The following is a 115,343-nucleotide window of genomic DNA, read 5'->3' as shown; positions in this document are numbered from 1 at the left end:
TCAGACCGTTCAGGCTGCCGCTGGTGCACGCGATGTGCCACGCGCGGCCCTCCCGCTGCAGGGCGTCCAGGGCGAGTGCGCGGGTGATGCCGGGCGGCGGGTAGACGATGAGCGGCACCGGGCGGTCCGGTTCGAGGCGCAGCCGCTCCGCGCCGATCCACACCAGCCGGTCGCTCCACACCGGCTCGCCGCGCGGGTCCTCGGGCCGCCGCTTGGCGAGCACCAGGTCCAGCTTCCCGGCCGCCAGCTGCTCGTGCAGGGTGCCCGACAGCTCCACCGTCAGCTCCAGGTCGACCTCCGGGTGGTCGTACCGGAAGGCCTCCAGGATCTCCGGCAGCCGGGTCAGCACGAAGTCCTCGGAGGCCCCGAACCGCAGCCGCCCGCGCAGCCGGGTGCCCGTGAAGAAGGACGTCGCCTGCTCGTGCACCTCCAGGATCCGGCGCGCGAACCCGAGCATCGCCTCCCCGTCCTCCGTCAGCTCCACGGAGTGCGTGTCCCGGCTGAACAGCTGCCGCCCGGTGGCGTCCTCCAGCCGCCGCACGTGCTGGCTCACCGTCGACTGACGCAGCCCGAGCCGCCGGGCGGCCTGCGTGAAGCTCAGCGTCTGGGCCACCGACAGGAACGTACGCAGGTGGGAGGGGTCGTACATGCCGCCAGCCTAGCGGTGGTCATCGGTGATCGTGATGACAGTCAGAGCGGTATGCCGGATTCCCGATCGCCGGACGGGGGAGCACGATGGAGCGGGGACCCGTGACCCCTTCGAACGAGCAGTACGAGCAAGCAGTACGAGCAAGCAGCGAGCAGTACGAGTAAGCAGCGAGCAAGTGGAGCACCGTGAAACGCCTGCGTTGGCCGCGTCGGATGCCGATCGACCCGTACATCCTGCTGCTGCTCGGCACGGTGGGGCTCGCGGCGCTGCTGCCGGCCCGCGGTACGGGCGCGGACGTCGTCTCCGGTGCCTCCACCGGCGCGATCGCCTTCCTCTTCTTCCTCTACGGCGCCCGGCTCTCCACCCGTGAGGCGATGGACGGCGTACGGCACTGGCGGCTCCACGTCACCGTGCTGGCCTGCACCTTCGTCGTCTTCCCACTGCTCGGCCTCGCGTCGCGCGGTCTGGTCCCGGTGCTCCTGACCGATCCCCTCCACCAGGGCCTGCTCTTCCTCACCCTGGTCCCGTCGACCATCCAGTCGTCGATCGCCTTCACCTCCATCGCCCGCGGCAACGTACCCGCCGCCATCTGCGCCGGGTCCTTCTCCTCGCTGGTCGGCATCGTCGTCACACCGCTGCTGGCCGCCGCCCTGCTGGGCAGCGGCGGGGGCGGGTTCTCCGCCGACTCGGTGGTGGAGATCGTGCTGCAACTGCTGGTGCCGTTCGTGGCCGGGCAACTGCTGCGCCGGTGGATCGGTGGCTTCGTCGCCCGGCACAAGAGGGTGCTCGGGCTCGTCGACCGCGGCTCCATCCTCCTGGTCGTCTACACCGCGTTCAGCGAGGGCATGGTCGAGGGCATCTGGCACCAGGTGAGCCCGGCGCGGCTGGCCGGGCTGCTGGCCGTTGAGGCGGTGCTCCTGGCCGTGATGCTGGCCCTGACCTGGTACGGGGCGAAGGGTCTCGGCTTCGGGCGCCAGGACCGGATCGCGATCCAGTTCGCCGGGTCCAAGAAGTCCCTCGCCGCCGGACTGCCCATGGCGAGCGTTCTGTTCGGCGCCCAGGCCTCGCTGGCGGTGCTGCCGCTGATGCTCTTCCACCAGATGCAGCTGATGGTGTGCGCGGTGATCGCCAAACGCCGGTCGCGCGACCCGCAGGCGCTCCCGGCCGAGCGGGACGCCGCCCCGGTGCGCACCGCGGTGGGCACCGGCGGCCGTTCCGGCTGAGGCGTCCGCACCCGCGCGGTGCCGGTCAGCCGCCCGTGCCCGCCTCGTCCACCCGGTCCAGCGGCAGGTGCAGGACGGTGCCCGAGAGGGCGGCGGGCGGCGCACCCGCGGTGATCTCCGCGTCCGTCAGGGCCCGGTTCCACACCCGCACCTCGTCCACGGCGCCGGTGAAGCGGGCCCGGCCGTCCATCCGTTCCCCGACGTGCACGCCGAAGGGCGAGTTCCGGCTGACCGAACCCGGAACGTCCGCCGCCTCCGCCGCCGCCGCACCGTCGAGGAACAGCGTGAGCCGGCCCCCGCCGCGGCGCAGCGCCAGATGGTGCCACCGCCCGTCGTTGTGGGCCCCGTCGGTGCGCACCCACGCCGAGCGCGCCGCCGCGCCGTCGCGCGCGGTGATCAGCCCCTGCACCCGCCCGGCGCCCGGCTCGGCACGCAGCCACACCTGGGGCTGCGTCGTGCCGACACCGCCCATCCACAGCAGCGGCTGCTCCCCGTCGGCCGCCGAGTACCGGAACCACAGCGACGCCGTGAAGTCCCGCTCCCCGAGCGCCTGCCGCTCGTCGTAGGGCAGTCGTACGGCGTCGTTCGCGCCGTCGAACGCGAGCGCGCCGCCCACCGCGCCGTCCGTGGTCGTCCCGGCGCCGCCGAGCACGGTCGCGGGCGCGGCACCGGGGGCGAGGTCGGGGGTGGTGGGGTCGGCGGGCCGGCGCGGCGCGAGCCAGTCCTCGGTGAAGCGGGCGAAGCGGATCTCGTCCCGGGCGTCGGACGCCCCACCCTCGTACAGCAGGCCCAGGGTGCCGTCGTCGACGGACACCAGGTCCGAGTAGCCCGACCAGTCCCGGGTGACGACCGTGCCGCGGTCCACGCCGTCCCAGGTGGTGCCGCCGTCCCAGGAGGAGCGGACCGTCATCGTCCGGCGGCGGTCGGGGTCGGCGGGCGCCGACAGCAGGATGCGGTCGCCGAGGCGCAGCACCGCGCCCTGTACCTGCGGGGCGTACAGGCCCGGCAGGGCCCGGAAGGGCGCCGCGAAGCTGTCGCCGCCGTCCCGGCTGAGGGCCTGGGTGCGGTGGCCGGGGTCGGTGCCGTTCTCCTCCCGGCCGCTGACCAGGAGGGCGCCGTCGGCGCGTTCGGTGAGGGTCAGTTCGGAGGGCTTCTGCCGGAAGGTGCCGTCGGCGGCGACGGGCCAGGTGTCGGTGGCGCCGGTCCTCCAGTGCTCGCCGCCGTCGTCGCTGACCACGAGGGCCGCGTGGTTGGCGGTGACCCTCCCCCAGCCTCCGGCCGGGGGGACCCCCATCTCGCTTCGCTCGCCGTCCCAGGTCTCGGCGTTGACGCCGACGACGAGCCGGCCGGGGTGGGCGCCGCCGGTGAGCTGCACGCCGTGCACGGGGCCGGTGGCGTACCAGGCGTTCCAGTCGGGCGGCAGGATCTCGGGCCCCAGGTCGCGGGGCGCGGACCAGGTGCGGCCACCGTCGTCGCTGTGCTGGAGGTGCGGCGTGCGGGCGCAGGGCACCGCGCAGTTGGCGCCGTCCGTGCGGCCGGCGTTGTAGGTCTCCAGCAGCAGGACGCGGCCGGTCGCGCGGTCGACGACCGGGGCCGGGTTGCCGTGGGTGTCACCGCCGCCGTCGTTGACGACCTGGAGCGGGCCCCAGGTGCGACCGCCGTCGGCGGAGCGCTTCAGGACGATGTCGATGTCACCGGCGTCCGCGCAGTCGAGGACGCGGCCCTCGGCGAAGGCGAGCAGCGTGCCGTCCGTCGTGCGCACCATCGCCGGGATGCGGAAGCAGGCGTAGCCGCCCGGGTCCCGGGCCGCGTCGAAGAGAACCTGCTCCCCGAACTCCGGCGCCCGCTCGCCGGGCTGGGCGAACACCGGGGGCGTGGGGAGGGCCGGCGCGCACGACGCGGCCAGGGCGAGCCAGAGGGAGCGGGGAGGTCGGGGCGGCATGGCGCGGTCTGCCCTTCGGGCGGCTGGAGAGGGGGGAAACCTTCGTGCGCACATCAGTACAAGAGGTGTCCCGTGCCCACGGGGACCGCGCCGCTTCCCGCGTGTCGGGACGCGGTCGAGGCGGGGCCCCGGCGGCGCAGGGGGCGCTCCCCGCCGGCAGGGGCCCCGCCGCCGTGCAGCGGGGTGGCGCGTCAGCCCTGGGCGGCCGCGGCCCGCAGGGCGACCCGGTCCTCACCCGCGTACACGTTCATGGAGCTGCCGCGCAGGAAGCCCACCAGCGTCAGCCCGGTCTCGGCGGCCAGGTCCACGGCCAGCGAGGACGGCGCCGACACCGCGGCCAGCACCGGGATGCCCGCCATCACGGCCTTCTGCGCCAGCTCGAAGGAGGCCCGGCCCGACACCAGCAGCACGGAACGGGACAACGGCAGGTCCCCGTTCTGCAGGGCACGCCCGACCAGCTTGTCGACCGCGTTGTGCCGGCCCACGTCCTCCCGTACGTCGACCAGTTCGCCGTCCTCGGTGAACAGCGCCGCCGCGTGCAGCCCGCCGGTCCGGTCGAAGACCCGCTGGGACGCCCGCAGCCGGTCGGGCAGGCCGGCCAGCAGCTCCGGGGTGACGCGGACCGGGGGAGTGTCGGCGATGGGCCAGCGGGCCGTCGTGCGCACCGCGTCCAGGCTCGCCTTGCCGCACAGGCCGCAGGAGGAGGTGGTGTAGACGTTCCGCTCCAGCGTGATGTCGGGGATCCGCACGCCGGGGGCGGTCTTCACGTCGACCACGTTGTAGGTGTTGGAACCGTCGGCCGTGGCGCCCGCGCAGTACACGATGTTCTGCAGGTCGCCCTGCTCGGCGAGCACTCCCTCGCTCACCAGGAAGCCCGCCGCCAGCGCGAAGTCGTCGCCGGGAGTGCGCATGGTGATGGCGAGGGGCTTGCCGTTGAGCCGGATCTCCAGCGGTTCCTCGGCGACGAGCGTGTCCGGGCGGGTGGAGACCGCTCCGTCCCTGATGCGGATGACCTTGCGTCGTTCCGTGACTCGTCCCATGTTCGTGCCCCTTGCGCCGGTCGGTGTGCCGGTCAGTCCCGGTTCTGTACGTGCTGGTAGCCGAAGCGGCCCTTGATGCACAGGTTGCCGTGGGTCACCGGATTGTCGTGCGGAGAGGTGACCTTCACGATCTCATTGTCCTGCACATGGAGCGTGAGATTGCAGCCCACACCGCAGTACGCGCACACCGTCGTCGTCTCGGTCTGCCGCTCCTCGTCCCAGGTGCCCGCCGCCCGCATGTCGAACTCGGACTTGAAGGACAGGGCGCCGGTGGGGCACACCTCGATGCAGTTGCCGCAGTACACGCACGCGGAATCGGTCAGCGGGCCGTCGTGCTCGACCGAGATCCGGGCGTCGAAGCCGCGGCCGGAGACGGAGATGGCGAAGCTGTTCTGCCACTGGTCGCCGCAGGCGTCCACACACTTGTAGCAGAGGATGCACTTGCCGTAGTCGCGCACGTAGAGGTCGTTGTCGACGCGCGGTTCCGCGTCGACGCGGGCCGCGTCCGGGCCGAAGCGGTCGGGCTTCGCCTCGTACTCCTTGATCCACTGGGCGACCGAGGGGGTCGTGGAGAGGTCGACAGAGGAGGCGAGGAGTTCGAGGACGACCTTGCGGCTGTGCCGAGCGCGCTCGGTGTCCGTGCGCACCACCATGCCCGGTTCCGCCCGGCGCGAGCAGGCGGGCGCGAGGGTCCTGGCGCCCTCGACGTCCACCACACAGACCCGGCAGGCGTTCTTCGGGGTGAGCGTGTCGCCCTCGCACAGGGTCGGGACGTCCTTCCCGGCGGCCCGGCAGGCGTCGAGGATCGTGGACCCTTCGGGGACCCGGGCCTCCTGCCCGTCGAGGGTGAACTCCACCAGACGGCGCGGCACTCCGAGCGGTATCGCGGTCATTCGTACGCCCCCAGACGGTCGATGGCGGATTCCACGGCGTTCCACGCGGTCTGCCCCAGACCGCAGATCGAGGCGTCCCGCATCGCGCGGCCGACCTCGCGGAGCAGGGCGATGTCGTCGGCCGCCGCGGCGCCCGTGCGGTCGGCTATCCGGTGCAGGGCCTCCTCCTGGCGCACGGTGCCGACCCGGCACGGCACGCACTGCCCGCACGACTCGTCGCGGAAGAACTCGGCGATCCGCAGGAGCAGGCGGGGAAGCGGGACCGTGTCGTCGAAGGCCATGACGACGCCGGAGCCCAGGGTCGTGCCCGCCTCGCGGGTGCCTTCGAAGGTGAGCGGGATGTCGAGTTCGTCGGGGCGGACGAAACCCCCGGCCGCGCCGCCGAGCAGGACCGCACGGAGGTTGTCGCGGACGCCGGCGAGGGTGAGCAGCTCGCCGAGCGTCGCGCCGAAGGGGAGTTCGTAGACGCCGGGGCGGGCCACGGTGCCGGACACGCAGAACAGCTTCGGGCCGGTGGATGTCGGGGTGCCGATCGCGGCGTAGGCCTGGGCCCCCATGGTGAGGATGGGGAGGACGTTGACCAGGGTCTCCACGTTGTTCTCGACCGTGGGTTTGCCGAACAGGCCCTTCTCGACCGGGAACGGCGGCTTGGAGCGGGGCTCGCCGCGGTGGCCCTCGATGGAGTTGAACAGGGCCGTCTCCTCGCCGCAGATGTACGCGCCGGCGCCGCGCCGGATCTCGATGTCGAAGGCGTAGCCCTGGCCGAGGACGTCGTCGCCGAGCAGGCCGCGGGTGCGGGCCTGCTCGATGGCGTGGGTGAGGCGGGCCAGGGCGCGGGGGTACTCGCCGCGGAGGTAGAGGTGGCCACGGTGGGCGCCGGTCGCGTAGGCCGCGATCGTCATCGCCTCGACCAGGGCGTACGGGTCGCCCTCCATGAGGACGCGGTCCTTGAACGTGCCCGGCTCGGATTCGTCGGCGTTGCAGACGAGGTAGTGCGGGTGGTCGGGCTGGGCGGCCGTCGCCTGCCACTTGCGGCCGGTGGGGAAGGCGGCGCCGCCGCGGCCGACCAGTCCGGCGTCGGTGACCTCGCGGATGACGGCGGCGGGGCCGAGGGCGAAGGCGCGGCGGAGGGCGGTGTAGCCGCCGTGGGCGCGGTAGTCGTCGAGGGAGGTGGGGTCGGTGGTGCCGATGCGGTGGAGGAGGGTGAGGGTGGGGTCGCCGGACTGGGGGACGGCGGATTCGGGGGTGGGTTCGGTGGCAGCGGATTCGGGGGCGGTGGCGGCTTGGACCGCTGCGTCCGGGGTCGCGGGGGCGCATACTGCCGTGGCGTGGAGGGTGTTTCGCCCCCGCCGCCCCTTCCCGTTCCCGTCCCCGGGGGCTGCCGCCCCCGGACCCCCGCTTTCGGCCTGGACGGCCTCGTCCTCAAACGCCGGACGGGCTGGAGTGTCCTCCTGCGCCGGACGGGCTGGAGTGTCCTCCTGTGCTGGACGGGCTGGAGTGTCCTCCTGTGCTGGACGGGCTGGAGTGTTTTCCTGTGCCGGACGGGCTGGGGCACCCGCCCGGATCACCAGGGTCGCCGGGGCGCGCTCGCACAGACCCAGGCACGGGCTGCGTTCGACCTTCACGCCGCTCGCCGGGCCCAGCCGCGCCTCCACCGCCGCGGACAGTTCACTCGCCCCCGCCGCCGTGCACGCCAGGTCCGTGCAGACGTGCAGGACGGTCGCCGGGCGGGGGCGGACCGAGAACATGGCGTAGAAGGTGGCCACCCCGTACGCCTCGGCCGGGGGCACGGTCAGGCGGCGGCACACGTAGTCCAGGGCGCCCTCGCTGATCCAGCCGACGCGGTCGTTGAGCGCGTGCAGGGCCGGGAGGAGCTGGTCGCGGCGGTCCCGGGCCTCGCGGCCGCCGCGTGCCCACCTGAGGTCGGCGTCGGAGCGGTCCGCGCCCTCCCAGGAGGACTCGGGCGGGCCGAGCAGGGCGTCCACGGCCGCGCGTTCCTCGTCCGTGGGTTTGCTGTCACCGAAGCGCAGGTCCACTGGCGCTCACCTTCTCGATCCGGATCGCCGAGGCCTTGAACTCCGCCGTCCCGGCGATGGGACAGTTCGCCTCGATGGTCAGCTGGTTGGTGTCCACCTCGTCGGGAAAGTGGAAGCTCATGAAGGCCAGGCCCGGGCGCAGGGCCGTGTCGACCCAGACGGGCGCGAGGAGTGAACCGCGCCGGGAGGTGACCCGGACCTCCTCGCCGACCACCACCCCGTAGCGCTCGGCGTCCTCCGGGCAGAGCTCGACGGACTCGCCGCGGCGCAAGGGAGAGGAGTAACTGCCGCTCTGCACACCCGTGTTGTACGAGTCGAGACGGCGTCCCGTGGTCAGCCGGATCGGGTACTGCTCGTCGGTGAGGTCCACGGGCGGGTCGTGCCGGACGAGCCCGAAGGGGGCGAGGCGGCCGCGGGCGGCCGGGTCCCGGGCCCACAGCCTGCCGTGCAGGTACGTCGGTTCCAGCTCCTCCGTGCTCGGGCACGGCCACTGGATGCCCTGGTGCTCCTCAAGGCGGGCGTAGGTCATGCCGTGGTGGTCGGGGGAGAGGGAGCGCAGCTCGTTCCAGACCGCCTCGGCGTCGGCGTACTTCCAGTCGTGCCCCAGGCGGGCGGCGAGGTCGCAGAGGATGTCGATGTCCTCGCGGGCCTCCCCGGGCGGGGTCACCGCCCTGCGGACCCGTTGGACGCGTCGCTCGCTGTTGGTGGTGGTGCCCTCCGTCTCCGCCCAGCCGGCCGTCGCCGGGAGGACCACGTCGGCCAGTTCCGCGGTCTTGGTGAGGAAGATGTCCTGGACCACCAGGAAGTCCAGGGCGCGCAGGCGGCGCACCGCCTGTTCGGCGTCCGCCTCCGACTGGGCCGGGTTCTCGCCGATGCAGTAGACGGCGCGGAGTGTGCCCTCGTCCATCGCCTCGAACATCTCCGTCAGGGTGAGGCCGTGGTGCGGCTCGACCACCGTGTCCCACGCCGTCTCGAACTTCCGGCGGACCTCCGGGTCGAGGACGTCCTGGAAGCCGGGGAGGCGGTTGGGGATGGCGCCCATGTCGCCGCCGCCCTGCACGTTGTTCTGGCCGCGCAGGGGCTGGAGTCCGGAGCCGTAGCGGCCCACGTGGCCGGTGAGCAGGGAGAGGTTGATCAGGGCGCGGACGTTGTCCGTGCCGTTGTGGTGCTCGGTGATGCCGAGGGTCCAGCACAGCTGGGCGCGCTCGGCACGGGCGTAGGCGTGCGCCAGCTCGCGGATGGCGGCGGCCGGTACGCCGGTCACCTTCTCGGCGAGGGAGAGGGTCCAGGGCTCGACCAGGGCCCTGTAGTCGTCGTAGCCCGTCGTCGCGCGTTCGATGAACGCCTCGTTGGCCAGGCCCGCGTGGATGATCTCCCGGCCGACCGCGTGCGCCAGCGGGATGTCCGTGCCGACGTTCGGTCCGAGCCAGCTCTCCGCCCACTCGGCGGTGGAGGTGCGGCGCGGGTCCACCGCGTACATGCGGGCGCCGCCCCGGATGCCCTTCAGTACGTGCTGGAAGAAGATCGGGTGCGCGAAGCGGGCGTTGGAGCCCCACATCACGATGACGTCGGTGTGCTCGATCTCCTCGTAGGAGGAGGTGCCGCCGCCCGAGCCGAAGGCGGCCGACAGGCCCGCCACGCTCGGCGCGTGGCAGGTGCGGTTGCAGGAGTCCACGTTGTGGGTGCCCATGACCACCCGGGCGAACTTCTGCGCCACGTAGTTCATCTCGTTGGTCGCCCGCGCGCAGGAGAACATCCCGAACGCGCCGCGCGCCGCCGCCAGGCCCCGGGCCGTGCGGTCCAGGGCCTCGTCCCAGGTCGCCCGGCGGAAGGGCTCGTCGCGCGAGTCCCGGACCAGGGGGTGGGTGAGGCGGGTGTAGGTCTTGGGGGTTCGGTCGCGTTTCCTCATGCGGCGCTCCTCAGCGCGAGCAGGTCCGACAGGGCGTGCACGGTGCGCAGGGTGGGCACCGGGACCCCGGTGATCTCCGCCAGCTCGACGACGGCCGCGAGCAGGACGTCGAGTTCGAGCGGCTTGCCGCGCTCCAGGTCCTGGAGCGTGGAGGTGCGGTGGTCGCCGACCCGCTCGGCGCCCGCGAGCCGGCGTTCGATGGAGACGCCGACTTCGCAGCCGAGGGCCGCGGCGACCGCCAGCGTCTCGGTCATCATGGTCTCGATGACCTCGCGGGTGCCGCCGTGCAGGCACATCTGCCGCATGGTGGCCCGGACCAGGGCGCTGATCGGGTTGAAGGAGATGTTGCCCAGCAGCTTCAGCCAGATGTCGTTGCGCAGGTCCGGCTCGACCGGGCACTTCAGGCCACCCGACCGCATCGCCTCGCTGAGCGCCGTGCACCGCGGCGAGACCTCCCGGCCGGGCTCGCCGATCGAGAACCGGGTGCCTTCCACATGGCGTACGACGCCCGGTTGTTCGAGTTCGGTGGCCGCGTACACGACGCAGCCGACGGCCCGTTCGGGCGCGAGCACCGCACTGACCGCGCCGGCCGGGTCCACACTTTCGAGGCGGCGCCCGTCGTACGGGCCGCCGTGCCGGTGGAAGTACCACCAGGGGATGCCGTTCTGGGCGGCCACGACCGCCGTGGCCGGGTGCAGCAGCGGCTCGATCAGCGGCCCGCACGCCGCGTACGAGTTCGCCTTCAGACCCAGGAACACGTAGTCGACCGGGCCGACTTCGGCCGGGTCGTCGGTGGCGTGCGGATGCGCGGTGAAGTCGCCGCGCGGGCTGCGCACCCGTACTCCGTACTGCCTCATGGCCGCCAGATGCGGTCCACGGGCGATGAGATGCACGTCGGCGCCCGCACGGTGGAGCGCGGCGCCGACGTAGGCGCCGATCGCCCCGGCGCCGAGGACTGCGACTTTCATGGCGGGGGAGCTCCGTTCGGTCGAGGGATACCGAGGAGGAACTGGAAAGTGTCTGTCGACGAAATATTGTCTACAGTATGGAGGTTGGGGCGGCAAGGCTTTGTGCAGCAGTGGTGGTGGTCTGTAGTCGAGTGATCGGCTTCTGTAGTTGTCTGCTCAACAGTCTTCTCAAGCGCTTTCCGGATGCCTACGGTTGGGGACCCATGAGTCCCCCCGTCGCACCCCCGGGCTGGAGCCGCTGGCTCGTTCCCCCGGCCGCTCTCTCGGTCCACCTCTCCATCGGCCAGGCCTACGCCTGGTCCGTGTTCAAACCGCCCCTGGAGTCCGCGCTCGGCCTCAGCGGCACGCAGAGCGCACTGCCCTTCCAGCTCGGCATCGTCATGCTCGGGCTCTCCGCCGCGTTCGGCGGCACGCTCGTGGAACGGCACGGGCCGCGCTGGGCGATGACCGTCGCCCTGATCTGCTTCTCGTCCGGCTTCCTGCTCTCCGCGCTCGGCGCGGCGGTGGAGCAGTACTGGCTGATCGTCCTCGGCTACGGCTTCGTCGGCGGCATCGGCCTGGGCATCGGCTACATCTCGCCCGTCTCGACACTGATCAAGTGGTTCCCCGACCGGCCGGGCATGGCCACCGGCATCGCGATCATGGGCTTCGGCGGCGGCGCCCTCATCGCCTCGCCCTGGTCGGCGCAGATGCTGAAGTCCTTCGGCACCGACAACTCGGGCATCGCCCTCGCCTTCCTCGTCCACGGACTGACGTACGCCGTCTTCATGCTGCTCGGCGTGCTGCTGGTACGGGTGCCGCGGCCCAGGGCGCGGGCGGACGGCCGGCCCGCCCCGCTCGAAGGGGTCCAGGTCTCGGCGCGTTCGGCCATGCGCACCCCGCAGTTCTGGCTGCTGTGGATCGTGCTCTGCATGAACGTCACCGCGGGCATCGGCATCCTGGAGAAGGCCGCGCCGATGATCACGGACTTCTTCGCCGACACCTCCACGCCGGTGTCGGCGACCGCCGCCGCCGGGTTCGTGGCCCTGCTGTCGGCGGCCAACATGGCCGGCCGGATCGGCTGGTCCTCCGCCTCCGACCTGATCGGGCGCAAGAACATCTACCGCGTCTACCTCGGTGTCGGCGCGCTGATGTACACCCTGATCGCGCTCTTCGGCGACTCCTCCAAGCCGCTCTTCGTCCTGTGCGCCCTGGTCGTCCTGTCCTTCTACGGCGGCGGCTTCGCCACGGCCCCGGCCTACCTCAAGGACCTCTTCGGCACCTACCAGGTCGGCGCGATCCACGGGCGGCTGCTCACCGCCTGGTCGCTGGCCGGCGTCCTCGGGCCGCTGATCGTGAACTGGATCGCCGATCACCAGGAGGAGGCCGGACGGCACGGCTCGGCCCTGTACGGCACCTCGTTCCTCATCATGATCGGGCTGCTGGTCGTCGGCTTCGTCGCCAACGAACTCGTCCGCCCCGTCCACGCCCGGCACCACGAACCCGCCACCCCGACGCAGCAGGAGGGCAACGATGTCACCCGACCGCAGCCAGAGTCCGCCTGACGCCACCGGGACGCCCGACCGGCGGCCGCTGATCGCCTTCACCTGGCTCTGGGTGGGCGCGCCGCTCGCCTACGGCCTCTACGAACTCGTGCGGAAGGCGACCCAGCTCTTCACCGGGTGAGGGGGCGGGCCGGTGACCGGGGACGGCCCGGGGCGGCCGAGGATGCTGACCGAAGCCGACAAGCCGGGCGCCGGTTTCCTGTCGTATCACCTGCCGTCGTACCCGTCGGTCACTGATCACACTGGTGGATCCCGTACCCCGAGGCAGCGAGGACTCCACCCATGCACCAAGGCTCCCGCATCACCGCCGTCGGCCACTACCAGCCCGCCCGGATCCTCACCAACGAGGACCTGGCGGGCATGGTCGACACCAGCGACGAGTGGATCCGGAGCCGGGTGGGCATTCGTACGCGCCGGATCGCCGGACCCGACGAGCCGGTCGACGAGCTGGCCGGCCACGCCGCCGCGAAGGCGCTCGCGGCGGCCGGGCTGACCCCCGCCGACGTGGACCTGGTCGTGGTCGCCACCTCCACCGCGATCGACCGTTCCCCGAACACCGCCGCCCGCGTCGCGGCCCGCCTCGGCATCCCCGGCCCGGCCGCGCTGGACCTCAACGTCGTGTGCGCGGGCTTCACCCACGCCCTGGCCACCGCCGACCACGCCGTCATGGCCGGTTCCGCGAGCCGGGCGCTGGTCGTCGGCGCGGACAAGATGTCGGAGGTCGTCGACTGGACCGACCGCAGCACCTGTGTGCTGGTCGGGGACGGGGCGGGGGCCGCCGTCGTCGAGGCCTGCGCGCCGGGCGAGGAGGCCGGGATCGGTCCCGTGCTGTGGGGGTCGGTGCCCGAGATGGGCAACGCGGTCCGCATCGAGGGGACGCCGCCGCGGTTCGCACAGGAGGGGCAGAGCGTCTACCGCTGGGCGACCACCCGGCTGCCCGCGATCGCACGCCAGGCCTGCGAGCGGTCCGGTCTCGAGCCGGCCGACCTCGCCGCGGTCGTCCTGCACCAGGCCAACCTGCGCATCATCGAACCCCTCGCCGCGAAGATCGGCGCCGTCAACGCCGTGGTCGCCCGCGACGTCGTCGAGTCCGGCAACACCTCCGCGGCGAGCATCCCGCTCGCCCTGTCCAAGCTCGTGGAGCGGGGCGAGATCACCACCGGCGACCCGGTGCTGCTCTTCGGCTTCGGCGGCAACCTCTCCTATGCCGGGCAGGTCGTCCGCTGCCCCTGAACGTCCCGGACCGTCCCACGATGTGACGTGGCCCACCCTCACGGCGTCCCGGCCCGGGCGCGCCGTAGACTGTAGACGAAAGACAATCAATACTTCGCGTACTGGTTGTGTTCCGGCCGTCGAGGGGGGACCGATGTTGTCCGCAGGACTGCCGCAGGGCGCGGTGCCCAGGCTCGAACGGCCCGGCCCGCTGCGGGACCGTGTCTACGAGGCGCTGCTCGAACTCATCACCACCCGGGCCCTCCAGCCCGGCCAGCACCTCGTCGAGAGCGAACTCGCCGGTCACCTCGGGGTGTCGAGGCAGCCCGTGCGCGAGGCGCTGCAACGGCTCAACACCGAGGGCTGGGTCGATCTGCGCCCCGCGCAGGGCGCGTTCGTGCACGAGCCGACGGAGGAGGAGGCGGACCAGCTTCTGACGGTGCGTACGCTCCTGGAGGCCGAGGCGGCCCGGCTCGCCGCGGCCAACGCCTCCAGCGCCGGTATCGCGGCCCTGGAGGCGCTGTGCGAGGAGGGGGAGCGGGCCGTCGCCGCCGAGGACGTGGACGCCGCCGTCGCCTGCAACGCCCGGTTCCACGGCAAGGTCATGGAGCTGGCGGGCAACGCCGTCCTCGCCGAACTGGCCGCGCAGGTCGACCGCCGGGTCCGCTGGTACTACACACCGGTCGCCCGCCAGCGCGGCCGTCAGTCCTGGATCGAGCACCGCGGGCTGATCGCCGCCGTCACCGAACGGGACGAGCAAGCGGCGACCCGGCTGATGCGCGAGCACACCGAGCACACCCGCCGCTCGTACCACGCCCGCGGAGAATCGTAAGGTCACAGCCCGTTCGCAGTGGGTTCTCAGGCCGTCCGGCGCATGGGCCGGACGGCCTCGTCGTGTCCGCGGCCGTCCTGCGCCGCACCCTTCTTTGTCCACTCAGTGGAGAAAGTTCGCAGCAATTCGTGCGTGACTTCTTCCCACACCCGGCGCCCACTGCTACGTTCCCTCCGAAAGCAAGCCACGCCGACAAGTCACGGTCGTGGCCGGAAACCGGCGGACCCAAGGCCGATCGAGGCGGGGAGGGGCTCGTGAGACGCATGACCGCACGACCCGCTAACGCCCACCAAGCGCGACTGCTCCAGCTGTTGCGCGACGGAGGGCCCAACTCCCGTGCCCAGCTGGGCGACCAGGTCGACCTCTCCAGGTCCAAGCTGGCCGTCGAGGTGGACCGGCTGCTGGAGACCGGTCTCGTCGTGGCCGACGGACTCGCCGCCTCGCGCGGCGGGCGCCGCAGCCACAACGTCCGCCTCAACCCCGAACTGCGTTTCCTCGGCGTCGACATCGGCGCGACCTCGGTCGACGTCGCCGTCACCAACGCCGAGCTGGAGATCCTCGGCCACATCAACCAGCCGCTGGACGTGCGCGAGGGCCCGGTCGCGGTCTTCGAGCAGGTGCTCTCCATGGCCGCCAAGCTGCGCGCCTCCGGGCTCGCGGAAGGTTTCGACGGCGCCGGCATCGGCGTCCCGGGACCGGTCCGCTTCCCCGAGGGCGTGCCGGTGGCCCCGCCGATCATGCCGGGCTGGGACGGCTTCCCCGTGCGGGAGGCACTCAGCCAGGAGCTCGGCTGCCCGGTCATGGTCGACAACGACGTGAACCTGATGGCGCTGGGGGAGCAGCACGCGGGCGTCGCCCGCACCCAGCACGACTTCCTCGTCGTCAAGATCGGTACCGGCATCGGCTGCGGCATCGTCGTCGGCGGGGAGGTCTACCGCGGTACGACCGGCAGCGCGGGCGACATCGGGCACATCCAGGCCGTGCCCGACGGACGCCAGTGCGCCTGCGGCAACCGGGGCTGCCTGGAGGCCCACTTCAGCGGCGCGGCCCTGGCCCGCGACGCCACGGAGGCCGCCGAGCAGGGGCAGTCGGTCGAGCTGGCGAACCGGCTGGAGGCGAACGGAGGCCTCAGCGCCGCCGACGTCGCCGCCGCGGCTGCCGCGGGCGACGCCACCGCGCTGGACCTGATCAGGGAGGGCGGACGCAGCACCGGCCAGGTCATCGCCGGCCTGGTGAGCTTCTTCAACCCGGGCCTGGTGGTGATCGGCGGCGGGGTGACCGGCCTCGGCCACAACCTGCTCGCCGCGATCCGCACCCAGGTCTACCGCCAGTCGCTGCCCCTGGCGACCGGCAACCTGCCCATCGTTCTGGGGGAGTTGGGCCCCACCGCCGGAGTCATCGGCGCGGCCCGGCTGATCAGCGACCACCTGTTCTCACCCGCGTAGCCACCTTCGCTTTCCACGCTCCACGGCTCCACGGCTCCACCTCTTCACATCTCCACGGCTCCACCTCTTCACGGCTCCACAGTTCCGTCCGGCACAGCGCTCTACCCCGATATGCCCTGTTCCGCCCAGCCCAGCCCAGCCCAGTCCTGCCCCTGCCCTGCTCTGCCCTGACACCGGCCCGCACGCCCGCCGAGGGGACCTCACATGGCACCAGAACCACCGCTGCTCAGCATGTCCGGCATCACCAAGTCGTTCCCCGGAGTCCGGGCCCTCGACGGCGTCGACCTCGACGTCCAGGCCGGCGAGGTGCACTGCCTCCTCGGTCAGAACGGCGCCGGGAAGTCCACCCTCATCAAGGTGCTGGCCGGCGCCCACCAGCCCGACACCGGCACCATCCGCTGGCGCGGCGAGGAGGTCACCCTGCGCTCGCCCATCGCGGCCATGCGTCTGGGCATCGCCACCATCTACCAGGAACTCGACCTGGTCGAGCACCTGTCGGTCGCCGAGAACGTCCACCTCGGCCACGAGCCGACCGCCGCCGGCTTCGTCGTACGGGGGAGGGCGGCCAAGGCGTCGACGGCCGCGCTGCTCAAGCGGCTCGGGCACCCCGAGGTCGACCCGGGGCGGCTGGTCGGGGAGCTGTCGGCGGCGCAGCAGCAGATCGTGTCCATGGCACGGGCGCTGTCGCACGACGTACGGCTGATCGTGATGGACGAGCCGTCCGCCGCGCTCGACCCGGACGAGGTCGACAACCTCTTCCGCATCGTCGCCGACCTCACCGCCGACGGAGTCGCCGTCGTCTACATCTCGCACCGCCTGGAGGAGATCCGTCGCATCGGCGACCGGGTCACCGTCCTCAAGGACGGCCGCGCGGTGGCCCGCGGGCTGCCCGCCGAGTCGACGCCGACCAGCGAGGTGGTGGCGCTGATGACCGGCCGCAACGTCGAGTACGTCTTCCCGGACCGGCCCACCGCGCCGCCCGCTGGCGAACCCGTGCTCAGCGTCCGGGGACTGGCCCGGCAGGGCGAGTTCGCCCCGCTCGACCTGGAGGTGCGCCCCGGCGAGATCGTCGGCCTCGCGGGACTGGTCGGCTCCGGCCGCTCCGAGATCCTGGAGACGGTCTACGGCGCCCGTAAGGCGAGCACCGGCCAGGTCCTCGTCGACGGGCGGCCGCTCAGGCCCGGCAGCGTGCGCGCCGCGGTCCGCGCCGGGCTCGGGCTCGCCCCCGAGGAACGCAAGGCCCAGGCCCTGCTGATGCTGGAGTCCGTCACCCGCAACGTGTCGGTCTCCGCCATGTCCCGCTTCTCGCGCGGCGGCTGGATCGACCGCGGCGCCGAACTCGGCGCGGCGCACAAGGCGACCCGCGAGCTGTCGCTGCGGCCCGACAACCCGGCGGTGCCCGTGCGCACCCTGTCCGGCGGCAACCAGCAGAAGGCGGTCCTCGCCCGCTGGCTGCTGCGCGGCTGCCGGGTCCTGCTGCTCGACGAACCCACCCGCGGCGTCGACGTCGGCGCCCGCGCCGAGCTGTACGCCGTCATCCGGCGCCTCGCCGACGAGGGCCTCGCCGTCCTGCTGGTCTCCAGCGAGGTGCCCGAGGTGCTGGGCCTCGCCGACCGCGTACTGGTGCTGCGCGAGGGCCGCGTCGTGCACGAGGCCCCCGCCCGCGAACTCGACGAACACCGCGTACTCGACCTCGTGATGGAAGGAAGCCCGGCGTCATGACGCAGCACGTGTCCCCGCCACGGGGCGGCACCGACAAGGCGGCACCCGTGGAGGGTCCGCCCGCCTGGCGGGTCCGGTTGGGCCGCGCCGACGTCCGCACCCTCACCCTGCTCGGCGTGCTCGCCGCACTGGTCCTCATCGGCGGCATCACCCAGCCCGACGCGTTCCTCGACACCCGCAACCTGCAACTGGTGCTCACCCAGGCGTCCGTGATCGGCGTCGTCACCGTCGGCATGACCTTCGTCATCGTCTCCGGCGGCATCGACCTGTCGGTCGGCGCCATCGTCGCGCTCTCCTCGGTGTGGGCGACCACGGTCGCCACCCAGGAGTTCGGTTTCGCCGGCATCCTCTTCACGGCGATCGTGGTGGGAGTGGGCTGCGGTCTGGTCAACGGGGTGCTCATCGCCTTCGGCCAGATGGTCCCGTTCATCGCGACCCTCGCCATGCTGGCCTCGGCGCGCGGACTCGCGCTCCAGATCACCGACGGCCGCACCCAGGTCGTCACCGTCCCGAGCGTCCTCGACCTCGCCGAGCGCGACTCGTACGTGCTCGGCATACCGCCGCTGGTGCTGGTCTTCGCGGCCGTCACCGTCATCGGCTGGCTGGTCCTGAACCGGACCACCTTCGGCCGCCGCACCGTCGCCGTCGGCGGCAACGCCGAGGCCGCCCGGCTGGCCGGCATCGACGTCCGCCGCCAGCGGCTCTACCTCTACCTGCTGTCCGGGCTGTGCTGCGGCATCGCCGCCTTCCTGCTGGTGGCCCTCGCCGGCTCCGGCCAGAACACCAACGGCAACCTCTACGAACTCGACGCCATCGCCGCGGCCATCATCGGCGGAACGCTGCTGACCGGTGGCCGGGGCCACATCCTCGGCTCCGTGCTCGGCGTCCTGATCTTCACCACGATCACCAACATCTTCGCCCTGAACAACCTGCAGAGCGACGTCCAGCAGATCGCCAAGGGCGCGATCATCGTCGCCGCCGTGCTGGTCCAGCGCCGTACCGCAAGCACGCATTGAGGAAAGGGTTCACCGTCATGACGAAGCTCACGAGTCGCAGAGGGATGCTCTTCGGGGCCGCCGCCGTGTCCGCCGGTGCCGTCCTCGCCGGGTGCACCAGCAACGACCCCGACAGCGGCGACGACAAGGCCGCCGCGGACACCCAGCCGGCCGCCGACGACAAGCCCGGCAAGCCGGTCACCATCGGCTACGCCGGCCCGCAGGCCGACCACGGCTGGCTCAACGCCGTCAACGACCAGGCCAAGAAGCGCGCCGAGAAGTACTCCGAGATCACCATGGAGATCACCGAGGGCTCCAACGACACCGCGCAGCAGATCGGCCAGATCGAGACCCTCATCAACAAGAAGGTCGACGTCCTGGTCATCCTGCCGGCCGACGGCAAGGCCCTCACCCAGGTCGGTCTGAAGGCGATGCGGGCGGGCATCCCGGTCATCAACCTCGACCGGATCTTCAACAGCCCCCAGGCCTACCGCTGCTGGGTCGGCGGCGACAACTACGGCATGGGTCTCAACGCCGCCCACTACATCGGCGAGAAGCTCAAGGACAAGTCGGACGCCAAGGTCATCGAGCTGGCCGGCATCGACAACCTGGAACTGACCCAGCAGCGCACCCAGGGCTTCGACGACGGCCTGAAGAACTACCCGAACATCAAGAAGGTGGCCCGCCAGGCCGCCGAGTTCACCGTCGAGTCCGGCCAGGCCAAGATGGCCCAGCTGCTCCAGGCCCAGTCGGACTTCGACGCCCTGTGGAACCACGACGACGACCAGGGCGTGGGCGCGCTGCGCGCCATCGAGCAGGCCGGACGCGACGACTTCCTGATGGTCGGCGGCGCGGGCGCGCTCTCCGCCTTCCAGGCCATCAAGGCCGACAGCGGCGTACTCAAGGCGACGGTGCTCTACCCGCCGACCATGGCCGCCTCCGCGATCGACCTGGCCCGCGCCCTCGGGCAGGGCAAGGGCGTCAGCGGTCTCGCCGAGTTCGAGATCCCCTCGACCGTCACCTGCTACTCGGCCGTCGTCGACAAGGACAACGTCGACCAGTACATGTCCACGGGCTTCAAGTGAGGGCTGCCGCTCCGGCAGCGGCCTGACCAGCCGCCGCCGGGGCGGGGCCCACCCCACCGCGCCACCACGACGAGGAGGACATCCGCATGGGACAGCCGCAGCAGCCCGAGGGGGCCGGGGCCGAGGAGGCAGCCGCCGGGACCGACAGCGGGACCGATACCGGGACCGGTGCCGGGGCCGGGGCGGCGACGGGGGCGTCCGCGACCAGACCGCCCCTGCGGGTCGGCATGGTCGGCTACGCCTTCATGGGCGCCGCCCACTCCCAGGGCTGGCGCACCGCCGGCCGGGTCTTCGACCTGCCGCTGAACCCGGTGCTGGCCGCGATCTGCGGGCGGGACGCCGACGCCGTCCGCCTGGCGGCCGACCGGCACGGCTGGGCGAGCACCGAGACCGACTGGCGGACCCTGGTCGAACGGGTCGACATCGACCTCGTCGACATCTGCACCCCCGGCGACAGCCACGCCGAGATCGCGCTGGCCGCGCTCGCCGCCGGGAAGCACGTGCTGTGCGAGAAGCCGCTGGCCAACACCGTCGAGGAGGCGCAGGCGATGACCCGCGCCGCCGAGGAGGCCACAACCCGGGGCCAGTTGGCGATGGTCGGCTTCAACTACCGCCGGGTCCCCGCCACCGCGCTGGCCCGCCGGATGGTCGCCGAGGGCCGGGTCGGCCGCCTGCGGCACCTGCGGGTGACCTACCTCCAGGACTGGCTGGTCGACCCGAAGGCCCCGCTCACCTGGCGGCTGCGCAAGGAGCTGGCCGGGTCGGGGGCGCTCGGCGACCTGGGCGCCCACATCGTCGACCTCGCCCAGTACCTGTCGGGCGAGCGGATCGCGGGCGTCTCCGCCCTCACCGAGACCTTCGTACGGGAACGCCCGCTGCCCGCCGGCGCCCCCCGGGGACTGTCCGCGGGCTCGGCGGACGGGGTGACGGGACAGGTGACCGTCGACGACGCCGCCGTGTTCACCGGGCGCCTCACCTCCGGCGCCCTGGTCTCCTTCGAGGCCACCCGGTACGCCACCGGCCGCAAGAACGCCCTGCGCATCGAACTCAACGGCGAGCGCGGCTCCCTCGCCTTCGACCTGGAACGGCTCAACGAGCTGGAGTACCACGACGGCACCGAGCCCGGGGAGCACGCCGGCTTCCGCCGGATCCTCGTCACCGAACCCGAACACCCCTACCTGGACGCCTGGTGGCCGCCGGGCCACGGACTCGGCTACGAGCACACCTTCGTGCACCAGGCGCGCGATCTCGTCCACGCCGTCGCCGAGGGCCGCGGGCCCGAACCCTCCTTCGCCGACGGGCTACAGGTGCAGCGCGTGCTCGCGGCCGTGGAGGAGAGCGCCGAGAAGAACTCCGTCTACACCTCGATCACCCCCTGAGGAGGCCGGCAGCGCCATGCCACGCAACTTCACGCTCTTCACCGGACAGTGGGCGGACCTGCCGCTGGAGGAGGTCTGCCGCCTCGCCCGCGACTTCGGCTACGACGGCCTGGAACTCGCCTGCTGGGGGGACCACTTCGAAGTCGACAAGGCCCTCGCCGACCCCTCCTACGTGGACTCCCGGCACCAGCTGCTCGACAAGTACGGCCTCAAGTGCTGGGCCATCTCCAACCACCTGGTCGGCCAGGCCGTCTGCGACGCCATCATCGACGAGCGCCACGAGGCCATCCTGCCCGCCCGCATCTGGGGCGACGGCGACGCCGAGGGCGTACGGCAGCGCGCCGCCGCCGAGATCAAGGACACCGCACGCGCAGCCGCCCGGCTCGGCGTCGACACCGTCATCGGCTTCACCGGCTCGGCGATCTGGCACCTGGTCGCCATGTTCCCGCCGGCGCCCGAGTCCATGATCGACCGCGGCTACCAGGACTTCGCGGACCGCTGGAACCCGATCCTGGACGTCTTCGACGCCGAGGGCGTGCGGTTCGCCCACGAGGTGCACCCCAGCGAGATCGCCTACGACTACTGGACCACGCAGCGCGCCCTGGAGGCGGTCGGCCACCGGCCCGCCTTCGGCCTCAACTTCGACCCCTCCCACTTCGTGTGGCAGGACCTCGACCCCGTCGGCTTCCTGTGGGACTTCCGCGACCGCATCTACCACGTCGACTGCAAGGAGGCCCGCAAGCGCCTCGACGGCCGCAACGGGCGGCTCGGCTCCCACCTGCCCTGGGGCGACCCCCGTCGCGGCTGGGACTTCGTGTCGGCCGGGCACGGCGACGTCCCCTGGGAGGACGTCTTCCGCATGCTGCGCTCCATCGACTACCAGGGGCCCGTCTCCGTCGAGTGGGAGGACGCCGGGATGGACCGGTTGCAGGGCGCGCCCGAGGCCCTCACCCGGCTCAAGGCCTTCGACTTCGAGCCGCCCAGCGCCTCCTTCGACGCCGCGTTCAACAGCTGATCGCGCGCCCCCGACCGCAGGCCGGGACGGGGACCGGACCACCCGCCGGTCCCCGGTCCGGCCTGCCCGAATCCCGCTTTGTCCTGAGTTGGGAAAAAGTTCAACCAGCTGCGGTCCAAGGGGTGTTCGCCCCGGAAGAACGCGGTTACCGTCCCTGAAGTGTTCAGGACACTCACACCTCCGGGGTGACGGCGCACCCCGGCGCCCGCATCGCACGTCTTCGCACCCATCCCGTACGGCCCACCCGTTCCCGGAGGGACTTCGTGCACAGAACCAGACTCAAAGGCACCGGCACCACCAGGCGCCCCAGGCTTCGCACCACCCTCGCCCTGTTCACCGGCCTGCTGCTGGCCGTGGGCACCCCGGCGACCGTCGCCGGCGCCCACCCCGGACACCCGGAGCACGACGAGACGGCGGCCGCCGCCGAGGGGCAGTTCCAGCAGGTACCGCTCGCCAAGGGTGAGCCCGAGATGGGCGAGCCGATGTCGCTCGCGGTGCTCCCGGACCGCAGCGTCCTGCACACCGCCCGCGACGGCACACTGCGCCTGACCGACCAGGGCGGCGTCACCAAGGTCGCCGGCAAGATCCCCGTCTACAACCACGACGAGGAGGGCCTCCAGGGCGTAGGCATCGACCCGGACTTCGAGAACAACCGGGCGATCTACCTGTACTACGCCCCGCCGCTCGACACCCCCGCGGGCGACGCCCCGGAGAACGGCACCGCCGAGGACTTCAAGCCCTTCGACGGCGTCAACCGCCTCTCCCGCTTCGTCCTGAACGCCAACGGCACGCTGGACATGTCCAGCGAGAAGAAGGTCCTGGACGTCGCGGCCTCCCGCGGCACCTGCTGCCACGTCGGCGGCGACATCGCCTTCGACGCCGAGGGCAACCTCTACCTCTCCACCGGCGACGACACCAACCCGTTCGCCTCCGACGGCTACACGCCGATCGACGAGCGCGCCGACCGCAACCCGGCCTTCGACGCCCGCCGCAGCGCCGGCAACACCAACGACCTGCGCGGCAAGCTGCTGCGCATCAAGGTCGCCGAGGACGGCTCGTACACCATCCCGGAGGGCAACCTCTTCGAGCCCGGCACGGAGAAGACCCGGCCCGAGATCTACGCCATGGGCTTCCGCAACCCGTTCCGGATCAGCGTCGACAAGAAGACCGGCACGGTCTACGTCGGCGACTACGGCCCCGACGCGGGTGCCGCCGACCCGAAGCGCGGTCCGGCCGGCCAGGTCGAGTTCGCCAAGGTCACCAAGGCCGCCAACTTCGGCTGGCCCTTCTGCACCGGCGACAACGACCCGTACGTCGACTACGACTTCGCCACCAAGACCTCCGGCGAGACCTTCGACTGCGCGGCCCCGAAGAACACCTCCCCGCACAACACCGGCCTCACCGACCTGCCGCCCGCGCAGGCCGCGTGGATCCCCTACGACGACGACTCCGTGCCGGAGTTCGGCAGCGGCTCCGAGTCCCCGATGGGCGGCCCGGTCTACCGCTACGACCCCGAGCTCGAGTCCAGCGTCAAGTTCCCCGAGGAGTACGACGGGGACTTCTTCGCCGGTGAGTTCGGCCGCCGGTGGATCAAGCGGATCGAGCAGACCGAGGACGGCGCGGTCGCGAAGATCAACGACTTCCCGTGGACCGGCACGCAGATCATGGACATGGAGTTCGGCCCCGACGGCGCGCTCTACGTCCTGGACTACGGCCTGTCCTGGTTCCAGGGCGACAAGGACTCCGCCCTGTACCGGATCGAGAACGCCGCGGACGGCTTCTCCCCGATCGCCGAGGTCAGCGCCAACAAGACCTCCGGCGCGGCCGGACTGAAGGTCGCCTTCACCGCCACCGCCAAGGACGCCGACTCCCCGGACCTCACCTACAGCTGGGACTTCGGCGACGGCACCAAGGGCGAGGGCCTCACGCCCACCCACAAGTACAAGAAGGTCGGCACCTACACCGCGACCTTCACCGCCAAGGACCCCGAGGGCAACACCGGCAACGCCAGCGTCCGGATCGTGGTCGGCAACACCGAGCCCAAGGTGGTCATCGAGACCCCCGGCAACGGCACCCTGCTGCCCATGGGCCAGCCCATCCCCTTCAAGGTGAAGGTCACCGACCCCGAGGAGACGATCGACTGCTCCAAGGTCAAGGTCGCCTACAGCCTCGGCCACGACTCCCACGCCCACGAGCTGACCAGCGAGATGGGCTGTGAGGGCACCCTCAACCCGCCGCCGGGCGACGGCGGCCACGACCCCAACGCCAACATCTACGGCGTCGTCGGCGCCAGCTACACCGACGGCGGGGCGAACGGCCAGGAGGCCCTGACCGGCACCGCCCGCACCGTGATCCAGCCCCCGCACCGCCAGGCCGAGCACTTCACCGCCCAGCAGGGCGTGTCGCCGATCGACAAGACCGGCGCCAACGGCGGCAAGACCGTCGGCGACATCAACGACGGCGACTGGATCTCCTTCAGCCCCTACAAGTTCGACGGGCAGAAGAAGCTGACCGTACGGGCCTCCTCCGGCGGCGCCGGCGGCTACGTCGAGCTGCGCACCGGTTCGCCCACCGGCCCGCTGCACGGCTCCGCGTACATCCCGCCGACCGGCAGCTGGGAGACCTTCCAGAACGTCGACGTGCCGCTGCGGGCCCTGCCCAAGAAGACCACCGACATCTACCTGGTCTTCAAGGGCGGCGAGGGCGCGCTGTTCGACATCGACGACTTCGAGTTCTCCACGGAGCCGTTCAAGGCCGGCAAGAAGGTCCTGGTCTTCTCCAAGACCGCCGGCTTCCGCCACGACTCCATCCCGGCGGGCATCGCCGCCCTGAAGGAGCTGGGCACCCCGGCCGGCATCTCGGTCACCGCGACCGAGGAGGCCGGACAGTTCACCACGGCCAACCTCGCCAAGTACGACGCGGTCGCCTTCCTGTCCACCACCGGTGACGTCCTCAACGCCGACCAGCAGAAGGCGTTCGAGAACTACGTCAAGAACGGCGGCGGCTACATGGGCATCCACGCCGCCGCCGACACCGAGTACGACTGGGAGTTCTACGGCGGCCTCGTCGGCGCCTATTTCCACTCGCACCCGGCCATCCAGAAGGCCACCGTCCGCGTCGAGGACCACGACCACCCGGCCACGGCGCACCTGGACGACGCCTGGGAGCACACCGACGAGCTGTACAACTACCGCACCAACCCGCGCGAGCAGGCCAAGGTCCTCGCCACCCTCGACGAGACCACCTACGAGGGCGGGAACATGAAGGGCGACCACCCGATCGCCTGGTGCCAGAACTACGGCGGCGGCCGCTCCTTCTACACCGGCCTCGGCCACACCAAGGAGTCCTACGCGGACGAGGCCTTCCGCGGCCACCTGCTCGGGGGCATGCAGTACGCCACCGGCCAGGTCAAGGCCAACTGCAAGCCGTCGAAGGGTTACCGGGACATCTTCAACGGCCAGACCCTGGAAGGCTGGAAGCAGGCCGGCCCCGGAAAGTTCAACGTCAAGGACGGCGTCCTGGAGTCCGAGGGCGGCATGGGCCTGCTCTGGTACCAGGCCAAGGAACTGAAGTCGTACTCCCTCAAGCTCGACTGGAAGATGCGGGGCGACGACAACTCCGGCGTCTTCGTGGGCTTCCCGGCCTCCGACGACCCCTGGTCCGCCGTGAACAAGGGCTACGAGATCCAGATCGACGCCACGGACGCCGTGGACCGCACCACCGGTGCGATCTACACGTTCAAGGCGGCGAACATCAAGGCCCGTGACCAGGTTCTGCGGCCGCCCGGCCAGTGGAACTCCTACGAGATCAAGGTCCAGGGCGAACGCCTCCAGGTGTTCCTCAACGGAGTCAAGATCAACGACTTCACCAACAAGGACCCCGAGCGGAGCCTGACCGACGGCTACATCGGCCTCCAGAACCACGGCGCCGACGACCAGGTCTCCTTCCGCAACATCCAGCTCAAGGAACTGCCCTCCTAGGGCGAACCCGCCCCTGAGGGGGCGACCGGAACGGCGGCGGGCGGAGGACGCCGGACCTCCGCCCGCCGTCACCCCGAACGAAACCCCCCGAACGAAACCCCCCGAACGAAACCCCGGAACGAAACCCCCCGAACGAAACCCCGGAACGAAACCCCCCGAACGAACCTCCGGCCGTACCACCGCTCGTGTGTGTCCGACGCGCTCGACAAGGAGGCTGCCCATGTCCGCGTCCCCCTCTGCTTCCTCCCACGGCTCCCGTACCGGTGTCTGGCTGATCGGAGCCCGCGGCTCCGTCGCCACCACGGTGGTGGCGGGCTGCGCCGCCGTGACCGCGGGGCTGCACCCGCCGACCGGCATGATCACCGAGACCCCCGACTTCGCCGACGCGGGACTCCCCGCCCTCCCGGCCCTCGTCTTCGGCGGTCACGACACCGTGGACTGCCCCCTGCCCAAGCGGGCCGAGGCCCTGGCCGCCGGTGGCGTGCTGCCGCACGGACTGCCCTCCGCCGTGCACGCGGAACTGGCCGCGGCCGACCGCGAGATCCGCCCCGGCGGCCCCCTGCCCGGCGACACCCGCGACGAGCAGGAGCTGATCGCCGCGTTCGCCGCGGACATCACCGACTTCGCGCGCCGCTCGGGTGTGGAACGGACGGTGGTCGTGAACGTGGCCTCCACCGAACCCGTGCCCACCGGGGGCACCCTGCCCGCCAGCTCGCTGTACGCGGCCGCCGCGCTGCGGGCCGGCTGCCCGTACGTCAACTTCACCCCGTCGACCGGCCTGCACCACCCGGCGCTGTCCGCACCGGCCGAGGCGAGCGGCCTGCCCCACGCGGGCCGGGACGGCAAGACCGGGCAGACCCTGCTGCGCTCGGTGCTCGGCCCGATGTTCGCGCAGCGGGCGCTGGCGGTGCGTGCCTGGTCCGGCACCAACCTCCTGGGCGGGGGCGACGGCGCCGCCCTCGCCGACCCGGCGGCCGCCGCCGCGAAGAACGCCGGCAAGGAACGCGTCCTCGCCGACACCCTCGGGGCCCCCGTGGAGGGCGAGGTCCACATCGACGACGTGCCCGCGCTCGGCGACTGGAAGACCGCCTGGGACCACATCGCCTTCGACGGCTTCCTCGGCGCCCGCATGTTCCTCCAGACCACCTGGCAGGGCTGCGACTCGTCCCTCGCCGCGCCGCTCGTGCTGGACCTGGCCCGGCTGGTCGCCCGCGCCCACCAGCGGGGCCTGTCCGGCCCCCTGGGTGAACTGGGCTTCTTCTTCAAGGACCCGGTGGGGGACGGCCCGTCCGCCCTGGCCGAGCAGTACGGGGAGCTGAAACGCTTCGCCGGGCGGCTGCGGGACGACGCGGACCGCGCCCCCGCCGACCGGGAGAGCCGCGAGAGCGGGGAGAACGGTGCCGCGGGGGAGAACGGTGCCGCCGGAGAGTACGGAGACGCCGTTGCCGTCCGGTCCGACGGCCACGGCGTGGAAGGCGGGGCCGGGCGATGAGCCGCGCCGTCGCCGCGGCGCGGGACACGCCCGGGCCGTCGGGAGCCTCGGCCGCGTCGTCGCGGATGCCGGCCGGAGCGTCGGAGGCGCCGGGAGCGGCCTCCGGGACCACCGGGCCGCCGCCCCAGACGGCCGCGGCGTCCCCTCGGTCCGCCCGCCTCGGCGCCTGGGCCGAACTGCTGCGGCTGCCCGCCCTGTTCACCGTCCCCGGCGACGCCCTGGCCGGCGCGGCGGCGGCCGGTGCGCGCCCCGGACCCCGCACCCTGCTCGCCATCGGCTCCTCCCTGTGCCTGTACGAGGCCGGTATGGCCCTGAACGACTGGGCCGACCGCGCGGAGGACGCCGTGGAACGTCCGCACCGCCCCCTGCCCTCCGGCCGAATCCGCCCCGCCGCCGCCCTGACCGCCGCCGGGGTGCTCACCGGCGCGGGCCTGGCGCTGGCGGCCGGTGCGGGACGCCCCGCGCTCGCGGTCGCGGCGCCGCTGGCGGCCACCGTCTGGGCCTACGACCTCGCCCTGAAGCACACCCCGGCCGGCCCCGCGGCCATGGCGGCCGCCCGCGGACTGGACCTGCTCCTGGGCGCGGCCGCCACCGGAGGCGCCACCCGTGCCGCGCTGCCCTCCGCGGCCCTGCTCGGCAGCCACACCCTCGCGGTCACGGCCGTCTCCCGCCGGGAGACCACCGGCGGTTCCGTCCTGGCCCCGCTGGCCGCCCTCGCGACGACGGGGGCGCTGACCGGCCTGGTCGCCCGCCGCCGCACCCGACTCCCGGCAGGCCGGCGGGCAGCAGCCGCCCCCGGCCTGCCGGGCTCCACCCCGGCGCCCACCGTCACCGACGCCCTCGCGGCCGCCCTGGGCGCTGCCTACGCCGCGACGGCCGCCCGCCCCTACTTCCACGCCGCGCTCAACCCCTCGCCCCCGCTCACCCAACGCGCCGTGGGCGGCGGCATCCGGGCCACGATCCCGCTCCAGGCCGCGCTCGCCGCCCGCTCCGGCGCGAGCGCCACGTCCCTCCTGGTGGCGGCCCTCGCACCGGCAGGCCGGCGGTTCGCGAGGAGGTCCGCCATGAGGAAGGTGAGCATCACGTGAGCCGGAACCCGGATCAGAGGCCGAACGGGGCCGGAGACGGTGCCGCCACCCACCCGCTCCGCTTCGGCTACGGCACCAACGGCCTCGCCGACCTCCGCCTCGACGACGCCCTCGGGCTGCTCGCCGACCTCGGGTACGACGGCGTCGGCCTGACTCTCGACCACATGCACCTCGACCCCCTCGCCGACGACCTCGCCGCCCGCACCCGACGCCTCGCCCGGCGGCTGGACACGCTCGGTCTGGACGTCACCGTGGAGACCGGCGCCCGCTACGTACTCGACCCGCGCCGCAAGCACGGCCCCTCCCTGCTCGACCCCGACCCGGAGGACCGCGCCCGCCGCACCGGCCTGCTCGTGCGCGCCGTCGACGTCGCCGCCGAACTCGGGGCCCACGCCGTGCACTGCTTCAGCGGCGTCCCCCCGGCGGGCACGGACGAGGACACGGCCTGGAAGCGGCTGGCCGAGGCCCTCGCCCCGGTCCTGGACGCCGCCGCCACCGCTGGCGTCCCCCTCGCGGTGGAGCCCGAACCGGGGCACCTGCTCGCCACCCTCGCCGACTTCCACACCCTGCGCCGCACCCTCGGCGATCCCGAACACCTCGGACTCACCCTGGACATCGGCCACTGCCAGTGCCTCGAACCGCTCCCTCCCGCCGACTGCGTGCGCGCCGCCGCCCCCTGGCTGCGCCACGTGCAGATCGAGGACATGCGCCGCGGCGTCCACGAACACCTCCCCTTCGGTGACGGCGAGATCGACTTCCCGCCCGTTCTCGAGGCCCTGGCCGCCACCGGCTACCAGGGACTGACCGTCGTCGAACTGCCCCGCCACTCGCACGCGGGCCCGCACTTCGCCGAACGCTCCCTCCCGTTCCTGCGCCGCGCCGCACCGGCACCACCCCGCACCAACCGCTCGGGCGAGCCCTCCGCCACCCACTGAAGGGAGCCACACCATGACGCAGCCGCACGCCGCCCACGTCACCCCGGACACCCAGGACGCGGACGGCACCCCCGGCGGGCAGGACCCCCAGGGCACCACCCCCGCCCACGTCCCGCCCGCCGACCTGCGCGCCGCCCTCGCCACCCGGCTCGGCGGAGCCGCCCGGGCCTGGCTGGACCAGGCCCTCGACGAGGCCGCCGCCCACCCCGGCACCCACGGCCCCATCTCGGTGTGGGAACTGCGCCTCGCCGAGGCCGGCCGCCGCTGCGGGCCCGCCCACGCCGACGCCGCACGCGTCCTCGTCCTGCACGCCGCCCGCGCCGACACCGGCGCCCTGACCCGGGTGTACTCCCAGGGCACCGCCGACGAACGCCGCGCCGTCCTGCACGCCCTGCCCCACCTCGTGCCGGGCCCTGACGCCCTCCCGCTCGTCGAGGACGCCCTGCGCACCAACGACACCCGGCTCGTCGCCGCCGCCCTCGGCCCGTACGCCGCCCGGCACCTCGACGCCCACCAGTGGCGGCACGCCGTGCTCAAGTGCCTGTTCACCGGTGTCCCCGTCGACAGCGTGGCGGACCTCGCCCGTCGCGCCCACGGGGACGACGAACTCGCCCGGATGCTGGCCGACTACGCCGCCGAACGCACCGCCGCGGACCGCACCGTCCCCGAAGACCTGCACCGCGTCCTGGCCCTGACCGAGTCCGGACGCCCCGCGCCCGGCACGGCCGACCCCCACGGCAAGGAGTCCTGATGCGCATCTTCGACCCCCACATCCACATGACCTCCCGCACCACCGACGACTACGAGGCCATGTACGCGGCCGGTGTCCGCGCCCTCGTCGAGCCGTCCTTCTGGCTGGGCCAGCCCCGCACCTCGCCCGACTCCTTCCGCGACTACTTCGACGCCCTGCTCGGCTGGGAACCCTTCCGCGCCGCCCAGTACGGCATCGCCCACCACTGCACCATCGCCCTGAACCCCAAGGAGGCCAACGACCCCCGGTGCCTGCCCATCCTCGACGAGCTGCCCCGCTACCTCGTCAAGGACCGGGTGGTGGCGGTCGGCGAGATCGGCTACGACTCGATGACGCCCGCCGAGGACACCGCTCTGGCCACCCAGCTCCAGCTCGCCGCCGACCACGGGCTGCCAGCCCTCGTGCACACCCCGCACCGCGACAAGCTCGCCGGCCTGCGCCGCACCCTGGACGCGGTCCGCGAGTCCGCGCTGCCGACCGAGCGGGTCCTGGTCGACCACCTCAACGAGACCACCGTCAAGGAGGCCAAGGACAGCGGCGCCTGGCTCGGCTTCTCCGTCTATCCGGACACCAAGATGGACGAGGCCCGGATGGTCGCCCTGCTGCGCGAGTACGGCCCGGAACAGGTCCTGGTGAACTCCGCCGCCGACTGGGGCAGGAGCGACCCGCTCAAGACCCGCAAGGTCGGCGACCTGATGCTCGCCGAGGGCTTCACCGAGGACGACGTGGACCGGGTGCTGTGGCGCAACCCCGTCGCCTTCTACGGGCTCAGCGGACGCCTGGAACTCGACGTGGCCACCGGGGACGCCACGCACGAGGGCAACTCCATCCTGCGCGGCGGGGAGTGAGCCATGCGCTTCCGGCACCCCGACGGCTCCACCGTCCACCTCGCCTACTGCACCAACGTGCACCCCGCCGAGACCCTGGACGGCGTCCTCGCCCAGCTCCGCGACCACTGCGAACCGGTCCGCAAACGCCTGGGCCGCGACCGCCTCGGCATCGGGCTGTGGCTCGCCCGCGACGCGGCCCACGCCCTGGTCACCGACCCGGCGGCGCTGCGCGGCCTGCGCACCGAACTCGACCGGCGCGGCCTGGAGGTCGTCACCCTCAACGGCTTCCCCTATGAGGGCTTCGGCGCCGAAGAGGTCAAGTACCGCGTCTACAAGCCGGACTGGGCCGACCCCGAACGCCTCGAACACACCACTTCCCTGGCCCGTCTCCTCGCCGGACTGCTGCCCGACGACGTCACGGACGGCACCATCTCCACCCTGCCGCTGGCCTGGCGCACCGCGTACGACGAAACCCGCGCCGACAAGGCACGCGCCGCCCTCGTCGCCCTCGCCGAACGCCTCGACGCCCTCCAGGAACTGACCGGGCGCTCCATCCGCATCGGCCTGGAACCCGAACCCGGCTGCGTCGTCGAGACCACCCACGACGCCATCGCCCCGCTGACCGCGATCGCCCACGACCGCATCGGCGTCTGTGTCGACACCTGCCACCTCGCCACCTCCTTCGAAGACCCGCACACCGCCCTGGACGCGCTCACGGCCGCCCGCGTGCCCGTCGTCAAGTCCCAGCTGTCCGCGGCACTGCACGCCGAACACCCCGCCGACCCCGCGGTCCGCGAAGCACTCGCCGCCTTCGCCGAGCCGCGCTTCCTGCACCAGACCCGCACCACCACCCCCTCCGGCGGCCTGCACGGCACCGACGACCTCGACGAGGCCCTCGCCGGTGGCGGCCCGCTGCCCGACAGCGCACCCTGGCGCGCCCACTTCCACGTCCCCCTGCACGCGGACCCCGCCGCGCCCCTCACCTCCACCCTTCCGGTGCTCAAGGCCGCGCTGACCCGGCTCGTCGGCGGCCCGCACCCCCTCACCCGGCACCTGGAGGTCGAGACCTACACCTGGCAGGCCCTCCCGCCCGAGCTGCGGCCCCGCGCCCGCGCCCAGCTCACCGACGGCATCGCCGCCGAGCTGACCCTCGCCCGCGACCTGTTGACGGACCTCGGCCTGAAGGAACTGCCATGACCCGACCCACCCCCTCCGACGGACCGACCCCCCTTCTCGTCCTGGACGTCGTCGGCCTCACCCCCCGTCTCCTCGACCACATGCCCCACCTCAAGCAGCTCGGCCAGTCCGGCTCCCGGGCCCCGCTGGGCACCGTCCTGCCGGCCGTCACCTGCGCCGCCCAGTCCACCTTCCTGACCGGCACCATGCCCGCCGAGCACGGCATCGTCGGCAACGGCTGGTACTTCCGCGAACTCGGCGACGTCCTCCTGTGGCGCCAGCACAACGGACTCGTCACCGGCGACCGGCTCTGGGACGCCGCCCGCCGCGCCCACCCCGGCTACACCGTCGCCAACATCTGCTGGTGGTACGCCATGGGCGCCGACACCGACTTCACCGTCACCCCCCGTCCCGTCTACTACGCCGACGGCCGCAAGGAACCCGACTGCTACACCAGGCCCCCGGCCCTGCACGACGAACTCACCGACAAACTGGGCACCTTTCCCCTCTTCCACTTCTGGGGGCCCGGCGCCGACCTGGTCTCCAGCCAGTGGATCATCGACGCCACCCGGCACATCATGGCCACCCGGCATCCCGACCTGACCCTGTGCTACCTCCCTCACCTCGACTACGACCTGCAGCGCTTCGGCCCCGACGACCCGCGCTCCCTGAAGGCCGCCGCCGACCTCGACGCGGCGCTGGCCCCGCTGCTCGACGACGCCCGCGCCGAGGGCCGCACTGTCGTCGCGCTGTCCGAGTACGGCATCACCCCCGTCAGCCGGCCCGTGGACATCAACCGCGCCCTGCGCCGCGCCGGACTGCTCGAGGTGCACACCCAGGACGGCATGGAATACCTCGACCCGATGGCCTCCCGCGCCTTCGCGGTCGCCGACCACCAGGTCGCCCACGTGTACGTCCGCCGCCCCGAGGACCTCGACGCGACCCGTGCCGCCCTGGACGGGCTGCCCGGCATCGAGCAACTCCTCGACGACGAGGGCAAGAAGGCCCAGCACCTCGACCATCCCCGCGCCGGCGAACTGGTCGCCGTCGCGGAGCCGGACGCCTGGTTCACGTACTACTACTGGCTCGACGACGACCGCGCGCCCGACTTCGCGCAGCTCGTCGAGATCCACCGCAAACCCGGCTACGACCCGGTCGAACTGTTCATGGACCCGCTCGACCCCTACGTCAAGGTCAAGGCGGCCGGCGCCCTGGCCCGCAAGAAGCTCGGCATGCGCTACCGCATGGCGGTCGTGCCCCTGGACCCCTCACCTATTCGAGGCAGCCACGGCCGCCTCCCCGCGAGCGACGACGACGGTCCGCTCCTCATCTGCTCCACCCCCCGCGCTGTCGGAGACCGCGTCGCGGCCACCGACGTGAAACAACTCCTGCTCCGGCTGGCCGGACTCGGCTGACGCACCATCCGGTACGCCCGCCGCAATCCGACTACTGAGAGTGAAACACACGGCACTGACAACGGCCCGCCCGAGCCTCATCGGCGCAGGCCACGACCCTAGAAGGCAGGCACCCGTGACCCCGTTCACCGATCCCTCCCGCAGTGACGCCGGCACCGACCCGTCCGCCGACGGCCCGGGCGAGAGCCTGCGCCGCACCCTCGGCGTGAACCGGCGCCGCTTCCTCAGCACCTGCACCGCAGTGGCGGCCGGAGCCGTCGCGGCCCCCGTCTTCGGGGCCTCCCCGGCCCTCGCCCACGACCGGGGCAGAGACCACGACCACGGCCATGGACACGGCCACGGGCACGGGCAGATCCTCGTCCCGGCGGACAAGCGCGGCATCATCCTCTACACCGTCCGCGACGCCACCGCCCGCGACCCGCTCGCCTCCGACCTGCCCTCCGGCTTCCGCGAGGTGTTCAAGCAGCTGTCCCGGCACGGCTACCGCCAGGTGGAGTTCGCCGGATACAACCAGCACGCCAACGCGCCGGGCGGCGCCAGCCTGGAGTCCGTCAAGGGCGCCCGGCTGCTGCGCTCCTGGCTCGACGACTACGGGCTGCGCGCCCAGGGCAACCACGGCTTCATCCCGTCCTCCTGGCCGCTGACCCAGGCGGACAAGGACACCTTCAAGAAGCACCTGGAGATCGCCAACATCCTCGGCATGGACCACATGGGCACCGGCGGCGACCCCACCGGCAGCTCGTACCGCGCCGACTGGGACGTGGCCGCCGACAAGTGGAACGCCCTCGGCGCGATCGCCCACCGGGAGGGCATAAAGCTCTACACCCACAACCACGACAGCGCCTACGGCTTCCTGCTCGACGGAGGCCCGCTGGACGACCAGGGCCGGCCCACCCGCAGTTCGGGCATCCGGAAGCTGGAGTACTTCCTCAAGGTCACCGACCCGAGGGTCGTCTGGCTGGAGATGGACATCTTCTGGGCGCACGTGGCCCAGTACAAGTTCCACGAGTACACCGCCCACGACGGCACCACCCGGAAGAACGTCTTCGACCCGGCCGGGCTGGTCGCCCGCAACAACCGGCGCTACCCGCTCTTCCACGCCAAGGACGGCGTCGTCAGCACGACCAACGGCATGGGCTACGACATGGTGCCCTTCGGAACCGGGGTCATCGACTACACGACGTTCTTCTCCCGGGTCGGACAGCGGAACTACCACAACCCGATGGTCGAGGACGACAACTCCCCGAGCGCCACCGACCCCGCGCAGTCCCTGCGCGAGGCCAAGATCAGCTACGACGGTCTGGCCGCCCTGCGCAAGCGGCGCCACTGACCCGGAGCACGGACCGGGCGGCCCCTCCCGCGTGCTGGGGGAGGGGCCGCCCGGTCCGTGCGAAGAAGCCTCCGTCAGGTCATCCCTCGCCGAGCGGCTGGGGATTCGGAGTGACGCGCTTGCCCTTCGGGCGCCCCGGAGGCCTCAGCGACAGAGCCACGAACCCGGCGAAGATCGAGATACTGCCCGCCAGGCTGAAGGCGCCGTTGTAGCCCCAGACGCCGACAACCACGGAACCCATGCCCGCACCGAGGCCGGAGACGAGCTTGGAGCTGTAGACCATCCCGTAGTTGGTGGCGTTGTTGTTCTCGCCGAAGTAGTCCGCCGTCAGCGCCGCGAACATCGGGAAGATGGCGCCACCGCCGAAACCGGAGATGGCGGAGAAGACCAGGAACAGCGGCAGGTTCTTGATCTCGGCGGACCAGATGATGCCGAACTGGGCCAGACCCAGGATCGCGCACACGTAGAGCAGGCACTGCTTGCGGCCGTAGAGGTCGGAGAGCCAGCCGATGACGCCGCGCCCGGTGCCGTTGACGATCGCCTTCAGCGACATCGCCGCGGCCACGATCCCGGCCGCGAAGCCCGCCTCCTCGCCGATGTCGACCTGGAAGGCGATGCCGAAGATGTTCACACCGGAGGTGCAGGCGAGACAGAACCACATCAGTGCCACCCGGCCGGTCTTCCAGGCCTCCATCGGGGAGTACTGCTTGACGGCCGGGGGGTTCTTCTCCAGCGAACGCCGGGCCCGCGGGTCGGCCGGCGGGTTCAGCGGGTCGACGGCGGCCGGCCACCAGTTCTTCGGCGGGTCCCGGAAGTAGAAGCCGGCGATCGCCACCATCGCAGCGAGGAAGACACCCGCGGAGACCAGCACCCAGCGGAAGTTGGAGGTGTCCATGTAGCCGTGGAAGATGAAGACGAACGGCACCGAGCCGTAGGCGAAACCGCCGTTGACGAAGCCGGTCTTCCCGCCCCGGCGCTCCGGATACCACTTGCCGACCATGTTGACGCAGGTCGCGTACACCATGCCGGCGCCCATGCCGCTGAACACGCCGAAGCCGATGAAGGCGAGTGAGACGTGCGGCGCGAACGCCAGCGACAGGTAACCCAGCAGCGTGCCGGCCGACCCCAGCATCATCGCCCAGCGCGCCGGCAGCTTGCCGCTCTCGCGCAGCCGTCCCGCCGGGAACGCGACCGCGGCCTGGCAGAACACCCAGGCGGTCATCATCCAGTAGATGCTGCCGCTGGACCAGTGCTGGGCCTCGTGCAGCGTGTCCTCGGCGGACGCGAACGCGTACTCGGCGGAGGAGATGCCCATCATCCCGATCCAGGGCAGGATCACCATCCACTTGCGCTTGCGCCCCATGATGTCGATGTCGGACTCGCCCACGCGGTAGACGCGTCCGTTCCTGTCGGTCACCTCCCGGTAGGCGGCGACCCTTGTGACATCGGTGGTTGTCATGTCGATTGCACCCCTAGCGTCGAAAGATCTGGCCAGCGCCCCCTGTCCCATGCCTTTCGTGCGCGCGCGGGTCCCCGGGGCCGGCCGACGCGCACCCGTCGGCCGGCCCCTCGCCGTCTCACGTCATGAACCGCCCCCCAACAAGCCCGCGGCCCGCGCCCACCGGTACTTCGCGCCCAGCACCGCCACCGGCTTCTCGGTCGTGTACGGATACGCCACGACTCCGCGCTCGAAGAGGTACTGGCACGCCTCCTCCACCTCCACGTCGCCCGCCAGGGAGGCCACCACGGGCTTTTCGATGCCGCGTTCGCGGAACTCGGCCACCACGCGCGCGGTGAGCTCGGCGAACACCATGGGAGGCGTGACGATGGTGTGCCAGTAGCCGAGGACGAGCGCGTGGATGCGCGGGTCCTCCAGGCCGAGCCGGATCGTCGCCTCGTACGTCGACGGCGGCTCGCCCCCGGTGATGTCCACCGGGTTGCCCGCCGCACCGAACGGCGGGATGAACGCGCGGAACGCCGTGTCCAGGTCGGGCGGAATCTCCATCAGCGACAGCCCGTTGTCCGTCACCGCGTCGGAGAGCAGCACACCGCTGCCGCCGGCGCCGGTGATGATGACCACGTTGTCGCCCTTGGGGGCGGGCAGTACGGGCAACGCGCGCGCGTACTCCAGCATCTCGTTGAGTCCCGGCGCCCGGATGACGCCGGCCTGGCGCAGGATGTCGTCGTACACGGCGTCGTCCCCGGCGAGTGCCCCGGTGTGCGACCCCGCCGCCCTGGCGCCCGCCGCCGTACGGCCCGCCTTGAGCACCACCACCGGCTTCCTCGGCACGGTCGCCCGCGCGGCCTCGACGAAGGCGCGGCCGTCCTTGAGGTCCTCCAGGTGCATCGCGATGCACTCGGTGTGCGGGTCCTCGCCGAACCAGGTGAGCAGGTCGTCCTCGTCCAGGTCCGACTTGTTGCCCAGCCCGACGATCGCCGACACGCCGGTCTTGGTCGTTCGCGCGAAGCCCAGGATGGCCATCCCGATGCCGCCGGACTGCGAGGTCAGGGCGACGCCGCCCTTGACGTCGTACGGCGTGCAGAACGTGGCGCACAGGTCCTGCCAGGTCGAGTAGTAGCCGTAGATGTTCGGCCCCAGCAGCCGGATGCCGTGCCGTTCGGCGACCGCCACGATCTCGTCCTGGAGGGCCTGTTCCCCGGTCTCGGCGAAGCCGGAGGGGATGAGCACGGCGTTGGGGATCCGCTTGCGCCCCACCTCCTCCAGGGCCGCCGCCACGAACCGCGCGGGGATCGCGAAGACCGCCACATCCACCTCACCGGGAACGTCGGTGACACTCTTGTACGCCTTGCGGCCCAAGATGTCATCGGCCTTGGGGTTCACCGGGTGGATCTCGCCCGCGAAACCGCCGTCGACGAGGTTGCGCATCACCGAGTTGCCGATCTTCCCCGGCTCGCCCGACGCGCCGATCACCGCGACCGAGGAGGGCTGCATCAGGCGGCGCATCGAGGTGAGGATCTCCTCGCGCGTGTACCGGCGCCGCTCCTTCGGCGTGCCGGTCGCCAGGATCACCCTGATGTCGGCGGCGACCGCTCCCTCGGGCGTGGCGATCACCGGGTTCAGGTCCACCTCGGCGATCTCGGGGAAGTCGGCGACCAGCTCGGAGACCCGGCGGATCTGCTCCGCCACCGCCCACCGGTCCACCCCGGCCTGCCCGCGCACCCCGCGCAGCACCTCCGCCGCCCGGATCGAGTCCAGCATCGACAGCGCCTCGTCGGCGTCCACGGGGGCGAGCCGGAAGGTGACGTCCTTCAGCACCTCGACCAGCACCCCGCCGAGCCCGAACGCCACCACCTTCCCGAACGTCGGGTCGGTGACCGCCCCGACGATGACCTCCTGCCCCTGCGGCAGCAGTTCCTGGACCTGCACGCCCTCGATCCGCGCGGAGGCGTCGTAAGCGCGCGCATTGTCGACGATCCGGCAGAACGCCGCCCGCACGTCCGCCGCGCCCTCGACCCCGACGACCACACCGCCGGCGTCGGTCTTGTGCAGGATGTCCGGCGAGACGATCTTCATCACCACGGGTCCGCCGAACCGCGCCGCGCACGCCACCGCCTCGTCGACGTCCCGCGCCAGCTCCTCGCCCGGCACGGCGATCCCGTAGGCGTCGGCGAGCACCTTGCCCTCGGGCGCGGTGAGCGCGGTGCGCCCCTCGGCCCGTACCGTGTCCAGGAGCCCGCGCACCCGCGCCAGGCGGTCCTCGGCCATCACGTCAGATCACCCCGCTCGACTTGAGCAGCCGCAGTTCCTCGTCGCCGAGACCCAGCTCGCCGACGTAGACCTCCTCGTTGTGCTCGCCGAGCAGCGGCGAACTGGTCACCTGTACCGGGGAGTCCGAGAGCTTCAGCGGGCTGCCCACGGTCACGAACTCCCCCCGCTCGGGGTGGGGCACGGTGACGACCATCTCGTTGGCGACCAGTGAGTCGTCCTCGATGATCTCCTTCGTGGACAGGATCGGCCCGCACGGGATGTTGTGGGCGTTCAGCCGCTCCAGCACCTCCCACTTGGGCAGGGTGGACGACCACTCCTCGATCAGCTGGAACATCTTGTTCAGCTTCGGCAGCCGGGCCCGCGGGGTCGCCCACTCGGGGTCGTCGGCCAGCTCGGGCCTGCCGATCAGCTCGCTGAGCGGCTGCCAGCCGACCGGCTGGACGATGACGTACACGTAGTCGTTGGGTCCGCCCGGCGCGCACTTGACCGCCCACCCCGGCTGCCCGCCGCCGGACGCGTTCCCGGACCGGGGAACCTCGTCGCCGAAGTCCTCGTTGGGATATTCGGCGAGTGGACCATGGCTCAGGCGCTGCTGGTCGCGCAGCTTCACCCGGCAGAGGTTGAGCACCGCGTGCTGCATGGCCACGTTCACCCGCTGACCACGTCCGGTGTGCTCCCGCTGGTAGAGGGCGGCGAGGATGCCCGCCACGACGTGGACGCCCGTGCCCGAGTCCCCGATCTGGGCCCCCGTCGCCAGCGGCGGCCCGTCCTCGAAACCGGTGGTGGACATCGATCCGCCCATGGCCTGCGCGACGACCTCGTACGCCTTGAACGCGGTGTACGGGCCCTCGCCGAACCCCTTGATGGAGGCATAGACGATCCGTGGATTGATCTCCTTGATGCGGTCCCAGGTGAAGCCCATCCGGTCCACCGCACCGGGGCCGAAGTTCTCGACCATGACGTCCGAGCGGCGGATCAGCTCGGTGAGGATCTCCTTGCCGCGTTCGGTCTTGGTGTTCAGGGTGATGCTCCGCTTGTTGCAGTTGAGCATCGTGAAGTAGAGGGAGTCGACGTCCGGCAGATCGCGCAGCTGCCCGCGCGTGATGTCACCGTGCGGCGCCTCCAGCTTCACGACGTCCGCACCCAGCCAGGCGAGCAGCTGGGTCGCCGACGGACCGGACTGCACGTGCGTCATGTCCAGGACGCGGATGCCCTCGAGAGCCTTCGCAGGCGTGCCTGTCATGGGGGGTCACCTCACTTGTACATCGTCTGGTTCATGGTTCCGGGGGCGTACGCGTCCGGGTCCACCCAGACGTTGATCAGGGACGGCTTGCCGGACTCGCGGGCCCGGCGCAGCGCGGGGCCGATGTCGGCGGGGTCGCGGACCTCCTCGCCGTGGCCGCCCAGCATCCGGGCGAACTCGTCGTAGGGCACGTCGCCGAGCGTGTTGCCGACCCGTTCGCGCTCCTTGCCGTACTTGACGGCCTGGCCGTAGCGGATCTGGTTCATCGAGGAGTTGTTGCCGACGATGCCGACGAAGGGGAGGTCGTAGCGGACGAGGGTCTCGAAGTCCCAGCCGGTGAGCGAGAAGGCGCCGTCGCCGAAGAGGGCGACGACCTCCTTGTCGGGCCGCGCCTGCTTGGCGGCCAGCACGAAGGGGACGCCGACGCCGAGCGTGCCGAGCGGACCCGGGTCCATCCAGTGGCCCGGTGACTTGGGCTGCACGACCTGACCGGAGAAGGTGACGATGTCGCCGCCGTCTCCGATGTAGATCGAGTCCTCGGTGAGGAAGTCGTTGATCTCGCTGACCAGCCGGTACGGGTGGATGGGGGAGGCGTCCGACCTGAGCTGCGGCAGCCGCTTGTCCAGCGCCGTCCGCTCGGCCGCGCGCAGCTCGTCCAGCCACTCCTTGCGCTTCGCCGCGCCCCCGTTGATCCGTCCGGACGCCGCCTCTGTCACCGACTTCAGCACCAGCCCCGCGTCGCCGACGATGCCGAGGTCGATGTCGCGGTTCTTGCCGACGGTGCGGTAGTCGAGGTCGATCTGCACGACGGTCGCGTCCGGCGAGAGCCGCTTGCCGTAGCCCATCCGGAAGTCGAAGGGCGTGCCGACGATCACGATCACGTCGGCGTTGGAGAAGGCGTAGCGGCGGGAGAGCTGGAAGTGGTGCGGGTCGCCGGGCGGCAGGGTGCCGCGGCCGGCGCCGTTCATGTATGCCGGGACGTTGAGCGTGCGGACCAGCTCGACGGCGGCCTCGGTCGCGCGGGTCGTCCACACCTGGCTGCCGAGCAGGACGGCAGGCTTCTCGGCGTGCACCAGCAGGTCGGCGAGCCGCTCGACGGCCTCCGGATCCCCGGCCGACCGGGTGGAGGCGCGGTAGCCTCCGGCCCGCGGCACCCGAGCCCTGTCCGCCGGCACCTTGGCGTCCAGCACGTCGCGCGGGATCTCCAGGAAGGACGGCCCCGGCGCCCCGTGGTAGCACTCGCGGAACGCCATCGACACCATGTCGGCGGCGCGTGCGGTGTCCGGCACGGTCGCCGCGAACTTGGTGATCGGCGTCATCATGTCGACGTGCGGCAGGTCCTGGAGGGACCCCATCTTGTGCTGGGTGTGCGCGCCCTGACCGCCGATCAGCAGCATGGGCGACTCGGCGCGAAACGCGTTGGCGACCCCGGTGACGGCGTCGGTGGTGCCCGGCCCCGCGGTGACCACCGCGCAGCCGGGCTTGCCGGTGATACGGGCGTATCCGTCGGCGGCGTGCGCGGCGACCTGCTCGTGGCGTACGTCGACGACCTCGATGCCCTCGTCGACGCAGCCGTCGTAGATGTCGATGATGTGGCCGCCGCACAGCGTGTAGATGCGGTCGACCCCTTCTGCCTTGAGTGCCTTGGCAACGAGGTGGCCGCCGGAGATGACGTCCTGGGTGTCGTCGGGCATGGCGAAGTCCTGTCCCTTCACGAGGGGTTGGGGCGCTCTCGCGGTACATTGCATACAGTCGACGAATACTGTATGAAGCTTGTTATCCCGCATCCGGTGGGTGGTGTCCAGGGGGCGTGCGGCACTTTCAGTCAGGAGCCGAGATGGACCTGTACGAACACCAGGCAAGGGAACTCTTCGAGGAGCACGGGATCGTGGTCCCGAGGGCCGAGGTCGCCGACTCGCCCGAACGGGCCCGGGAGATCGCCCGCGCACTCGGCGGACGCGCCGTCGTCAAGGCGCAGGTGAAGACCGGCGGGCGCGGCAAGGCGGGCGGAGTGCGGCTCGCCGCCGACCCCGCCGAGGCCGAGGAGGCGGCCCGGGCCATCCTCGGCATGGACATCAAGGGACACCCGGTCGGCAGCGTCATGCTGGCCGAACCCTGCGACATAGAGCGGGAGTTCTACGTCTCCTACGTCCTCGACCGCGCGTCCGGGGGATTCCTCGCCATCGCCTCCGCGGAGGGCGGCATGGAGATCGAGGAGGTCGCCGCCCGGCGGCCCGAGGCCGTGGCCCGCATCCCCGTCGACCCCGCCACGGGCGTGCACACGGCCACCGCGGTACGCATCGCCGACGCCGCGGGCCTGCCCCCGCAGACCGTCGACACCCTGGTGCGGCTGTGGAAGGTACTGGTCCGTGAGGACGCCCTCCTGGTCGAGGTCAACCCGTTGGTCAGGACGGCCGAGGGCAGGATCGTGGCCCTCGACGGCAAGGTCACCCTCGACGACAACGCCCGCTTCCGTCAGTCCCGTTGGGGCGAGGAGAGGCAGGGCGCCGCCGACTCCCTGGAAGCCCGAGCCGGTGCCAAGGGCCTCAACTACGTCAAGCTGGACGGCGAGGTCGGCGTCATCGGCAACGGCGCCGGGCTGGTCATGTCGACACTCGACGTGGTCGCCGGCTGCGGCGCCCGCCCCGCCAACTTCCTCGACATCGGCGGGGGCGCCTCAGCCCGGGTCATGGCCGACGGGCTGTCGGTCGTCCTCTCCGACCCCGACGTGAGGTCCGTCCTCGTCAACGTCTTCGGCGGCATCACCGCCTGCGACGCGGTCGCCGACGGCATCGTCCGCGCCCTCGACGAGGTCCGGCCGACCAAACCGATCGTCGTACGCCTCGACGGCAACAACGCCGCCCGGGGCCGGGCCCTGCTCGACGCCCGCGCGCACCCCCTGGTCGAACAGGCCACCACCATGGACGGCGCCGCCCGCCGTGCCGCCCGACTCGCCACCGCGGCGTCCACCGCCGGACAAGCCGGATAAGGAGACAGGATGCCGATCTACCTCACCAAGGAGAGCAAGGTCCTCGTCCAGGGCATGACCGGAGCCGAGGGCATGAAGCACACCCGCCGCATGCTGGCCGCGGGCACCGACGTCGTCGGCGGCGTCAACCCGCGCAAGGCGGGCCGCAGCGTCGACTTCGACGACCGTGCCGTACCCGTCTTCGGGTCGGTCCGCGAGGGCATCGAACGCACGGGCGCCGACGTCACGGTCGTCTTCGTGCCGCCCGCCTTCGCCAAGGCCGCGGTCGTGGAAGCCGCCGACGCCGGAATCGGCCTCGCGGTCGTCATCACCGAGGGCATCCCCGTGCACGACTCCGTCGCCCTCACCGCGCACGCCCGGGCCAAGGGCACCCGCGTCATCGGCCCCAACTGCCCCGGTCTGATCACCCCCGGCCAGTCCAACGCGGGCATCATCCCGCCCGACATCACCAAACCCGGACGCATCGGCCTGGTCTCCAAGTCGGGCACGCTCACCTACCAACTCATGTACGAACTGCGCGACATCGGCTTCTCCACCTGCGTCGGCATCGGCGGCGACCCGGTCGTCGGCACCAGTCACATCGACTGCCTCACCGCCTTCGAGGACGATCCCGACACCGAGCTGATCGTCCTCATCGGCGAGATCGGCGGCGACGCGGAGGAACGCGCGGCGGCCCACATCCGCGCGCACGTCACCAAGCCCGTCGTCGCCTACATCGCCGGCTTCACCGCACCCGAGGGCCGGACGATGGGCCATGCCGGCGCCATCGTCTCCGGCTCCTCCGGCACGGCACGGGCGAAGAAGGAGGCGCTGGAGGCGGTCGGCGTACGAGTCGGGAGCACACCGACCGAGACGGCACGGCACGTACTCCAGGCACTCGACGTACTCGACGTACCCAAAGGTGCCGCACCGGACGGCGCGGCCCGCGACGGAGCGCGCGCATGACGGCGGCCGGCACTCCGGACACCGAGCCCCTCACCCTGAAGTCCGGCACCTCCTGGGCCGACTCCTGGCGCCGCTGCCGCACCGCCGCCCCCGAGGCGTTCCGCGACGACCGCGTCCTCAACCTCTGGGACGCCGGCTGGCGGGCGGACGGCCGGGTCCTGCCGGCCACCAGCCCGGTCGACGGCACCCCGATCGCCGGCCCGCCCCGGATCGACGCCGCCACGGCCCACCGCGCCGTACGCGCCTCGCTCGACCAGCACCGGGCCTGGCGCCACGTCCCCCTGCCCGAGCGCCGCGCACGCGTCGCGGCCACCCTCGACGCCCTCGCCCAGCACCGCGAACTGCTCGCGCTGCTGCTGGTCTGGGAGATCGGCAAGCCCTGGCGGTCGGCGCGGGCCGACGTCGACCGGGCCGTCGACGGCGTGCGCTGGTACCTCGACGGCATCGAGGACATGCTCGACGGGCGCGCTCCGCTGGACGGCCCGGTGTCCAACATCGCCAGCTGGAACTACCCGATGAGCGTCCTCGTCCACGCCCTGCTGGTCCAGGCCCTGGCGGGCAACGCGGTCATCGCCAAGACCCCCACCGACGGCGGAGTCGCCTGCCTGACCCTGGCCTGCGCACTCGCCGCCCGCGAAGGACTGCCCGTCACCCTCCTCAGCGGCGGCGGCCGAGAGCTGTCCCAGGCACTGGTCCGGGCGCCCGAGATCGGCTGCGTCTCCTTCGTCGGCGGCCGGGACACCGGCGCGGACGTCGCCACCGCCGTCGCCGACCTCGGCAAGCGGCACATCCTCGAACAGGAAGGACTCAACACCTGGGGCATCTGGAACTTCACGGACTGGGACGCGCTCACCCGGGTCGTCCCGAAGCTCTTCGACTACGGCAAGCAACGCTGCACCGCCTACCCGCGCTTCGTCGTCCAGCGGCAGCAGTTCGACGCGTTCCTCGCGGCGTACCTCCCGGCCGTCCGCACACTCCGCGTCGGCCACCCGCTCGCCGTGGCCGCACCGGACGACCCGTACCCGGCGCCGGACTTCGGCCCGGTGATCAACGCGGCGAAGGCCAAGGAGCTCCACGACCAGGTCGCCGAGGCCGTCGACCGGGGCGCCGTCCCGCTGCACCGCGGCAGCGCGGCCGATGCCCGGTTCCTGCCGGGCCAGGACACCTCGGCCTACGTCCAGCCGGTCACCCTGCTCAACCCGCCCCGCTCCTCCCCGCTGCACCACGCGGAACCCTTCGGCCCGGTCGACACCATCGTCCTGGTCGACACCGAGGCCGAGCTGCTCGCCGCGATGAACGCCTCCAACGGCGCCCTGGTGGCCACGCTGTCCACGGACGACCCGGCGACGTACGACAGGCTCGCGCCGCAGATCCGCGCGTTCAAGGTCGGCCACGGCGTGCCGCGCTCGCGCGGGGACCGCGACGAGCTGTTCGGGGGACACGGGGCGTCCTGGCGCGGCGCCTTCGTGGGCGGTGAGCTGCTGGTGCGCGCCGTGACCCGCGGACCGGCGGGGGAGCGGCTGCCGGGGAACTTCCCGGACCACCACCTCATGCCGTAGGGGGTGCCGGCCCGATCCGGCGGGCCCCGGGTCAGCCGATGCCCTGCCGGTCCGGCCGCAGGGCGAAGGCCCGGTCCGCCGGAGTCGGCGCGGTCCGTTCGACGGCCTGCCGCAGCAGCTCGCGGTGGCGCAGCAGCGGTGCGCGCCGCTCCGGCGGCACCAGCAGCAGCAGGTCGTCGAGGCCGGCCACCAGGCGCCGGGTGACCTGCGGCGACCCGGTGGCGCAGGCACGGACCTCGGCGAATCCGAGGTCCACCAGCTCCGCCCAGCCGGGTACGGGCTGCACCAGCCGGAGCGCGCCGCGACGGTCCCGGTGCAGAGCGGCGTCCAGCGGTCGCCGGGACAGCGTGGCCAGGATCTGCACGACCCGGTCCAGCGCCTGCACGGCGGTCGTCGGATCGTTGACCGCGGGCGACAGGGCACGCAACCCGATGTCGGACAGTTGGCGCAGCCCGAACGCCAGGTCCTGGTGGAAGGTGCGCTCCACCCCGACGGACAGGGCGTAGCGCAGCGCCCGGCGCGGCGGAGCCGCCCCGCCGTGCACCGCCAGGACCGGTGTGCCCGGCACCAGGAAGTCGCCGATCCGCGGGACCAGCCGCAGCACCACCCCGTGCCCCCGGGCCACCCGCACCAGCCGGGCGATGTGCACGTCCCGCAGTACGCCGCCCTGCCCGTCGTGGGCGATCCACGCCGTCACGGGCCCGAGCCCGGGCGGCTCGCCGCCGTCCGCCGGCACCGGCATCAGTGCCGCCACCCGGAAGGACTCGGCGGCGATACGGGCGATCACATGGCTGACCCGCATCAGCCGCAGGGTGGCGTTCACGTACATCACGAAGAGCAGCAGACTCAACGCGACCATGGCCAGGGTGAGCACCGACTGCACCAGCGGGACGGACGTGGCGGTGCGGGGATCGGCATTGCTGTCGTAGCTGGTCAGGACGAGCAGCGTCAGGACGAAGGTGGCGAGGAAGACGGCGAAGGTCGCCTTGGTGATCCGGCTGCGGACGAAGAGCCGCACCACCCGCGGGGTGAACTGCCCGCCGGCCATCTGCACGGCGACCAGGGAGATGCTGAACACCACACCGATGAAGGTCATCATCGCCGAGCCGACCGCCGACACCACCGTCTTCGCGTCGTCCGCGAAGCGCAGCAGTTCGGCGAGCGTGTCGTAGTCGCCCTCGTCCTGCAGTGAACGGACGAGGGCCGCGTCGAGCTCCTGGGCCACGAGCCAGACCACGAAGACGCCCGCCATCGCCGCGGTGGGCGCGAACCAGAACGTGTCCCGCAGATGCTCCCTGAGCGGCGACAACGGCCGGGGCCGACGGCGCGGGAGCGGGCCCTGCGTAACCATCCAGTCACTCATGGTGCGACCCTAGGCGCAGCGGAGCCGCCGGTCCCGGACCGCCGCCCAGGGGAAGAGCGGGGGAAGGAAACGCAGGTGAAAGGCACCGCGAAACCTTGGTATGGTTGTCCATGTCGCCGCGGGGGACCACCTCCGCACCGCGACAGACACCTGGTCCGGGTGGCGGAATGGCAGACGCGCTAGCTTGAGGTGCTAGTGCCCTTTATCGGGCGTGGGGGTTCAAGTCCCCCCTCGGACACAAGATCGAGCAGAGCACGATGCCGGTCGGGAGAGATCCCGGTCGGCATTTCGCGTTTCCGGAGGAAAAAACCCGGTGCGGCGCCGGGCCCGGCCTCCCTACACTCACCACGACACACCGGGATCGTGACCGAGCGAGGGGAGCAGGGCCGTGCGCATCCGCACCGCTGCCGTCGTCTCCCCGTCCCGCTACGAGGTGATCCTGGTGTCTTCGGCCGTCCGGTGCCCGCTGCGCGGCCGGCACCGGATGCCCGCGACGCACATCTGACAGCCCACGCCCCTCGCCCGGAGCGTCCGGCGCGTGCGTCCGGGGAGATCGCGCTGCCCTTTTCCGGTTCCTCCGAAAGGCTTCGGGCCATGCGCACCAACCCGCTCACCACCGTCCGCAACCTGGGCATCCTCGCCCATGTCGACGCCGGGAAGACCACCGTCACCGAGCGGATCCTCTACCTCACCGGTACCACCCACAAGCGCGGCGAGGTCCACGACGGCACCACCGTCACCGACTTCGACCCGCAGGAACGTGACCGCGGCATCACCATCTTCGCCGCGGCCGTCAGCTGCTCCTGGGCGGGCCACCGGATCAATCTCATCGACACCCCGGGGCACGTCGACTTCGCCGACGAGGTCGAACGCTCCCTGCGCGTGCTGGACGGCGCGGTCGCCGTCTTCGACGCGGTCGCGGGGGTGGAACCGCAGAGCGAGTCCGTGTGGCGGCAGGCCGACCGGCACGGCGTTCCCAGGATCGCGTTCGTCAACAAGATGGACCGGGCGGGCGCCGACCTCGACACCGCCGTCGCCTCGATCCGCGAGCGGCTGCACCCCGTACCCCTGGTGGTGCAGTTGCCCATCGGCACGGAGGACGGCTTCACCGGCGTCGTCGACCTGCCGCGCATGCGCGCCCTCGTATGGGCCGACGGCGCGGACACGGCCGAGGAGGGTCCGGTGCCCGACGCCCTGCGCGAGGAGGCCGCCCGCAGACGGCGGCTGCTGGAGGAGGCGGTCGCCGAACGCCACCCGGGCGCGCTGGAGGAGTTCTGCGACCGGGAGACGCTCACCGCGGCCACCCTCACCGGCGCCCTGCGCGACCTGACCCGCACCGGCGACGGCGTGGTCGTGCTGTGCGGCTCCGCCTACCGCAACCGCGGTGTCGAACCGCTGCTGGACGCCGTGGTGGCGTACCTGCCCTCGCCGCTGGACGTGCCCGGGGTGCGCGGCACCCACGACGGCACGGAGCAGGAGCGGCCCGCCGACCCGGCGGCGCCGATGGCGGCACTGGCGTTCAAGGTGAACGCCACCCCGACGGGACGGCTGACGTACCTGAGGGTGTACTCGGGCACGATCGAGAAGGGAGACAGCGTGTGGGACGCGGGCACGCGCCGCACCGAGCGCATCGGCCGCATCCTGCGGGTACGGGCCGACCGGCACGACCCGCTGGAGCGCGCGGTAGCCGGGGACATCGTCGCCGTGGTCGGGCTGAAGACGGCCCGCGCCGGCTCGACCCTGTGCGCACCGGGCGCCCCCCTGCTCCTGGAACCCCCGGGCGTGGCCGAACCGGTCGTGCACGTGGCCGTGGAGGCCCGGCGTTCCACCGACACCGACCGGCTGGCGTCCGCGCTCGCCCGGCTGACCGAGGAGGACCCCTCACTGGCCGTGCGGACCGACCCGGAGACCGGGCAGACGGTGCTGTCGGGCATGGGTGAACTGCACCTGGAGGTCGCGGTGGAGCGCGTCCGGCGCGAGCACGGGCTGGAGATCACGGTCGGCCGCCCCGGCGTGGCGTACCGCGAGACCGTCGGCGAAGGCGTCACCGGCTTCGTCCACCGGCACGTCAAACAGGACGGCGGCGCCGGGCAGTTCGCGCACATCGTGCTCGACGTGGAGCCCTGGGAGGAGGATGCGGACGAGGACGGCGCGGGCGGCGGTTTCGTGTTCCGTTCGACGGTCGTCGGCGGACGCGTGCCGCAGGAGTACGTCCGGGCCGTCGAGGCGGGCTGCCGGGACGCCCTCGCCGAGGGTCCGCTGGGCGGCCACCCGGTGACCGGCCTCAGGGTCACGCTCACCGACGGCCAGACCCATGTGAAGGACTCCTCGGACACGGCCTTCCGCGCCGCCGGCCGGTTCGGTCTCCGCGACGCCCTGCGCGCCTCGGGGACGGTCCTGCTCGAACCGGTCGTGGAGGTCACGGTCACCGTGCCCGAGGACGGTGTCGGCGGCGTGCTCGGTGACCTCGCCGCGCGCCGCGGCCGGGTCACCGGTTCCGACACCCGGGGCGGCGCGGCGGTGGTCACGGCCACGGTCCCGCTGGCCGAGCTGTTCGGCTACGCGACCCGGCTGCGCAGCCGCACCCAGGGCCGGGGCACCTTCACCGCCCGGCCGACCGGTTACGCGCCGGCACCGGCGGCGGTCGCGCGGTAGGCGTGCCGGGCGGCCCTGCCCACCCGGGGCCGCCGCACAGCACTCGGCCCCGCCGGACCGAAGTCCGGCGGGGCCGAGAGGAACCTGCCGCCTAATCGGCCGAGGGCGTCACCGGGTGGCCCCCGGGCGCTCAGGTCGTACGGCGGCAGCCACTACCGCGCCGCGTACCCGAAGTAGCTGCCGTTGGTCGGGAGTCCGCCCTGGCCCGGCTGGTACGTGGTCGCGGGGCGGCTCGTACCGCCCGGCACGACGTTCGGGAAGGGCAGGACGTGCAGGGCCCCCGTGGCCGCGGGGCCGTAGGGCATACCGGCGTAGAGGTTCCGCGGGGTGAAGTGGATGCTCGTGCCCAGCCTCTCGTTCGCGCCCGGGGTCCCCGGGACGCCGTCGCCGTCGCCGGCCTCGATCCACAGGTCGTTGGCGCCTGCCGAGCCCATCAGCGAGAAGGTGTGGATGGCGCCGGCGTCGGCAGCACCCGCGAGGTCCTCACCGGGTACGCCCACGGCGACCTTCAGGGTGTCGGCCGAACCGACCTCCCGCGGGGCGGTGTTGACCGCGCTGAGGGACGCGCCCACGGAGTCGCCGGCCTCGATCGTGCCGGAGCGGTCGTCGGTGCTGGAGCCCTGGTTGAGCGCGTGCAGGTAGTCCCAGGTGCCGTTGGCCGCGATGTGCACGAGCATGACGTTGCCCGCGCCCGCCTGCTGCGCGGCGCCGGTCTCGGCCGCCAGGGCCTCGCCGGGCGCGCCGATCGCGAGGATCGAGTCGGTGGCCGTGGCCGCACCGGACGGGCGGTAGGCGACCAGTGCCAGGGCCTGGCCGAACTTGTCACCGGCCTCGGCGCTGCCGCTGATCTTCTCGTTGTCCTGGTCCATGCCCGTGACCACGGTGGGCCGTCCGTCGGCGTCCAGCTTGTGGCTGAGCACGGTCAGGTTGCCCGCGTTCGCGTCGCTGCCGATGGCGTCATTGGGAGCGCCGATGGCGATGAAGTTGGAGTCGCCCGCGACGGACGTGCCGAAGGCGTCGTTCGCCTCGGCCGCACCGGGGACGTTCGAAGAGTCCTGGTTGATGCTGATGCTGGTGTCGCCGTGCACGTAGAAGGCCCCGCCCGCCTTGGTGAGCGAGCCGAGCGCCTCGCCCGGCGCGCCGACCAGGATCCACGGCTCGCCCGCGGCGGTGGTGCCCGCGGCGAGGGAGGCGCCCATCCGGTCGCCGCTCTCGGGCGCGGCGGTGCCGATGGAACCGTTGCCCGAGCCCTGCTCGAAGTGGCGGGAGGCGGGGCCGCTGCCGAGGCCGTTCCTGCCGCCGAACAGGATGTCGAAGAAGCCGGCGTCGACCGCGCTGCCGACGTTCTCCTCGGACGCGGTGACGACGAGGTCGGTGTAGCCGTCCTCGTTGTAATCGACGGTCGCGAGGTGGTTGCCGAAGTGGTCCCCGGCCTCGGCGCCGCCGGTCACCCAGTCGAGGTCCTGGGTGATCTCCGCGGTGCCCTTGCCGCCGCCGTGGACGACACGGACGAGACCCGCGGTGGTGTCACCGCCGACCGTGGCCATCGGGTCGCCGACGGCGATGTCCTCGACGGCGTCGCCGTTGAAGTCGACGATGCGGGTGGCGCCGGCCTTCTCGGCGACCCAGGAGGCGAGGTCGTCGACGCGCGCGATGACGCCCGCGGTGGAGGTCTGGGCCTCGTCGACACCGAGGCAGCCGCCCTGGAAGGACTGGCTGTTGAGGCCGACGAGCTTGCCGCCGGAGACGACCGGGCCGCCGGTGTCGCCCATGCAGGCGGCCGCGCCGTCCTTGCCGGTGACGCCCGCGGAGGTGGCCGCCGTGGAGTCGACGGTGTAGGTGCCGGTGTGCAGCTCGAGCGGCGCCCAGACGGTGTCCGTACGGCCGTATCCGGCGAACGTCAGCTCCGCGCCGGCCGTGGGCGCGGTGGTGGCCAGCTGAGCCGGGGTCACGTTGGTGACGGGCCGGTTGAGGCGGGCCAGGACCACATCGCGGTCCGTGCGCGGCACGATCTCGACGACGCGGCGCTCGGCACCCTGCGTGCCGGAGAGATCGGAGCGGCCGATGACGGCGGTGGTCGCCTTGGCGGGGACGCCGGCCGGGACGGCGAGCGAGGCGGCCGGGTCCTCGGCGAAGCAGCTGGCCGCGGTGAGCAGCCATTCGGCGTCGACGAGCACCGCCGAGCAGCCGCGGTCGTGGGCGCCGACGGTGATCTGCGCGGTGTAGGCGTAGGTGGTGTCCGAGTCGGCGACCGGTGTGCCGCCGGTGACCGCGACGGCGGCCGCAGTGCTCAGCGCCAGTGACCCGGCGACCAGGGCCGCGCCGAGCACGGCCGACCGGGAACGTCTGATGGAAGACATACGAGTGGGTTCCTCAATCACAGCGGTAAGCCGACTAGTTGCTGACGCGGATCTCGACCAGGACGTGCTCGCGGCCGTCGACGGACTCGCCGACGCCCTTCCACGTGTCCGCGGGGATGTCGTACTCGACCTGGTCGCCCTCGGCGGTCATCTCCAGGTGGGTGTTGGTGGAGTCGTCCGTCTTCACCCCGTGCACCGCGGGCAGTTCGAGGGTCAGGTAGCCCTCGTCGGCGGTGACCTCGAAGCAGACGTCCTCGTGGTCGCGCGCGAGGAACTGCAGGAGGTTGCCCCCGCCGGCGCAGTCGGCCAGCACGATGTGGCCGTCGCCGCGCTTGAGGACGATGTTCTGCTCGGCCAGGATCTTGTCGGCGTTCGGGTAGTTGTAGTCCTCGACGGCGTAGCCGGGCGCGGCCTCGGCGACGGCCTCGGTCGCGGAACCGGCGGCGGTACCCGCGTCGCCCTGGGCGAGCACGGCCCATGCCAGGGCACCGGCGGTGGCGGCCGCGCCCAGCACGCGCACGAATGAGCTGCGTATCTTCATCACAGTCCTAGAGTCGACATTCTTTGGGTTGGAGCTCTTTGTCGAAGCGGGCATTCGGCACGCTCGTCCAAAGGGGTGCGGTGAGCTTTCACCACGCCTTCGTAATGGCTCGCAATGCGGCCCGACGAGAGGCGTCCGGAAAGAAGGGGGGAAGGGGGTAAGGGCGCGAAGGGAAGCTCCGCGTCCTTACCGCCCTGTGCTGTCAGGTCATAGAGCTGTTTCAGCTCTTCTTGTTGAGCTTCTGCGTGATCGGTCCGTCCGGATCGGACCGGAAGTACAGCGTGTCCTGATCGTCCACGTACAGCTGGATTCCGCCGAGCTTGCCGAGCCCGCCGTCCTCGATGCCCAGGTAGACGAAATCGTCCGAGTCACCCGGATCCTCGTAGTCCCAGCTGCCGCTGAAGTCGGCCGGATCCGAGCCGTCGCTCGTCGTCACGCGGGTGGCCGAGAACGTGCCGTCCTTCGAGAGCTCGATCTGCCCGCCCTCGTCGTTGCGGTACACGCCGGGCAGCTTCCCCGGGTCGACCGGACCCGAGCACCCCGCGACGAGCACCGCGGACGCGGCGAGCACGGCGCAGAGCCACCGCCCGCTTGCCCTCGTACGCATCACGGGCCGAGCGTGACGTTGAACTCGATCACCTGGCTCTTGGGCGACATCGGCCCCTCGTCACCGACGACCTTGTCGATGAAGGCACCGACGGTGTCGCTCCACCAGTCGGTGTAGCCGATGACCGGCGGGTGCGTCGCCGACTCGATGTCGGATTCGTTGTACGCGGTGTAACGCCAGGTGACCGAGCCGTCCGCGTTCTCCCGGATGGGAGTCATACGGACCTGGTGCGAGCCCAGGAACGTGTAGGCGAGGTTGCCGGTGAGGCCCGCCGTGGTGAGCGTGCCGTAGTCCGTGAGGTACTTCCCGGCACCGTCGAAACCGGAGAGCGAGTAGTCGTACTTGTAGGGGTGGCCCAGTTCGTACTTGCCGGTGCGCTGCCACTCCCTGAGGAAGTAGTCCAGGACCTTCTGCGTGTGCGAGTGGTCGCGGTAGATGCCGGTGAACTCGTCGTTCGGACCGAAACACTGCGTCCGGGCGCCGGTGCCGGTGAGCCAGCTCCACCCCAGCTCCCAGGGGTTGGTGCTGTTGCTGTGCTCGATCGGGTCGCCGTACGGCGTCAGACAGCTCTCGGCGCCGTCGGGAAGGGCGTTCTCGCCGTCGATCGGCACCTTCGAGTTGTTGATCGCTTCCTGGATCGCCTGCTGGATCGCGGCCTGGATGACCAGGATCCGCGCCTCGGTGGCGGCGGCGGCCGCCTCGGCGAAGGACTTGCCCGCCGCGAGCTCCGCCTGCCGCGCGACGGTCGCGGAACGCTGCGCGTCCAGGGCGTAGGAGGCGGCGGTCTCGGCGGAGCGTACGGCCCGGCTCGCCGCGTCCCGCGCCACGCTGCTCGCCCTGCGGGCGGCCGCGGCCGCGTTCGCCGCGGTCTGCGCCGACTTGGCGGCGGCGGCCGCGGAGGCTTCGGCGGCCTCCGCGTTCTGGCGGGCCTCCTCCGCGGAGGCCTTGGCGTCGGCCGCCCAGCCCTCGGCCTTGTCGGCCCACTCGGTGGCCTCCTCGGCGGCCTGCCGGGCGACGGCCGCGGCCTCGGAGGCGCGTGCCGCGTCCTCGAGCGCGTCCTGCGCGATCTTCGCCGCCCGTGCGATCGCCGCACGGATCGCGCTGATGTGCGTGGCGTGGTCGTGGTCGATGCGCGCGAACTCGTGCTGCGTCGTGCCGATGAACTGGCGCAGCATGTGGGTGTCGCCTTCGAGGGCGACCTTCGCCGCGGCCTGTACGTACGGGCCGCCGGACTCCAGGAGCGTGGTGGCCGCCACCCGGTCGTCCTCGTGGACGGCCGCGGCGCGCTCCACGTGCAGGAAGGTGTGCAGGGCCTCGGCGGAGCCGTCCGTCAGGGCGGCCTCGGCGGCACGCCGTACGGCGGTACCGGTGGAGTCGTTCGCGAGGAGCGTGGTGACCTCGACCTCGTTGTCGTCCCTGGCCGCCTCGACCGCGCCCTTCTCCAGGAAGGTCCTGATGGCGGCGGCGTCCTCGGTCCGCAGCGCCGCCACGGCGGCCTCGGCCACGTTCTGCGTGGAGATCGCGGCGGTGGCCGCGGTGTTCTCCGCGTTGTCCTGCTGCAGTGCGAGGACCCGGTCGGCCTCGATCCAGCGCAGTACGTCCTCGTCCGAGCCGGCCAGCGCGAACTCGGCGGCCTCGCGGGTCCACGTGCCGGACCGGTCCAGAAGCAGGACGGCGGCCTGCCGGCCCTTGTCCACGGCCTCCCCGGTCCGGCCGGCGGCGAGCGCCGCCTCCATCGCGGTGATCAGCGCGACCAGTTCGTCGGACAGCCGCGCCTCCTGCGTGCGCTCCCGGTTGGCCCGCTCCAGACGGTCGGTCTCCTCCTTCCGCTGCTGCCTGGCGACCTCGATCGCTTCCTCGGTCTCCTCGTCCAGCCGGGCGATCTCGGCCTCACGGGCCTCCTTCTCGACCTCCCGCGCCTCGGTGACCGCGTCGTACGCCTTGTTCGCGGCTTCCACGGCGGCGTTCGCGGCGGCGGTGGAGCGGTTGGCGTAGTCCACGGCTTCGCCGGCGTGCCGGTACGCCTCCTCGGCGGCATCGGCCGCCTTCTCGGCGTGGTCGGCCGCGCTGTCGGCGGCGGCGGACGCGGTACGCGCGGCGGCGGCAGACCTGTGGGACAGGGCCGAGGCCCGGCTCGCGGCCGCCGTGGCCCGGCCGGCGGCGGCCTCCGCGATCGCGGCCTGGCGCTGCGCCTCGGCGGCCTGGGACTGCGCGGCACCGGCGGACACGGCGGCGTCGGCCGAAGCGCGGGCGGCGGCGGCCGAGTCGACCGCGGCACCCGCGGCGGCGTTGCCCGCGGCCTCGGCCGCGTCGGAGGCGAGGGCCGCGAGCTTGGCCTTCGCGGCCACGGTGCGCACCCAGTCGACCATGACCCGCGCGGCCTTCGCCGCCTGGTTGGCGGCCTCGGCCATGTTCGCGTTCTTGGAGGCGCTGATCGCGGCGTGGTAGGCACGCGATGCGGCGCGCCCGGCGGCAGCGGCCGCCGCTGCGGCGGCGTTGGCCGCGGCCACGGAGCGCCGGGCCGCGGCCTGCGCGGTACGCGAGGCGGACACCGCGGTCGACGCGGCGGCCGCGGCCCCCTGGGCGGCCCGCGCCGCCTTGTTCGCGGCCCTGGCCGAGCGCTGCACGTCCTGCTCGGCGGCCTGCGCCTCGGCCTTCGCCTCCAGCGCGGCGGCCTTGGCCTTCCCGGCGGCCTCGACCGCCTGCTGGGACAGCTCGACCGCCTCGTCGGTCTTGAGCTCGGCGCGCCGCCCCTCCGACTCCACGATCTTGACCAGCTGCTGGATCTCCGCCGACTCCTCGTCCCGCGCCCGGGCGATGTACTGCCCCGTCGTCAGGAACCACTGGATCGCCCGCGGCGATCCGTCGTCGAGCGCCCGCTCCGCGTACTCGCGCACCTGCGGCGAGGCGGTCACGAGGATGGAGGTCACCTGGACGCGCTGGTCCTCGTCGTGCGCGTCGTACTGACCGGTGCTGAGGAAGTCCCGCAGCGCGAAGTCCGTACCGGTCGCGAGCGCTTCGGAGGACTCACGCTTCACGGCCTTGCCGCCATGCGCGTTGACCGTGGTCACGGCCACTTCGAGGTCCTCGTGCACCGCCGAGTCGAAGCCGCCCCGCAGATAGGCGGCGACCGCCGCCTCCCCGCCGGACAGCGCCTGCCCGATCCCGGCACGCGTCGCCTTGCCCGCGCTGACCAGGGCCTCGGTGAGAGTGAACCGGTTGTCCTCGGCCGTGGCCGCCGGCAGCCTCTCGCCGAGGAAGGCGGTCACGTCGTCCGCGCTGCCCACGAGCGCCGCCGCCGCGGCCGTGCGCACCGCGCGGCCGCCGGTCCGGTACGCCTGCACGACCTTGCCGCGGTCGGTGTCGGGCAGCCCCGTACCCCCGTCGGGCTCCGCCGTGTCCGCCGCGTACGCGGGGCCGGACCCGAACAGCCCCAGGGGCACCGCGGTACCTGCCGCGATTCCGCCGAAAATGCCCAGTGACTGACGTCTGCTGAATACCCGTGGTGATGGTGACACCAAGACTCCCTTCTCGGACAACACGAGGGGAAATCTCGCCGCTCCCCCTGCGGTTCAAGTGCTCTATCGAAGCGGGGGATTGACTACCCGTCCAATGCAGAAAACGGGCAGAAATTGGGTAATCCGCGAGCGTGCACCGTGATGTGTGTCACGACCCGAAATGGTTGTAGCGATCTTGGTAACGAATTGATGGAGAGCGAATTGGATGGCCGCCCCGTACGACGACGTCGGCCTTCAAGGCCACCACCGGGTCTTGAAGGCCGACGTCAGGTGCACCTCAGGGGTACTGCACCACCTTCGACGGCACGGTGTCCGTGCCCGACGTGGGTGAACCCGTGTCGTTGATGACGCACTCGTACTGCCCGTTGCCGCCGAGCGACACCACGAGCAGCCCGTGGAAGCGCACCCCGGAACGGTTCGGGGCGGCGAAGCCGTGGTGCTGCACGATGGAAGGGTTCACGTTGTAGTAGCAGTAGCTGCCCAGGCCCCAGCCCTCGTGCTCGGTGACGTCGTCGCCGACCTTGTAGGCGGCGTAGCCCTTGACCGAGCCGTTCTGGATCGCGGCCTGGTCCGGGGCGTCGTACGCCTTCTCGTTCTGGAAGAAGACGGTGCGGCCCCGCTCGCCGTTCCACTGCACGTCGTACTTGTTGAAGTGCTCCACGAACAGGCCGGTGATCAGAACGTCGTCGCCGTTGACCACCACGCCGTAGTCGGCGCGGTTGGTCTCCCAGCCGACGCCGTCGCCGTGGTCGGCGCGCCACACCCAGGTGTGGTCGACGATGGTGTGCCGGCTGTTGACGACCAGGCTCGTGGTCGCCTTGCCGGGGCCCGCGCCGCCGATCCGGACGAACACGTCCTGCACGGTGGTCGGGTTGGCCGAGTGGTCCGCGGACGCCCCCTCGGGCCCGACCTCCAGCAGGGTCGCGGAGTTCACCGGACCGGCGTCCACGAGGAACCCGGCCAGTCGGACGCCGTCCACGTCGGCGACCTTCAGCGCGGTGACGCCGTTGTCGGGAATGAGCGTGGCGTAGCCGAGGCCGAGGACGACCGTGCCCGCCCGCTTCACGTCCAGGGTCCGGTCGAGGTGGTAGATCCCCGGCGTCAGCAGCAGGTGCAGGCCCTCCTCCAGTGCCTGGTTCAGGGTGGCCGCCGAGTCGGCGGGCTTGGCCACGTAGAACTGGGTCAACGGCAGGGAGGTGCCGCGCGGGGTGCCGTTGCCCCAGGAGACGCCGCGGGCGTCGGTGCGCTTCTCCGGCAGGAAGACGCGGTACTCGTCGCCGTCGAGGTACAGGAACGGCTTCTCCCGGGAGACGGGCGTCGTCTCCAGGGTCGTGTACGGCGGTTCGGGGAAGCTCTGCGCGGGCGCGCCCTCCACACCGGAGAACACCATGTTCCACACGGCGTTGAGCCAGCCGCCGACCGAGCTGTCCCGGGTGTACCACTGCTGCTGGGAGTACGGGCCGACCGTGCCGTCGATCCGGCTGTCGGCGATGTAGCCGCCGCTGGCCCAGCCGTAGCCGTCGGGGGCGAGGTTGAGGCCGCCGCGCACGTGCATGCGCCGGAAGGGCGCCGCCTGCGAGACCGCCCAGCGGTTGGTGCCGCTGACCGGGACCAGCGCGAGGTTCTCCGCCGAACGCCAGAAGTTCTGCGTGGCGTTGCCGTCGAACCAGCCGGCGTCGACCGTGACGTCACCGTTGATGGTGGTGTCGTCGGGGGAGAGACCGAGGCCCGCGATCGAGGTGTAGAAGCCGAGCTGGGCGTTGAGGCCGCTGTAGGTGCCGGGCTTGAACAGCAGCGCGTAGCGGCCGGTGCCGAACTGGGCGGACTCCTGCTGCTTGAAGATCTCGTCCAGCCTGCCCTGGATGTTCGCCGTGGACGGGTCGAAGACGATGACGTTCGGCCCGAGGTCGCCACCGCCGGGCAGGGCACGAGGGCCGTCGGGGGAGTCGGCGGCGGCGGTTCCCGCGCCGGCGAGTGAGGCCAGCACGGGTGCCGCGGCGGCCGCCGCGAGGAGGCTGCGGCGCCGTACCCCGGAGGGCTCGGGCGCGGCGGAGGGCGTGGGGGAGGGTGTGGGGGAAGAGGGCATGCGGGCGGCTCTCCTTGTTCGGAAAGTGAACGAAGTGGGGGTGAGGGAGCGCTCTCTGGGTGTGCATGCTTCATCCGCCCGCCACGGGACGTCAAGAGTTGTGACCGGTTCTTGTGTGCTGCGTTCAACAAGTGGGGACACAAAGCGTGTTGGTCCGAACCGCGGTTCCTTCTGCCGCATCCCTTGACACCCTCCCCTCGTGCCCTCAACACTCCGAGTCGGGAGAGCGCTCTCCGAGAATTTCCCCGACCTTCTCAGGAGGTCTCCATGCCACGGAGATCGAAAGTTCTGTCCGGCACCCTCGTCGCGAGCGCGTTACTGCTGACCTCGATCGGCATCGGCACGGTCGCCGCCAACGCGGACACGCCCGCCGCGTCCGCGCCGTCCGCCCCGGCCCGAGCCGCGCACACCGGGCACACCATGGCGGTCTCGACCGCCGCCGCGCCCGAGGACCCGGACGGCGACGGCTACATCCCCGCCAACCCGCCGGTCACCGGTGTCACCCCGTCCACGAAGGAGCCGCCGCACCGCTACTTCCACGAGTTCCAGGCCAACTGCGGGGTCAGCCACACCGCGCCCGACGACCCGATCGTCTACGCCCAGCAGCCCGGGAAGTCGCACGACCACACCTTCATGGGCAACACGACGACCGACGCGTACAGCACCACCGCCTCGCTCGACGCCGGATCCACCACCTGCCTGGCGCCCGGCGACCGCTCGGGCTACTGGATGCCGACCATGTACGACGGCGACCGCCCGGTGCTCCCGGTCGGCCCGCAGACCATCTACTACAAGGCCGGCGTCACCGACTACACCAGCGTGCGCCCCTTCCCGAAGGGCCTGCGCTACGTCGTCGCCAGCCCGATGCAGAGCGCGCAGGAGTTCCGCGACCACCCCGGGTTCGTCGAGGGCTGGGAGTGCGGCGACAGCTTCTTCAACGTCGACTTCCCCACCGACTGCCCCGAACGGCAGGACGTCCAGGTCAACATCCGCCTCCAGGCACCCAGTTGCTGGGACGGCAAGAATCTCGACACCCCGGACCACAAGAGCCACATGGCCTATCCGGTGGTCAACCCGGGGACCAACAACAACATCTGCCCGGCCGACCACCCGGTCGCCCTGCCGATGATCGAGTTCAAGATGGCCTTCCCGGTCAACGGCGACCTCTCCCGGGTACGGCTGGCCAGTGGTGCGAGCTACTCGTTCCACTACGACTTCTTCAACGCCTGGGACGAGGCGACCCTGGACGCCATGGTCGGCCACTGCATCGTCGGCGGGCTGCAGTGCGACGCGCGCGGTTACGACCAGACCCACCCGGAGGCCGGAGCGGCGCTGAACGAGGACTACGAACTGCCCTGACCGCGCCTCGGCCCATGAGACCGGCCCGGTCGTCCCCGCCCCCGCCACGGCCGGGCCGCCCCCCATACCCCGCAGACCGGAGACACACCCCGATGAGCCGACTCCGTACCCCCACCAGCAGACTCACCGCCGCCAGCAGACTCACCGCCCCCCTGACCGCCGGCCTGCTCACGCTCGGCGCGCTCACCGCCCTGCCCGCCGCGCAGGCACACGCCGCCGGCAGCGTCGTGAAGGTCACCGGAAGCCAGGGCAACTGGCAACTGACCGTGGACGGCAGCCCGTACACGGTCAAGGGCCTCACCTGGGGTCCGTCCCCCGCCGACGCCGACCGGTACATGCCCGACCTGGCCTCCATGGGCGTCAACACCATCCGCACCTGGGGCACCGACGCGAGCAGCCGCCCGCTCCTCGACTCCGCCGCCGCCCACGGCGTCAAGGTCATCGCCGGGTTCTGGCTCCAGCCCGGCGGCGGCCCGGGCAGCGGCGGCTGCGTCGACTACCTCACCGACACCGCGTACAAGGACCAGATGCTGGCCGAGTTCCCGCGCTGGGTCCAGGAGTACAAGGACCACCCCGGCGTCCTGATGTGGAACGTCGGCAACGAGTCGGTGCTCGGCCTGCAGAACTGCTACAGCGGTGACGAGCTGGAGCGCCAGCGCGACGCCTACACGAGCTTCGTCAACGACGTCACCAGGAAGATCCACGCCGTCGACCCGAACCACCCGGTCACCTCCACCGACGCGTGGGTCGGCGCCTGGCCCTACTACCAGAAGAACGCCCCGGACCTGGACCTGTACGCGGTGAACTCCTACGACGCCGTGTGCGACGTGCGCTCCGCGTGGGAACAGGGCGGCTACACCAAGCCGTACATCGTCACCGAGTCCGGACCGGCCGGCGAGTGGGAGGTGCCGGACGACGCCAACGGCGTACCGAAGGAACCCACCGACGAGGCCAAGGCGCAGGGCTACACCGACGCGTGGAACTGCGTCACCGGGCACCGCGGAGTCGCCCTGGGCGCGACCCTGTTCCACTACGGCACCGAGTACGACTTCGGGGGCATCTGGTTCAACCTGCTGCCCGCGGGCCAGAAACGGCTGTCGTACTACGCCGTGAAACGGGCCTACGGCGGCGACACCTCCGGCGACAACACCCCACCGGTGGTGAGCGGCTTCGGCGTCGAGGGCGACGCGGGCAAGGTGCAGGCGGGCAAGGACCTGGTCCTCACCGTGCGCGCCACCGACCCGGACGGCGACCCGATCGCGTACGAGGTGCTGGCCAACAGCAACTACGTCGACCAGAGCAAGCAGCTGACCACGCTTCCCGTCACCGATCTCGGCGGCGGACGCCTCGGGGTCACCGCCCCCGACCGGCCCGGCGTCTGGAAGCTGTACGTCAAGGCCACCGACGGCAGGGGCAACGTCGGCGTCGAGACCCTCTCGGCGCGGGTGGTGCCGCCCGCCGTGGACGGCACGAACGTCGCCCTCGGCAAACCGGCCACCGCGTCCTCCTTCCAGCCCAGCTACGGCGACTGCCCCTGCACCGCCGCCAACGCCGTGGACGGGAACCCGGACACCCGGTGGGCCAGCGACTGGAGCGACCCGCAGTGGCTCCAGGTGGACCTCGGCACCCGCACCGCGTTCCGGCACGTCCAGCTGTACTGGGAGTCCTCCTACGCCAAGGCCTACACCGTCCAGACCTCGGACGACGGGCAGAACTGGCGGACCGTGTCCACGGTGACCGACGGCAACGGCGGCGTCGACACCCTCGACGCGTCCGGCGCCGGCCGCTACGTACGCGTCAACGGCACCGCGCGCGGCACGGGTTACGGCTACTCGCTGTACGAGTTCGGCGTCTACGCCTGACGCCGGGGGGACGAGTCGGAAGGGGGAGACCCGGGTGGGGACGAGTGACGAAGAGATCGACCGGCTGCTCGGAAAACTGACACCACGCGCCCGCGCGCTGCTGCTGAACGGCGCCACGACCTGGCGCACGAGGGCGGAACCGGCGCTGGGGCTACGGGAGTTGGTGATGTCGGACGGACCGGCGGGCGTACGGGGCGAGGCCTGGGACGAGCGGAGCACCTCCCTCCTCCTGCCCTCCGCCTCGGCGCTCGCCGCCACCTGGGACGACGCCCTCGTCGAAGACCTCGGCGGCCTGCTCGCCGCCGAGGCCCGGCGCAAGGGCGTGGCCGTCCTCCTCGCCCCGACCCTCAACCTGCACCGCAGCCCGCTGGGCGGCCGGCATTTCGAGTGCCTCTCCGAGGACCCCGAGCTGACCGGCCGGATCGGCGCCGCGCTGGTCCGCGGGATCCAGGCGCACGGCGTCGCCGCCACCGCCAAGCACTACGTGGCCAACGACTCCGAGACCGACCGCCTCACCGTCGACGTGCGGGTGGGCGAACGCGCGCTGCGGGAGGTCTACCTGGCCCCCTTCGAGGCGGCGGTGGCCGCCGGGGTCCGGCTCGTCATGGCGGGGTACAACGCGGTCAACGGCACCACGATGACCGCGAACGCCCTGCTCACCGACCCGCTGAAGAGCGAGTGGGGCTTCGACGGCGTCGTCGTCTCCGACTGGGGCGCGGTGCGCGCCACCGCCGACACCGCCCGCGCCGGGCTCGACCTCGCCATGCCGGGACCCGACGGCCCCTGGGGCGAGGCGCTGGCCCGCGCGGTGGCCGAGGGCGCGGTGCCCGAGCCGGCCGTCGACGACAAGGCACGGCGCCTGCTGCGCCTCGCGGCGTGGCTGGGCGCGTTGGACGAGCGCGACGCGTTCCGGTCGCCGGACCCGGACAGACCGGCTGCCTCGCCGGTCCCGCTTCTGCCGTCCGGTGCGAGGGATGCGTCGGTCATGCCTCTTCCGCGCGGCGCGCAGGGCCCGCCGTACCGGGATCCGTCGCCTGGCGTGGAGGGATCGCCGGGCCGGGGGGCGGGGGTCTCATCGACTTCGGCCGTCTCGCCGGGTGCGGGCGGTGCTGCGGGCCGGGCTCCGTGGCCCGGTGCGGAGGGCGTCCCGGACCGGGGCCCGGCGCACGGTGCGGAGCCGTCCGGGCCCGGTCCGCGGTGTGCCGGGGACGGCGGGGCGCTGGTCCGTCGTGCCGTCGCCGCCGGTGCCGTGCTGCTGGCCAACAGGGGCGTCCTGCCGCTCGACCCCGAGCGCCTCGGGACGGTCGCCGTGATCGGCGCGCATGCCGCGCGGACCCGTACCCAGGGCGGAGGCAGCGCGGGCGTCTTTCCCCAGGACGAGGTGTCCGTCCTCGACGGCATCCGGGCCGAACTGCGCGGCCGGGCCCGCGTCGTGCACGTCCCGGGCCCCCGCCCGGACGGACCCGCTCCTCCGCTGGACCCGGGCACCTGCACCGACCCGCGCTCCGGCCTGCCCGGCGTCCTGCTGCGGATGCTCGACGAGGACGGCCGCGAGTTGTACGCCGAACGGCGGCGCGGCGGGCGTCTGCTGGAGCCCCGTCTGGTACCGGGGGCGCACACCGTCGAGATCGGGGCCCGGCTGCGCCCCCGCACCGGTGGCTCCTGGTCCCTGGGCGTGGCCGGCTTCGGCCGGATGAGCCTGACGATGGACGGACGCACCCTGCTGGCGGGCGACTTCCCACCGCCCACCGACGACCCGGCGGTGGTGCACGTCAACCCGCCCGCCCAGTACGCCACGGCCGACCTCACCGCCGGCCGGGACACCCTGCTGGTGGCCCGCCGAGAGCTGGCACCCGGCACCGGCCGGGCGACCGTCCTCGTCGCGGCCCCGCCCGCCCCGGACGTGGTCGCGTCGCTCGCCGAGGCCGCCCGCGCGGCGGGTGCGGCGGACGCGGCGGTCGTGGTCGTCGGCACCACCGAGCACGGGGAGTCGGAGGGCTACGACCGTACGAGCCTGGCGCTCGGCGCCACCCAGGACGCGCTGGTCCGGGCCGTCGCGGCCGCCAATCCGCGCACAGTCGCCGTCGTCAACAGCGGCGGCCCGGTGGAACTGCCCTGGCGGGAGGAGGCGGGCGCGGTGCTGCTGGCCTGGTTCCCCGGACAGGAGGGCGGCGGTGGACTGGCCGACGTGCTCTTCGGACGCGCCGAGCCGGGCGGACGGCTGCCCACCACCTGGCCGGCCGTCCTCGCCGACGCCCCGGTCACCCGCACCCGCCCCGAGGGCGGCGGCCTCGACTACGACGAGGGCCTGCACCTGGGCCACCGGGCCTGGCTGCGCCACCACCGCCCGCCCGCCTACTGGTTCGGCCACGGACTCGGCTACACCACGTGGCTGTACGAGGAGCTGACCGTCCCGCCGGTGACCCGGGCGGGCGACGACCTCACCGTGCGGGTGCGGGTGCGCAACACCGGTGTGCGGCCGGGCCGGGAGGTCGTTCAGGTGTACCTCGCGCGGCCCGCCTCCGCGCTCGACCGTCCCGTGCGGTGGCTCGCCGGGTACACGGCGGTGCGGGCGCGCCCGGGGGAGACGGTGACGGCGTCGGTACGCGTCCCGGCGCGGGCCCTGCGCCACTGGTCGGTGCGGGAGCACGCCTGGCGCACGGAGGCGGGGCCCTGCCGGGTGCTGGCCGGGCGGTCGGCGGGGGACGTGCCGCTGGTCGCGGACCTGGAGGTGGTGCCGCCGTCGTCCGCGTGAGAGCGCGGAGAGCGGGGGAGGGCGGAGAGCGGGGAGAGCGCTCTACCGTGCGCCTGACCCGGCCGGTTAGGGTGCGGGCATGAGCAGACAGGCCCCGACCCTGGAGGACGTGGCCCGGGAGGCCGGTGTCTCCCGGGCCACCGTCTCGCGGGTGGTCAACGGCGTCCGCAACGTGGACCCGGCCATCCAGGACCTGGTCCGCCGGGCCATCGAACGGACGGGGTACGCACCCAACCAGGCCGCCAGGCAGCTGGTGACCCGGCGTACGACCACCGTCGCGCTGGTCGTCTCGGGCGCGGGCGACGCCTCGGACACGGAGCAGAACGCGTTCGCCACGCGGGTCTTCGCCGACCCGTTCTTCGGCCGCGTCGTCGGCGGCGTGGTCGGGCACCTGAGGCCCCGCAGGATGCATCCGGTGCTGATGTTCGCCGAGACGCCCGAGGCCCGGCAGGAGGTCGTGGCCTACCTCAGGCAGGGCGGCGCGGACGGAGCGCTGGTGGTGTCCACGCACCCCGACGACCCGCTGCCCGCGCTGCTCGCCGGCGCCGGACTGCCGGCGGTGCTGTTCGCCCGTCCGGGCCGCCCCGTGCCGCTCAGCTACGTCGACCTGGCCCACCGCGACGGCGGCCGGCTCGCGGCCGAGCACCTGCTGGAGCGGGGGTGCCGCCGGATAGCCACCGTCGCGGGCCCGCTGGCGGTCGCGGCCAGCCAGGAGCGCCTGGCCGGCTTCCGCGACACCCTGGCCCGGCACGGGCACCCGTACGTGCCGGTGGCCGAGGGCGGCTTCACGGTGGACAGCGGCATGGCCGCGATGACGTCACTGCTCGCCGAACACCCCGACACCGACGGCGTGTTCACCGCCAACGACCTGATGGCCCAGGGCGCCGTCCAGGTGCTGCGCGACCATGGACGCCGGGTGCCGCAGGACGTCGCGGTCGTCGGTTTCGACGACTCCAGCGTGGCCGTCACCTGCCGGCCCCGGCTGACCACCGTGCGGCAGCCGGTGGAGGAGATGGCGGCCACGATGGCACGCCTCCTCGACGAACACATCAGGGGCACCCGCGGCGAGCCCACGTCGGTGATCTTCGACCCGGAGCTGGTGGTACGGGACTCGGCGTAGCGCGGGCGGTCCGGGTCAGGGGATCGCGGCCTCGATGTGGGCGAGGTGGGCGGCGAGGATCTCCGCGAAGGCGGCGCCGCGGTCCGCGCCCAGCGGGCGGATCTCACGGGCGAAGTGGGCCAGCGCGGGGAAACGCTCGGGGTCGGCGCCCAGCACCGCGACCCGGAACTGCTCCATGCCCTGCTCGTGCTCCTCGGCGCCGACGGCGCCGAATCCGCCCTCGGCGGTGATCAGCGAGGAGATCAGGATCACGAGCCGGTGGTAGCGCGCCGGGACCTCGTCGTCGGGCAGGCCCGAGGCGCGCAGGGCCCGCAGCACCTCTTCCATCATCAGCCGGGAACCCGTGCCGCCGGACCCGTGGCGCCCCCAGACCGCGGCGAGCTGCGGCTGCTGCCCGAAGGCCTCCCGCAGTCGCAGGGCCACGGCGGTGAGGCGCTGCTTCCAGTCACCCTCGGGCCGGTAGCCGTCCATGGCGGACAGCAGGATCCGGTCGGCGACCGCGCGCAGCAGCTCGGTCTTGTTGCGGAAGTGCCGGTAGAGGCTGGAGGAGTCGGTCCCCAGCGCCGCGGCGAGCTTGCGCACGCTGAACGTCTCGGCGTCGCCCGCGAGCAGCAGCTCCGCCGCCGCATCCAGGATCTGCTCGGTCGACCAACGCCTTCGGCCTGCCATCTTGCCCCTCTCGTCGGGAGTAGTCTAACCCATGCACTTGCCATTGCACGCACCGCGTGCATACTGAGGACGCATGCTTGCCGGAGGAACGGAACGGCAGGGGGAGGCGAAGGGGAGAGGTGGACATGAACGAGAGCGCTGCTGTGGCACGACCGCCGCTACCGGACTTCGACGCGATCACGACCGAGGAACTCATCGCCTACCGCGCGGCGGAGAACCGCTACCGGACGTCAGGTCCGGCGCGGGCCATCCTCGGGGAACCGGACCCGGGAGCCGCGATCCGGTGGCAGCACGTCGCGCTGCCGGGCCGCGACCTCCCGGTGAGGGTGTACCGGCCGCTGCCGACGGCCGAAGGCGAAGCCGCCGACCGGACAGGTCTGCCGCTCGTGGTCCACGTCCACGGAGGCAGCTTCGTCGGCACGGCGGCGCAGTGCGACTGGACCAACAGCCACCTCGCGGCCCGACTGCCCGCGGTCGTCGTCTCGGTCGAGCACCGTCTCGTCGCCCCGGGCAGCACGCTCACGGACGCCGCGGACGACGGCTGGGACGTACTGCGGCATGTGTGGAGCCACGCCGAGCGGTGGGGCGTCGACCCGTCGCGCACGGCCGTCTTCGGCGAGAGCTTCGGCGCACTGATCAGCGCCCTGACTGCGATCCGCGCCCGGGACGACGGCCTGCGGCTCAGGGCGCAGGTGCTGGTCAACCCCGCGGTCGACCTGACCGCGGCGATGTACGACTACCCCTCGATCGCCGAACACGTGGACACCCCGACCCTCGCTATGCCCCAACTCAGGCTCCTGGAGCGGCTCGCCGTCCCGCCGGGAACCGACGCCCGCGCCTTCTCGCCGCTGTACGCGGACGACCTGAGCGGTCTCGCCCCCGCGCTGATCGTGGTGCCGACCCGCGACCCGCTGGCCGATCACGGGCGCCGGTATGCCGATCGGCTGCGCACGGCCGGGACGCCCGTACGACTCGACGAACACCGAGGAGCGGGGCACGCGTTCCTGACCCTGCCCGGTGTGGAACCGCGGGCCGGGGCGGCCCGGTCGGAGATCCACGCCTTCCTCCGTGCGGCCCTGACGGCGTGACCGCGGAACGCATTCGACACGAGGCAACGCAGAGCGGAGCGGTGAACACAACAAGCCATGGCCGAGGGGCACTCGGAGCGATGTACGCCGGGCTGGGGCTGACCGTCGTCGTGGCGGCGGCCCCGTACGCGGAACTGGCCGGCGGCCATCTGCTGGCCGACCACATCAGGGCCGGTTGTCCCACGTACCCGCAGACCCGGATCGACTCGGCCGTCACCACCTGCCTGGTCCTGCTGACCGTCGTCGGAGCCCTCGGCGCTCTCGCCCGGCTCTGGTCGATATGGGCCGTCAGGGTGGGCAAGCCATGGGCCCGGTCGGCCGCGACCGTGCTGTTCGCGCTCGGCGCGAGCGCCGGGTCGACCGGGCTGCTCGCCAAGGACACCTCCGGTGCGACGGGCCTGCCGTCGGCGCTGGGCCGGGCACTCGTGGCACCCTGCCTGGCAGGCCTCCTGGCCGTCACACGGCTGTGGTGGCGACCCCGACCGGAATGACATCGGAGGAGAACACGGTGAAACGCATCGGCATCGTCGGAGTGGGCGAGATCGGCAGAGCCGTCGTGACGGGTGTGCATCACGGCGGCGCTGCGCCGGAGGTGTTCCTCTCCCCGCGGAGTGCCCGCACGGCCGCGGAGCTGGCCGAGCGCCACGAGGGTGTAATGGTGTGCGGCGACAACCAGGAAGTGGTGGACCGCTCCGAGATCGTGATCCTCGCGATGCGCCGCGAGCAGTGCGGCGACGCACTCGCCGGAGTGCATGTGGGGGACGACAAGATCCTGGTCAACGTGATGGCAGGGGTAAGCAACGACAACCTGCGCGAGACGCTCGGCACCAACGCCCCGCTGGTCCGGGCCATCCCCCTGCCGACCATCCGCGAGCGCCGTTCCGTCACGGTGGTGTACCCCTCGCACCCCGAGGTGGACTCCTTCTTCGAGCAGTTGGGCGGGGCGCTCCCCGTCGCGGACGAGGCGGCGTTCGACGTCCTGTCCGCGCTGACCGGGACGCTCACCACCCACTACGCGTATCTCGCCACGCTCGCTTCCTGGGCCGCGGGCCACGGCATCGCCCCGGACGACGCGGACCGCTACGTCCGCGGCCTCTTCCAGGGCGTCGGCCGCTCCCTCGGTGACGAGTCGCGTTCGCTGGACCGGCTCGCCGCCGACCACGAGACGCCGAGGGGGAACAACGAGCGCATCCGTACCACCTGGTTCGACCCGGCCAACGCGGCGGCCCTCACGAAGGCCCTCGACGGCCTCCTCACCGACTTGGCGCAGCCGGGGCGGCGGTAGTCGCGCGGCCCGCCTCACGTACGGCCGCCAAAAGCGGCGGGCGGTGGACCGACGGCCCCGCCGCGGCCCGAACCCTCGCCCCGCTGCCCCGCCAGCCTCCCCCCGAGGGCCGCCCGCCACGCCGGGGCCGGCGCGGGGGAGTCGACCGGCGGACGCCGGCCGCCGCGGGCGAAGAACGCCGCCAGGGGCAGGATCGCGGCGCCCACCGTCACCGCGTCGGGTCCCAGGCGGCCCAGCGCGATGCCCACCCGTGCGGCGGGGTGCCGCAGGGCGTGGGCGAGCGTGTGGGCCCGTACGGACTCCAGGAAGACGGGGCCCAGTTGGAGTCCGGCCCAGCCGCCCACCAGGATCCGCTCGGGCTGGAAGAGGTTGACCAGGTCGGCCAGCCCCGCGCCCAGGTACTCGGCGGTCTCCGCGAGCACCCGCGACGCCACCGGGTCCGGTTCGCCCCCGTCCCCCGGCCTGGCCGCGGACAGCATGGCGGTCAGCGCGGCCTCCTCGTCGACGCCGGGCGGCGGCTGCCCGCCCGCCTCCCGCCAGCGCGCGAGCAGCGCCTCCGCCCCGGCGTACGCCTCCAGGCAGCCCCGGGCGCCGCAGCGGCAGCGGCGCCCGCGCACCCGTACCGTCAGGTGCCCCCACTCCACCGCCCGCCCCTGCTCGACCTCGTCGGTGACGACGCACGCGCCGACCCCGGAGCCGAAGAGCACGACCACGGCGTTGCGCGCGCCGCGTCCCCCGCCGAACCACATCTCGGCCTGCCCCAGCGTCCTGGCGCCGTTCTCGACGAACAGCGGTACGTCTGCGGGCAGTCGGCCCGAGTCCCGCAGCAGAGCCTCCAGCGGGGCCGCGTCCCAGCCGACGGTCTGGCCGTGCACCAGGGTGCCGTCGGCCGTGTGCTCGACGATGCCGGGGACACCGATGCCGACCCCCAGCAGCTCACCGCGGCCCTGCGTCCGGCCGCCCGTGCCGTCGGCGCCGAGCACCTCCGCGACCCCGTCGAGGATGTGCCCGGCGACGACACCGACGTCGTACGAGCGTGACCCGTGACCGGGCAACGCGCGTTCCGTCCGGGCCAGTTCGGACATCGACAGGTCGAAGAGCTCCACGCGTACACGGGTCTCGCCGACGTCGACCCCGACGAGGCGCCCGCGGTCCGCCGCGACGCGGACCAGGGTGCGCGGCCGGCCGCCGTCCGCGCCGAGGGTGCCCGCCTCCTCCACCAGTCCGTCGGCCATCAGCTCCGCGACCACGTTGCTGACAGAACCCGAACTCAGGCCCGCCGCCGAGCCCAGCGCGAGCCGGCTCATCGGCCCGTCGAAATACAACCGTTGCAGAACGGTGCTGCGGCTCTCCCGCCGCAGGTCACGGACCGTGCGCCCGCCGTGCCTGGCCATCCGGCCCCTTCCTCTGCCGCCCGCTCCCGCCCGTCGAACGTGTGCGAGACCTTGACGAGTCTTTCTCTCGGGGTTTAACTCACGTCCTAAATTAAGCCATGAGGCGCTTCGGAAGGGAAACAGCCGAAGCCGCCGTCGGGACTTACCGACCGACTCCCGGAAGGAACCCAGGAGCCATGCGCAGCATCCGAGCCGCGGCCGTAGGCGCCGTCACCATGTCTCTCGCACTCGCCGCCACGGCCTGCGGAGGGGGCTCCTCCTCGGGCGGCGGATCCAACGACTCGCCGAAGGAACTCACCTACTGGGCCTCCAACCAGGGCGCCAGCGTCGAGGTCGACAAGAAGGTCCTCCAGCCCGAACTCGACAAGTTCGAGAAGGAGACCGGCATCAAGGTGAAGCTGGAGGTCGTGCCCTGGTCCGACCTGCTGAACCGGATCCTCACCGCCACCACCTCGGGACAGGGCCCCGACGTCCTGAACATCGGCAACACCTGGAGCGCCTCCCTCCAGGCGACCGGCGCCCTGCTGCCCTGGGACGCGAAGAACTTCGAGAAGATCGGCGGCAGGGACCGCTTCGTCGACTCGGCGCTCGGCTCCACCGGCGTCGAGGGCCAGGACCCGGCCGCGGTCCCGCTGTACTCGATGGCCTACGCGCTCTACTACAACAAGCAGATGTTCGCCGACGCCGGCATCACCAAGCCCCCGGCCACCTGGGACGAGCTGGTGGCGACCGGCAAGAAGATCTCCAAGGACGGCAAGTGGGGCCTGGGCGCCGAGGGCTCCAACCTGTCCAACAACATCCACCAGGTCTTCGTCCTCGCCAAGCAGCACGGCGCCGACTTCTTCACCGCCGACGGCAAGCCCGACTTCACCTCCGACGGCGCCGTGGCCGCCGTCAAGCAGTACGTCGACCTGATGGCCCAGGACAAGGTCGTCGCGCCCGGCAACGCCGAGTACGCGCAGAACCAGTCCCTCAGCGACTTCGCCAAGGGCAAGACCGCGATGGTGCTGTGGCAGACCGCCTCCGCCACCTTCAAGACCATGGGCATGAAGGACGACGAGTGGGGCGTCGCCCCCGCCCCCGTCCCGTCCGGCACCCCCGGCGCCGGCCAGGCGACCAACTCCATGGTCGCCGGCATCAACATGGCCGTCTTCAAGAACAGCGACAACATCGACGGCGCCACCAAGTTCGTGAAGTTCATGACCGGTGACGCCGAGCAGAAGCTCCTCAACAAGGCCTACGGCTCCATCCCGCCGGTCAAGGCCGCCCAGTCCGACCCGGCGTTCAACACCCAGGCCACCGCCGTCCTGCGCGAGACCCTCGCCACCAGTGCCGCGGCGCTGCCCCAGGTGCCCGACGAGTCGCAGTTCGAGACCGCGGTCGGCACCGCCGTCAAGGAACTCTTCGCCGACGCCGCGAACGGACGCGAGGTGACCACCGAGTCCGTCAAGGAGAAGCTCGCCAAGGCACAGCAGCAGATGCCCAACAAGTGAGCGCCCCGACCTTCGACTTCGAACCGGCCCCACCGACTCCGACACGGACACGGACCTCGCCATGACCACCACGACCGCCTCGGCGCAGCCCGGCGAGCGGACGGTCGGCAAGAGCTCCCCCGGGACGGCGCGCGGACCCCGCCGCCGCCCCGGGCGGATCCGCCGCATCGGCCTGCCCTACCTGCTGCTCCTGCCGGCCCTGTTCCTCGAACTCCTCGTCCACCTGGTGCCGATGGTCATCGGCATCGTGATGAGCTTCAAGGAACTCACCCAGTTCTACATCCGCGACTGGACCACCGCCCCGTGGACCGGGCTCGACAACTTCACCATGTCGGTGGACTTCGACGCCCCCGTCGGCGAGGCGCTGCTCCACTCCTTCCTCGTCACCTGCGCCTTCACGATCCTCTCCGTCGGCCTGTGCTGGCTGATCGGCACCGCCGCCGCGATCTGCATGCAGGACGCCTTCCGCGGCCGGGGCCTGCTCCGCGCGATCTTCCTGGTGCCGTACGCCCTGCCGGTCTACGCGGCCGTCATCACCTGGGCGTTCATGTTCCAGCACGACAACGGCCTGGTGAACCACGTCCTGCACGACCAGCTGGGCCTCACCGACAAGCCCTCCTTCTGGCTGATCGGCGACAACAGCTTCGTCGCGCTGCTCGTCGTGTCCGTCTGGAAGGGCTGGCCGTTCGCCTTCCTCATCGTCATGGCCGGCCTGCAGAACATCCCCAAGGAGCTGTACGAGGCCGCCGCCCTCGACGGCGCCGGCGTCTGGCAGCAGATCCGCCGCATCACCCTGCCGTCGCTGCGCCCCGTCAACCAGGTCCTCGTCCTGGTGCTCTTCCTGTGGACGTTCAACGACTTCAACACGCCGTTCGTCCTCTTCGGCAAGGCGGCGCCGGAGGCCGCCGACCTGATCTCCATCCACATCTACCAGTCGTCGTTCGTCACCTGGAACTTCGGCGCCGGCTCCGCGATGTCGGTCCTGCTGCTGCTCTTCCTGCTGCTGGTGACGGGCGTGTACCTGTTCGTGACCTCCCGGGCCGCCAGGACCCCACGAGCGCCGCGGAAGCACGAGGAAAGGCAGACGGCCGATGTCTAGGTCCCCGATGGCGGCGCCGCGCTCCTTCACCTGGACCCGCCGCGTCTTCCTCACCCTGCTCACCGGCTTCGTCCTGCTGCCGGTGTACGTCATGGTGTCCAGTTCGCTGAAGCCGCTCGAGGACGTCTCCAGCCAGTTCCACTGGCTGCCGAGCAACCTCACCGTCCGCCCGTACATCGACATCTGGTCGACGGTCCCGCTGGCGAAGTACTTCGTGAACTCGCTGATCGTGGCGGGCGCGGCGACCGTCTGCTCCGTCGTCATCGCGGTCTTCGCCGCCTACGCCGTCAGCCGCTACGAGTTCCGCGGCAAGCGGGTCTTCTCGGTGACCGTCCTGTCCACGCAGATGTTCCCGGGCATCCTCTTCCTGCTGCCCCTGTTCCTCATCTACGTCAACATCGGCAACGCCACCGGCATCGCCCTGTTCGGCTCCCGCGGCGGCCTCATCCTCACCTACCTGACCTTCTCCCTGCCCTTCTCCATCTGGATGCTGATCGGGTACTTCGACTCGGTCCCCCGCGACCTGGACGAGGCGGCCCTGGTGGACGGCTGCGGGCCGCTGCGCGCCCTGTTCAAGGTCGTCGTGCCCGCCGCGATCCCCGGCATCGTCGCGGTCGCCGTCTACGCCTTCATGACCGCCTGGGGCGAAGTCCTGTTCGCCTCGGTGATGACCAACGACGCCACCCGCACCCTCGCGGTCGGACTCCAGGGCTACTCCACGCAGAACGACGTGTACTGGAACCAGATCATGGCCGCCTCGCTGGTCGTGAGCGTGCCCGTGGTCGCGGGCTTCCTGCTCCTCCAGCGCTACCTGGTGGCGGGCCTGACGGCCGGAGCCGTCAAGTGACCGGCATGCCCCAGCACCTTCACCCCCACCCCGAAAGGACCTTCGTGACCATCGACTTCGCCGCACTCCCGGACGACTTCCTGTGGGGCACGGCCACATCGGCGTACCAGATCGAGGGAGCCGTGGCGGAGGACGGACGTTCGCCGTCGATCTGGGACACCTTCTCGCACACCCCCGGGAAGATCGACAACAACGACCACGGCGACGTCGCCTGCGACCACTACCACCGCACCCACGAGGACATCGAGCTGATGCGGCGGCTGGGCACCAACGCCTACCGCCTCTCCGTCGCCTGGCCGCGCGTCCTGCCGGGCGGCGACGGCCCGGTCAACGCCAAGGGCCTGGCCTTCTACGACCGGCTCGTCGACGACCTGCTGGCCGCCGGCATCACCCCGTCCGTCACCCTCTACCACTGGGACCTGCCCCAGGCGCTCCAGGACCGGGGCGGCTGGCCGGAGCGGGCGACCGCCGAACACTTCGCCGCGTACGCCGCCGTCGTCGCCGAACGCCTCGGGGACCGCGTCGGCCACTGGGCCACCCTCAACGAGCCGCTGTGCTCGGCCTGGATCGGGCACCTGGAGGGCAAGATGGCCCCCGGCTGGACCGATCTGACGGCGGCCGTCCGCGCCTCCTACCACCTGCTCCTGGGCCACGGCCTGGCGATGGAGGCCATCCGCGCGGCGGCCCCGGAGGCGCGGGTGGGCATCGTCAACAACCTCTCCACCATCCACGCCGCCACCGACCGGGAGGAGGACCTGGCCGCCGCCCGCCGCATGGACGGCCACACCAACCGCTGGTGGCTGGACCCGGTCCACGGCCGCGGCTTCCCGGAGGACATGCGCGAGGTCTACGGCGTCGAACTCCCGGAGCGGCCCGGCGACATGCGGCTCATCGGCGCCGAACTGGACTGGCTGGGCCTGAACTACTACTTCCCCCAGACCGTCGCCGCCGACCCAGCCGGCCCCGCCCCGCACGTGCGCACCGTCCGCCGCGTCGGCGTCCCGCGCACCGGCATGGACTGGGAGATCGACGCCGGCGGGATCGAGGACCTGCTGCTGCGCCTGACCGAGGAGTACGGGCCGCGCAAGCTGTACGTCACCGAGAACGGCTCCTCCTTCCCCGACGTGGTCCGTCCCGACGGCACCGTCGACGACCCCGAGCGCCAGGCGTACCTGACCGCCCACCTCGCGGCCTGTGCCTCCGCCGCCCGCAGGGGAGCCCCGCTGGCCGGGTACTTCGCGTGGTCGCTGCTGGACAACTTCGAGTGGGCGTACGGCTACGACAAGCGCTTCGGCCTGGTCCACGTCGACTACGCGACCCAGGTCCGCACGATCAAGGGCAGCGGACACCACTACGCGGACATCATCGGCCGGGCGCGCGGGAGGGAGCGCAGGGCCGCCTGAGACCCCGTGGTGGGTGCGGATGCGGGAGTCCGCGCCCACCACGGTCCGTGCGCACGAACTGTTCTGGCCTGTCAGGTACATGACCACATTCACGGCATTGTCCAGTCGTCCCGAGGAGAGGAACCGCATGCCGTCCCGTACCCCCCGCACCCTTCTCACCGCCCTGACCGCGCTCGCCCTGCTGGCCGCGGTCCCGTCCCTCACCACCCCCACCCCGGCAGCCGCCCAACCGTCCGTCGCCGCGGCGGCCTGGGACACCGACCGCGCGGCCACCGCGTACGCCACCGACCCCGGCGCGGTCACCGCCTCGGCGAGCGAGAACGCCGGCACCGCGCCCGGCCTCGCCTTCGACGGCGACGGCGGCACCCGCTGGTCCAGCGACTTCACCGACGGCGCCTGGATCCGCGTCGACCTCGGCGCGACGATCCGCGTCGACCGGGTGACCCTGGACTGGGAAGCGGCCTACGGCAAGAGATACGTCCTGGAGGCGTCCACCGACGGCGCCGACTGGACGCCCTTCTACACCGAGACCGCCGGCACCGGCGGATCGGTCACCGCCCACACCTACCCGCAGGAGGTGCGGGCCCGCTACGTCCGCATGCGCGGCATCGAACGCGCCACCCCCTACGGCTACTCCCTCTACTCCTTCAAGGTCTACGGCGGCGAACCGGCCCCCGCCTCCGCCACCCGCGCCAACCTCGCCCTCCACCACCCCGCGTACTCGAACGTCTACCAGCACGCCGGGAACTCACCCGCGTTCGTCACCGACGGCGGCCGCCCCGCCGACCTCAAGGGCGACGCCACCCGCTGGTCCAGCGACTGGAACGCCGACCGCTGGGTCTCCGTCGACCTCGGCGCCACCTCCACCGTCGACACCGTGGACCTGTACTGGGAGGCGGCCTATGCCGTCGACTACGAGCTCCAGGTCTCCGACGACAACCGCACCTGGCGCACCGTGTACCGCCCCTCCGCCGCCGAGGTCGCCGCCCGCCGCGCCGACGTCAAGTCCCCCGGCGAGGCCACCGGCCGCCACGACACCGTGCGCCTGCCCCAGCCCGCCACCGGCCGCTACGTCCGCATGCTCGGCAAGGAACGCCGCTCCTTCTACAACCCGGCGCCCGCCACCGCCCAGTTCGGCTACTCCCTCTACGAGTTCGAGGTCTGGGGCACCGGAGGCAGCGCGACCGCCGCCTACCCGGCGCTGCCCGGTGAGCAGTCCGGCACCTACCGGACCACGTTCTTCGACGACTTCACCTCGGCCGCCCTGGACCGCGGCAAGTGGCGCGTCGTCCGCACCGGCACGGAGATGGGCTCCGTCAACGGCGAGTCGCAGGCCTACGTCGACTCGGCCGACACCGTCCGCCTGGAGAACGGCGCCCTGGTCCTGCGCGCCGATCACTGCAAGGGCTGCACCGAGGCAGGCGGCGGCACCTACGACTTCACGTCCGGCCGCATCGACACCAACACGAAGTTCGACTTCACCTACGGCCGGGTCAGCGCCCGCATGAGACTCCCCGTCGGCGACGGCTTCTGGCCCGCCTTCTGGCTGCTCGGCAGCAACGTCGACGACCCCTCCGTGTCCTGGCCGGCCTCCGGCGAGACCGACATCATGGAGAACATCGGCTACGGCGACTGGACCAGCAGTGCCCTGCACGGCCCCGGCTACTCGGCGGACGGCAACGTCGGCGCGCGCCAGGTGTACCCGGGCGGCGGCCGGGCCGACCAGTGGCACACCTACGCGGTGGAGTGGACGCCGACGGGCATGACGTTCTCCGTCGACGACCGGGTGGTCCAGGAGACGACCCGCAACAAGCTGGAGTCGACCCGCGGCGCCTGGGTCTTCGACCACGACCAGTACGTCATCCTGAACCTCGCGCTCGGCGGGGCCTACCCGGCGGGCTGGAACCAGGTCACCAGCCCGTACTGGGGGCTGCCGCAGTCCAGTGTGGACCGGATCGCGGCCGGGGGAGTGCAGGCCGAGGTGGACTGGGTGCGGGTGGAGCAGAAGGGGTAGCCCCGCCGGACCGGGCCGCCGCCGTGCGTCAGGCGCCCTTGCGTGCCACTCCGCCGTAGATGCCGATCGGCGGGGCGTCGGGGCGCCGCGCCTCCTCGGGGCGCCAGTCGGTGACCCGGACCAGCCCCGGCTCCTCCAGCGCGAAGTCCCCGAAAAGATCGAGGATCCGCGCGTGCGGGCGCAGGTTGAGGGACGCGGTGGCCTTGTTGTACACGGCCGCGGCGTCCTGACGCCGGTCCTCGTGGACGTCGCCCGTCGCGTGCGACAGGACGAGGTACGAACCGGCGGGCAGCGCGTCGCGCAGCGTGGCGACGATGCCCGCCGGATCCTGCGCGTCGGCCACGAAGTGCACCACGGCGACCAGCAGCAGCGCCACCGGCTGGTCGAAGTCGATGACCGCGCGCACCTCGGGATGGTCGAGGATCGCGCGGGGGTCGCGCAGGTCGGCCAGGACGACGGCGGTGTCCGGGTCGTCCGCCAGGGCCCTCGAATGGGTGGCGACGATGGGGTCGTTGTCGACGTACGCGACCCGGGTCCCGGGCGCCGCGGACCGCGCGATCTGGTGCACGTTGGGTTCGGTGGGCAGGCCGGTGCCCACGTCGAGAATCTGGCGGACTCCGCCCTCGGCCACCACGTGCCGCACCGCCCGGTGCATGAAGTGCCGGTTGGCGAGGACTCCCTCACGCACCTCGGGCGCCGCCTTCATGAACTGCTCGGCGGCCCTCTGGTCGACCTCGTAGTTGTCCTTCCCGCCGAGGAAGTAGTCGTACATCCGGGCGGGATGCGGCCTGCTCGTGTCGATCCGGTCGGGGTGGGCGGCGCTCTCGCCACTGCTCAGGGAGGTCATGCGGCCTGACTCCGTCCTCAACTCGTGGGCCACCCAAGGGCGTCGGAGCGATGGGCACCTGGGTGAGCGCCGGTCGGAACATCATCTTAGGCTGACGACCCGACGATGCCGTTCCGCGTACGGAGGAGTGTCCTGTGACCGCCGGTACACCCAGACCCCACATCGACACGAGCAAACCGCACCCGGCCCGCGTCTACGACTGGCTGCTGGGCGGCAAGGACAACTACCCCGTCGACCAGCGGGTCGGCGAGACCCTCCCCGAGGAGGCACGCGGCAACGCGGCCCGGAACCGGGCGTTCATGCACCGTGCGGCGGCCTGGCTGGCGAAGAACGGTGTCGACCAGTTCCTGGACATCGGCACCGGCATCCCCACCGAACCCAACCTGCACCAGATCGTGCAGGCGATCAGCCCGGCCGCCCGGATCGTCTACGCGGACAACGACCCGATCGTCCTCAGGCACGCCCAGGCGCTGCTGACCAGCACCCCGGAGGGGGCCACGGACTTCCTCCACGCGGACGTACGACAGCCCGCGACGATCCTCGAACGCGCCCGTGAGGTACTGGACTTCGACCGCCCGATCGCCCTCTCCCTGATCGCGCTCCTGCACTTCCTGCCGGACGACGAGGACCCGTACGGTGTCGTGCGCACCCTCGTGGACGCCCTTCCCTCCGGCAGCTACCTGCTTCTGTCGCACGGCACCGCCGACCAGCACCCGGAACTGAAGCAGGAGACCGAGTCCGCCTACAAGAAGGGGGCCATCCCGCTGCGGATGCGCACCCGGAGCGAGGTCGAGCCCTTCTTCGCCGGCCTCGAACTCGTCGAACCGGGTCTGGTGTTCGCCACCGAGTGGTACCAGGAGGAACCGGCACCGGTGCGGGAGCGCAGCGGCTTCCATGTGGGCGTGGCGCGGGTCTCCTGACCGGGCCCGCGTGCGAACCGGGTGAACCTCCGCCTCCCGGGGCGGCCTTGACGCCGGCGGGGACCGGCCGATACTTGTGCGCAGCATGGGTCGGTCGGTGTCCGTGGTCGGCGTGAGGCGGGACGACAGATGAAGCAGAGGAAGATGCGGCTGTGCGCCGCCACGGGTGCCGTTCTCGGCGCCCTCACCGCGTCGGCCGCGCTCCCACCGGCCGCCGTGGCGTCCCCGCACCCCGGGGGGCACCCCCCGTCGGCCCGTCACGCCCTGCCCCTGGGCCCCGCCGGCCTACCCGAGCGCCGCACCACGACCACCCTTCAGCCGGGCGTCACCCTGACCCGTATCGTGCGAGGGAACGCCGACGACCCGGCACTCCACTGGACCGTCGAGGTGTCCATCCCCGGCGGCGACACCTCCCCGGACCCCGACGCACCACCGACGGCCCTCAAGGACCGGGCGAGCGCCGACGAACTGGCCGCCGAACTGCGGCGGGACGGCTTCGAAGCGAGGGTGGAGGAGGTGACGACACCCGCGACGGCCGACTACCGGGGCGGCACCCTCGGCTGGCGGGTCCGCATCGGCACCTTCGACGCGCAGGCCGCCGCGACGGCCGAACGCACCCGCCTGAGAGCGGCCGGGTACTCGGGCTCCGCCGTCTACACCGGCTGGGACGGCGAGGCGAGGGACCGGGGCCCGTGGCACGTCGACGTACTCACCATCGACCCGCGCACATTCCGCGGCACCCTCGACGCGTCGTACGGCCCCGACCTGGAGAACCGCGAGACGACCAGCGCGCTGGCGGCGTCGGCCGCCGCGACGGCCGCCGTCAACGCCGGCTTCTTCGTCCTCGACCCCAAGGCGGGCGCACCGGGCGACCCCGCCGGAGTGGGCGTGTACGACGGCCGCCTGCTGAGCGAACCGGTGGCCGGACGCCCGGCGCTGGTCGTCCACGACAACGGGCGCCGCACCGAGATCGCCCGCCTCACCTGGCAGGGCCGGATCGCCACCCGCGCGGCCTCCCTCCCCCTGAACGGCGTCAACCGCGTACCCGGCCTGATCAGGAACTGCGGCGGCAGCGCGGGCGACGCCCCCACGTCGCTCCCGCTGCACGACGTCACCTGCACCAACCCCGACGAGCTGGTCGCCTTCACCCCGGACTACGGCGGACGCACCCCCGGGGGCGAAGGCGTGGAAGCCGTGCTGGACGCCCGTGACCGGGTCGTGGAAGTGCGCTCACCACGCGGTGGAACGATCCCCCGGGGCGGCAGCTCGGTCCAGGCGACGGGCGAACGCGTCGCCGACCTCGCCGCCCTGGCCCACGTGGGCGACCGCCTGCGCGTGAGCACGACCCTCCTGGACGACCGAGGCCGCCGGATGTCCACCTCGCCCCGGACCGACATCGTGAACGCGGGTCCCGAGCTGGTCCGCGACGGCCGTGTCCACGTCACCCCCGCCACCGACGGCATGGTGCACCCCGGCGACCCGAGCTGGTACTACGGCTGGGTCCACAAACGCAACCCGCGCACCCTGGCCGGGGTGGACGCCGCGGGCCGCACCGTCCTCGTCACCGCCGACGGACGCAGCACGGACTCCCTCGGACTCAGCATCGGCGAGAGCGCGGAGGTCGCGAGGTCACTCGGCCTGCGCGACGCCGTCAACCTGGACGGCGGCGGCTCGACGACGATGGTGGCCGAGGACGCCGTACTCAACTCGCCCTCGGACGCCGCGGGCGAACGCCCGGTCGGCGACGCGCTGTTGATCCTGCCGCACCGGCACGACACCTGACCCGATCCGCCACGAACGCCCGCCGGACGCACCACCAGGCAGGCACCAGGCACCACGCACAGCAACCCACCCAGGGAGCCGCCGTGTTCGCGAACGTGCCCACCGTCCTCACCCCGCTGCGCGCGAGACTCCTCCTGGTCCTCGCCGTCCTGCTGGCCGTCCTGACGCCGACCGCTCCAGGGGCCCTGGCCGCCGGGAAAGCGGAGACCGGCACCACCCGCCCCGGCGCGGAGGTCGTCGCCGTCACCCGGGTCGCCAACCGGCAGGTCGACCTGTCGGTACGGTCGACGGCCCTGGGCGGCCGCACGGTCGACGTCCGCCTCCTCACCCCCGACGGCTGGAACCCGCACGACCGACGCCACCGGCAGCACTGGCCCACCCTCTGGCTCCTGCACGGCTGCTGCGGCGACTACACCTCGTGGACGAGCATGACGGACGTGGCGGAGACGGACAGCCTGCGCGACGTCCTGGTCGTGATGCCCGAGGCGGGCTGGAACGGCTGGTACAGCGACTGGTGGAACCACGGGCAGGGCGGCGACCCGGCATGGGAGACGTTCCACACCAAGGAACTGCGCCACCTGTTGGAACGCGACTGGGGCGCGGGCAGCGACCGCGTGGTCGCCGGCCTGTCCATGGGCGGCCAGGGCGCCCTGCTGTACGCCGCCCGGCACCCCGGGATGTTCAGGGCGACGGCCGCCTTCTCCGGCTCCGCCCACCCCCTGCTGAACGACGAGTCGGTCGACCGCATCATGGGCTTCTTCGCCGGCCAGGACAACGACCCGCTCCGCGTCTGGGGCGACCCGGTCGCCCAACGCGGCATCTGGCAGGCCCACGACCCCTTCCACCTGGCGAAGCGGCTGAGGTCGATCCCGGTCTACCTCTCCTGCGGCGACGGCACCACCGGCCCCCTGGACGCACCGGGCGCCACGAGCGCCCTGGAGGCCGACTTCAACCGCCAGAACCACGCGCTCGCGGCCGAGCTGAAGCGCGTCGGCGCGCGGCACGTGACGACCAACTTCTACGGCCCGGGGACCCACGGCTGGGCCTACTGGGAGCGCGAGCTGCACGCGTCCCTGCCGATGCTGCTGGGCGCGCTGGGGGCCGACGACTGACCCGCACGACGCCGGGCAACTCCCGTACCCCGCACACCCCTTGCCAGAAGCTCCGGCGGACCCCTAACTTAAGCGAACACTTAACTGCACTTAAGTGCGGTACTTACATCGCGGTCGCGTCAACCGGGTTGGGGAGAGCTTCGTGCACACAGGCCTGCGCAGGTCGGCGGCGGCAACCGTCCTCGCCCTCTCCGTCTCCCTGACCGCGGTCGACGTCGCGGGCGCCGCCGACGCACCGACGGCCGGCACCGGCCCGTACGTCGACGTCGAGTACTTCCCGGAGCCGACCGGCGAGGGCGCACGTACCAGCGTCCCGGCCGACAGCCCGCACACGCAGCCGGACGGGCCGGCCGCGTCCGACCCCCGGAAGCGCACCGCCGCCGCATCCGAGGACGGCGAGGTAGTCCCGCTCGCCGAGACCGGCCCGACCGCCGACCGCCTCGACGTCACGATCATCGGCGACGGCTACACGGCCGCCGAGCAGGACGACTTCCTCGAGGACGCGCGTACGAAGTGGGACGAGGTCACCGACATCGACCCGTACAAGAGCTACGAGGGCCTCTTCAACGTCTGGGCCGTAAAGGCCGTCTCCGAGGACTCCGGCGTCACCGGTGACCCGACCCGGGACGTCGTCAGGAACACCGCGCTCGGCTCGTACTTCTGGTGCGGCGACACGGAGCGCCTGATCTGCGTCGACCTGGACAGGACGAAGACCTACGCGGACAAGGCACCGGCGACCGACCTGGTGATCGTGGTCTCCCACTCCACCAAGTACGGCGGGGCCGGCTACTTTGGACTCGCGGCGGACTACGGCTACGACGGCGTCTCCACGCTCTCCTCCGACAACGACCGGTCCACCCTGATAGCCGCGCACGAGATGGCCCACTCCATAGGCCTCCTGGCGGACGAGTACCAGTACGAGGGCTACGGCGACTACCCCGACCCCGAGCCCGCCTACCCCAACGCCTCGACCCTGACGGCGGCCGACATGGCCAGGCAGCGCACCAAGTGGGCGGCATGGCTCGGCGAGACCGACCCGAGCGGCGGCGTCGTCGGCACCTTCGAGGGCGCCGACTACTACGAGTACGGCATCTTCCGTCCCACGGAGAACTCCATCATGCGCTCCCTGAACACCGACCGCTTCAACCTCCCCGGCCGGGAGGCGATGATCGCCGGCTTCTACCGCTCGGCCAACGCCCTCACCCCGCTGCGGAACACGGCGACCAGGGCCACCCGCTTCACCCGCCTCTCCGTGGAACTCGCCGACCTGGACACGGGCACGGGCCTCTCCCGCCCGCAACTGCGCTGGTACGTCGACGGACGCGAGGCCAGGCACGCCCGAGGCAGGATTTCCGTCCTCCCGGCCGCCCTGGGCGTCCCGGCCGACCGGCGCACCCACAAGGTGACCGCCACGGTGGTCGACACGACGACCGCCGTCCGCAACCACGCCGTCCGGGACCTCACGTCCAACTCGGCGACCTGGACGGTCGGCCGCTGACACACCGTAGCGCCGCTCAGAACCCCCACCGCGTATGGCTGTAGACCCCGTCGTCCCGGCCGAACCCGTACGCGGTGACCGGGGCCACCGCGAACAGCACCGCGTCTCCGCGCCGTATGGCGTCCCCGATGCCGTGGAAGGTGCCGTCGGCCGACGTGATGTGCGACCCGTACTTCGCCTCGTACGCCGCGATCACCTCCTCCAGCACCGCCGGATCACCGACCGGCTCCGCCTCGCCCTCGACCACGAGGTCGAACCCCTCGGTGAGCGAGTTCCCGCCCGTGATCAGCGCGCAGTGCGCGTCGTGCGCCAGGTTCCGGGCCTTCTGCTCACCCGGCCCGGTGGAGAAATACAGCGCACCGCCGTGCCACGCCGCGATCACCGGCGTGACGTGCGGCCCGCCGCCGGGCCGCACCGTGGCCACCCAGAAGATCTCGGCGGCCTCCAGACGCCGCCGGGCCTCGTCCCACTCGGTGGCGGTGACGTCCGCGGCGCCGGGACGGGGATGGAGTGCGGAGCTGTAGCGGGCGTCGAGCTCGGTCGTGGGCTGCTCGGCGCCGGGTCGTTGCACGGACATGGCGGACTCCTTGCTCTCTTGTCCGTAACGACTGCCGCCCGGCCCGGAACTCATCGGTGCTCCCGACGGAGTACCACTGACGGAGTACGTCCGTCTCGGTCCCTGGCCCCCTCGGTCCTCTCGGTCCTCAACTCCCGGGCGGCAGGCTCCGAGGGCGTGGGGCGAGGAACGGTTCGAGCAGGCCGAGCAGCTCTTCGGGACGATGCAGCGCAATGATGTGCCCGCAGTCCTCGATCACGTGGCCGACCAGGCGGTCGGCGACCGGCCGCAGCTGCCGTTCGAGGGCCCGGCCCACCGGACGGGCACCGACGGCCATGGTGGGGACGGTCAACCGCCCGCCGGCGACGGCCTCGGCGATCTGCTCGCCGCTCGTGGGCAGCGACCGGTAGTACGAGAAGGCGCAGCGCAGGGCGTCGGTCCCGGTGTACGCCCGCACGAAGGCGTCCCGGACGGCGGGATCGACGCCCTCCCCGAGGGAACCGGCGTCCAGGAACCAGTCGACGTACTGGGCCTCGTGCCCGGTCAGCACCGTCTCCGCGAGACCGGGCACCGCATGGAAGCCGAACCACCAGGGCGCCCCCCGCGCGAGGAACTCCTCGGCCCCCGGCAGCGCGCCCAGCAGCGACTCCATGACGACGAGCCGTCTGACGAGGTCGGGCCGGCGCATGGCGAGGAGGAACGCGGGCGGGGTTCCGGCATCGATGCCGACGACGTCCGCCGATCGGACTCCGAGGGCCTCCAGCAGCGCTTCGGCATCGCACGCGAGTGTGCCGGCGTCGTATCCGTCCGCCGCACGCGTACTCGCCCCCGCGCCTCGCATGTCCGGTGCGATGACCCGGTGGTGTTCGGCGAGCGGGCCCATGACACGGGTCCACAGCTGCCAGGTGTGCGGGAATCCGTGCAGGAGCAGCACGGCCGGGCCCTCGCCCTGCACGGCAACGGAGAGTTCGACGCCGTTGAGCGCGAGGCGCCGGAGTTCGACGCCCGGAGGGCGGGGATCGGAGGAGCGGGACGAGGCGGCGGGCGTGAGCACAAGGATCCCTCGGGTCGGGCGAAGCGGTTACCAATAGTGACAACCAAACGATAGGAAACTAGGCTGGGCGATCCAAGACCGCACTTTCGCGACAGGTGGTGAGCCCCGGGTGACCTCCTCGACGTCACGCCCTCCGCACGTCTCTCGTGGAGACCTGTTCGACCCGCAGTGCCCCACCCGCCGCCTCCTCGACCGGATCGGCACCAAGTGGACGTCCATGGCCGTCAAGGTGCTGGCGGAGGCCTCCCCGGAGGAGGTGCGGTTCGCGGAGCTCCAGCGCAGGATGACCGGCATCTCGCAGAAGATGCTGTCGGTGACCCTTCAGGGCCTCACCCGAGACGGCCTGGTCGGCCGCCGAGTGGAGCCGACGGTCCCGCCGCGCGTCTACTACCGGCTCACCCCGCTCGGCCTGACCCTGGAAGAGCCGCTGGCCGCACTCCGTGAGTGGGCCGAGGCACACATGGCCGAGGTGGACCGCGCCCGTCGGCGAAGCGAGGAGGAGGACGCGGCCGACCGGGGCCCCCTCGTCTGACATCACCATTGCCATGGCCGTGTCGGGCGGGTAGTGCTGTGAGGAAGCGAGGTGCGTGGCGTCCGGACCCCGAGTGTGACCGGTGTGTCACCAGGGGTGACGCCGGTACGGCAGACTGCTGTACGTGACGGGTGAACCGGTACGTGACAAGGGATCAGGTGGGCTTCGAGCGGCCCGGTCGACGCGGGTGCCATGGGCCGCCGGGGACGGGACGCGACGTGTTGCAGGGGGACGAGCATGACGACGACCGCTTCACCGGACGGGACTCCGGAGCCGCGCCCCGACGACGGCGGCGCCCCCGCCGAGCCCCCGGGGCAGTACGCGGACGCGGACGGGGACACGCCCCCACCGCCCGCCGACCCCGCGCCGCCCGCACCGCAGCCGCCCGCCCACGGGGGAGACCGCCCCGACGAGAGCTTCGAGGCGCTCGTCTCCGACGTGCTCGGGGTGGACCCCGAGGCATCCCGGCGCAAGAAGGTCCGCTGGCTGTTCGTGAAGGCGGCCGTCGGTCTCCTGGGCGTCCTGGGCGCGGTGCTGGTGGCCTACCTCATGATCAAGCCGAGCACGATCAGGGAGAACGACACCAACACCGGTATCGACGCGGCCAAGACCCCGTTCACGGTGTCGGTGCGGCCGGAGGAGGGCGAGCCCCCCACGTGGGCGATGGTCCTCGACCGTGAGCTGACCGCCGACGAGGCGCGGAAACTGACGACCGGCGACCCCGGTACCGCCTTCTCCTACCTGAGGGAGCTGGGCGGCCGTCCGCTCGTGTACGCGTCCGTGATGGAACACGCCCCCGAGCGGTACGAGCGGCACACCAGGGACGGCGGCCTGGAACTCACCGACGCGTTCAAGATGACCGTGCTGAGCACGCGGTCCTCCGCCGTGGTCATCGACGGCTGGAAGACCACCGGCATCGCGTGTCACAAGAGCACCACGCAGACCGTCGTCGCCATACCGCCCCAGGGCGGAGCCACCTATCAGGGCATCCGGCTCCATCTTCCGCCGCGCGCCGACGAGCCCGTGCTCACCGACGACGCCGAGGGGCAGGGCGAGTCCTACTTCGGCACCCACTACATCGAGGTCGGAGGCGGCCAGCCCGCGGGCGGTCTCAGGGTGGAGGCGATCGCGCCACGGGGACAGGCGTGCGAGTGGGGCATCAAGGTCCACTACAACGACTCCTACCAGAAGGGCGAGTGGCTCCAGCTGAAGGACGCCAAGGGCAAGCCGCTGCGCATCCTTACGGAGTCCGTCCCGGCGGACCTCCGGCAGAAGTGGGTCTTCGGTTCCGTCGCCTGGACGCCGTGCCACGAGAATCCCGAGGGGCCGCTGTGCGATCTGGTCTGACCGTCAAGGCCGTTGCCGTCCTCGCCCTGTCCGTCCTGCCCGTCCTGTGTGTCCAGGGGTGCAGCGCTGAGCCGGCCGAGGAGAAGCCGGCCTCGAAACCCTCGGCGTCCGCGGCGCCCTTCCTGGGCAACCGGGACTACGTCCTCCCCGACAGTCCTTTCACCCGCGACGACACGGTCGTCACGGCCACGTGCGGCATGGGCGCGCGCTACGCCGCGGTCACCGTACGGGCCTGGGACGCCGAGACGTGGCAGCCGCGCGCGGAACGGACGTTCCCCATCCCCAGCGACGCCGCGTTCACGAACTACGCCGGGGCGAAGGCGGTCAACAGCCCCCTCGTGGACCTCTGCGGCATGAATCCGGACAACCCGTCCCCCTACAAGGTGGCCACCCTGGAGTACATGGCTCCCCGGGTCCGCGCACTCTTCGACCTGGCCTTCACGCGCATGGCCGTGGTCCTGCGCGATCCCGGCAACAAGGCCGATTCCCACGTCGGTTACGTGGTGAGCGGCGCCGGCCTCGACGACGTCGTGCGGTTGGGCGGGGCGCCAGGTGCCGACGAACAGAACGCGGTGATGTCGCCGGACGGGCGCGGCGTGTGGTTCACGTACACGGCAGAGGGCGGCGGGCAGAGGATCGGCTCCCGGCCCACCGAGGGCTCCCACCACCTGTCCGACGAGGGCCCGGCCGCCGGACACGGCCTGCCCCTGACAGTCCTGGGCAGGCCCCCACGGGCCGTCCAGGCGGACACGGTCCACCTCGCACCGGGCGGCCGGCGGCTCACCGCCAAGGCGCCGAAGGTCTTCGGGAACGTCTTCGACACCTGGAACTCCTCAGGACCGCTCACCTCGCGCTCGGCGCACCGGGCCACCCTGCTCAGCGGGTGTGAGGGCCTCGTCGGCTGGACCGGCGACGACCGGGTGCTGTGCCGCACCTCGACCGGTACCTTCCGGATCATGGACGCCCGTACCGGCCGGGCCTCGGGCGCCCCGATCGGCGTGGTCGGCCCGCAGGACGGGAGGGTCGCGGAGGGGATGCTGGTGTCGCCGGACGGGAAGCGGTTCCTCGTCGCCGTCCACGAGCCCAACGCCCGGCGGAGCGACGACGACTACTCGTACCGGAAGCCCGACTTCAGGGTGGTGCCGACCACAGGGGGAGAGGCGACGACCGACGTGGTCAACGACCTCCTGGACACCTACACGGTGTTCCTGAGCTGGTCGTAGGGGCGGGTGCCGGAACACCCGCACTACGGCATGGCGGCCTTCCGCTCCGCATCGGTGAGCGGCGGCCCTTGCAGGTGTGGCCTCCTGGGGCCGATGAGCATGGGGATGAGCATGTCGGGCGAGAACAGCCGGGTCGCGGGTCGCTCCAGGCTCATGACATCCAGCAGGGCAGCCATGGCGCGCGGATTGCGTGCGCCGGTCTCCACGGCCTTGTCGACGAAGCGCGCGAGGAGACGTTCGACGCCGTTCGGCCGGGTGTCGGTGGCTCCCGGATACAGCGCGTCCTGGCCGACGGCCAAGTCCCAGGCGGCGGCCACCGGTCGGCCGGCGGCGCGCTGAATGCGCCGTGCGAGGCCCGGCTGTCCCAGCCCCGTCGCGCCGAGCGTGTCGCGGACGGCGAGGGCGCACTGGGCTGCGACGGTCAGGCCATGGCCGTAGACGGGGTTGTAGCCGGCGATGGCGTCGCCGAGGACGAGGAAGCCGTCCGGCCAGTGTGTGACCCGCTCGTAGTAGCGACGGCGGTTGGCCGTGGCACGGGTGGTGACGATGTCCCCGAGTGGTTCGAGGCCCTTCACGAGTTCGCCGATGACGGGATCGTCGAGGTCGAGTGCGAAGTCGACGAAGGCGTCGGGATCGTCGGTGGGTTCACCGCCGCGGGTGCCGGCCAGCGTGACGATCCAGCGGTTCCCCTCGATGGGCAGGACGATGCCTCCCCGCCCGGGTGCCTTGGCCGGGTTGGCCTGCACGTTCACGAGGGGGAAGTCGATGCTACGGGCCGCCTCGGGGGCGCGGTAGAGACGGGTGGCGTAGGCGACGCCGGCGTTGACCTCGCGCTCCGTGATACTCGGCGCACCCAGCTCGGTGAGCCATTGCGGCGCGCGGGACCCTCGGCCCGAGGCGTCGACGACCAGGTCTGCGCGCAGGGTGCGTTCCCCGGCGCCTGCTCCGGCTCCGGCGTCTGCGCCTGTGCCTGTGCCTGTGCCTGCGTCTGCGTCTGCGTCGGTGGCTGTGCGTATGCGGACGCCGGTGACCGCCGTGGCGTCGCCTTCGAGACGGAGCGCGGTGGTCTCCTGGCGGAGTGTGATGCGTTCGTCGGCCAGGACGCGGTTTCGCAGGACGGAGTCGAGGAGGTCGCGGGAGCAGACCAGGTTGCGGTGATGGGTGGAGGTGAAACGGCGGAACCACACTTCGTTCGGGGCCCGGGAGACCATGTCGGCCATGATGTGCACCAAGCGGCCCCCGTGGGCGACGATTTCACCGGTGAGACCGGGGAGGAGGTCGTCGAACGCCTTGACTCCTCCGCTCCACACCAGGTGTGCGTGGCGGGCCTGGGGAACGCCCCTGCGCGGTTCGGGCCCGTCGGGGAGGCGGTCGCGTTCGACGACGGTGACGTCGGCGAAGTCCGCGAGGGCCGCCGCGGCGAGCAGACCGGTGGCACTGGCGCCGATGACCACTGCGGTGGGCCGGCGGGAGACGGATCCTTCAGCCATGGTGATGCGCGCTTTCTGTGCTGGTCATGCGTCGGCGGACGTCTTGGAGGATGCGGGGCCGGTGCAGGGCGGACGCGATGCCTTCGATGTGGCCGCCGACGACCGCGCCTTGCTGCGGCCCCTGGGGTTGGGCGACGGGAGGCCCGCCCTGCTGGTAGGTGCTGATGGCGGAACTGATCGTGACGGCTCCGGCGACACCGTCCGCGTCGGCGTCCGGGACGCCGTACCCGGCCCGTGCGGCTTCGCGGGCCTGCTGGTAGAGGGCCGGGTCGACATAGGGGCCGAGCATGCGCAGCGCGTCGTGGATGCGCTGCCGGCGTTGCAGCAGCCGCAGGTCGAGCGGGGTCCACGGTCCGAAGCGCGCTTCGGCTGCCGCGGGGGTGAGGCTGCTCAGCGCGTGCCACAGCGGGGCGAGCCGACGGTACTCGCGCCGGTCCCGGATCCACTTCTGCAGGAAGGGCCCGGCCTGGGGGACGATGAAGCCGAGCGCGACCAGGGCGGCTTCCAGCAGCGCGAACGGGGGCGCGGCCTGGGTGCTCAGTACGTCCCAGTCGTGTCCCGACCAGCGGGCGCCGATCGCAGCCGTCTTCGCGACGTCGAAGACGAGCCCCGACGCGAAGCCCAGTTGCAGGAACACCACTCCTGCCTTCAGCCAGCGGTTGGCCACTTCGGGGAACCACTTCCACAGCATGGAGACCGCCACGAGGGACGACACCGTGTGCGCCGCGATGTACAGGAGGATGTGCTCGCGCATCCAGGGGGTGCCGGCGTAGTAGGTGTCCAGGTCGTAGACGCGTGCCGTGGGGACGTCGGCCAGGATGAACGTCAGCCACAGGACGGCGACGACCCCCGCGTAGATCCAGTAGATGCGGCGGATTCTGCGCCGCCGTCTCACCGATGGTGCCTCCCGCCAACGCATGATCATGGTCAGGCCGGTGGCGCAGAAGGCGGTCAGGAAGGAGTAGGCCCAGGGAGAGGCGATGTTCGGCACACCCGTGAGGACGTTGAGCCGTTCTATGTTGACCGGGGTGATCACGACCAGGACGGCGGTGGCCCAGATCAGCAGCAGGGTGGTCGCCCTGACGTCCGGGTCGCGCGAGGCCCGCAGGAACGTGGGGAGCTTCAGCACGAGGGCCAGCGCCAGCAGAGCGGTGGGCAGGACGTAGGGAATGTGGAAGGACGGGCTCATGGCAGCAGGTGCCCGCCGCGGTTGCTCAGGGACAGGTTGATGCGTCCTTCCACGGTGTCCGCGCTGACCGGGCCCTGCGCGTAGCGGCCCTTCATCCAGGTGCGGACCTCCCGGCCGAAGAGCAGACCGAACGTCTCGGCATCCGCCTCGCGGTCCTCACGGGACTCGGCACGGGCCGCGACGGCAAGGAGCGCGTCCGGGGGTACCTCGTGCGCTGCGAGGATCTGTTCGACGGCCCGCTCGATCACGTCCCCGGCCTGCTCGGTGGGCAGCGCGCGGGCGGCGGTCGGCATCCCCGCCACGTGGTGTCCGCAGTCGCCCTGCTCCTCGTGCCACAGCTCGTGGCCCAGAATGACCAACTGAGCCTCGGGAACCGTGTGTTCCTCCACCACGATGATGGAGTGGTCCCCGCAGTCCAGGCGCATGCCGGAGACAGGAATGTCTGGTGGAAACCCCCGGAACACGAGGCGGATCGGCCGACCGGTGCGTGCGCTCATGGCCTCGCAGAAGGTTTCCATGACCTCTTGCGGCTCGGCCGGCCGCTGAATGGCCCCTGCCGAGTGCCGGCCCAGGACGGAGAGCAAGGACTTCATCGCCTTGGCGCTCACTGCTCGCGACCTCCGTCCGGGGGTACGACGGACCGCAGGACCCCTTCGAGAAGGCGTTCCAACTGCTCGCGGGTCAGGGAACCGTGCGCGCGCAGGTCGGCGGACCTCACGCCGTACCGGTCCATCAGGGCGAGCACGGGATCGCTCTCGGGGTGTTCCAGTCCGTGCAGGACGGGGAGCAGGACCCGGTTGAGCGCGTCGGCGGCCGACGCGGTGAAGAACGCCTCTCCCTCCTCGACCCCGAAGTACTCGACGAGCCCGTGGAGAAGCTCGACGCTGGGCACCTTCTTGCCGTCGCAGACCTGCCGGGCCCAGTACCCGGAGACACCGAGCCGCTCGGAGATGTCCGAGGCCAGGTCGGACATGCGTTTGCCGGTAGCGGCCATCTCGGCTTCGGCGAGCGCGGCGATCCGCGTCCGGACCCGGTCGTTGACGGAGTCGTCCGGTGGCACACCGCCCTGGAGCAGACTGCGGACGGTGGACACCGGCAGTGCCGCCCGGACGGCGAGCTCCGCCGCGTCCAGCAGCTCCGAACGGACTTCCTTCTCCTGGACGACCCTGTCGAGACGCCGCAGGGTCTCGGAGAGGGGAGAGGGTGACAACACCGTTGCACTCCCGGTTCGGGGGCTGACGCCTCGTGTGGCTGACGGGACCCTATGTGATGAACACACCGAGAGGCAACGGTCGTTGAGTCCGGATCATCGATGCTTGCCCGGACCGAGCGCGCGGCGGCGTCTCCGTCGCCTGGAACCACGCGTCTCGCTCCGTGGTCGTATCGACGAAGACCTGGGACCCGGCCTAAAGGGGCTGCACGCTGATGGACCACGGCCCGTCCGAGCGGGCGTAGATGAGGCACGGTCCGGTCAACGGCGCCTCACCCCGCCAAGGTCCGACATGGTTGGCCAGCTCGTCCAGGAAACCGTTTCCACCCTGTTCGAAGGTGTCGACGAGGAAGTATCCGCCGTCTTCGGCCCCCGGGTCGCCTTCGTGGCAGAGCGAAGCGATCCCCGGGCCGCCTTCGTAGCGCAGCACGTTCGAGGCGGGGAACCGTGCGGCTCCGTCCAGGACCGATGCGCTCGACACCGGGGTGGCTTCGATCACCCACGGCCCGTCCGCCTGGACTCTGAGTGCCCGTACAGTCCTGTCGTCGGCGTTGACCAGAGCCCGGCAGGCGAAAGGCCCGTCCGTATAGACGAGTTGGCTTTGGGAATGCAGACCGGCGTCCAGGGCGTCCACGACGAAGTGCCCCCGTCCCTGATGGATGATGTCCAGGACGACCGGCTCCGCAAGCGCCGTCACCCGTGCGACCTGGTCATCGTCGCCACCGATCCGCTGCAGCACCGGGCCACCTGGGCTGAGCGGCGGAGGTGCCTGTCCGGGCACGCTCTCACTTTTGACGACACCGGAGAGTGGCACCACACCTGCGGGCCGCTCCCCCCGATCCCGCTGGAACCACTTCATGGCCCGCCCCCCTGTTCGCACCGCTCCCTTGCGCAGTATGCCACCCGGGATCGTCACTGCCCCGGCGCGGCGGCGGGGTCGCGATCGCTGACGTCATGGAGTCCCAGCCGGCGGTTGAGGGCGCCCGTGAGGCGCGTGACCGTGGTGCGGGGAAGCACCCGCGACACCCAGACCCCGGTGCGCTGGGACGCGCGCCCGGGGAAGGAGACGGCCCGGCCCCGGGCGAAGTCGTCGAGCGTCCTGGCGGCCACGTCGGTGGGAGCATCCGTGAACCTGGGGTTCATGGACGCGGTCGTCCGGTCGAAGAACCCCGTGGCGGTGGCTCCCGGGTGGGCCGCCATCACGCGTACGCCGGTGCCGCGGACCTCCTCGGCGACCGCCTCGGTGAACGAGAGCACGAACGCCTTGGTGGCGGCGTAGCTCGCCTGGTACGGCATGGGCTGGAAGGCGGCGGTGGAGGCGATGTTGACGATGCCGCCCCGGCCGCGTTCGACCATGCGGGCACCCAGGAGGTGGACCAGTCCGACCAGGGCGGTCACGTTCACGTCGACGGACTGGATGGTGGGCGCGAGGGGCCGGCCGAGGAAAGGCCCCACGGCCCCCATCCCGGCGTTGTTGACCAGGAGATCCACGTCCAGACCGAGTCCGTCGACGGCATCGAGGATCCGCTCCGGCGACCGCCGGTCGGACAGGTCGGCGGCGATCACGTCGACGCGGACGGAATGCGCGGCCCGGATCTCGTCGGCGAGGGCGTGCAGCGCGTCGGCCGAGCGGGCGACGAGGACCAAGTTCGCGCCCCGGGACGCGAGTTCGCGTGCGTAGGCCTCGCCCAGCCCTTTGGAAGCGCCGGTGACCAGGGCGGTGGTGTTCGTGTACTTGTGCATGGGTGAGTGCTTTCTGTGCGGCTGGAGGAGGTGCGGCTGGAAGAAATGCGACTGGAGGAGGTGCGACTGGAGGAGGTGCGGCTGGAAGAAGGCATGGTGCGGGAGTGGTCCGCAGGCAGATGCTTCGAGCCTCGAACCAATCTCGTGACCCCCAACATACACTTCGAGTCTCGAAGTAAATAGGCGTACGATGGACCCATGACGCGAAGCACCCTCGAGGCGGCGGTGGCGGCGAACCACGAGCTCTTCATGCGGACCGGCGACCGGATCGAGGCCGTCCTGCTGGAGCACGGCCTGACCCCCGCGACCGCTCAGGCCCTCTGGGCCATCGACCCGGACCAGGCGCCGCCCTCGATGAAGACACTGGCCGGCCGCCTGTACTGCAACGCGCCCAACCTCAGCTTCGTCATGAACCAGCTCACCGACCGCGGCCTGGTCGAACGCTCCGCCGACCCCGCCGACCGTCGCTCACGCGTCGTGGCCCTGACGGACGACGGGCGCCGCGTGCGGGCGGCGGTCATCGAGGCGACGCTGGCGCTGACACCCTTCGCACGGCTGGGGGACGAGGAACTGCGCCAGCTGGTGGATCTCCTGGGAAAGGCCCTCGACCCGGCTGCGGAGGGAGCCTGAGGTCAGGCGGGGCGGCCGCCCGCGGCACCGTCGTGAGGTGCGTGAAGTGGTCGAAGTGATCGGCGACGAGTTGTCTCGATTGGTTCACGGTGCTGTCGCGGTTGGGATCTGACGGTGGGAGCGGCACGGGAGCCCGGTTAACGTTCCTGGCCGCAGGGGCGTACGTCCGTATGTCCGGTACGGCGTGGGCCTCCCTGTTCGGGTTCCTGCACTGACGCATCACGGGGGTACGGCTCATGGCCAGGCGAGACAGCACGTCGGACGACAGAACACCGGGGGCGTTCGGTCCTCTTTCCCGGCGGCGCGTACTGCGGTTGGCCGGCGGCGGCCTCGCGCTGGCGGCGCTGACCGCCGGTACGGCCGGCTGTGACGAGGACGCCGTGGACGTCGAGGACCCGGGAAGCCCCGGCGGCGACGAGCCGAACGGCGGCGGCAAGGGCTCCAGCGACGGGGACGGTGACGGCGACGGCGCGGGCGCCGGCGAGAAGGGCCAGGCTCCCGAACCGCTGTGGACGAAGCCGACCTCGGCCGAGACCTACGGTGACAACGACGAACTGGTGACCGCGGGCGGCGTCGTGATCGCCAGCGGCAGTCCGCTGGCCGCCCTCGACGCCGCGACCGGCGGGCAGAAGTGGTCCCTGCCGGGCGGTGCGGTCCCCGGCGCACCCCTGCTGCTCGGCCAAGACACCCTGTACCTGGCCGGCAGCGACTACGACGGCTCCGTCATCGGATACGCCCCGGCCTCCGGCAAGGAGACCTGGCGCAGCCGGCTGGGCAAGGAGTACCGGCAGCCGCGACCGATCGCGGTGGACGAGGAGCAGGTGTACGTCATCGCCGAGATCCTCGAGGACGACGGCTCGTCCAGGACCAACGTCATCGCCGCCCTCAACAGCACCACGGGCAGGATCGCCTGGAAGGAACAGCGCGACGCCGGCACCGAGCAGAACGGCATCCACGCCGCCGTCCGGGGCCGCCACCTCGTCTACACCGACTTCAAGAAGAACCTCACCGTGCGCGACACCGCGAGCGGAGGGCAGGTGTGGACGCACAAGACGACCAGGACGAACTACGGCTTCTTCACCGTCCACCAGGACCTGGTCATCGTCCCCCAGGGGAACGTGCTCCAGGCATTCAACGTGGCCGACGGCAAGGAGAAGTGGTCCCTGGAAGCGTCGGACGGGGCTCTCTTCCGGGAACCGGCGGTACTGGAGGACGTCCTCTACGCCGCCGACAGCGCCAGGGCGATGCGGGCCGTAGACCCGCGCACCGGCAAGCAGCTCTGGAAGTCCGAGGCCCTCGCGGACGCGGGCCTCCAGGTGCCGCGGCAGTACGTCAAGGCGGGCGACACCCTCTACGGCGCCACGGACCTGGACAAGCAGGGCGGCATCATCGCCATGGACGCGAGGACCGGCGCGGTGCGCTGGACGTTCAACGACAAGACGGACGACTACCACGCCTGGCTGGTGGCAACCGACGGCAAACGAGTCTTCGCCCTGCACGGCAAGAAGCTGCACGCGCTGCCGGCGTGACGCAAGTCGGGCGGGAACCGGTGACGGACACTGGACCCCGCCCGCAACGGGCCGCCGTGCGCTGCGGGATGCGTCGACTCGATGCCCGAGTCTTGAAGTGAAGGGGCTGGCGTCCCCATGTCCCGCTACCTGTGCAGTCCGGTACGTGTTTTACGAGCGATCGCCCCAATGGTGCCGTTAGCGTAGTCAACGAAAGGGTTCATTGAACCGACGATAGGCGGTGTGTACGGTAACGGACTATGGTAGACACTCCCGCGGCCCCGGACGCCCCCATGGTCACCGGCTCCGAGATCGCTCGGCTCGCAGGCGTCACCCGTGCCGCGGTCTCCAATTGGAGACGCCGGTATGACGACTTCCCCGCGCCCGCCGGTGGAAGTGCGAACAGCCCGCTCTTCGCTCTGGCCGATGTGCAGACATGGCTGAGCAAGCAGCGGAAGGGCCAGGACGTGTCCGAGGAGGTACAGCTCTGGCAGGCATTGCGGGCGACTTACGGTGAGGACATGATCCGAGGGCTCGCGGCGGTTGCGCAGGTTCTCTCCGAAGAAAAGACCCCGGAATCCTCCGAACTGCCGGCAGACGCCGTTCGTCTGGCAGCTGCCCTTGCCGAGACAGGGCCGCCGAGCGAAGTGGTGGAGGCTTTGGCTGAGCGCTTCACGGACTCCGTGCGCAGAGCCGGCTCCGACCAGGTCACCTCGCCGCGCATCGTTAGGGCACTGCGCCACTTCGCGGGCGATGTGGCGTCCGACGCCACCGTTTTCGATCCCGCATGCGGAATCGGTTCTCTGCTGCTCGCCGTCGGTCCGGACCGCGGACCGCGACGGCGAGGCCAGGAGAGCGAGCCGCACAGTGCTCGGTTCGCCCAGTTGCGGGCGGATCTCGCGAGCCGTATCGACGTGGAGGTAGTCGCCGGAGACTCCTTGCGTGATGACAGATGGCCGAGCCTCAAAGCGGACCTCGTCGTCTGCGACCCTCCAGTCGGTGACGCCGACTGGGGGCGGGAGGACCTCCTCCTCGACTCCCGGTGGGAGCTCGGAACACCCTCGCGAGCCGAAGGCGAGCTCGCCTGGCTCCAGCACGCGTACGCGCACACCGCCGCGGGCGGTCAGGTCATCATGGTCATGCCTGCTTCGGTCGCCTACCGCAAGGCCGGCCGGCGCATCCGTGCCGAGCTGGTGCGCCGCGGCGTCCTCACCCAGGTCGTCTCCCTGCCGGCGGGCAGCGCGGCCTCGCACGCCCTCCCCGTGCACCTGTGGCACCTGCGCCGTCCTGAGACCGTGAGCGACGCCGCGACGAGCGTGCGCATGATCGACCTGACCGCCAACGATCCGGACGGCGAGCTGGAGCCGGTACCCGAGCAGATCGCCGAAGTTCCGCTCATCGACCTCCTCGACGATACGGTCGACCTCACGCCCGGTCGCCACGTGGAGGGATCGCACCGGGACTACGCGGCCGAGTACGTGGCGGTCCGGCAGGAGTTGGGCGAACAGGTGCTGATGCTGGCCGAGTCACTACCGGAGCTGGTCTCCGGCGAAGGTTCCGGCGCCCTGGACGGTTCCTCGGTGAGCGTGTCCGACCTCGCACGCGCGGGTCTGGTCGAGTACGGAGACCTGGAACCCGTGTCGACCAGCGATCAGCTCGACACGGACTTCCTCCAGGGTTTCCTGCGCAGCGCGTCCAACACCCGGCGTTCCACGAGCGCCAGCGGTACCTTCCGGCTGGACGGCAAGGGAGCCCGCATCCCACAGATGGACATCGCCGAGCAGCGCCGTTACGGAGACGCCTTCCGCAGGCTGCAAGCGTTCCAGGAACTGGCGCGCCGAGTCGCCGAACTGAGCAGACAGGCATCCGAGCTGGCCCGCGACGGCATCGGGAACGGTGCGTTGCGACCGCCTGAGTGACGGCCCGTCACAGGTTGTCCGGGATGAACGGGCTGCCCGCCCCGCTCCACGTGACGGCCAGAGCCTCGCGTGCCCGGGTGCAGGCAACGAACAGAAGGCAGCGTTCCCGCATCAGGTCGGAGTCGTGCTGCAAGGAGTCGACCGAGACCGGTGTCACTTCGCGCGCGAACGGCACCGCACCCGCCGTCACACCCAGGACTGCGACACAACGGAACTCCAGCCCCTTCATGGCGTGCATGGTCGCGAGACGTACGCCGTCAACACCGGATCCCTGGCCGTCCTTGACCCGGACCACAGGTACCCCGGCCGCGGTCAACCGGTCGTACGCCTTGTCCAGCAGCACGTTGAACCGGGTGCACACGCCGATCTCGGACGGAGCGATGCCCTGATTGATCCAGCCCCGGACCCGCTCCACCAGCGCCGCGACCTCCGCCTGCTCCGAGCCGTGCCCCGCCACCTGCGGCCGTCGGCCGTGCAGCAGCGAACGGTACCCGGCCAGGGTGTCACTGCCCTCACCTCCCAGGTCGTCGACGGACACCGTTGCCAGGATGCCGGTCGACCAGGCAAGGATTTCCTCCGTGCTGCGGTAGTTGATGCGCAGCCGGTGGGTGCGCCCCGCCACGGAGATGCCGAGTGAACCGAGCGAGACCCGGGAGTCGTAGATGCGCTGGTGCGGATCGCCGGTGAGGAACAGGTCGTCGCTGCCCGCCGCCACCGCGCCGCGCAGCACCCGCCACTGGGCCGGGTGCAGGTCCTGCGCCTCGTCGACCACGACGTGGTCGTGCGTGGGCGCGGAAGCGGCCAAGAGCTCCGCTGCCCTGGCGCACACCTTCAGATGTGTCGTCGCCCTCTGGTCGCGCAGCATCGACTCGAACAGCTCGACCGCGGGCCACAGCTGCTCCCTCCGGGCCGGTCCCAACGCGCTGCCGCGTCCCCGTCGTGAAACCGAGCGATAGGCGTCCAGTGTGCGCACGTCCTGGGCCAGCACCACGTGCCGGTACTCCTGCGCGAGGAACTGCTCGGTCCACGGCAGCGCCAGCTTCTTGACGACCCGTTGCCACAACTGCCGCTCCTCCCGGTCACCGACGGGGGAGAGCACGCCGCCGTCGATACGGGCCACCACACCGCGCGCGTACGCGTTGACCGTGGTCACCTCCACCCGGTTGAGCAGCGACTCCTCACCGTCCAGCAGCAGGCCGAGGCTCTCGCGCAACGAGGCGGCCAGCGCGTTGGTGTACGTGGTGAGGAGAATCCGGGTGTCGGGCGATCTGGTCAGGAGATGCTTGACCCGGTGCAGCGCAGCCACCGTCTTGCCCGTCCCCGGCCCGCCGGTCACCTGCACCGGGCCCCCGTACGACACCCGGTAGGCGACCCGGCGCTGCGAAGGATGCAGGAACACCCGCCAGGCGGCGAAGGGCTTCTCGAGGATCTCGGCGAGCTCCTCCGGCCCGCTGACGAGGGTGATCCGGCTCGCCGTGTTGGCGATGGCCGCGGCGAGCGTCTCGTCGGGATCGGGGCCGGCGTGCACGGGGCGGCGTACAGCGACCACGTCCCGGTAGACCTCCTCGGGAGGGAATCCCTCGGCGAGGTACTGCAGCACCTCGAACTGGTCCTCCGGCAGCAACGTCCCGAAGGCCTCCAGCTGCGCCTTGTCGATGACGGTGCGCACGGCCCGCAGCACCTGGTCGTCGACACCCAGTTCGCGCAGCACCGTGTCCGAGTACGCGGCGAACAGCAGCGAGGGAGCGGTGGCGGCCGCCTTCTCGAGCTGCGGCGTCAGCTGCTCGATCGCCCGTACGTTGCGCACCTCGAGGGCCCGGGTGGCGGAGTTGGTCGTGTACAGCCGCTTGGCGGCCCAGGTATAGGCGTCGTCGTGCCGGACCACGTTGACCAGGAGGAACACATCACTGCCGTCGTCCGGGGCCAGCACGACCCCTCGCCAGAAATCGTTGATGCGGATGGTCCGCATACGACGGTCCGCTGCCTTCTCCACCGATTCGAGATGCAGCCCCTTGTCCTGCTGCAGCTCCGGTACGGTCAGCTGTTGGAACTTCTGCATCGCCTTGCGCACGCCGTTCCTGACCGGCTTCTCGAGAGCGTCGTAGCTCTCCCAGAAACTGTTGGCGAACGCAAGCTGTGGCACGGTGCCGACTCCCCACCCCGGACTGACCCTGAGCAGTCGATCATACGGGTGGCCTGCCGCCGCTCCACGGGGGTGCGGCAGCGTCAGGCGCTGTACATCCGCCGTGCCACCCGGGCGATGTCGGCCAACAGACCGGCAGGGTCCTGGTCCAGGTCGAGAGCGTGCTGGTGGATCAGGATGCCGGCGTGCCGCACTTGATGGGACACGTGCGGGGCGTTGCCCTTCGCGTAGACCAGGTGTCCTTCACGCAGGCCCAGAGCGGTGCAGTAGGCGAGCATCTGATACAAGTCGGCGTCCGGATAACCGCCCCGTTTCTCAGCCTTGTACTTGGCGTCCGCGACCGCGCACGGGATGCCGTCAGCGCCGTACAGCACGAAGTCCGGCCGCATACGGATCGCCGATGCCTCGTCCAGGTGATGCCAGTCCTGTAGCCGGGACGTGCGGCCCCCGCCACGCACCGCCTCACGCAGCGCGACCGTCACGAAGTCCTCGAAAAGCTGGTTCATGTCGAAGAGGAACCCGTCGATGCGGAGACCGCCGGGCGAGTGCTCGGCCGATGCTCCGCGCAGACAGACCTCGGCGAGGCGCAGCGCGTGGTGGTAGCGGGCGTTGAGACGGGTCGGTTGCCATCCTGGCAGCTTCTGCCCCCGAACGACCGGCGTCACATCGGCGAGCCGGGCCCGCTGATGCAGCAGCCTGCGTCGCACGTCACCCGGAATACCGGGCAGCCGCAGCAGCCGCTCGACGGCCGTGCGGAGCACGCGGTTCTCCGCGATGTCGGTGGTGAACTCGTCGTAGGCGACCTCCACCGGCAGCGTCGCCCCGAACCGTCGCCGGATCTGCTCGGCCTCCCTGATCCGTCCGCGGACGACCAGGGAACTCTCCTCCGCGGACCGGTATCCCTGCAACAGCCCCTGACGCAGCGCGCGGTCGATCTGCCGCTCGACGGCATGGGCGAGGGCGGGCATCAGCCCCTCGTGCTCGCTCACACCCACCTCCCCGTCGCGCCAGCCGCCAGCGGGATCGAGGCTGTAACCAAGGAGGAAGAAGAGCCGGGCGATGGGGACTTTGGGAGCCACCCGCACAGTGAACGGCTCCCGCGCACCCGGCACTGAGACAGCCACCGCCCCGACCTTGGAGCCGGCCCGCAGCGACCAGCGACCGGACACGTACGGGTCGGGCGCCGCCTCGACGACATCTCCCGCCGCCAGCGCCCGCCCCACTCCGTCCGGCAGCGCCAGTGCGTTGACCGCCGCGTACTCGGCGAGGTCGACACCGGACAGGAGGCCTGCCGCTGCCACCCCCTCCGCCGTGCCGTCTCCGGCGGACGTGGACGTCGTCATCTCAGCGTCTCTCGCAGAGCGGCAACCCCGTACCGGGCCTCGACGTCCATACCCTCCCCGTAGTGGTGTTCCTCCAGCAGCGGCAGGATCCTCGTCCGCCAGGTCCGCTCGAGTCCGCCCTCCCGGAAGACACCCTTCTTCATCAGGTAGGAGGGCCCGACGCGGAAGTCGGCTTCATCGATACGGGAGTTGAGCGCGTCGAGCAGATCAGCCGGTTCACGATCTCTGCCCTCCCGCTCCAGCCAGCGCCGCAGCAGCCCCTTCGTCGGCTCGGTGCGCGGCGACAACTCCACGAACGCGAACCGCCGCCGCATGGCGGAGTCGACGAGGGCGATCGACCGGTCCGCGGTGTTCATGGTGCCGATGACGAACAGGTTGGGCGGCAGCGCGAAGTCGTCACCGGAGTAGGTGAGACGCACCGACTTGTTCCGGTACTCCAGCAGGAAGTACAGCTCACCGAAGACCTTCGCAAGGTTGGCGCGGTTGATCTCGTCGATGACCAGGAAGTGCGGGACGTGCCGGTTGCCCTCCCGGGACGCGAGGTCCGCGAGCTCCCGCAGGGGGCCCGCGGTGAGCCGGAAGTCGACCTTGCGGGTCTCCACGTCCTCCTTCGGCCGAAACCCCTCGAAGAAGTCCTCGTAGGCGTACGAAGGATGGAACTGCACCAGCTTGACCTGCTCGGGACCACCGCCCAGAAACTCGGCGAGCTTCAGTGCCAGGTACGTCTTGCCGGTGCCCGGAGGGCCGTAGAACACCAGTTGGCGCTCATCGGCGAGCAGGTCACGAACCTCGCGCAGCCACGCCGTGTCGTGCACGAGCAGCTCGGCGGCCAGATCGTCCGTGGGCTCGGGCAACTCCGGATCGCGGCGGGCGACGATGGCCGGCACCTCCGTGGTCGGGTCGCGATCCGCCGCCTCTGCCTCCTCGGCCAGCTCCGCGTCGCTCCGCCCCAGCCCGTCGATGAGGGGAAGCACGGCGGTGAGGTCGACGACGTCGTGCTGCACGGACAGCTTCTGCTGCAAGGCCTCCGGCAACTGGTCGTACGGCACGCCGTCGCGCAGCCACGTGGCCCTGCGGCGCAGGCTGGTGAGCCCGCCCTCGGAGTCGACCCGTTCCGCACCGCCGTCGACGAGACCGACGTGGAGCAGTCCGCCCGAGATGGTGCAGACGGTGTCGCCGGGGCGTATCTGCGTGAGGAAGTAGTGCAGCTCGTCGACCATCGCCTGCTTCTGGCTGTAGGAGGTCGTGGCGTCGTACCCCTCCTGCACGTATCGGCGCAGTGCGCTCTTGGTGGGATCGCTCTCGTCGATCAACGGCAGGTGCGTCGCCGGAAGAGTGACCAGCCCGTCGGACAGCCACAGGCGCTTCACCAGGTCGCGTCCCGCCACGTTGGACCCACGCACCAGCCAGGCCTTGCGCGGCGGACGCCAGGAGTGCCCGAGGTAGTCGACGAGCGGGTAGTCCTCCTCCGTGCGCCACTCGGTCAGGGCGTCCGAGCCGCGCCCCGCCACGATCGACGCGGCGGCGGACGGCGAGTTGCACTCGATGTCCCGTGAGGTCTCCAGGTAGCCCGGCCAGCGCTCCGACTCCCGGATGGCACCCTTCTCGACCAGCGCCTCCCGCTGGGCCGTCGCGTAGGACCCGGTGCCCGGCAGCGCCTCCCGCCGCACCGGTGAACCGGCCAGCACCAGGAACTGCGGACTGCCGTTCATCCCCTTCGAGGAGAGCACCCGTCCTCGCGCGTACGGTCCGCCGTTGGGCAGCCGGAGCCGGAACTCCGGGTGCCGTGCCTGTTCCCCATTGGCCGTCATCGTTCCCCCCACAGAGATTTCAGATGCAACACTATGCGGGACCGGAGCCTCGCAGCCTGATGGGCGTCCGGTCTCGTGCGCCATCGCCCTGCTGACTCAGCTGACTCCAGGAGGGAGCGCGACGCTCGATCTGCGGCGCGAGGTCGGCTGGTTCGTCGCCGGGTCGTTGCTGGCGGATCGGCAACTCCACGAGCCGATCCGAAACACGAGACGCACAGCGAGGGGTGCTCACGCGTCCTCGGAGGCGAGTGCAACGAGGAGACCGGTGACTTCGAGCAATCGGGCCCGGATCTCCGCCGGGGCCGGCGCCAGCTCATAGCTGCGGTAGTGGCAGGCTGCGCTCAGCGACGTCCAAGTGGTGCGGCACCTGCGGGCGGTGTCGTGGCCCGCGTACCACTCCAGGCAGAGCATGCGATGCTTGCCGATCCGCGTCATCGACGGAGTGACTCGCAGCCAGTACGCGTCCAGGGCCATGTCCAGTGCCATGCGCAGCAGCACCGCCGCGGCACGGGCGCGCAGGCCCGGAGCCAGTGTGTGGACGGTTCCTGGCTCGGGCAGCAGGAACTTGCCGGCGGCGGTCACGAGGGTTTCGGGAGAGGTGCTCATCGAGCACCTCCGATCTGCCGGGCCCCGGCACCCCTGCGGATCGCCGTCGCGAGCGCCGTGGTGCGACGCACGAGGTCCGTGCGGTCGTCGACACGCGGAAGAGGCGAGTGCGCCCCGGCGTTGAAGTCCTCCACCAACGCCCAGCCTCCCACGCAGACCCCCTCGACCGCCTCACGAGCATGCTGCCGCTCGTCGCCGAGCAGGGCCAGTGCCACGTATGACTTCGTGCGGTCCAGAGAGGCGACACGCTCCTCGATCGCCCGCAGGCTCAACCCCCGCTCGTCACGCAGCGTGCGCCGGGCGGCCTCCAGGCAGGCGGCTTCCACCGCCACCCGGCACATGGCGGGCAGGACGTGTTCCGCGACATCCTGGGGGATTCCACGGTCCTGCGAGACGGCACGCGCCTCCGCCAGCGCCTGCTCGACCGGATCGGTGAGTGGCTCCACGCCCACCACCGAGTCGGTTTGCCGGGTGACGCGCAGAACGGTCGCCTTGATGCCCAGGTGGACGATGGCTTGCTGGAGCCGGGTGTCGTGGGTGAAGACGACGACCTGGCGGTTCCTGGCGCACGCGTCCAGCACTCGTGCCAGTCCCTCGACCTTCTCGGGGTCCATCGACTGCACCGGGTCGTCGATGACGAGGAAACCGAAGGGGCTGGCTTCATGGGTGGCGCGGGGAAGGAACAGCGAGAGCGCCAGAGAGTGAAGCTCTCCCTGGCTCATCACGCTGTAGGCGGGGGCTTGCATGTCGTCCACGGAGACGCCGAGTTCGACCTTGCCACGCCCGGGAGTACCCGTGAGCGTCACGGATCCGAGCACGACGCTACTGTGCTCGCACAGCTTCTGCCACACCTCCTGAGAGCGCTGCGCGAACGGACGCAGGCGCTCGTCGCGCAGTTCGTCGATGATGGGCCGCAACCAGGTCCGCGCCTTGCGGGCATGCCTGCGCCGGTCGCGCGCCGTCTCGGCCGCCTCCGCCGCACCGAGCCACTCGGCGAGCCGTACGGCCGCCGGCCGCCAGACCCCGTCGTGCTCCGCGAGCCGCAGCGCGGCCTCCTCCCGCACCTGCCGACAGGCTTCGTCCAGTGCAGCCGCGGCATGCTCGACACGGTCAGCGAGTTCCCTGGGGTGTGTGACGTCCCGGCAACGGGCCCACTCCTGCCACACCGACGCCAGCGGCGACGTTTCCCCGCGCAGCCATACGGGGAGCGGCTGTACGAGATCATGTACGGCCCGGACCGCTACTGTGGCGGCCTTGCGGGCGGCCTCGGCCGCCACGGCCTCCGTCCGCAGTCGCTCCACCTCGGCCCGTGCCTGCTCGGCCCAGGCCCGGTCGAGCCGCTCTTCCGCGCCGCAGACCGGGCAGTCCGTACTCTGCGAGCGACGCCGGTGCTCCAAGGCCGACTCGAGCAGGCCGGCCAGGCGGCGCGCCTCCTCGGCGTTGCCGTGGCGCACCTCCTCGGCGGCCGCGGCGGCGTCGCGAAGCCGGGTCACCGTGCCGTGGACCTCTCGCAGATCCGGTCCTGCGAGACTCGCGTACTGCCGCAGCCGGGCCAACTCGCCCTCCGCGGCCGGGGTTCGGCTCTCCAGCAGCGCGCGCACCCGGCCGAGGTCCGGCTTGGCCCCCGACAGCGCCTGCGACGCCTCACGCGCCCTGGGGTCGTCGAGCGAGGCCAGCTCCTCGAGAAGCCCGCCAGTGAGCGAGTCCGCGTGCCTGATGACCTTCTCGCACTCGCTCGCGGCAGCCATGACCCGGCCGTCGAACTCGGCGAGCAGCTCGAGGCCGAGGAGCTTGAAGAAGGCGTCGTGCAGGTTGCCGAGCGTGCCGTTGATCATCGAACCGAGCTCGCTGTACGGCAGGAACGGCCGGGCGAGGTCCAGCGCATCCGCGTCCAGGACCTCCCCCAGCTTCCGCTCGGAGCCGTCCGCACCCCGGACCTCGGTACGTGCGTCGTCGACCTTGGTGCCGTGCCAGGTGCGCCGCACGGTGACGACGTCGGACCGCTCGCCGACGACCAACTCCACGCCGACCTCCGGTGTCACATCGGGACTGTGCAGGTTGCGCCAGCCCCTCTGCCAGTCACCGGCCCGGCGGCCCTCCCACCGGGAGTTGTGACCCGTGATCGCGGTCTCGGCGGCTTCGGCGAAGCTCGATTTTCCGGAGCCGTTGGGGCCGGCGACGACGACAAGGCCCGGCCCCGGCGGCAGTTCGAGCATTGTCCGCGGACCGATACCTCGCCAGCCTGCTGCGGTGATGGACCGGAGATGCACAGGCCCGGTCCGTCCGCCGGTGTCCTTGGCCCGGTCCTCAGGGAGCAGCTCGCTGAGCAGTGCCTGCACTTCCGGGGTGAGTCCGGAGTGACTCAGACGATCGAGGAGGAGGGTCCGCAGGGACGTGGGGGACTGGTCGAGCATGGTCGATTTCCCTTGTTCGGTGCGAGGAGAGAGCAAGCTGTGACTGATGCACTGTTCGCACCGTAAGCATGGCGGTAGCTTGTTAGCGGCGTCAACAAGTTCTGACCTATTGGTGATTCGACGTTGTGTACGCTCACCAAACTGGTGTACGAGCGAGGGGGAGTGACCTGGTACTGCCACGCTGCGTGGCGCGAAGGTCGATGAACAGCGCCGCCGCGCTCATGCCCCCGGGCAGCGGGAGACGATGCTGTGCACGTCCCTCAGCCATCGCTGCTGGTCAGTTCCTGCTGGGGGGCGACACTTCCAGGCCCAGGATCGAGACGGCCTGCTTCAGTTCTCCCTCGGTGCCGGCCAGAGCCAGCAGGCTGGTGATGTCCCTGTCGAGTTGCTTCCGGTCGCCCTGGGAGGCTCCTGCCAGGTAGTCGTCGACGGCTTCGCTGTGGGAGGCGTACTCGTCGAAGAAGTCCTGATGGAAATAGCTGCCGAGGAACTGGTAGGTGGTAACTGAGTGCTGGGCCACGGAGATTCAGCTGCTGGCTTGATCGCGAGTTGGCGGGGACGTACCTCAGTCGGCGTGACCAGCCGCTCGGAAGTCGCACTCGGCCCAGACGGTCTTGCCGCTCGGTGGATACGGATCGGTGCCCCACCGGTCGGCGAGGGCGGCGACGATGAGCAACCCTCGCCCCGACTCGTCGTCCGGCGGCCTGATGAAATTCGCCACGGGAGAGGGCAGCCGGTCCCCGCGGGCGTCAGTGACCGCGACGCGCAGGACGCCGGTGGCCGAGTCGTTGGCGAGGGTGAGGCGGAAGTCGCGGCCCCGGACCCGGCCGTGCAGCGCCGCATTGGCGGCCAGCTCCGCGACGATCTGCTCCGCGCGGTCGGCGACTCCGGGTGACACCTTCCAGCTCCGCAGCTGCTCGTAGGTGAGCAGACGGGCAAGACGGGCACCGCGCCGGGTGGACGAGAACTGCAGCGTGAACGTCCGCGTGGCGGCGGGGAGCCGGGGGATGCTTGTGCTCATGGGACCACGGTGGCGGGCGCGGAGGGCGTCTGCGAGGGGTGACCCGCGTACGCACGGTTGTCGTACGGTCGCCCTTTGCGCGTTGTACGCGGACACAGCACCCCTGCGAGCGCGGACTGGCGACCGCGCTGCGTACTCGACGGCGGCGGATGTTCCGGGCGCTGACACCACGGGCCCCGTGGGCAGCGTGCCGGTAGCCGTGACGTACTCGAGCTGCACGTAGAAGGTGTCACCGTCGTTCTTCGTGTCGTAGACCCAGAGCTTCTCGCCGTACGGGTGCCACTCGATCTTGCCCAGCCAGGCTCCCGTGTCGGGGTCGTACACATTGATTTTGACGGCCTTCCCGCCGGGGTCATGACGGAAGTAGGTGCCGTCGTAAGGGGCGCCGACGGAACACGGGCAGTTGTCCGTGTCGACGTACTTCTCGCAGGTTCTCAGCTCGCCGGCTGTCCGCGTGCCGGGGGCTTGGTGCCAGGCACATGGTCCAGGAAGGGAGTGGCGGAGGGATCCTGAAAAGTTGCAGGGTAGGTCGCTTGTCCTGTGACCGCTACCGAAAGAGAGTTGACACTCCATGTCCGTCGACCAGGAATCCTGGGAAGCCGCGGTACGTCACCTGTACGAGGACGCGTACCCGTACGACGCCACGGGCCCGCGCCGCCACGAGGACTGGGTCCTTGACGTACTCACGCTGATGGCGCGCGTACCGGACCCACGAGGCTGGTCCGGTCTCGACGACGCGGCCCAGATGCCGGAGCGCGAGACCTCCCCTACCTACCCCTTCGCCGTCCACTCCCGCGACTACGTGGCAGCGCGGCTGCAGGAGATCGACCGGAGCAGTGCCGAGAACCTGCTGCTGGCCCTCACCGATGACTGCTGCACCTTGTCCAATCTGAAACGCTTCACGGAGAGCGAGGACGAACTGAGGGACATGACGCGCACGATCCTCGCGCGTTACGGGGACGGGGCCCGTTATCACACCAACGTCAACATGCCCGGCCATGTGCGTGGCACGCTCGACTTCACGTCGTCGAGTTGTGCGTACAGCCCGCTCAGCGTCCACACGGAGGACTGCGGCCTGATCGTCGTCTCGGACACCGAGGTCGGCATGTTCTGGAACTTCTCCGACTGCTGAGCGTATCCCCACCGGTGACCGGCCTTCGCGGACCGATGGATGGGCAGTCCGAAATGCTCCGCCTCAGCGTGATCGAGACTTGAGGAACCGTTATGCCTGCTGCTCTTCTGGCACCGTTGTCGGCATAGAGGGGCGCTGGTGTGCAGGTCGGAGCGGCGGTTGATTTTCAGGACTCAACTGGAGCCGGGTCAGCCTGCGGCCTGCTCGATGAGCTTCTTGGTCGCGTCCCGCAGACTTCCGATCTCTTTCAGCGCCGCCTCGCGGGTGGCGCCGATCTGTCCGCCCGGACGGGTGAGATCGCCCAGTGCGTCCTCCACCTCGGCGATCCACCCGCGCAGGTGCGCTGCGCCGGCGTCGACCAGGCCGTCCTGCTGCTGGAGCGCCACGTGGGCGAAATGGTCCCGGATCTCCTTCCGGTGCTTGTCCACTGCCATCCGATTGCTCTGGTCCTTGATGATGACGACGGCGTCCAGGGCGGGTCCCATGACCATCGGTGCCCACTGGGCCTTTCCGGCCCAGCTGGAGACCTTGTTCGTCGCGTTGACCTTGCCCCACGGCTTGAACTTCTTGGCGCCGTTGGTGACCTTCCCGCCGGAGTCGAGCAGCTTCTGGCCCACCTTGTTCTTGTTGAGCCAGTCCGCTACGGCGGCTGCCTTCTCTTTGTCGGTCGCGATCTTCCTGAGCCACTCCGACAGCTTCCCGGCCCCCTGCTTCGCGGCCTTCTCCGCCGCCTTCTTGACCGCCTCTTCGAGCGGTGACTTCGTGGGCGTGGCGGGATTCGCCTCGGGCGGGTTGACGTTGTTCACCCACTCCTCCGGCTCCGGTACGACATCTCCGAACTCGGCGGTCAGCGCGTCGTACGCCGCCCTGGTCGAGGAGGAGAAGCTGATGTCGAAGTCGGTGTGGGAATCGACCAGCCTTCCGGCGACGTCGGTCGCGATGCCGGTCGGGACGGTGCCGTTCTTCTCAGAGACGCTGTCGGCGATCCGGCCCCCTTCTGTTCTGATCCTGGCGGCGAGGACCTCGCTCTCCCTCTCCAGGGCCTTCAGCACGCCCTCCCTCGCGCGGGAGAGCGACGCCTCGACCTTCTCCGCGGTCCGCACGGCGTCGAGGTCCTCGCCGTGCAGGTGCCACATCTCCTCGGCGTCCGCCAGAACCCGGAGGAGTTCGTACGCCTGCGCTCTGGGACGGACACCGCTGACTCCGGGAGCGACGATTCTCCGCAACTCGGTGGTGAGAGCGTCGATGCCGCTCCCGGAAGCCAGCAACTCCCGTTCCTCGTCCGTGAGGTCGACATCGTTGGTCGCGTCGAGGAAGTCGCGGGCGTCGGTCGGGACGATCGGGACGCGGTCGGCGAAGGGGCCGAGCCGTTTGCGTATCTCGTCGAGAATGACCTCGCGGTCGCTGTTCTCGGCGTTCATCTTGTTGACGACGACCACACTTCGGTCGGCGAAACCGTCGGCGTCGAGGGCCCGGACAATGGCCTCCGTCTCCGCCTCGCCCGGCAGTTCGCTCGTCGTCACGATCATCAGCGCGTCTGCTCCGCGCACACCCCGTTCGGCCGAGGCACGGTGCGAGTCGTCGCCCGACAGGGTTCCGGGCAGGTCGACCAGGGTCACACCGTTCCACGGGTACGGCGTCTCCTCCAGTGTCTTGGGTGCCGCGTCGACGAGTTTCTCGACCTCCGCAGCCGGGAGTCGGAGGAGTGCGGCGATGAGTGTCGACTTCCCGGAGCTGTACGGGCCCAGGAGCGCGATCCGCAGCGGGCCCGTGTCCGTGCGGGGCAGGGAGGCTGTCAGGCCCCGGGTGCGCGGGTGGGCGTTCAGAACCTCCTCCGCCCGAGCGCTCAGGGCCAGCACGGGGGCGCTCGGCCCCCCGTCAGCCGTCGTCCGCAGTCCCATCGCCTTCTCCGCTTCTTGAATCCGGGCGGACCTCGATCCGCTCGGTGAGGACATCCACGAGGTGCTTGTGCAGGTGTGCCCGCACGTCCGCGACGTGGGACGTATCGGTCCAGACGCGGAGTTCGACCCCCGGCGTCCGGCGTGCTCGCCGGACGGCCGCCGGATCCCCGCCCGCGAGAGCCAGCAGCCGGCGTGCCAGGGTGAGGTCGATCGTGTCGAGGGCGGACCGCACGGACGACTGCAGCCGGCCGAGCCGTTCGAACCGCTCGCGGGTGCTGCCGATGCCCGCCGTCTCTGCCGCGAACTGGGCCTCCACCTGGGCCGTCGCCTCCTCGAGGACCATCGCCATCCGGGCATCGACCCAGTCGAACAGATCGTCCAGGCAGGTCTCGGCCACTTCCGTGGCCGTTCTGGCCCACTCCTCCTTCGCCTGCCGCGCGCGGTCGATCTCGCTGCTGACGGCTTTCATCGCACCGAGCAGGGCGTCCGTCGCGTAGAGCGCCGCGGTGACGGGAGCGGAGGCAGCGGTGGTGGTGGCGGAGGTGGCGAGTTTCTTGGAGAACACCTTGGTGAGTCCCTTGGAGAGACCCTCGGTGGAGAACGAGTTCAGAAGGGTAGTGGCCGCCCCCTTGACGGCGGCTGACGCGATCTTCGAGGTGGGGTGCGGTTCCACGCGCGGGTGTTCGTCGTCCTGTCGCTCCGGGGCGCTCGCCGGTGCACGCAGCGTCCGGCCCCGTTCCCCCGCTCGCCGCACGAGTTCGTCCTCAAGCGCGAGGATGAGACCGTCCCACTCCAGTTCGGTGAGGAAGTCGCTCCACCGCTGTGCGTGGTCCTCCCCGCCCAGGTTCCGGACCGTTTCCGGCAACCGCTCCCGGGCCCGGTGACGTTCGGCTACGAGGCGTTCCTGCGCCTCGCGGCCCGCGGTCCGGAACGCTTCGAGCAGTGCGGCCCGTTCACCCGGCGTCGAGCGTTCCAGTGCGTCGAGTGCGAGACCGATCCGCGGGAGTTCTTCGGCCGTCCGGTCGTGGAAGGCGGCGAGCGGCCGTCGCACGTCCTCGGCCAGCCGTACGGCACGAAGGGGAATCGCTCGCTCTGCCAGGAGCTGGGAGAGGGCCAGCTCCAGTTCGAGGAGTCTGCTTGCCCGCATGGCCTTGTCGCCCAACTCGCGATCCTCCACGGACAGCGACTCGTGCGCGGCACCGGTGTGGACCGAGAGGATGACGGGCGGGGCGGCCCCGGCCGCGCGGGCGACCTGTTCGATGCGAGCGGCGTGCTCCGACGCCCTTCTGAACTCCTTGGCCGGGGAATTGGCGAAGAGCGTGAGCAGGACGGGCTCGTCGACCTTCTTCTTCACATTGATGACGGCCAGCAGCGGTTTCCCCGAGAGGAGAAGCCGTCGGAACTCCGCGGCCTCCTCGTCGCGCATCGTGTCGGCGTAGTTCCAGACGACCGCGTCGGCGCCGTCGCACGCCGCCCGCGCGTGCTGCGCGTCGAAGTCGTCGTCCTTCGCGGCGAAGCCGGGCGTGTCCAGGTAGGTCACGGGGCCGATGTCGAACGCGGAGGTCTTCCGTGTGGTGCGGTGGGCTCCTTGCCCGATCCCGGACCGGTCCGCGTCACGCGTCAGGGCCTTGCGGAGCGTGGTCTTCCCGGACTTGGTTCTTCCGGCGACGGCCACGAGCAGCCTGCCCCGGACGGCGGGCAGAGGCCGCATGGCATCGCGAAGTTCACGCTCGAGCGTGCCGACGCGGCCGATGACCCTGACCAGTCCTTCGCCCTCCACAGCATGCTCGGAGAGCCCCGTCCGACCTGTTTGCAGCAGGAGGTCCTCGACCTCGGTCCGGAGAACGGCTTGGACGGCGCGGTAGTCCGAGCGGCTCGTGTCCACCGCTCCGGGCGGCAGGGCGAGTTCGCCGACCAGGGGGGCGAGGGCCTCGCGGAGCCCGGGCTGGCTCTCCCGAAGGTCCATGGCCGCCGCCACACGGTCGAACAGCGCGATGTTCTTCCCGTACCAGGACTCGAGAGCGCGCAGCCGGCCGGCATCGTGTCGGGAGCCGACCGCGAGGAGCCCCGAGGCGAGCCTTGCGGCCGAACTTGTGGCCGACGGCGGTAGGGCCGGGGACGTGGTGGAGGTGGGAGGGGCGGGCACTGCCAGTGCCGATGTCGGACCCGGCGCGTGTGCGAGCACGGCCCGGCAGGCGTCCCTTGCGAGCAGTTCCAGAGCGCTCCCCGACAGGGCGCCGGTGTCGCGGGCCGTGAGCGCCCACACCAGGGCGTCACGCCGGTCAGACCTGAACCCGGAGGACGCGTCCGGCCCGAGCCAGCGCCACCATGCCGGCCGTGTGGAGAGGAACGCGTCGTACGCCTTCCGCGCCGCGACGAAGTCCCGTACCTTCTCAAGCCGCGCCGCCAGCTCCCGGTTCTGCAGGTCCTGGGCCGCCGAGACGCTGTGCTGGAGCACGAGCTCCCGCGCGGCCGCCGCCCGACGGGTGGCGCGGGGGCGGTTCAGGTCGGCCAGAGTGCCGTCGACGTCGGTCCCGCCGTCGACGTCGATGATCGAGCGCCAGACCTCTTCGGGCCAGTCCTGATCCGCACGACAGTACGGTTCCAGGGCCTTGGGTATCAGTCGTTCCGCGGTCGTCACCGACACGCGGTCCGTCCGCAGCGCCTCCACCGGGACACCCTCAAGGGCCGGAAGGTGCGACCGTGCTCCGTCGACCCGCGCCAACTCCCGCAGAGCTCTGGCCTCTTCGGGGGCCGCCGCCATACCGGCCAGCTCGTGCTCCTCGACGCACGCCGACACGGCGTCCGAGACCCACGGAAGCGTGCTCCCGTATGCGGGCAGAACGGCACACCCGTGCTCCTGCGCCACCGCGTCCACGTTCTCGGCGAGCCGCCGGAGCGCGGCCTGTCCGGCCATGGCGTCGACCCCCAGCGGCTCGAGCAGGAGGGCCAGGATCTCGGTTCGGGGGCTCGTGCCTCCGGGGACTTCGGTCACTGTTGCTCCTCGTGGGGGCAGGGGTGACGGACCACGCTCTTCGCACGGGCGGCGGCCAGGCCGGCGGTACGGTGGTGCGGGATCGTCGTCATGGCGGCCGCGCGGCCGGGGAAGTTCTCGGGGAGGCGCAGGACCGTGGCGCGGTGGGCCTTCCGCGTGCTGCCCCTGCTGATGGCGCGCCCAATGCGGAGTCCACCGTCGACGAGCCCCTGGCTCACTGCCGCCCCCATCTCCGCTTCTCGCGCTCTCGATGCTTGCGCGGTTCTCGCGGTTTTCGCGGTCCGAAACGGAACGCGCCCCCTGACCTGCTGTGGCACGGCCCGTCGTGCCAGAACAGGTGGTGATGCGGCCCTCACGGTACACGGTTCCGTTCGCGAATGGCAGGTGATCACGTGTTGACAGCGTCAATGCACTTTTGGTTCCCGCTCTCCGAGGCTCGTCTGCGCTGACTACCGTGTGATTGGTGCCTGTCGGCTGGGGCGAACTCCTGGTGCCTCGTACTGCACCGGCTTCCCGCCGGCCGATGTGATGGCGGCTCAACCCTGCGACGCTTCCCTCTTCTCGTTGCCCGGCATCGCTCCGTCCCCCAGGCCGGCGCCAGGCCCGTCCCGTTGCCGATCGAGGTACCGTGACCACCATCTGAGGGCTGCGAGGACGGGGTTCAGAACGCCTGGGAGAACCGGCGGCGTCATCTTTCGGCGACTCACTGCCGACCATGCGTCGGCTCAATAGGATGGCGGGTATGCCTCCGAGGGACCGTCAGGTCAGTGCTGAGATCAGTCTTCCGTTTCTGAAGATCGGTACGAATGACGTAGGAGCCTTCTTCAAGCGCCGTCGACGTGAACCGACCGGCCCGTTCCTGCTCATCTCCGCGAGCAGCGGGCTGGCACTCGACACCGCGTTTCACAGCGGAGACGGCAGTGTGCCGCACCTTTGGGGACCCCACGGGCAGCCGCATCAGTTGTGGTACCTGGAGGCGTCCGGCCATGGACGGGAAGTGCACGTCATCTCCGCGAGCAACAACCTGCTGCTGGACGGCCAAGCGGCCGGGCTCGGCGACCACGTCCGTATGCGGGGGCGTAACGACAACGGTGCGGCCTGGCAGCGGTGGCACGTCTCCGCTGCTCCTGGGCTCCGGGCCCATCGCATCATCAACGCGGGAACAGGTCATGCGTTGGACTGCCCTCACGAGGCCGAGGCCAGAACGAAGCCCGTGTTCTGGGAGCCACACGGCGGGGGCAATCAGCAGTGGTTGCTGGCCATGCCGTTCGTGGTGCCGGAAGACGGTGCCTGATCTTCCCGGCGGGTAGGGGCGTGCCGACAGCGCTCACACTCCCCTCCGTACGCTGAGTCGCCGTACGGACACGTTCGGTGGACGGTACGAATTCGGGCCGGTCATTCTGGGAGTCCTCGGCCAGGCAACTGGCGCGTGTGCACCTGGAGGTGGGCCTCGAATGACGACCGACCACGTAGAGCCGGCGGTGCCGGGCGGGGAGTGTGAGCGGGAGCCGGGGCCGTCGGACAGTCTGCGGACGTTCGGAGCCGTCGTTCAGGCGTTGCGTGAGCATGCGGGGCTGAGCCGGGTGCAATTCGGCGAGATGGTTCGGTTCTCCAAGCACACCGTCGAGTCGGTGGAGTTGGGGCGGCGGATGCCGGACGCGTCGTTCGTCGAGCGGGCGGAGGAGGCGTTGGGGAACACGGGGGCGTTGCGGAACTCGGCGAGGTTTCTGACGCGGGGGGAGGCGGGGCTGGCGGTGTGGTTCCGGCGGTGGGCGAAGCTGGAGCGGGTGGCCGTGAGTCTGTGTACGTATGAGTGCCGGTTGGTGCCGGGGTTGTTGCAGTCGGAGGGGTACATGAGGGCTCTCTGCGAGAACGACGTCCCGCCCCTGTCTGACGAAGATCTGGAAGCCACCGTGCAGGCGCGCCTGGAGCGTCAGCGTTTGATGCATGAGCGGCCCAACACAGCCTTCGACTTCATCGTGGAAGAGTCCGTGTTCATGAGGCGATTGGGTGGGGCGGACGTGACGCGCGGTCTGATCGATTATGTGCTTGACGCCGTTACACCGAGGAACCTAACTCTTCAGATCATGCCGGCCGACAGCGAGTATCACTCCTGCACGGCTGGGCCGCTTCAGTTGCTGGAGACACCGGACGGAAGCTGGCGCGGCTATGCAGAAGGACAGGAGAACGGCCGTCTGATTGCTGACCCGAAACAGGTCAGCACGCTCCAGATGCGCTATGCGAGACTGCGCTCGCAGGCCCTCACCCCGAACGACTCTCGGGGCCTGCTGGAGCGGATGCGAGGAGCGCTATGAGGCCGTCTGAACTCGACTGGTTCAAGTCCAGCTACAGCAGTGCACAAGGTGACAGCTGCGTTGAAGTCGCCCTCACCGAGCAGGTCATCCATGTGCGGGACTCCAAGGACGTACGGCGCCCGCCCTTCGCTGTGGGACGTGAGGGATGGTCGCGCTTCGTGGGGTTCGTCACCGAGGTGTGACCTGTGTCCCGGTGGCCGCGAAGACCGCCGGGACCTGATGGGTCGGCTCA

The 115,343-nt window shown here is 71.5% G+C and carries 89 protein-coding genes and 1 tRNA gene (2 of these 90 running past the window's edge); 51 read left to right on the top strand and 39 right to left on the bottom strand.

The window, feature by feature from the left end; all coding sequences use genetic code 11:
• On the bottom strand, positions 1-649 hold the 5' portion of the coding sequence (locus tag ACFYZ3_RS14175; RefSeq protein WP_388516503.1) for a LysR substrate-binding domain-containing protein. 230 nt of this gene lie to the left of the window's left edge; the window shows 649 of its 879 coding nt (coding positions 1-649); its start codon is at positions 647-649; its stop codon lies beyond the left edge, outside the window.
• A 212-nt stretch (positions 650-861) separates the two neighbouring features.
• On the opposite strand from ACFYZ3_RS14175, the gene ACFYZ3_RS14170 reads away from it, so the two are divergent.
• Entirely contained in the window at positions 862-1,872 is a 1,011-nt protein-coding gene (locus ACFYZ3_RS14170; protein ID WP_388516862.1) for a bile acid:sodium symporter family protein, read from the top strand.
• Between the two features lie 25 nt (positions 1,873-1,897).
• Here the strand turns inward: ACFYZ3_RS14170 and ACFYZ3_RS14165 are convergent, their stop codons facing one another.
• The 6 genes from ACFYZ3_RS14165 to ACFYZ3_RS14140 form a co-directional block, all read right to left on the bottom strand.
• Complete coding sequence (locus ACFYZ3_RS14165) at positions 1,898-3,814, bottom strand: exo-alpha-sialidase (protein WP_388516500.1); 1,917 nt, start codon at positions 3,812-3,814, stop codon at positions 1,898-1,900.
• A 191-nt stretch (positions 3,815-4,005) separates the two neighbouring features.
• Entirely contained in the window at positions 4,006-4,854 is an 849-nt protein-coding gene (gene fdhD, locus ACFYZ3_RS14160; protein WP_388516497.1) for a formate dehydrogenase accessory sulfurtransferase FdhD, read from the bottom strand.
• A 32-nt stretch (positions 4,855-4,886) separates the two neighbouring features.
• Positions 4,887-5,747 (bottom strand): 2Fe-2S iron-sulfur cluster-binding protein, encoded by an 861-nt coding sequence (locus ACFYZ3_RS14155; protein WP_385972536.1) that lies wholly within the window; start codon positions 5,745-5,747, stop codon positions 4,887-4,889.
• On the bottom strand, positions 5,744-7,783 hold the full coding sequence (locus tag ACFYZ3_RS14150) for an NAD(P)H-dependent oxidoreductase subunit E (RefSeq protein WP_388516494.1): 2,040 nt from the start codon (positions 7,781-7,783) through the stop codon (positions 5,744-5,746). Before ACFYZ3_RS14150 ends, ACFYZ3_RS14155 begins: the two co-directional genes overlap by 4 nt.
• Positions 7,764-9,692, bottom strand: a complete 1,929-nt coding sequence (locus tag ACFYZ3_RS14145) for a molybdopterin oxidoreductase family protein (protein ID WP_388516491.1) — start codon at positions 9,690-9,692, stop codon at positions 7,764-7,766. The genes ACFYZ3_RS14150 and ACFYZ3_RS14145 overlap by 20 nt, the downstream gene beginning before the upstream one ends.
• Positions 9,689-10,660, bottom strand: coding sequence for a 2-dehydropantoate 2-reductase (locus ACFYZ3_RS14140; RefSeq protein ID WP_388516488.1), 972 nt, complete (start codon positions 10,658-10,660; stop codon positions 9,689-9,691). Before ACFYZ3_RS14140 ends, ACFYZ3_RS14145 begins: the two co-directional genes overlap by 4 nt.
• Positions 10,661-10,863: 203 nt before the next feature.
• Between ACFYZ3_RS14140 and ACFYZ3_RS14135 the strand changes: the two genes are divergently transcribed.
• The 19 genes from ACFYZ3_RS14135 to ACFYZ3_RS14045 all read left to right on the top strand — a co-directional run bounded on the left by ACFYZ3_RS14135 (position 10,864) and on the right by ACFYZ3_RS14045 (position 34,886).
• Positions 10,864-12,204, top strand: coding sequence for an OFA family MFS transporter (locus tag ACFYZ3_RS14135; RefSeq protein WP_388516486.1), 1,341 nt, complete (start codon positions 10,864-10,866; stop codon positions 12,202-12,204).
• Positions 12,173-12,325 carry a hypothetical protein gene (locus tag ACFYZ3_RS14130; RefSeq protein ID WP_016327776.1) on the top strand — a complete coding sequence of 51 codons (153 nt, stop codon included), beginning with the start codon at positions 12,173-12,175 and terminating at the stop codon, positions 12,323-12,325. The genes ACFYZ3_RS14135 and ACFYZ3_RS14130 overlap by 32 nt, the downstream gene beginning before the upstream one ends.
• Before the next feature lie 161 nt (positions 12,326-12,486).
• Positions 12,487-13,437: a beta-ketoacyl-ACP synthase III gene (locus tag ACFYZ3_RS14125; protein ID WP_388516483.1), complete on the top strand. Its 951-nt coding sequence runs from the start codon at positions 12,487-12,489 to the stop codon at positions 13,435-13,437.
• Positions 13,438-13,570: 133 nt separating this feature from the next.
• Complete coding sequence (locus tag ACFYZ3_RS14120; RefSeq protein WP_356861765.1) at positions 13,571-14,248, top strand: GntR family transcriptional regulator; 678 nt, start codon at positions 13,571-13,573, stop codon at positions 14,246-14,248.
• 263 nt (positions 14,249-14,511) lie between these two features.
• On the top strand, positions 14,512-15,693 hold the full coding sequence (locus ACFYZ3_RS14115) for an ROK family protein (RefSeq protein ID WP_388516479.1): 1,182 nt from the start codon (positions 14,512-14,514) through the stop codon (positions 15,691-15,693).
• Between the two features lie 204 nt (positions 15,694-15,897).
• The gene (locus ACFYZ3_RS14110) at positions 15,898-17,415 is read left to right on the top strand and encodes a sugar ABC transporter ATP-binding protein (RefSeq protein ID WP_361005123.1); all 1,518 of its coding nucleotides are present in this window, start codon (positions 15,898-15,900) and stop codon (positions 17,413-17,415) included.
• The gene (locus ACFYZ3_RS14105) at positions 17,412-18,431 is read left to right on the top strand and encodes an ABC transporter permease (RefSeq protein ID WP_361005120.1); all 1,020 of its coding nucleotides are present in this window, start codon (positions 17,412-17,414) and stop codon (positions 18,429-18,431) included. The genes ACFYZ3_RS14110 and ACFYZ3_RS14105 overlap by 4 nt, the downstream gene beginning before the upstream one ends.
• Before the next feature lie 17 nt (positions 18,432-18,448).
• Positions 18,449-19,495, top strand: coding sequence for a substrate-binding domain-containing protein (locus ACFYZ3_RS14100; RefSeq protein ID WP_388516475.1), 1,047 nt, complete (start codon positions 18,449-18,451; stop codon positions 19,493-19,495).
• A gap of 86 nt (positions 19,496-19,581) precedes the next feature.
• Positions 19,582-20,874 carry a Gfo/Idh/MocA family protein gene (locus ACFYZ3_RS14095; RefSeq protein ID WP_388516472.1) on the top strand — a complete coding sequence of 431 codons (1,293 nt, stop codon included), beginning with the start codon at positions 19,582-19,584 and terminating at the stop codon, positions 20,872-20,874.
• Between the two features lie 16 nt (positions 20,875-20,890).
• Positions 20,891-21,889, top strand: coding sequence for a sugar phosphate isomerase/epimerase family protein (locus ACFYZ3_RS14090; protein WP_388516469.1), 999 nt, complete (start codon positions 20,891-20,893; stop codon positions 21,887-21,889).
• A 263-nt stretch (positions 21,890-22,152) separates the two neighbouring features.
• Positions 22,153-25,869, top strand: a complete 3,717-nt coding sequence (locus ACFYZ3_RS14085; protein WP_388516467.1) for a ThuA domain-containing protein — start codon at positions 22,153-22,155, stop codon at positions 25,867-25,869.
• A gap of 220 nt (positions 25,870-26,089) precedes the next feature.
• Positions 26,090-27,361, top strand: coding sequence for an inositol-3-phosphate synthase (locus tag ACFYZ3_RS14080; RefSeq protein WP_388516464.1), 1,272 nt, complete (start codon positions 26,090-26,092; stop codon positions 27,359-27,361).
• Complete coding sequence (locus tag ACFYZ3_RS14075; protein WP_388516460.1) at positions 27,358-28,449, top strand: SCO3242 family prenyltransferase; 1,092 nt, start codon at positions 27,358-27,360, stop codon at positions 28,447-28,449. Before ACFYZ3_RS14080 ends, ACFYZ3_RS14075 begins: the two co-directional genes overlap by 4 nt.
• Positions 28,446-29,384: a sugar phosphate isomerase/epimerase family protein gene (locus tag ACFYZ3_RS14070; RefSeq protein WP_388516457.1), complete on the top strand. Its 939-nt coding sequence runs from the start codon at positions 28,446-28,448 to the stop codon at positions 29,382-29,384. The genes ACFYZ3_RS14075 and ACFYZ3_RS14070 overlap by 4 nt, the downstream gene beginning before the upstream one ends.
• A gap of 13 nt (positions 29,385-29,397) precedes the next feature.
• The gene (locus ACFYZ3_RS14065; RefSeq protein WP_388516454.1) at positions 29,398-30,135 is read left to right on the top strand and encodes an EboA domain-containing protein; all 738 of its coding nucleotides are present in this window, start codon (positions 29,398-29,400) and stop codon (positions 30,133-30,135) included.
• Positions 30,135-30,983 carry a TatD family hydrolase gene (locus tag ACFYZ3_RS14060; RefSeq protein WP_388516451.1) on the top strand — a complete coding sequence of 283 codons (849 nt, stop codon included), beginning with the start codon at positions 30,135-30,137 and terminating at the stop codon, positions 30,981-30,983. The genes ACFYZ3_RS14065 and ACFYZ3_RS14060 overlap by 1 nt, the downstream gene beginning before the upstream one ends.
• A gap of 3 nt (positions 30,984-30,986) precedes the next feature.
• Positions 30,987-32,162, top strand: a complete 1,176-nt coding sequence (eboE, locus tag ACFYZ3_RS14055) for a metabolite traffic protein EboE (RefSeq protein WP_388516448.1) — start codon at positions 30,987-30,989, stop codon at positions 32,160-32,162.
• Positions 32,159-33,556, top strand: coding sequence for an alkaline phosphatase family protein (locus ACFYZ3_RS14050; protein ID WP_388516445.1), 1,398 nt, complete (start codon positions 32,159-32,161; stop codon positions 33,554-33,556). Before eboE ends, ACFYZ3_RS14050 begins: the two co-directional genes overlap by 4 nt.
• Positions 33,557-33,671: 115 nt before the next feature.
• Complete coding sequence (locus ACFYZ3_RS14045) at positions 33,672-34,886, top strand: sugar phosphate isomerase/epimerase family protein (protein WP_388516442.1); 1,215 nt, start codon at positions 33,672-33,674, stop codon at positions 34,884-34,886.
• 79 nt (positions 34,887-34,965) lie between these two features.
• Here the strand turns inward: ACFYZ3_RS14045 and ACFYZ3_RS14040 are convergent, their stop codons facing one another.
• From ACFYZ3_RS14040 to ACFYZ3_RS14025, 4 genes are all read right to left on the bottom strand, one after another.
• Positions 34,966-36,345: an OFA family MFS transporter gene (locus tag ACFYZ3_RS14040; RefSeq protein WP_388516439.1), complete on the bottom strand. Its 1,380-nt coding sequence runs from the start codon at positions 36,343-36,345 to the stop codon at positions 34,966-34,968.
• Positions 36,346-36,468: 123 nt separating this feature from the next.
• On the bottom strand, positions 36,469-38,613 hold the full coding sequence (locus ACFYZ3_RS14035; protein WP_388516436.1) for an acetate--CoA ligase family protein: 2,145 nt from the start codon (positions 38,611-38,613) through the stop codon (positions 36,469-36,471).
• A 4-nt stretch (positions 38,614-38,617) separates the two neighbouring features.
• Positions 38,618-39,859, bottom strand: a complete 1,242-nt coding sequence (gene frc / locus ACFYZ3_RS14030) for a formyl-CoA transferase (RefSeq protein WP_388516433.1) — start codon at positions 39,857-39,859, stop codon at positions 38,618-38,620.
• Between the two features lie 11 nt (positions 39,860-39,870).
• Positions 39,871-41,553 (bottom strand): thiamine pyrophosphate-binding protein, encoded by a 1,683-nt coding sequence (locus tag ACFYZ3_RS14025; RefSeq protein ID WP_388516430.1) that lies wholly within the window; start codon positions 41,551-41,553, stop codon positions 39,871-39,873.
• A gap of 143 nt (positions 41,554-41,696) precedes the next feature.
• Here ACFYZ3_RS14025 and sucC point away from each other — a divergent pair, with 143 nt between their 5' ends.
• From sucC to ACFYZ3_RS14010, 3 genes are read left to right on the top strand one after another with little or no spacing between them, the layout of a single operon-like run.
• The gene (sucC, locus tag ACFYZ3_RS14020; protein WP_388516427.1) at positions 41,697-42,848 is read left to right on the top strand and encodes an ADP-forming succinate--CoA ligase subunit beta; all 1,152 of its coding nucleotides are present in this window, start codon (positions 41,697-41,699) and stop codon (positions 42,846-42,848) included.
• A gap of 9 nt (positions 42,849-42,857) precedes the next feature.
• Positions 42,858-43,793 carry a succinate--CoA ligase subunit alpha gene (gene sucD / locus ACFYZ3_RS14015; protein ID WP_388516424.1) on the top strand — a complete coding sequence of 312 codons (936 nt, stop codon included), beginning with the start codon at positions 42,858-42,860 and terminating at the stop codon, positions 43,791-43,793.
• Positions 43,790-45,352, top strand: a complete 1,563-nt coding sequence (locus tag ACFYZ3_RS14010) for an aldehyde dehydrogenase family protein (protein ID WP_388516421.1) — start codon at positions 43,790-43,792, stop codon at positions 45,350-45,352. The genes sucD and ACFYZ3_RS14010 overlap by 4 nt, the downstream gene beginning before the upstream one ends.
• Positions 45,353-45,383: 31 nt before the next feature.
• Here ACFYZ3_RS14010 and ACFYZ3_RS14005 read toward each other — a convergent pair whose 3' ends face one another.
• Positions 45,384-46,715, bottom strand: a complete 1,332-nt coding sequence (locus ACFYZ3_RS14005) for a DUF2254 domain-containing protein (protein ID WP_388516418.1) — start codon at positions 46,713-46,715, stop codon at positions 45,384-45,386.
• A gap of 153 nt (positions 46,716-46,868) precedes the next feature.
• Here ACFYZ3_RS14005 and ACFYZ3_RS14000 point away from each other — a divergent pair.
• Positions 46,869-46,953: transfer RNA gene (locus ACFYZ3_RS14000), tRNA-Leu, on the top strand.
• Positions 46,954-47,309: 356 nt separating this feature from the next.
• The gene (gene fusA / locus ACFYZ3_RS13995) at positions 47,310-49,370 is read left to right on the top strand and encodes an elongation factor G (protein WP_388516415.1); all 2,061 of its coding nucleotides are present in this window, start codon (positions 47,310-47,312) and stop codon (positions 49,368-49,370) included.
• 152 nt (positions 49,371-49,522) lie between these two features.
• Here fusA and ACFYZ3_RS13990 read toward each other — a convergent pair whose 3' ends face one another.
• From ACFYZ3_RS13990 to ACFYZ3_RS13970, 5 genes are all read right to left on the bottom strand, one after another.
• Positions 49,523-51,730 carry a S1 family peptidase gene (locus tag ACFYZ3_RS13990; protein WP_388516412.1) on the bottom strand — a complete coding sequence of 736 codons (2,208 nt, stop codon included), beginning with the start codon at positions 51,728-51,730 and terminating at the stop codon, positions 49,523-49,525.
• Between the two features lie 34 nt (positions 51,731-51,764).
• Complete coding sequence (locus ACFYZ3_RS13985; RefSeq protein WP_388516409.1) at positions 51,765-52,271, bottom strand: hypothetical protein; 507 nt, start codon at positions 52,269-52,271, stop codon at positions 51,765-51,767.
• Between the two features lie 220 nt (positions 52,272-52,491).
• Positions 52,492-52,878 (bottom strand): hypothetical protein, encoded by a 387-nt coding sequence (locus tag ACFYZ3_RS13980; protein ID WP_388516406.1) that lies wholly within the window; start codon positions 52,876-52,878, stop codon positions 52,492-52,494.
• Positions 52,878-56,321: a hypothetical protein gene (locus ACFYZ3_RS13975; protein WP_388516403.1), complete on the bottom strand. Its 3,444-nt coding sequence runs from the start codon at positions 56,319-56,321 to the stop codon at positions 52,878-52,880. Before ACFYZ3_RS13975 ends, ACFYZ3_RS13980 begins: the two co-directional genes overlap by 1 nt.
• Positions 56,322-56,673: 352 nt before the next feature.
• Positions 56,674-58,482 carry a coagulation factor 5/8 type domain-containing protein gene (locus ACFYZ3_RS13970; RefSeq protein ID WP_388516400.1) on the bottom strand — a complete coding sequence of 603 codons (1,809 nt, stop codon included), beginning with the start codon at positions 58,480-58,482 and terminating at the stop codon, positions 56,674-56,676.
• Positions 58,483-58,749: 267 nt separating this feature from the next.
• Between ACFYZ3_RS13970 and ACFYZ3_RS13965 the strand changes: the two genes are divergently transcribed.
• From ACFYZ3_RS13965 to ACFYZ3_RS13950, 4 genes are all read left to right on the top strand, one after another.
• Positions 58,750-59,841 (top strand): DUF1996 domain-containing protein, encoded by a 1,092-nt coding sequence (locus tag ACFYZ3_RS13965; protein WP_388516397.1) that lies wholly within the window; start codon positions 58,750-58,752, stop codon positions 59,839-59,841.
• Between the two features lie 92 nt (positions 59,842-59,933).
• Positions 59,934-61,703, top strand: coding sequence for a discoidin domain-containing protein (locus ACFYZ3_RS13960; RefSeq protein ID WP_388516394.1), 1,770 nt, complete (start codon positions 59,934-59,936; stop codon positions 61,701-61,703).
• Positions 61,704-61,737: 34 nt separating this feature from the next.
• Complete coding sequence (locus ACFYZ3_RS13955; RefSeq protein WP_388516391.1) at positions 61,738-64,458, top strand: glycoside hydrolase family 3 C-terminal domain-containing protein; 2,721 nt, start codon at positions 61,738-61,740, stop codon at positions 64,456-64,458.
• A gap of 79 nt (positions 64,459-64,537) precedes the next feature.
• Positions 64,538-65,578: a LacI family DNA-binding transcriptional regulator gene (locus tag ACFYZ3_RS13950; RefSeq protein ID WP_388516388.1), complete on the top strand. Its 1,041-nt coding sequence runs from the start codon at positions 64,538-64,540 to the stop codon at positions 65,576-65,578.
• Between the two features lie 15 nt (positions 65,579-65,593).
• On the opposite strand, the gene ACFYZ3_RS13945 is transcribed toward ACFYZ3_RS13950, so the two are convergent.
• The gene (locus ACFYZ3_RS13945; protein ID WP_388516385.1) at positions 65,594-66,247 is read right to left on the bottom strand and encodes a TetR/AcrR family transcriptional regulator; all 654 of its coding nucleotides are present in this window, start codon (positions 66,245-66,247) and stop codon (positions 65,594-65,596) included.
• A 125-nt stretch (positions 66,248-66,372) separates the two neighbouring features.
• Between ACFYZ3_RS13945 and ACFYZ3_RS13940 the strand changes: the two genes are divergently transcribed.
• From ACFYZ3_RS13940 to ACFYZ3_RS13930, 3 genes are all read left to right on the top strand, one after another.
• Complete coding sequence (locus ACFYZ3_RS13940) at positions 66,373-67,335, top strand: alpha/beta hydrolase (RefSeq protein WP_388516382.1); 963 nt, start codon at positions 66,373-66,375, stop codon at positions 67,333-67,335.
• An 80-nt stretch (positions 67,336-67,415) separates the two neighbouring features.
• On the top strand, positions 67,416-67,826 hold the full coding sequence (locus ACFYZ3_RS13935) for a hypothetical protein (RefSeq protein WP_388516379.1): 411 nt from the start codon (positions 67,416-67,418) through the stop codon (positions 67,824-67,826).
• Between the two features lie 17 nt (positions 67,827-67,843).
• Positions 67,844-68,620: an NAD(P)-binding domain-containing protein gene (locus ACFYZ3_RS13930; protein ID WP_388516376.1), complete on the top strand. Its 777-nt coding sequence runs from the start codon at positions 67,844-67,846 to the stop codon at positions 68,618-68,620.
• Positions 68,621-68,634: 14 nt separating this feature from the next.
• On the opposite strand, the gene ACFYZ3_RS13925 is transcribed toward ACFYZ3_RS13930, so the two are convergent.
• Positions 68,635-70,014: an ROK family protein gene (locus ACFYZ3_RS13925; RefSeq protein ID WP_388516373.1), complete on the bottom strand. Its 1,380-nt coding sequence runs from the start codon at positions 70,012-70,014 to the stop codon at positions 68,635-68,637.
• 176 nt (positions 70,015-70,190) lie between these two features.
• On the opposite strand from ACFYZ3_RS13925, the gene ACFYZ3_RS13920 reads away from it, so the two are divergent.
• The 5 genes from ACFYZ3_RS13920 to ACFYZ3_RS13900 all read left to right on the top strand — a co-directional run bounded on the left by ACFYZ3_RS13920 (position 70,191) and on the right by ACFYZ3_RS13900 (position 76,870).
• Complete coding sequence (locus tag ACFYZ3_RS13920) at positions 70,191-71,507, top strand: ABC transporter substrate-binding protein (protein WP_388516370.1); 1,317 nt, start codon at positions 70,191-70,193, stop codon at positions 71,505-71,507.
• 61 nt (positions 71,508-71,568) lie between these two features.
• Entirely contained in the window at positions 71,569-72,606 is a 1,038-nt protein-coding gene (locus tag ACFYZ3_RS13915; protein WP_388516367.1) for a carbohydrate ABC transporter permease, read from the top strand.
• Between the two features lie 7 nt (positions 72,607-72,613).
• Positions 72,614-73,453: a carbohydrate ABC transporter permease gene (locus ACFYZ3_RS13910; protein WP_076977271.1), complete on the top strand. Its 840-nt coding sequence runs from the start codon at positions 72,614-72,616 to the stop codon at positions 73,451-73,453.
• A gap of 5 nt (positions 73,454-73,458) precedes the next feature.
• A complete protein-coding gene (locus tag ACFYZ3_RS13905; protein WP_388516364.1) occupies positions 73,459-74,856 on the top strand; it encodes a GH1 family beta-glucosidase in 1,398 nt (465 codons plus the stop codon).
• 127 nt (positions 74,857-74,983) lie between these two features.
• A complete protein-coding gene (locus tag ACFYZ3_RS13900; RefSeq protein WP_388516361.1) occupies positions 74,984-76,870 on the top strand; it encodes a discoidin domain-containing protein in 1,887 nt (628 codons plus the stop codon).
• Positions 76,871-76,898: 28 nt separating this feature from the next.
• Here ACFYZ3_RS13900 and ACFYZ3_RS13895 read toward each other — a convergent pair whose 3' ends face one another.
• Positions 76,899-77,717 carry an SAM-dependent methyltransferase gene (locus ACFYZ3_RS13895; protein WP_388516358.1) on the bottom strand — a complete coding sequence of 273 codons (819 nt, stop codon included), beginning with the start codon at positions 77,715-77,717 and terminating at the stop codon, positions 76,899-76,901.
• 134 nt (positions 77,718-77,851) lie between these two features.
• Here ACFYZ3_RS13895 and ACFYZ3_RS13890 point away from each other — a divergent pair, with 134 nt between their 5' ends.
• The 4 genes from ACFYZ3_RS13890 (at position 77,852) to ACFYZ3_RS13875 (ending at position 83,029) form a co-directional block, all read left to right on the top strand.
• Entirely contained in the window at positions 77,852-78,637 is a 786-nt protein-coding gene (locus tag ACFYZ3_RS13890) for an SAM-dependent methyltransferase (protein ID WP_388516355.1), read from the top strand.
• Positions 78,638-78,766: 129 nt separating this feature from the next.
• Positions 78,767-80,419 carry a phosphodiester glycosidase family protein gene (locus ACFYZ3_RS13885; RefSeq protein WP_388516353.1) on the top strand — a complete coding sequence of 551 codons (1,653 nt, stop codon included), beginning with the start codon at positions 78,767-78,769 and terminating at the stop codon, positions 80,417-80,419.
• Between the two features lie 83 nt (positions 80,420-80,502).
• Positions 80,503-81,531 (top strand): alpha/beta hydrolase, encoded by a 1,029-nt coding sequence (locus tag ACFYZ3_RS13880; RefSeq protein ID WP_388516350.1) that lies wholly within the window; start codon positions 80,503-80,505, stop codon positions 81,529-81,531.
• Positions 81,532-81,673: 142 nt separating this feature from the next.
• Positions 81,674-83,029, top strand: a complete 1,356-nt coding sequence (locus ACFYZ3_RS13875; protein ID WP_388516347.1) for a M64 family metallopeptidase — start codon at positions 81,674-81,676, stop codon at positions 83,027-83,029.
• A 16-nt stretch (positions 83,030-83,045) separates the two neighbouring features.
• On the opposite strand, the gene ACFYZ3_RS13870 is transcribed toward ACFYZ3_RS13875, so the two are convergent.
• Both ACFYZ3_RS13870 and ACFYZ3_RS13865 read right to left on the bottom strand, forming a co-directional pair.
• Complete coding sequence (locus ACFYZ3_RS13870) at positions 83,046-83,606, bottom strand: pyridoxamine 5'-phosphate oxidase family protein (RefSeq protein WP_388516344.1); 561 nt, start codon at positions 83,604-83,606, stop codon at positions 83,046-83,048.
• 127 nt (positions 83,607-83,733) lie between these two features.
• A complete protein-coding gene (locus ACFYZ3_RS13865; RefSeq protein ID WP_388516341.1) occupies positions 83,734-84,639 on the bottom strand; it encodes an alpha/beta fold hydrolase in 906 nt (301 codons plus the stop codon).
• Between the two features lie 109 nt (positions 84,640-84,748).
• Here ACFYZ3_RS13865 and ACFYZ3_RS13860 point away from each other — a divergent pair, with 109 nt between their 5' ends.
• The 3 genes from ACFYZ3_RS13860 (at position 84,749) to ACFYZ3_RS13850 (ending at position 87,741) form a co-directional block, all read left to right on the top strand.
• Positions 84,749-85,171, top strand: a complete 423-nt coding sequence (locus tag ACFYZ3_RS13860) for a winged helix-turn-helix transcriptional regulator (RefSeq protein WP_388516338.1) — start codon at positions 84,749-84,751, stop codon at positions 85,169-85,171.
• 237 nt (positions 85,172-85,408) lie between these two features.
• Positions 85,409-86,518 carry a hypothetical protein gene (locus ACFYZ3_RS13855; RefSeq protein ID WP_388516335.1) on the top strand — a complete coding sequence of 370 codons (1,110 nt, stop codon included), beginning with the start codon at positions 85,409-85,411 and terminating at the stop codon, positions 86,516-86,518.
• The gene (locus ACFYZ3_RS13850; protein ID WP_388516333.1) at positions 86,503-87,741 is read left to right on the top strand and encodes a hypothetical protein; all 1,239 of its coding nucleotides are present in this window, start codon (positions 86,503-86,505) and stop codon (positions 87,739-87,741) included. The genes ACFYZ3_RS13855 and ACFYZ3_RS13850 overlap by 16 nt, the downstream gene beginning before the upstream one ends.
• Before the next feature lie 23 nt (positions 87,742-87,764).
• Here ACFYZ3_RS13850 and ACFYZ3_RS13845 read toward each other — a convergent pair whose 3' ends face one another.
• The 6 genes from ACFYZ3_RS13845 to ACFYZ3_RS13820 form a co-directional block, all read right to left on the bottom strand.
• Positions 87,765-89,231, bottom strand: coding sequence for an FAD-dependent monooxygenase (locus ACFYZ3_RS13845; RefSeq protein ID WP_388516330.1), 1,467 nt, complete (start codon positions 89,229-89,231; stop codon positions 87,765-87,767).
• Positions 89,224-90,420, bottom strand: a complete 1,197-nt coding sequence (locus tag ACFYZ3_RS13840; RefSeq protein ID WP_388516327.1) for an MAB_1171c family putative transporter — start codon at positions 90,418-90,420, stop codon at positions 89,224-89,226. The genes ACFYZ3_RS13845 and ACFYZ3_RS13840 overlap by 8 nt, the downstream gene beginning before the upstream one ends.
• A complete protein-coding gene (locus ACFYZ3_RS13835; protein WP_388516324.1) occupies positions 90,417-91,028 on the bottom strand; it encodes a toxin in 612 nt (203 codons plus the stop codon). The genes ACFYZ3_RS13840 and ACFYZ3_RS13835 overlap by 4 nt, the downstream gene beginning before the upstream one ends.
• Entirely contained in the window at positions 91,025-91,633 is a 609-nt protein-coding gene (locus tag ACFYZ3_RS13830; protein ID WP_388516322.1) for a hypothetical protein, read from the bottom strand. Before ACFYZ3_RS13830 ends, ACFYZ3_RS13835 begins: the two co-directional genes overlap by 4 nt.
• A 193-nt stretch (positions 91,634-91,826) precedes the next feature.
• On the bottom strand, positions 91,827-92,369 hold the full coding sequence (locus tag ACFYZ3_RS13825; RefSeq protein WP_388516321.1) for a hypothetical protein: 543 nt from the start codon (positions 92,367-92,369) through the stop codon (positions 91,827-91,829).
• Between the two features lie 173 nt (positions 92,370-92,542).
• Positions 92,543-93,373, bottom strand: a complete 831-nt coding sequence (locus ACFYZ3_RS13820; RefSeq protein WP_388516319.1) for an SDR family NAD(P)-dependent oxidoreductase — start codon at positions 93,371-93,373, stop codon at positions 92,543-92,545.
• A gap of 198 nt (positions 93,374-93,571) precedes the next feature.
• Between ACFYZ3_RS13820 and ACFYZ3_RS13815 the strand changes: the two genes are divergently transcribed.
• The 3 genes from ACFYZ3_RS13815 (at position 93,572) to ACFYZ3_RS13805 (ending at position 97,430) form a co-directional block, all read left to right on the top strand.
• Positions 93,572-94,003 carry a MarR family winged helix-turn-helix transcriptional regulator gene (locus ACFYZ3_RS13815; RefSeq protein WP_388516317.1) on the top strand — a complete coding sequence of 144 codons (432 nt, stop codon included), beginning with the start codon at positions 93,572-93,574 and terminating at the stop codon, positions 94,001-94,003.
• 236 nt (positions 94,004-94,239) lie between these two features.
• A complete protein-coding gene (locus ACFYZ3_RS13810; protein WP_388516315.1) occupies positions 94,240-95,532 on the top strand; it encodes a PQQ-binding-like beta-propeller repeat protein in 1,293 nt (430 codons plus the stop codon).
• A gap of 272 nt (positions 95,533-95,804) precedes the next feature.
• Positions 95,805-97,430 carry a class I SAM-dependent DNA methyltransferase gene (locus ACFYZ3_RS13805; protein WP_388516313.1) on the top strand — a complete coding sequence of 542 codons (1,626 nt, stop codon included), beginning with the start codon at positions 95,805-95,807 and terminating at the stop codon, positions 97,428-97,430.
• 7 nt (positions 97,431-97,437) lie between these two features.
• Here the strand turns inward: ACFYZ3_RS13805 and ACFYZ3_RS13800 are convergent, their stop codons facing one another.
• From ACFYZ3_RS13800 to ACFYZ3_RS13770, 7 genes are all read right to left on the bottom strand, one after another.
• A complete protein-coding gene (locus tag ACFYZ3_RS13800; RefSeq protein ID WP_388516311.1) occupies positions 97,438-99,573 on the bottom strand; it encodes a UvrD-helicase domain-containing protein in 2,136 nt (711 codons plus the stop codon).
• Positions 99,574-99,656: 83 nt separating this feature from the next.
• Positions 99,657-100,916, bottom strand: a complete 1,260-nt coding sequence (locus tag ACFYZ3_RS13795) for an McrC family protein (protein WP_388516309.1) — start codon at positions 100,914-100,916, stop codon at positions 99,657-99,659.
• Positions 100,913-102,727 carry a DUF4357 domain-containing protein gene (locus ACFYZ3_RS13790; protein ID WP_388516307.1) on the bottom strand — a complete coding sequence of 605 codons (1,815 nt, stop codon included), beginning with the start codon at positions 102,725-102,727 and terminating at the stop codon, positions 100,913-100,915. The genes ACFYZ3_RS13795 and ACFYZ3_RS13790 overlap by 4 nt, the downstream gene beginning before the upstream one ends.
• A 228-nt stretch (positions 102,728-102,955) precedes the next feature.
• Complete coding sequence (locus ACFYZ3_RS13785) at positions 102,956-103,333, bottom strand: hypothetical protein (protein WP_388516305.1); 378 nt, start codon at positions 103,331-103,333, stop codon at positions 102,956-102,958.
• Positions 103,330-105,747, bottom strand: coding sequence for an AAA family ATPase (locus tag ACFYZ3_RS13780; protein ID WP_388516303.1), 2,418 nt, complete (start codon positions 105,745-105,747; stop codon positions 103,330-103,332). The genes ACFYZ3_RS13785 and ACFYZ3_RS13780 overlap by 4 nt, the downstream gene beginning before the upstream one ends.
• 277 nt (positions 105,748-106,024) lie before the next feature.
• Complete coding sequence (locus ACFYZ3_RS13775) at positions 106,025-106,267, bottom strand: contact-dependent growth inhibition system immunity protein (protein WP_388516301.1); 243 nt, start codon at positions 106,265-106,267, stop codon at positions 106,025-106,027.
• Positions 106,268-106,312: 45 nt separating this feature from the next.
• Complete coding sequence (locus ACFYZ3_RS13770; RefSeq protein WP_388516299.1) at positions 106,313-106,768, bottom strand: ATP-binding protein; 456 nt, start codon at positions 106,766-106,768, stop codon at positions 106,313-106,315.
• A 571-nt stretch (positions 106,769-107,339) separates the two neighbouring features.
• On the opposite strand from ACFYZ3_RS13770, the gene ACFYZ3_RS13765 reads away from it, so the two are divergent.
• Positions 107,340-107,900 (top strand): hypothetical protein, encoded by a 561-nt coding sequence (locus ACFYZ3_RS13765; RefSeq protein ID WP_388516297.1) that lies wholly within the window; start codon positions 107,340-107,342, stop codon positions 107,898-107,900.
• A gap of 188 nt (positions 107,901-108,088) precedes the next feature.
• Here the strand turns inward: ACFYZ3_RS13765 and ACFYZ3_RS13760 are convergent, their stop codons facing one another.
• From ACFYZ3_RS13760 to ACFYZ3_RS13750, 3 genes are read right to left on the bottom strand one after another with little or no spacing between them, the layout of a single operon-like run.
• Positions 108,089-109,801, bottom strand: coding sequence for a GTPase (locus tag ACFYZ3_RS13760; RefSeq protein WP_388516295.1), 1,713 nt, complete (start codon positions 109,799-109,801; stop codon positions 108,089-108,091).
• A complete protein-coding gene (locus ACFYZ3_RS13755; RefSeq protein ID WP_388516293.1) occupies positions 109,779-112,796 on the bottom strand; it encodes a GTPase in 3,018 nt (1,005 codons plus the stop codon). Before ACFYZ3_RS13755 ends, ACFYZ3_RS13760 begins: the two co-directional genes overlap by 23 nt.
• Positions 112,793-113,026, bottom strand: coding sequence for a hypothetical protein (locus ACFYZ3_RS13750; protein ID WP_388516291.1), 234 nt, complete (start codon positions 113,024-113,026; stop codon positions 112,793-112,795). The genes ACFYZ3_RS13755 and ACFYZ3_RS13750 overlap by 4 nt, the downstream gene beginning before the upstream one ends.
• A gap of 512 nt (positions 113,027-113,538) precedes the next feature.
• Here ACFYZ3_RS13750 and ACFYZ3_RS13745 point away from each other — a divergent pair.
• The 3 genes from ACFYZ3_RS13745 to ACFYZ3_RS13735 all read left to right on the top strand — a co-directional run bounded on the left by ACFYZ3_RS13745 (position 113,539) and on the right by ACFYZ3_RS13735 (position 115,293).
• Positions 113,539-114,090 (top strand): RICIN domain-containing protein, encoded by a 552-nt coding sequence (locus ACFYZ3_RS13745; protein WP_388516289.1) that lies wholly within the window; start codon positions 113,539-113,541, stop codon positions 114,088-114,090.
• Positions 114,091-114,250: 160 nt separating this feature from the next.
• Positions 114,251-115,111: a Scr1 family TA system antitoxin-like transcriptional regulator gene (locus ACFYZ3_RS13740; protein ID WP_388516287.1), complete on the top strand. Its 861-nt coding sequence runs from the start codon at positions 114,251-114,253 to the stop codon at positions 115,109-115,111.
• Positions 115,108-115,293 carry a DUF397 domain-containing protein gene (locus ACFYZ3_RS13735; protein WP_271154748.1) on the top strand — a complete coding sequence of 62 codons (186 nt, stop codon included), beginning with the start codon at positions 115,108-115,110 and terminating at the stop codon, positions 115,291-115,293. Before ACFYZ3_RS13740 ends, ACFYZ3_RS13735 begins: the two co-directional genes overlap by 4 nt.
• Positions 115,294-115,340: 47 nt before the next feature.
• Here the strand turns inward: ACFYZ3_RS13735 and ACFYZ3_RS13730 are convergent, their stop codons facing one another.
• Positions 115,341-115,343: the end of a hypothetical protein gene (locus tag ACFYZ3_RS13730; RefSeq protein WP_388516285.1), read on the bottom strand. Its footprint extends 555 nt past the window's final position; the window shows 3 of its 558 coding nt (coding positions 556-558); its start codon lies beyond the right edge, outside the window — the gene reads right to left on this strand; the stop codon is at positions 115,341-115,343.

Origin of the sequence: Streptomyces sp. NPDC001599 (genome assembly GCF_042893535.1) — a bacterium.
Taxonomy (GTDB): domain Bacteria; phylum Actinomycetota; class Actinomycetes; order Streptomycetales; family Streptomycetaceae; genus Streptomyces.
Note: the sequence above shows the minus strand (reverse complement) of the source record. Positions and strands in the feature narration are given on the sequence as shown.

Excerpts from the sequence above, each read along its gene's own strand:
- ACFYZ3_RS14165 (WP_388516500.1), bottom strand. The coding sequence starts at position 3,814 with ATGCCGCCCCGACCTCCCCGCTCCCTCTGGCTCGCCCTGGCCGCGTCG.
- ACFYZ3_RS13940 (WP_388516382.1), top strand. The coding sequence starts at position 66,373 with ATGAACGAGAGCGCTGCTGTGGCACGACCGCCGCTACCGGACTTCGAC.
- sucD (WP_388516424.1), top strand. The coding sequence starts at position 42,858 with ATGCCGATCTACCTCACCAAGGAGAGCAAGGTCCTCGTCCAGGGCATG.
- ACFYZ3_RS14040 (WP_388516439.1), bottom strand. The coding sequence starts at position 36,345 with ATGACAACCACCGATGTCACAAGGGTCGCCGCCTACCGGGAGGTGACC.
- sucC (WP_388516427.1), top strand. The coding sequence starts at position 41,697 with ATGGACCTGTACGAACACCAGGCAAGGGAACTCTTCGAGGAGCACGGG.
- ACFYZ3_RS13845 (WP_388516330.1), bottom strand. The coding sequence starts at position 89,231 with ATGGCTGAAGGATCCGTCTCCCGCCGGCCCACCGCAGTGGTCATCGGC.
- ACFYZ3_RS13765 (WP_388516297.1), top strand. The coding sequence starts at position 107,340 with ATGTCCGTCGACCAGGAATCCTGGGAAGCCGCGGTACGTCACCTGTAC.
- ACFYZ3_RS13985 (WP_388516409.1), bottom strand. The coding sequence starts at position 52,271 with ATGAAGATACGCAGCTCATTCGTGCGCGTGCTGGGCGCGGCCGCCACC.
- ACFYZ3_RS13785 (WP_388516305.1), bottom strand. The coding sequence starts at position 103,333 with ATGAGCACCTCTCCCGAAACCCTCGTGACCGCCGCCGGCAAGTTCCTG.
- ACFYZ3_RS13760 (WP_388516295.1), bottom strand. The coding sequence starts at position 109,801 with ATGGGACTGCGGACGACGGCTGACGGGGGGCCGAGCGCCCCCGTGCTG.
- ACFYZ3_RS14155 (WP_385972536.1), bottom strand. The coding sequence starts at position 5,747 with ATGACCGCGATACCGCTCGGAGTGCCGCGCCGTCTGGTGGAGTTCACC.
- ACFYZ3_RS14105 (WP_361005120.1), top strand. The coding sequence starts at position 17,412 with ATGACGCAGCACGTGTCCCCGCCACGGGGCGGCACCGACAAGGCGGCA.
- ACFYZ3_RS13735 (WP_271154748.1), top strand. The coding sequence starts at position 115,108 with ATGAGGCCGTCTGAACTCGACTGGTTCAAGTCCAGCTACAGCAGTGCA.
- ACFYZ3_RS14010 (WP_388516421.1), top strand. The coding sequence starts at position 43,790 with ATGACGGCGGCCGGCACTCCGGACACCGAGCCCCTCACCCTGAAGTCC.
- ACFYZ3_RS13945 (WP_388516385.1), bottom strand. The coding sequence starts at position 66,247 with ATGGCAGGCCGAAGGCGTTGGTCGACCGAGCAGATCCTGGATGCGGCG.
- ACFYZ3_RS13750 (WP_388516291.1), bottom strand. The coding sequence starts at position 113,026 with ATGGGGGCGGCAGTGAGCCAGGGGCTCGTCGACGGTGGACTCCGCATT.
- ACFYZ3_RS13960 (WP_388516394.1), top strand. The coding sequence starts at position 59,934 with ATGAGCCGACTCCGTACCCCCACCAGCAGACTCACCGCCGCCAGCAGA.
- ACFYZ3_RS14035 (WP_388516436.1), bottom strand. The coding sequence starts at position 38,613 with ATGGCCGAGGACCGCCTGGCGCGGGTGCGCGGGCTCCTGGACACGGTA.
- ACFYZ3_RS14110 (WP_361005123.1), top strand. The coding sequence starts at position 15,898 with ATGGCACCAGAACCACCGCTGCTCAGCATGTCCGGCATCACCAAGTCG.
- ACFYZ3_RS13855 (WP_388516335.1), top strand. The coding sequence starts at position 85,409 with ATGACGACGACCGCTTCACCGGACGGGACTCCGGAGCCGCGCCCCGAC.
- ACFYZ3_RS14170 (WP_388516862.1), top strand. The coding sequence starts at position 862 with ATGCCGATCGACCCGTACATCCTGCTGCTGCTCGGCACGGTGGGGCTC.
- ACFYZ3_RS13805 (WP_388516313.1), top strand. The coding sequence starts at position 95,805 with ATGGTCACCGGCTCCGAGATCGCTCGGCTCGCAGGCGTCACCCGTGCC.
- fusA (WP_388516415.1), top strand. The coding sequence starts at position 47,310 with ATGCGCACCAACCCGCTCACCACCGTCCGCAACCTGGGCATCCTCGCC.
- ACFYZ3_RS14090 (WP_388516469.1), top strand. The coding sequence starts at position 20,891 with ATGCCACGCAACTTCACGCTCTTCACCGGACAGTGGGCGGACCTGCCG.
- ACFYZ3_RS14140 (WP_388516488.1), bottom strand. The coding sequence starts at position 10,660 with ATGAAAGTCGCAGTCCTCGGCGCCGGGGCGATCGGCGCCTACGTCGGC.
- ACFYZ3_RS13950 (WP_388516388.1), top strand. The coding sequence starts at position 64,538 with ATGAGCAGACAGGCCCCGACCCTGGAGGACGTGGCCCGGGAGGCCGGT.
- ACFYZ3_RS13910 (WP_076977271.1), top strand. The coding sequence starts at position 72,614 with ATGGCGGCGCCGCGCTCCTTCACCTGGACCCGCCGCGTCTTCCTCACC.
- ACFYZ3_RS14025 (WP_388516430.1), bottom strand. The coding sequence starts at position 41,553 with ATGCCCGACGACACCCAGGACGTCATCTCCGGCGGCCACCTCGTTGCC.
- ACFYZ3_RS13870 (WP_388516344.1), bottom strand. The coding sequence starts at position 83,606 with ATGTCCGTGCAACGACCCGGCGCCGAGCAGCCCACGACCGAGCTCGAC.
- ACFYZ3_RS13745 (WP_388516289.1), top strand. The coding sequence starts at position 113,539 with ATGCCTCCGAGGGACCGTCAGGTCAGTGCTGAGATCAGTCTTCCGTTT.
- ACFYZ3_RS14145 (WP_388516491.1), bottom strand. The coding sequence starts at position 9,692 with ATGAGGAAACGCGACCGAACCCCCAAGACCTACACCCGCCTCACCCAC.
- ACFYZ3_RS13810 (WP_388516315.1), top strand. The coding sequence starts at position 94,240 with ATGGCCAGGCGAGACAGCACGTCGGACGACAGAACACCGGGGGCGTTC.
- ACFYZ3_RS14125 (WP_388516483.1), top strand. The coding sequence starts at position 12,487 with ATGCACCAAGGCTCCCGCATCACCGCCGTCGGCCACTACCAGCCCGCC.
- ACFYZ3_RS13990 (WP_388516412.1), bottom strand. The coding sequence starts at position 51,730 with ATGTCTTCCATCAGACGTTCCCGGTCGGCCGTGCTCGGCGCGGCCCTG.
- ACFYZ3_RS13840 (WP_388516327.1), bottom strand. The coding sequence starts at position 90,420 with ATGAGCCCGTCCTTCCACATTCCCTACGTCCTGCCCACCGCTCTGCTG.
- ACFYZ3_RS14075 (WP_388516460.1), top strand. The coding sequence starts at position 27,358 with ATGAGCCGCGCCGTCGCCGCGGCGCGGGACACGCCCGGGCCGTCGGGA.
- ACFYZ3_RS14120 (WP_356861765.1), top strand. The coding sequence starts at position 13,571 with ATGTTGTCCGCAGGACTGCCGCAGGGCGCGGTGCCCAGGCTCGAACGG.
- ACFYZ3_RS13915 (WP_388516367.1), top strand. The coding sequence starts at position 71,569 with ATGACCACCACGACCGCCTCGGCGCAGCCCGGCGAGCGGACGGTCGGC.
- ACFYZ3_RS13780 (WP_388516303.1), bottom strand. The coding sequence starts at position 105,747 with ATGCTCGACCAGTCCCCCACGTCCCTGCGGACCCTCCTCCTCGATCGT.
- fdhD (WP_388516497.1), bottom strand. The coding sequence starts at position 4,854 with ATGGGACGAGTCACGGAACGACGCAAGGTCATCCGCATCAGGGACGGA.
- ACFYZ3_RS13895 (WP_388516358.1), bottom strand. The coding sequence starts at position 77,717 with ATGACCTCCCTGAGCAGTGGCGAGAGCGCCGCCCACCCCGACCGGATC.
- ACFYZ3_RS13820 (WP_388516319.1), bottom strand. The coding sequence starts at position 93,373 with ATGCACAAGTACACGAACACCACCGCCCTGGTCACCGGCGCTTCCAAA.
- ACFYZ3_RS13905 (WP_388516364.1), top strand. The coding sequence starts at position 73,459 with ATGCCCCAGCACCTTCACCCCCACCCCGAAAGGACCTTCGTGACCATC.
- ACFYZ3_RS13925 (WP_388516373.1), bottom strand. The coding sequence starts at position 70,014 with ATGGCCAGGCACGGCGGGCGCACGGTCCGTGACCTGCGGCGGGAGAGC.
- ACFYZ3_RS14080 (WP_388516464.1), top strand. The coding sequence starts at position 26,090 with ATGTCCGCGTCCCCCTCTGCTTCCTCCCACGGCTCCCGTACCGGTGTC.
- ACFYZ3_RS14065 (WP_388516454.1), top strand. The coding sequence starts at position 29,398 with ATGACGCAGCCGCACGCCGCCCACGTCACCCCGGACACCCAGGACGCG.
- ACFYZ3_RS13885 (WP_388516353.1), top strand. The coding sequence starts at position 78,767 with ATGAAGCAGAGGAAGATGCGGCTGTGCGCCGCCACGGGTGCCGTTCTC.
- eboE (WP_388516448.1), top strand. The coding sequence starts at position 30,987 with ATGCGCTTCCGGCACCCCGACGGCTCCACCGTCCACCTCGCCTACTGC.
- ACFYZ3_RS14005 (WP_388516418.1), bottom strand. The coding sequence starts at position 46,715 with ATGAGTGACTGGATGGTTACGCAGGGCCCGCTCCCGCGCCGTCGGCCC.
- ACFYZ3_RS13970 (WP_388516400.1), bottom strand. The coding sequence starts at position 58,482 with ATGCCCTCTTCCCCCACACCCTCCCCCACGCCCTCCGCCGCGCCCGAG.
- ACFYZ3_RS13965 (WP_388516397.1), top strand. The coding sequence starts at position 58,750 with ATGCCACGGAGATCGAAAGTTCTGTCCGGCACCCTCGTCGCGAGCGCG.
- frc (WP_388516433.1), bottom strand. The coding sequence starts at position 39,859 with ATGACAGGCACGCCTGCGAAGGCTCTCGAGGGCATCCGCGTCCTGGAC.
- ACFYZ3_RS13920 (WP_388516370.1), top strand. The coding sequence starts at position 70,191 with ATGCGCAGCATCCGAGCCGCGGCCGTAGGCGCCGTCACCATGTCTCTC.
- ACFYZ3_RS13935 (WP_388516379.1), top strand. The coding sequence starts at position 67,416 with ATGTACGCCGGGCTGGGGCTGACCGTCGTCGTGGCGGCGGCCCCGTAC.
- ACFYZ3_RS13740 (WP_388516287.1), top strand. The coding sequence starts at position 114,251 with ATGACGACCGACCACGTAGAGCCGGCGGTGCCGGGCGGGGAGTGTGAG.
- ACFYZ3_RS14050 (WP_388516445.1), top strand. The coding sequence starts at position 32,159 with ATGACCCGACCCACCCCCTCCGACGGACCGACCCCCCTTCTCGTCCTG.
- ACFYZ3_RS13770 (WP_388516299.1), bottom strand. The coding sequence starts at position 106,768 with ATGAGCACAAGCATCCCCCGGCTCCCCGCCGCCACGCGGACGTTCACG.
- ACFYZ3_RS13815 (WP_388516317.1), top strand. The coding sequence starts at position 93,572 with ATGACGCGAAGCACCCTCGAGGCGGCGGTGGCGGCGAACCACGAGCTC.
- ACFYZ3_RS13980 (WP_388516406.1), bottom strand. The coding sequence starts at position 52,878 with ATGCGTACGAGGGCAAGCGGGCGGTGGCTCTGCGCCGTGCTCGCCGCG.
- ACFYZ3_RS13900 (WP_388516361.1), top strand. The coding sequence starts at position 74,984 with ATGCCGTCCCGTACCCCCCGCACCCTTCTCACCGCCCTGACCGCGCTC.
- ACFYZ3_RS14115 (WP_388516479.1), top strand. The coding sequence starts at position 14,512 with ATGACCGCACGACCCGCTAACGCCCACCAAGCGCGACTGCTCCAGCTG.
- ACFYZ3_RS14100 (WP_388516475.1), top strand. The coding sequence starts at position 18,449 with ATGACGAAGCTCACGAGTCGCAGAGGGATGCTCTTCGGGGCCGCCGCC.
- ACFYZ3_RS14095 (WP_388516472.1), top strand. The coding sequence starts at position 19,582 with ATGGGACAGCCGCAGCAGCCCGAGGGGGCCGGGGCCGAGGAGGCAGCC.
- ACFYZ3_RS14060 (WP_388516451.1), top strand. The coding sequence starts at position 30,135 with ATGCGCATCTTCGACCCCCACATCCACATGACCTCCCGCACCACCGAC.
- ACFYZ3_RS14135 (WP_388516486.1), top strand. The coding sequence starts at position 10,864 with ATGAGTCCCCCCGTCGCACCCCCGGGCTGGAGCCGCTGGCTCGTTCCC.
- ACFYZ3_RS14130 (WP_016327776.1), top strand. The coding sequence starts at position 12,173 with ATGTCACCCGACCGCAGCCAGAGTCCGCCTGACGCCACCGGGACGCCC.
- ACFYZ3_RS13790 (WP_388516307.1), bottom strand. The coding sequence starts at position 102,727 with ATGACGGCCAATGGGGAACAGGCACGGCACCCGGAGTTCCGGCTCCGG.
- ACFYZ3_RS13795 (WP_388516309.1), bottom strand. The coding sequence starts at position 100,916 with ATGACGACGTCCACGTCCGCCGGAGACGGCACGGCGGAGGGGGTGGCA.